Below are 115,343 nucleotides of genomic sequence, written 5' to 3' on the forward strand. Positions count from 1 at the left end.
TGATGACCATGTTTCTTAATCTCACCAAAACACCTGACTACCGAAAGCAATCCATGAAGACCATCCAGGAATCTATGCAGACTCCATTATTCCGGATGGAGGTATTGAATTTACTTAAAAAGGTCGTTCAGGACGAGCTCGAACCGAAGGAACAGAAAAAGGGCGGCGAAAGCGGCGATAAACAGGAAGGCAGCGGCAGCGGTGGTGAAAGTGGCAGCGGTAGCGGCGATGATTCAAGCACATAACAAAAAAGAGGCCTTATCCCACCTAACAAAGTGGGACGGCCTCTTTTTATGCACAATAATTAGTGCTCATATTTCGCAATCAGCTTATCGGCGATATCAGCAAACAACAACGCAGTAGCTGTGTCTTCCTTGTATACGGAAGGTGAGAAATCCGGTTCAGAAATATGGTTGTCCGGTGCGCCCAATGGAACTTGTGCAAGCAGCTCGGTATGGAGTGTCTCCGCAAGCCGAGCGCCTCCGCCTCTGCCAAAAATATAATCTTTTTTACCGCAGTCTTTACACTCATAATAAGCCATGTTCTCAATGACCCCAATAATCTCATGTTCTGTCTGCAGAGCCATAGAGCCCGCTCTAGCCGCCACAAACGCTGCGGTAGCATGAGGGGTAGTAACAATAATCTCTTTGCTGTGAGGGAGCATCTGATGTACGTCAAGCGCCACATCACCTGTACCTGGAGGAAGATCAAGCAGCATATAATCAAGTTCTCCCCAGCCCACATCACCGAAGAATTGGCGCAGCATTTTGCCAAGCATAGGTCCCCGCCAAATTACCGGACTATTCTCACGGATAAAGAAGCCCATAGACATGACCTTCACTCCGAAACGTTCCACAGGAATAATGATTCCCTCTTCTACAACGGGTCCCTCTTCGATTCCCATCATATCAGGGATGCTAAACCCATAAATGTCCGCATCAATCAATCCAACCTTTTTACCTTTTCTAGCCAAAGCTACTGCCAAATTCACAGTAACTGTAGACTTTCCAACACCGCCTTTACCACTGGCAATGGCGATAAAGTTAACACCAGAGTTCTCATTGATTAATTCATGATCGTCAAGGCCAGCTGCATGTCCCTTAAGTTTCCCCGGTTCATCAACCAACGGCTCTTCCCCGGCACTCTCTCCGCGAAGCAGAGCACGTTCATAATCGGTTGCATCACGCAGCCGGATATGCACATTAGTGACTCCACCTGCTTCAAGCAACTCACGAACCCGTTGTTCTAGATCCATGCGACTTTGCTCTTCAGGATCCAGACATACGATTGATAAAGATATACGATCTTCTTTAATCATAATGTCACGGATCAGCTGTAGTTCCACAAGGCTTTTTCCGGTTTCCGGGTCTGTTATTGACTGCAGTATTTCCTGGATATGTTCCCTAGTCAGCATGGAAAGCACCTCTGTTTCCTTTCCGGAGGAGAATTCTTCCGGAGTTTTTGTCTATTATAGCATTACCCATCTCCTGATGAGTAGTCCCGGCTACTCGGAAGCATAACGAAGAATGCCACGATATATGCTAGTCGCTACCTTGCGTTGATAAACATCATCTCCGAGCAGAACTGATTCCTGAGGGTGCGACAAAAAACCGACCTCTACAAGGATCGCAGGTATTTTTAATGCTTTTAGTAGATAAACAGTATTTACAGTCTTAGCTACACGATCAGTATTCTCCAGTGTAGTCTTCAGCTCACTCTGTACAAACTCTGCGATAGCTTTATTATCCTTGTGATTGGGATAGTAAAAGGTCTGCGCCCCGCTCCATCGGTTTGAAGGCACGCTGTTCATGTGAACGCTTATAAAAAGATCTGCGCCCTTCTCTTCAATACTTCTTACTCTTTGCTTAAGATCTTCAGTCTTGCGCTTAGAATAGCCCTTAGTGCCCTCCTGAGCCAAATCATAATCCCCTTCACGGGTCATTACAACAATAGCCCCTGCCTGTTGCAGGTAATCACGTAAATAAAGAGAGACTGCAAGATTAATGTCTTTCTCAATTAACCCTTCCCGGCTAACTGCCCCTCCATCTGCTCCCCCATGTCCAGCGTCGATAGCGATCACTTTACCAGACAAAGGCAGACTCCAATAATTTAACGTTTTGGCAGTAGGCATGTCATACGCTATAATGCCGATCATTATAGCCAGCAGTGTCGCGCCCAGCATACATTTTTTGATACTGCTCCATGAGATCCAGACCGAGACTTTACTGTGTTTTCGGCCAGACATAACAAAGACCCCCTCGTCCCGATAGATAATACTCATCTATATGGGACAAGAAGGCCAAATAGTACTAGCTAACGATGATTAAGCTGTTACTTCTTGAGTCATGCCTTCAATTAGAATCTGCGCAACCTCAGGTCGCGTAAATTCAGGAGGCGGACATTGACCCTCCCGAAGCAAAGCCCGTACCTTTGTACCCGACAAAGTCATATGATCGTCGCCAGGATGTGGGCAGGTTTTACTGGAAGCCATATTTCCGCATTTTTTACAGAAGAAGCTGTGTTCAAAAAATAATGGAGTAATATCAAGTTCCTCAGCGGTGAAATTCGCGAAAATTTCTTGCGCTTCATAAGTTCCGTAGTAATCACCTACGCCCGCATGGTCACGTCCGACAATAAAATGGGTGCAGCCGTAATTTTTGCGAACCATAGCATGAAAAATCGCTTCTCTCGGACCAGCATAACGCATGGCCGCCGGGAAAACACCTAGAAAGGTACGATCCTCAGGATAATAATTCTCCAAAAGCGCCAGGTAGCTCTTCATTCGTACATTTGCCGGTACATCATCAGACTTCGTCTCACCCACTAGCGGGTTTAAGAACAGAGCGTCTACAACCTCCATAGCGCATTTTTGAATATATTCATGTGCTCGATGAACTGGGTTACGCGTCTGGAAGCCTACAACTGTTCTCCAGCCTTTGTCTGCAAATATCTTACGTGTAGCTGAAGGGTCAAAATAAAATTCTCCGAACTTTTCTGGCTGTGGTCTATTCAGCACTGAAATTGGTCCTCCTACATAGATAGCCGGGCGGGCCAACAGCTTACTTACTCCTGGATGTTCAGGGTCTGTTGTTTTGAATACATTTTGCGCTTCAAGGTTTTGATCAACCGTATAAATACTCTCAATATCCAAAAAACCGTAGATCTCGCCATCCTCTTCACCGATTAGAGATACCTTGTCTCCAATAGCTAACCCAGAGGCCACATCCTCTTCTACAGCAAGTGTTATTGGAATGCTCCACACTGTGCCATCTGCTAAACGCATGTTTTTGACTACGGAGTGATAATCTTGTTCATTCAAAAATCCAGTCAGTGGAGAAAATGCACCTACCGCAATTAGATCCAAATCAGATAAAGTCCAGGTGTTCACGGCAATCGCCTTATAATCACGTGCAAGCTGCAGTAATTCTTCTCTTTCTGTACCCTCTACTACACAGTTAACTAATGTTCCGCCATGCGGACGTATTGAAGTCATTATCGTCTCTCCTTCTGTGTTCTCACGGGGATAGGTCCTACTTGTGTAATCCGCACTCAGTCTTCTCTGATCCAGCCCAACGTCCAGCACGCGGATCTTCACCAGGCATAACCTGACGTGTACATTGCTCACAGCCGATACTTGGATAGTTACGGTCATGTAGAGGGTTATAAATTACATCATTTTCACGAATATAGTTCCATACATCTTCGGTTGTCCAATCCGCAATTGGATTAAACTTAACCAAACCAAATTTATAATCATACTCAACCTTTTTGGCATTAGCACGGGTAGGCGCTTGGTCACGACGAATGCCTGTAATCCAAGCTTCATATTGAGATAGGATACGAGTCAGCGGCTCTACTTTACGAATCCCACAGCATTGGTTAGGGTCTACTGTCCATAACGCATCACCGTGTTGAAGTGCTTGCTCCTGCGGAGTGATTTGTGGAGACACTCGTACGAACTCCAGCCCGTATTTATCTGCCATCAAATCTCGGGTCTCATAGGTTTCCTTAAAATGATAATCTGTATCGAGATAAAAGACGTCTGTAGACGGACTAACTTTGTGAAGCATATCAACTAGCACTACATCTTCGGCACCAAAGCTGCAGGCAAAAGTAATGTTAGGAAATGTTTCTACAGCCCAGCGGATAATTTCCTCGGGTGAAGCAGTTTCTAATTCTTCGGCCTTAACTTTGATTAAATCTTCTTTCTCGAGCAGGTTCATTAAGGTATTCCTCCATCCAAAATATTAATCGTATGAATAAATGAGGTAAAAGAAGTAATAAAACCAACTAATTCTATATGAAATAGTATATAACTTTTACTGAGGAAGTCAATGCGTTTCAACCGTTAGAATTAGTAAATAGATGCAAAAAAAGCCCATTTCTTGTGGAAAGGGGCAACAAAAAATAAAACCCTTGGCCATATGGCCAAGGGTTGAATTCTGTAAATATTAACGTTTCGAGAACTGAGGCGCACGACGTGCAGCCTTCAAGCCGTATTTCTTACGTTCCTTCATACGTGGGTCACGAGTCAGGAAGCCGGCTTTCTTCAATGCACCGCGATATTCAGGGTCAACTTTAAGCAATGCACGGGAGATACCGTGACGAATTGCTCCAGCTTGACCGGAAATGCCGCCACCATGTGCAAGAACGATTACATCGTAGTTGCCCAGTGTTTCAGTCAGGTTCAAAGGTTGTTTTACGATCATTTTCAGTGTTTCCACACCGAAATATTCGTCCATCTCACGTTTGTTAATGACAATGCGTCCTTCACCCGGTACAAGGCGAACACGTGCTACCGAATGTTTACGACGACCTGTCCCATAGTATTGTACTTGTGCCATGAAACTGTCCTCCTCTATTCTTATCCGCGAAGTTCGTAAACTTCAGGTTTTTGTGCTGCATGTGGATGCTCGGCGCCTGCATATACTTTCAATCTCAGCTTCATGTGGTCCCCTTGACGAGTCTTAGGAATCATACCATGAACCGCGAATTCAATTACGCGTTCTGGTTTAGTATTCAGCAGAGTTTCAGCATTAGTAACTTTCAAACCACCTGGGTGCATCGAGTGACGGTAGTATTTTTTGTTTTGCAATTTCTTACCGGTCAAGTGAATTTTCTCAGCGTTGATTACGATAACGAAATCTCCTGTATCAACGTGTGGAGTGAATTGCGGTTTGTGTTTGCCACGGATCAAAGCAGCGGCTTCGCTGGCCAAACGACCGAGTGTTTTGCCTTCGGCATCAATAATGTGCCAATTGCGTTCAACTTCGTTCGGCTTCGCCATATAGGTGGTACGCATGAATGTTTCCTCCTTGTTCTCGTACGAAAATCTTCTGTTTCGTATATCTTGTTTCTCATTGAATTACGATTATGTGAGTTAAGCAAAGCATTTTTTTGGCATTTTCTCGATCGGGGCTGTGGGATAGCCATCAAGAAAACACAACTTTTATATTACAGTATAAACATAACAAGTGCAAGTGATTTTTAAACATTTAGCCTATTAATCAGGAAGAAATTTATAGAAAAAACTATTCACTTTCAATCTCGTCATATTCAACACTCCACAAAGCTAACCCCATGGCCACAGCTGTTGGACCAGCATGTGATCGATCACATGCTGCCAATATTTCAGCAACCTTATCAGCAGGTATTTTACCTTCCCCCACATGGATCAAAGTCCCCATAATAATGCGAACCATGTGCTGAAGAAATCCACTACCTGTTATATAAGTATGGATAACTCCTTGATCTGATGAAGAGGGTCGGCACATACTGCGGTCTACTTCCATATGAGCTTCAAAGATCGTTCGTACATGAGAAGTCTTCGTAGACCGTCGTGATGCAAACGAAGTGAAGTCATGTGTCCCTATAATTTGCGTTAAGCCTTGCTGCATCGCAGGAATATCCAACTTCACTGGATGGTGAAGCTGCCAGCGCCGTTGAAACGGATCTGGAAACCTGTTGCCATTAATCGTGTATCGGTAAGTTTTACGCTTAGCCCCTCTACGAGAGTGAAACGTTAGCGGAACTTCCCTAGCCTCTGTAACCACGATGTCTTGTGGCAGCCGGGCATTAAGCGCTAGACACCAACGTTCAGTTGGGATTCGAGAGGAGGTTGTAAAGTTAAAAGGCTGGCCATAGGCATGTACTCCGGCATCTGTGCGGCCTGAAGCAGTAATCTTAAGCTTCTCACCTGTCAGATGGAGTATGGCTTGCTCCAGCCGATCCTGAATCGTATTGCCCTGAGGCTGGGTCTGAAAGCCATCATAATTCGTTCCGTCATAATTGACCTTCATCAATAGATTACGCATTCCGTTCTCCTTTTTAAACCGGTCAGCAGAACGTCGATCGAAGCACTGTCTGATCTTCTATTTGAAGAAATGGCTTCGCCGTCCCTAGTAGGACGGCATCCATTTTTCATATATAGAACTACAAGTCCTATAGGATCCTTAATTTCAAAAAAAAGAGCCCCTGCGGGAGCTCCTTCAATTGAACCAAGGTGATTCCCACGGTTATTAGTACAGCAGAGTCTTGCGCCTCTGCAGCACAATAACGCTGATATTTCCCCCATCTTTACTCCAAAGAGGGCTGGATGAAAGGGAAGCATCGGAAATCAATACTTGTGATACTACGCGCGGTCTACCAATTCAAGATAAACCATAGGCGCAGCGTCGCCACGACGAGGTCCTAGTTTAAGGATACGAGTGTATCCACCTGGACGCTCAGTGTAACGAGGAGCAATGTCAGAGAACAATTTTTGAATTGCATCTTGTTCACCATCAACAGTCTCGCGGCGAACAAATGCAGCTACTTGACGACGAGCATGAAGATCACCTTTTTTAGCTTTAGTGATCAGCTTTTCAGCGATAGAACGAACTTCTTTCGCTTTAGCTTCCGTTGTTTGGATGCGCTCGTATAAAAACAGATCCGTTACCATGTCGCGAAATAACGCTTTACGCGCACTGGAATCACGGCCCAATTTTTGGTATGCCATTGTGTTTTCCCTCCTTTACTAAAGCAATCTGCAGCTATTCTTCTGTGCGGAGACCCAAACCAAGTTCCTCAAGCTTTTCCTGAACTTCTTCCAAAGATTTGCGACCAAGGTTACGCACCTTCATCATATCTTCTTCAGTCTTCGTGGTAAGCTCTTGTACGGTATTAATACCAGCACGTTTGAGGCAGTTGTAGGAACGAACAGAAAGATCAAGCTCTTCGATTGTCATCTCAAGTACTTTTTCTTTTTTGTCTTCTTCTTTTTCAACCATAATTTCGGCGTCTTTCGCTTCGTCCGTAAGACCTACGAACAGAACGAGGTGCTCGTTCAAAATTTTGGCTCCGAGGCTTACAGCCTCTTCCGGTCTGATACTTCCATCCGTCCAAATTTCAAGCGTCAATTTGTCGTAGTTAGTCACTTGACCAACACGTGTATTGTCTATGCCGTAGTTAACGCGTGAAATTGGAGTGTAGATGGAGTCAACTGGAATAACACCAATTGGCTGATCGTCACGTTTGTTCCGGTCCGCTTGGACATAGCCGCGACCACGGCCTGCAAAAATACGCATATGAAGTCTCGCACCAGGTCCCAGCGTTGCAATGTGAAGATCCGGATTGAGGATCTCAACATCGCTGTCCGCACGGATATCACCTGCGGTAACGATGCCTTCCCCTTCAGCATCAATCTCGAACACTTTTTCCTCGTCTGAATGAATCTTCAGAGACAAGGCTTTAAGGTTCAGAATGATTTCCGTCACATCTTCCATTACGCCTGGAACGGTCGAGAACTCATGCAGAACGCCGTCAATTTGGACCGAAGTCACTGCGGCTCCTGGAAGCGAAGAAAGCAATATCCGGCGAAGCGAGTTCCCCAGAGTCGTGCCATACCCACGTTCCAGCGGTTCAACTACGAATTTCCCATAGGTACCTTCATCATTAGCTTCTACGGTCTCAATCTTCGGCTTTTCGATTTCTATCACGAGTTTACCCCTCCTTCAACGTCGCTCCTATATGAAACTGTCACCCCATCAGGTGCATCATGTAGTATGCCTAAACACCTATTATTAGCAGATGCGTCAGAATTATACCACATTCACAATACTGATTTCACTATACGCGACGACGCTTAGGCGGACGGCATCCATTGTGAGGAACCGGAGTTACGTCTTTAATAAGGTTAACTTCAAGCCCTGCAGCTTGAAGGGAACGGATGGCTGCTTCGCGGCCCGCGCCCGGTCCTTTAACCATAACCTCAACCGACTTCATGCCGTGCTCCATAGCTGCTTTAGCTGCTGATTCAGCTGCCATTTGCGCTGCGAATGGAGTGGACTTACGGGAACCTTTAAATCCTTGGCCGCCGGAGCTTGCCCAGGAAATTGCATTTCCGTGAGGATCCGTGATGGTAACGATGGTGTTGTTGAACGTGGAACGAATATGTGCCACGCCGGATTCGATATTTTTACGGTCGCGACGTTTGGTACGTACGACTTTTTTCGGTTTAGCCATTGTCTCTTATCCCCCCTTATTATTTCTTTTTGTTTGCTACCGTACGACGCGGGCCTTTCCGGGTACGGGCATTCGTTTTAGTACGTTGACCGCGAACAGGCAATCCACGACGGTGGCGAACACCGCGGTAACAGCCGATCTCAGTAAGACGTTTAATATTTAAGGAAATTTCACGACGCAGGTCACCTTCAACCTTAACCGTTTTGTCGATCGTTTCACGCAGTTTGCTGACTTCATCTTCCGTCAAATCACGGACACGTGTATTAGCGCTAATGCCTGTTTCATTAAGAATTTTCTGAGAAGTCGTTTTACCGATTCCGAAAATATAAGTCAAGGCGATCTCAACGCGTTTGTCACGTGGCAAATCCACTCCAGCTATACGAGCCATTTTACGCTACACCCCCTTCTTAACCTTGTTTTTGTTTGTGTTTCGGATTTTCGCAAATCACCATAACAGTCCCTTTGCGGCGGATTACTTTACATTTCTCGCAAATGGGCTTTACAGAAGGTCTTACCTTCATGTTAATTACCTCCTCAAAGTTTTGCGAAGCAAAACTTTTTTCGTAGTTCCCATCTATTTACGGTAAGTTATACGACCTTTTGATAAATCATAAGGCGATAACTGCACGACCACTTTGTCTCCGGTCAAAATACGGATAAAGTGCATCCGCAATTTACCGGATACATGGGCAAGTATTTGATGACCGTTCTCAAGCTCAACCTTAAACGTTGCATTTGGCAACGGTTCAAGGACAGTACCTTCTACTTCAATGACATCTTCCTTAGCCACAGTTAGTCTCCTTTCTCATCAGCACTTATTCCGGTGGGTCCAGCATACTTCATGACTGCGAATCGCAGCTTTCCGTTTGTTACCCGCCCAGTTTCCTTCAAACTGTCCACAACCTCACTGCTGATGAAGGGTATGAGCTCAAGATGAAGAATATTCTTCTTCTTTGGCCCATCAAACTTACGTTTGTCTCCATCTGCAATGTATACAAATCTGCTATCAACAACTGCGATAACAACGGCTGCCTCTCCGGCATCTTTGCCTTTGAGAATTCTCACTAATTGACCAACCTGCGGGCTGCTCACAGTATTCAAGTGGAGATCACCTACGCATTCAGTTTTGTGAAAATTTCCATGCCGTCCGGAGTAACTGCTACTGTATGCTCGAAGTGAGCACATAGTGAGCCATCAACCGTAACGACAGTCCAGTTATCTTCCAGTGTTCTGACATGTCTCTTTCCTGCGTTTACCATCGGCTCAATCGCGAGCACCATACCCGGTTTCAGACGTGGTCCGCGGTCCGCTATGCCATAATTCGGAATTTGCGGTTCTTCATGCAGTTTTGCCCCAATACCATGACCAACATACTCACGTACGACTGAGAAACCAGCCTCTTCGATGTATTGCTGAATAGCATGGGAGATTGTAAACAAGCGCACATCCGGCTTAACTAACGCCAGTCCCGCGTACAAGGAGCCTTCCGTAACGTCCAGCAAACGCTGAGCCTCTTCGGAAATGCTGCCCACACCGTAGGTCCAGGCGGAATCACCGTGATAACCGCGGTACTCTGCACCGATATCCAGCGTAACAATATCGCCTTCGATCAGTTTACGTTTACCTGGAAATCCATGCACCAATTGTTCGTTGACTGAAGCGCAAATGCTGGCAGGAAAACCGTTGTAGCCTTTGAAAGACGGCACAGCATCTTGACTGCGAATGTATTGATCGGCGATTCTGTCGAGCTCGCCCGTTGTAATGCCAGGCTCAATGGCCTGAGCAATAAGACGGTGACTCTCGGCAACAATTCGACCAGCTTCCCTCATAAAGGCAAGTTCCTGTTCGGATTTACAAATGATCATTACATTAACCCCGCATTAAAGACACGATTTCAGAAGTAACGACATTAATTTCGTTTTCCCCGTTTACCTGACGCAAAAGACCTTTATTATCATAAAACGCAAGCAGCGGCGCTGTTTTATTATCATACTCATCCAGGCGCTTGCCTACACTTTCTTCGTTGTCATCCGGACGTTGATATAATTCACCGCCATCAATGTCGCAAATGCCATCTTGCTTCGGCGGGTTGAAGATTAAATGGTAGGATGCTCCGCAAACGCTGCAGATACGACGTCCAGTAAGACGCGCCATTAGCAATCCACGGTCAACATTCAAGTTGATGACATGATCCAAAGAAGTGTTCAAACGGCTAAGAATATCATCCAGCGCTTCCGCTTGCGAAAGAGTTCTTGGAAAACCATCCAATAGAAATCCTTTTTCGCAATCGGACTGCTGCAGCCGTTCTTCGACTATCCCAATGGTCACATCATCTGGTACAAGCAAACCTTGATCTATAAATGATTTGGCCTTCAATCCAACCGGAGTTTCCTGTTTGATTGCCAAACGGAAAGCATCTCCTGTCGAAATATGAGGAATACCAAATTCTTTAACGATTTCTGCCGCTTGTGTTCCCTTGCCTGCCCCAGGAGGGCCCATGAATAAAATGTTCACGATTTCTCTCTCCCCCCAAAAGTTCGCCACCAAGCAAGAAACAGCATAATAGGTGCCGGGAAGAATAAAAACTTAAGCTTCACCGGAACCTATCACCTATTTATTGATGAAGCCTTTGTAATGGCGTTTGATCAAATGGCTCTCGATCTGCTTCATAGTATCCAATGCCACGCCGATTACGATAAGGAGCGCAGTACCACCAATTCGAACTTCTTTGGGCAATCCGGATAAAGCACCGAAGAACATCGGTAGTACAGAGATCAAAGCTAGGAACAACGCGCCTGACATAGTCAAACGAGACATTACTCTAGTCAGATATTTCTCTGTAGCTTTACCAGGACGGATACCTGGGATGTAACCACCATTCTTCTTCATGTTATCGGCCATCTGCTGAGGATTCATCTGCACGAACGTATAGAAGAACGTAAACCCGATGATCATCACTACATACAGAAGCATACCAAGCGGAGCATCGGTTGCCAAATATTTGGTAATCCATTGTGCCCAGGCATGTGTTGACCAGAAACTGGAGAGAACAACTGGGAACTGAAGCAATGATACGGCGAAAATTACCGGAATTACACCAGCCGCATTAATTTTCAGCGGAATATGTGTATTCTGTCCACCGTACATTTTGTTGCCAACTACGCGTTTAGCATATTGAACAGGAATCTTCCGAATACCTTGCTGCACGAAGATAACTGCTGTAATAATCGCTACAATCACAATCAGCACAATAACGACTTTAAGAATATTCAGGAACACCTGATCCGGCTGAATAAAACTTGAGTTAGCCGTACTTGTGATATATCCCGGTATGGCGGCGACGATTCCCGCAAAAATCAGGATCGAAATCCCGTTCCCGATTCCCTTTTCGGTAATCTGTTCACCAAGCCACATCAAGAAAGAAGTACCTGCCGTCAAGATAATGGCAACCAGCAAGTAATCAGCAAATGTCGCATTCGGCATCATTTGAGTATTGTATATCCGGTTAAACCCTATCGACGTAGCAAAACCTTGGATCAGGGCTAATATCACTGTACCGTAACGAGTGATTTGCGCCAATTGTTTTTTTCCGTGCTCCCCTTGTTTAGCCCATTCAGCAAACTTGGGAACAACATCCATCGACAGCAATTGCACGATGATGGATGCTGTAATGTACGGATAAATACTGATCGCAAATATCGAGAAGTTTTTGAGCGCTCCGCCCGAGAAGGTGTTCAATAGTCCCATCAAAGCGTCACCGCTCTGATTTGCTGTTGCCAGTACATCTTTGTTTACACCAGGAACCGGAACAAACGAACCGATACGGTAGATAAACAGAATGAACAAGGTAAACAGGATCTTTTTGCGCAAATCTTCAACATGCCAGATATTCTTAAGCGTCTTGAACATTAGATCACCTCGGTTTTACCGCCGGCAGCCTCGATTTTCTCTACCGCAGATTGAGAGAACTTATTTGCTTGTACAGTCAATTTTACGGTCAACTCACCGTTGCCGAGAATCTTGATGCCGCTTTTGGAATTCTTGACAACACCAGTTTCAAGCAACAACTGCGGAGTCACTTCAGTTCCTTCTGCAAAGCTATTCAGATCTTCCAGGTTCACAATCGCATACTCTTTACGGGTAGGATTGACGAAACCACGTTTAGGCAGACGACGATAGAGCGGATTTTGTCCACCCTCGAAGCCCGGACGAACACCACCGCCAGAACGTGAGTTTTGACCTTTGTGACCGCGACCGGAAGTTTTACCATTTCCGCTACTAGGACCACGACCAACGCGATTGCGTTCTTTGCGGGAACCAGGAGCTGGAGCAAGTTCATGTAACTTCATCGTTTGCACCTCCTTATGTTTGTTAATTTATGCGAGGCGTTTAGCCTTCAATTTCAGTTACAGATAGCAAGTGACTCACTTTATTGATCATTCCGCGAATTGCAGGACTGTCATTGTGAACCACTGTCGTGTTGAGTTTACGCAGGCCGAGCGTCTTAACAGTAACACGTTGTGTTTCTGGACGTCCGATTACACTACGTACGAGGGTAATTTGCAATTTTGCCATTGACGTTCCCCTCCTTAACCGCGCAATTCTTCGACAGATTTGCCGCGAAGTTTCGCGACCTCTTCAATGCGTTTCAGACGGGAAAGTCCCTCCAAAGTTGCATTGACCATGTTCATGGAATTCGAAGAACCCAGTGATTTTGTCAAAATGTCGCCAACGCCTGCCAATTCCAATACCGCACGAACTGGACCGCCAGCGATAACGCCAGTACCCTCTGATGCTGGTTTCAGCAACACGCGTCCTGCGCCGAAGTGTCCAGTAACGAGATGGGGAATCGAAGTTCCTACGATTGGGATGTGAATCAGGTTTTTCTTGGCGTCTTCAATGCCTTTACGGATGGCATCCGGAACTTCGCCGGCTTTACCGATACCAGCACCGACGTAGCCGTTGCCGTCGCCCACAACAACAAGTGCACTAAAGCTGAAACGGCGTCCGCCTTTTACAACTTTTGCAACACGGTTAATGTGTACAACTCTTTCTGTCAGTTCTAAACTGTTCGGATCTACACGCAAGTCGTTAACCTCCTTTTAAGAATTATTCTAGAATTCAAGACCAGCTTCACGAGCTGCATCAGCCAATGCTTGAATCCGTCCATGGTACAAGTAACCTCCGCGGTCGAATACGACCACTGCATATCCTTTTTCTTTGGCACGCTCAGCGACCAATTGGCCAACTTTCGCTGCAGCTTCAACGCTACCGCCATTACCGATGTTAGCGCTCAGATCTTTATCAAGTGTAGAAGCGGATACGATAGTAACCCCTTTAACATCATCGATCAGTTGAGCGTAGATGTGTTTCGAAGAACGGAATACGTTCAAACGTGGACGCTCAGTAGTTCCCTGGATCTTCTTACGAACACGCAGGTGTCTTTTGAGACGAGCCTTGTTTTTATCTTCTTTTGTAATCATGACTTCCCTTTCACTCCCTTCAGTTTGCCGTAAACAGCTTCACTTTAAGATGCACGGGGTATCTTACAATTAAGTTTAAACTGGTTATTTCTTCTTACCAGCTTTACCTTCTTTGCGGATGATACGCTCGCCTTCATATTTGATACCTTTACCTTTATACGGTTCTGGTTCACGAACGGAACGGATTTTAGCAGCGTATGCGCCAACGCGTTCTTTATCGATACCTTTAACGATGATCTTCGTGTTCGCAGGAACTTCGAACTCGATACCAGCTTCCGGTGTAATTTCAACCGGGTGGGAATAACCAACGTTCAGAACGATTTTATCTCCGGATTTGCTTGCACGATATCCGACCCCAACCAGTTCCAGAGATTTCGAGAAACCTTCAGTCACACCTGCTACCATGTTGTTGACAACGGAGCGGGTTGTGCCGTGAAGTGAACGATGCAATTTGTTATCCGACGGGCGAACAACGGTAATTTCGTTATTTTCAACTGTAACCTTCATGTCTTTATGAAGCTCACGAGTCAAAGAACCTTTTGGACCTTTTACTGTAATAACGGCGTTGTCCAAAGTGACATCTACACCGCTAGGTACTGCGATTGGTTTGCGACCAATACGAGACATGTGTTGCACCTCCTTATCTTGTGACGTTTATTACCAAATGTAGCAGACAACTTCTCCGCCAGATTTTGATTGACGAGCTTCTTTGTCGGTCATAACTCCCTTAGATGTGGAGATAATCGCGATTCCTAGACCACCGAGTACACGAGGCACTTCATTGCTCTTCGTGTATACGCGAAGGCCTGGTTTACTGATTCTTTTCAAACCAGAAATAACACGCTCTTGGTTAGGGCCGTATTTCAAGAAGATACGGATAATCCCTTGTTTGCTATCTTCAACGAATTCCGCATCGCGGATGAAACCTTCACGCTTCAAAATGTCAGCGATTTGTTTCTTCATAGTAGAAGCAGGCATTTCTACCGTCTCGTGACGCACAATGTTAGCGTTACGAATACGAGTAAGCATATCTGCAATAGGATCAGACATAGTCATGTGTGTAAACCTCCTTCCCGTTTATAAACTTCTTACCAACTTGCTTTTTTCACGCCAGGGATCTGGCCTTTATAAGCTAATTCACGGAAACAAATTCTGCAAATTTTGAACTTTTGCAGTACCGAATGTGGACGACCACAACGTTCGCAACGTGTATATGCACGTACTTTAAACTTAGGCGTACGTTGTTGTTTAACTTTCATCGAAGTTTTTGCCACTTAGCCTGACACCTCCTAAACATTTTCGGAGAAAATGGATTAACCGACTTTATTTTGCGAAAGGCATTCCCAGCTGACCCAGCAGCTCGCGGGATTCCTCGTCCGTCTTAGCAGTCGTTACAATAACGATGTCCATACCGCGGACTTTATCCACTTTGTCATATTCGATCTCGGGGAAGATCAATTGTTCTTTAAGACCAAGTGTGTAGTTACCACGGCCGTCAAAGGCTTTAGTGGAAACACCACGGAAGTCACGTACACGTGGAAGTGTTACGTTGAACAATTTGTCCAAGAAGTAATACATACGCTCTCCGCGCAGTGTTACTTTAACCCCAATCGGCATATTTTCGCGTAGTTTGAAACCAGCGATGGATTTTTTAGCTTTAGTGATTACTGGTTTTTGACCAGCGATCAACTGCATGTCATTAACTGCAGCATCAAGTACTTTGGAGTTTTGAACAGCGTCACCCACACCCATGTTGATGACAACCTTCTCGATCTTAGGCACTTGCATAACAGTTGTATAGTTAAACTTCTGCATCAAAGCAGGTGTAATTTCGTTAAGAAAACGTTCTTTCATTCTTGCTGCCATGAAGATTTAACCTCCTTTCTTAAGGGCTAGATTAGTCGATAATCTCTCCGGATCTTTTAGCAATCCGAACTTTTTTACCATTGTCCAAAACTTTGTAACCGATACGGGTTACTTTGCCGGTCTTCGGATCGATGTGCATTACGTTGGACACATGAATCGAAGCTTCCTGCTCAATAATTCCACCCTGTGGATTCAGCTGGTTCGGCTTTTGGTGTTTTTTCACCATATTGACGCCTTCTACCAGAACGCGGTTTTCACGAGGATAAGCAGCGATGACACGGCCTTTTTTGCCTTTGTCTTTACCACTGATCACAAGCACCACGTCATCTTTCTTCACGTGCAGTTTATTGTTATGGGATTCCAGAACTTTTTTCACTCTAGGCATTTATTACACCTCCTATAACTAACCTTCAACTTATTGGTGCCGTGTTTATTAGATAACTTCCGGTGCCAAGGAAACGATCTTCATGTAGTCTTTATCGCGAAGTTCGCGAGCAACTGGTCCAAAGATACGTGTTCCACGAGGGCTTCTGTCGTCTTTAACAACAACAGCTGCATTTTCGTCGAATGCGATGTAAGATCCATCTTTACGACGAACGGAACGTTTCGTACGAACAACTACCGCTCTAACAACATCACCTTTTTTGACAACGCCGCCTGGTGTTGCTTGTTTAACGGAACAAACGATCAAATCACCGATTGCTGCTGTACGGCGTCCAGTACCACCCAGTACGCGGATACACATCAGTTCCTTCGCACCAGAGTTGTCAGCCACATGCAAACGTGTAAATGGTTGAATCATTATAATTTCCTCCTTCCGGAAAAACTCTCTTGATTATCTTAGATGATAACCGCTGCTTCTACCACTTCAACTAGTCTCCAACGTTTGTCCTTAGACAACGGACGAGTTTCCATGAGTTTTACGGTATCGCCAATCTTTGCAACATTTCCCTCATCATGTGCTTTGAATTTCTTCGTAGACTTGATGCGTTTGTGGTACAAATTGTGTTTCTTATAGGTTTCAACAGCAACTACGATGGTTTTATCCATTTTATCACTGACCACTTTACCGATTAGCACTTTACGTGCATTACGTTCTTCACTCATTAGTTAGCCTCCTTCCTGAATACGGATCTGCGATCCGTCTCACTTAACTAATCCCAAGCACTCTTTGATGGATCACGGTTTTAGCACGAGCTATTTCCTTACGCACGTCACGAATCCGAGTTGGGTTGTCCAATTGGCCAGTTGCCAATTGAAAACGGAGATTAAAAAGTTCCTCTTTGAATCCAGCGATCTTTTGTTCAATCTCAGCAGTGGTTAAGTTGCGAAGTTCATTAGCTTTCATTTGCTTCACCACCCAATTCTTCACGTTTCACAAACTTAGTCTTTACAGGCAGCTTGTGAGCGGCAAGACGCATCGCTTCACGAGCGATTTCTTCCGACACGCCTCCGAGTTCGAACATAATCTTGCCCGGTTTAACTACGGCTACCCATTTCTCAACGTTACCTTTACCACTACCCATACGAACCTCGAGAGGCTTTTGAGTAATAGGTTTATCTGGGAAAATCTTGATCCAAACTTGACCGCCACGTTTGATATAACGTGTCATCGCGATACGAGCAGCTTCGATCTGACGGTTAGTGATCCAAGACGGTTCAAGTGCAACCAGGCCGAATTCGCCGAAGTTCAATTCAGTACCGCCTTTTGCCATACCCTTCATGTGTCCGCGTTGTTGCTTGCGGTGTTTTACGCGTTTTGGTACCAACATGATTAGTTGCCTCCTTCCTGAGCAGCTTGTTTCTTAGCTGGGGGAAGAACTTCTCCACGGTAGATCCATACTTTTACGCCGATAAGACCGTAAGTTGTATGTGCTTCAGCCGTTCCGTAATCGATATCGGCACGAAGCGTATGAAGTGGAACTGTTCCTTCGCTATAACCTTCTGAACGAGCAATCTCAGCTCCGCCAAGACGTCCGCCCACTTGAGTTTTAATCCCTTTTGCGCCAGAACGCATAGTTCTTTGAATCGCTTGTTTGAGGGCACGACGGAACGATACACGACGTTCCAATTGTTGAGCAATGCTCTCAGCTACAAGAATTGCATCCAATTCAGGGTGCTTGATTTCATTGATGTTGATGTGTACTTTTTTGCCACCAGCGATTGCTGTAACTGCACTGCGAAGTACTTCTACTTCTGCTCCGCCTTTACCAATAACCATACCTGGTTTAGCTGTATGAATTGTAACGTTCACGCGGCTAGCCGCTCTTTCGATCTCGATATGGGAAACAGCGGAATCCTTCAATTTGCCTTTAAGGTATTCCCGGATTTTGACGTCTTCCATCAGAAGAGTACCGAAATCTTTTCCTGCATACCATTTAGATTCCCAATCGCGAATAATACCGATTCGGAGTCCGATTGGATTTACCTTTTGACCCACGTGTTATCCCTCCTTATTTCTCAGATACCACCAGTGTAATGTGGCTCGTGCGTTTATTGATCCGACTTGCGCGGCCCATGGCGCGCGGACGGAAACGTTTCATAGTAGGTCCTTGGTTAACGAAAACCTCGCTAACGAACAAACTGTTCACGTCCAAAGAATAGTTATGCTCAGCATTCGCAATTGCCGAATTAAGCAACTTTTCAACGACCGGAGAAGCGGATTTCGGAGTGTGGCGAAGAATAGCAATTGCTTCCCCCACTTGCTTACCGCGAATCAAGTCAACAACCAGTTTCGCTTTACGAGCGGAAATTCGCACCGATCTTGCATGTGCTTTTGCTTCCATTGTTTAACCTCCTTTCAAACAGAGACCTTATTATTATCTTCTTGTTTTCTTATCGTCACCCGCGTGGCCTTTGTAAGTACGTGTTGGCGCGAACTCGCCCAACTTGTGACCTACCATATCTTCTGTTACGTATACAGGCACGTGTTTACGGCCGTCATATACACCAAACGTATGTCCGATAAACTGAGGGAAAATGGTTGAGCGACGGGACCAAGTTTTAACTACAACCTTTTTCTCAGCCTCGTTCAGTTCCTCAACTTTTTTAAGCAGGTAGCCATCGATAAACGGCCCCTTCTTTAAACTGCGACCCATGTGTGAATCCTCCCTTCATCCGGTTCTTCAAACCGCGAATCGACGCTTCGCGCTTTATTAACTTGCCAGAAGCGTCTTATTTAGTGCGGCGGCGAACGATATATTTATCAGATGCCTTGTTTTTCTTACGCGTTTTGTAACCAAGGGTTGGTTTGCCCCATGGAGACATTGGCGATTTACGTCCGATTGGAGCGCGACCTTCACCACCACCGTGTGGGTGATCGTTAGGGTTCATTACTACCCCGCGAACTTCAGGACGACGGCCGAGCCAGCGACTACGTCCAGCTTTACCGATTTTGATCAATTCGTGATCTTCATTACCTACGGAACCGATAGTTGCACGGCATACGCTAAGGATCTTACGAACCTCACCGGATGACAAACGAACGGAACAGTATTTTTCTTCTTTACCAAGCAATTGAGCTTCTGTACCAGCTGCACGAACCAATTGTCCGCCTTTACCTGGTTTCAACTCAATGTTGTGGATAACTGTACCTACTGGAATGTTCTCCAGTGGAAGACTGTTACCAATTTTGATGTCGGCCGCAGGACCGGACTCTACTTTATCCCCAACTCTTAGACCTTTAGGAGCGATGATATAACGTTTCTCTCCATCAGCATAGTGGATCAAAGCAATATTAGATGTGCGGTTCGGGTCATACTCGATTGTAGCAACGCTACCTGGTATGCCGTCTTTAGTCCGCTTGAAGTCGATAATACGGTATTTACGTTTATGTCCGCCGCCATGGTGACGAACCGTAATTTTACCTTGGTTGTTGCGTCCCGCATGTTTGAACAGCGGAGAAAGCAACGATTTCTCTGGCTGGTTTGTTGTAATTTCTTCAAACGTAGACACGGACATAGCGCGTCTTGCCGGAGAGGTCGGTTTGTACTTTTTGATTGGCACTGTAGTTCCCTCCTTACTTCAACAGAGTATTATTCTACCGCTTCAAAAAATTCAAGCGGTTTGCTGTCCGGGCTAAGCTTAACGATGGCTTTTTTCCACTCTGGAGTGTAACCAGAATATTTACCATAACGTTTCAGTTTGCCAGGTACGCGCATTGTGTTCACATTAGTTACTTTTACTTTGAAAATAGCCTCGACAGCTTTTTTGATTTCGGTTTTGTTAGCACGGATATCCACTTCAAAAGCGTATTTCATTTCGCTCATGTAGTCGGAAGTACGTTCCGTAATCACCGGACGTTTGATAATATCACGAGGATCTTTCATTACGCGAACACCTCCTCTACCTTCAGAACTGCTTCTTTAGTGATGATCAGTTTGTCGTACGTCAGTACGTCAAGAACATTAATGCCGTCAGCCGCTACGAATTTCACCCCAGGGATGTTACGAGCGGAAAGTGCTACGTTATCATCATAGCTAGTAGCTACGATCAACGCTTTACGATCTACTTTCAGGTTGTTCAAGATTGCTGCGAATTCTTTCGTCTTCGGAGCATTCATTGTCAAGCTATCCAATACGATAATGTCATTCTCGAGTACTTTCGAGGACAAAGCAGATTTGATCGCCAAACGACGAACCTTCTTAGGCAGTTTCCAGGAATAGCTACGTGGTGTTGGTCCGAAGACAACGCCGCCGCCCTTCCATTGTGGAGAACGAATGGAGCCTTGACGAGCGCGACCTGTACCTTTTTGTTTCCAAGGTTTACGTCCACCGCCACGAACTTCAGAACGTCCTTTTACTTTGTGTGTACCACGACGTAGGGAAGCTCTTTGCATAAGCGCAGCTTCATGTAGAACGTGCTCATTCGGTTCAATACCGAATACTGTATCGCTCAGTTCCACTTCACCAACTTCGTTGCCACTAATATTAAAAAGTGTTACTTTTGGCATTTCATGTTCCTCCTTTCTTCAATAATTATTTCTTAACGGTTTGTTTAACTTTCACGAAGCTGTTTTTAGGACCTGGGATAGCGCCTTTAACCAGCAATACGTTACGTTCAACATCAACCTTGATAATTTCAAGCTTTTGAACCGTAATAGTCGTGTGACCCATATGTCCTGGAAGGCGTTTGCCCTTAGGAACACGGTTAGCTTGGATAGAACCCATGGAACCCGGTCTTCTGTGGTAACGCGATCCGTGTGCCATTGGTCCGCGGCTTTGTCCCCAACGTTTGATGTTACCTTGGAAACCTTTACCTTTAGATGTACCAGTTACGTCAACAAATTCGCCCTCAGCAAAGATATCAGCCTTCAGCTCTTGTCCAACCTCGAGAGACCCGAGATCAACACCGCGAATTTCACGAACGTAGCGCTTAGGTGTTGCATTTGCCTTTTTGGCGTGACCCTGTTCAGGCTTATTGGAGCGTTTTTCTTTTTTATCAGAAAAGCCCAATTGCACTGCTTCATATCCGTCGATATTCAGGTCTTTCTTTTGCAGTACTACACAAGGGCCTGCTTCGATAACAGTAACAGGAATTACGTTACCTTCTGGAGTAAACACTTGAGTCATACCGAGTTTTTTTCCTAAGATACCTTTCAATGTTGACACCTCTTTTCTTTTCCTAAATTACTTAAAATAGAATTACAATTTGATTTCGATATCTACACCGGACGGTAGATCCAAGCGCATCAAGGCATCCACAGTTTGTGGTGTTGGGTTCACAATATCGATCAAACGTTTGTGAGTCCGTTGTTCAAACTGTTCACGGGAATCCTTGTACTTGTGTACCGCACGGAGAATAGTAATGATTTGCTTCTCAGTTGGTAACGGAATCGGCCCGGACACACCTGCACCCGAACGTTTTGCTGTTTCAACAATCTTCTCAGCGGATTGATCAAGAATTCTGTGGTCGTATGCTTTCAAGCGAATACGAATTTTTTGCTTTGCCATTTTAGTCCCTCCTTCTATCGCCCAATTTGGTATCGGACATACTCCGTGAAAATTTTCTGACCTCGTCCCCATGGCAAAGGGGCCGGGTGTGTCAGTAACCTCTCACATCATCGCAACGTCTCAGAACAACATTTATTATTATATATAATAGGCAGCAGTATTGCAAGCGAAAATAGAAAAACAACGCATATTTTTTTCATGCGCTGTTCTTCTACTATATATATGTTAAAGATTCTCTGTGGCAGACTTAAAAAACTCTGCGGAGGAAGCAGTCTGAGCCGTTGCTGTTCCGATCCCCTCAATGGTTTGGATTAAGGTTCTTATTTCTTCTTCCACTATTACAATCTCCTGTGTACTGCTACGCATAGCGTCTACAATATCAGAGAACAAAAGACTAGTCTCGACCGATTGGTGCTTCCCATTCTTAGTTAACTCCTGCACCTTACGAATCTCTTCTACAACCTGCTGAGTGAGTAGACCAGATTTATTTGTTAGCTCTACGATCTGAATTACAGTACTCTTAGTATCCTCTGCAAGCCGGCTAACTTCTTGAGCAACCACACTAAAACCTCTACCATGCTCACCGGCTCTAGCGGCTTCAATCGTTGCATTAAGTGAGAGGATTTTAGTCTGATCGGCAATTTCCCTTACTGAGTTCACAATTTTTTGAATTTGCTTAGAGGAATCGCTTAACTCAATGATCGAGTCTTCCATCTCACTGGTGGTCTGATATATAAGATTAATTTGCTCAGTCAAATCACCCAAGTGTTCATGCCCATCTGTAGCTAATCCCTGTGACTCCAGGGCGGATGCAGCCGTACGTTGGAATGTTCTACTTACTTCATTGCTGCTTGCCACTAGCTGCTTTACAGCAGCATTAGTATCGATGCTATAATCTATCAATTCAACGCTAAACTCTGAAATTTTTTGTTTTAATTCATTTTTCACCAATAGATATTGCTCTTCCTTCTCTTTTATGTTCTCCTTCTCATATTCTTCTAGAACCAGCTGCTGCTCAAGGTTAAGGAGTTTGGTCACGGTCTGAACCACTCGAAGGCGTGTATTATCATCGTTTGTTTCATTATATATAACGCGTATAAATACGTTCTGAAGATTCTGAAAAGCAGATAAGTACCATTTGGGCTCAAGCCCAACTTTTTTATGAATATTAGCGATCATTAGACGCTTTGCTATGTACTCATCATCAACCTTTCCATTAAAAATCTCTAGAATATGCCCACGAAGAGTAGTTTTTAACCTGTCTATACTGCTATGCTCTAAAATAATAGCTTCAAGTTTATTTACGCCTAATACCGAATTGTAAAATTGATCAATGATATAGTCTATATTTTGCTCAACAACAGGTTTCACCCTGCGTAGTAAGTTCAAATCTGCTTCAGTTAGATCAATCATTCTCATCTGCTCGTTAAGCTCACCATGTCCATCCAGCTTATGAAAAGACTCTGCCACAGAATGATTCTGATCCTTGAAGTCTAAGGAATGAGAGGCAGGAGAATCCACATTATTATTACGTGCAGTTAACGCATGCATGAAGGAAAAAGGACATTTCCCCATATTACCACTCTCCCACAATTCCTATTATTTTACATTATTATTCCTCCTTCATTTTACTCTATCATTAGTATAATTGTAAACAATTGATTGTTGTAATTTGACGAATTATGTAGAAAAAGATCATATTGTTATGCTTTATTATCAATTGATGTCGAATAATACATTATTCTCAGAAAAAAAACAAAAAAGCCCCTGATTCTCCGCAAGAAGAATCAGGGGTGTTTGTAATTCGGAATCTACCCGCAGATAGAAGTCGAATTATTATTTTTGGATAGAAGCTACGCTACCAGCACCAACTGTACGGCCACCTTCGCGAATGGAGAATTTAGTACCTTCTTCAATAGCGATTGGGGAGATCAGTTGTACGGTTACGGAGATGTTATCACCAGGCATAACCATTTCAGTACCTTCTGGCAAGTTGATGATACCAGTTACGTCAGTTGTACGGAAGTAGAACTGTGGACGGTATCCAGTGAAGAAAGGCTTGTGACGGCCACCTTCTTCTTTTGTCAGAACGTAAATTTGAGCAGTGAACTCAGTGTGTGGTTTAACGGAGTTCGGCTTAGCCAATACTTGACCACGCTCGATCATGTTACGGTCAACACCACGAAGCAATGCTCCGATGTTGTCCCCAGCTTGAGCGGAATCCAGCAATTTACGGAACATTTCTACGCCCGTAACTACGGATTTCTTAGTATCTTCGTGAATACCAACGATTTCGATTTCTTCTCCGACTTTAACTGTTCCGCGTTCTACGCGACCAGTTGCCACAGTACCGCGGCCAGTGATGGAGAATACGTCTTCGACAGGCATCAAGAAAGGCTTGTCAGTTTGACGCTCAGGAAGTGGAATGTACTCATCGATTGTTTCAAACATTTCGATGATTTTTTTAGCGTAATCGCCATCTGGGTTTTGCAGAGCTTCACGAGCAGAACCACGGATGATTGGAGTATCGTCGCCTGGGAAGTCATACTCGCTAAGCAAGTCGCGAACTTCCATTTCAACCAATTCCAACAACTCTTCGTCTTCAACCATGTCGCATTTGTTCAAGAAGACAACGATGTAAGGAACGCCTACTTGACGGGACAACAGGATGTGCTCGCGAGTTTGTGGCATTGGGCCATCAGCTGCGGATACAACCAGGATAGCTCCGTCCATTTGCGCTGCGCCAGTGATCATGTTTTTAACATAGTCGGCGTGACCAGGGCAGTCTACGTGAGCGTAGTGACGGTTAGGAGTTTCATATTCAACGTGGGAAGTGGAGATTGTGATACCACGTTCGCGCTCTTCAGGAGCTTTGTCGATTTGATCGAATGCGATAGCTGCGCCACCGTAAGTTTTGGACAATACAGTAGTGATTGCAGCAGTCAGAGTCGTTTTACCATGGTCGACGTGACCAATAGTACCGATGTTAACGTGCGGTTTGTTACGTTCAAACTTTGCCTTTGCCATTTGAACAGTTCCTCCTTAATGTGGGGTTCCTTATATTTGAGCCGCCCGCATACCTGTAATCTTAGATGACTGAGTGTTTATACCCGGGACGGCAAGTTAAAACTGGTAATTATTCAGCGCCTTTGTTCTTTGCAGCGATCTCTTCCGCAATGGATTTAGGAACTTCTTCATAGTGAGAAAGCTCCATTGAGAATACGCCACGTCCTTGTGTACCAGAACGAAGTGTTGTAGAGTATCCGAACATTTCGGAAAGAGGCACCTTAGCACGGATAATTTGCGCTCCACCACGGGAATCCATACCTTCGATACGGCCACGGCGGGAGTTCAGCATACCCATTACATCACCCATATATTCCTCAGGAACAGTTACTTCTACTTTCATGATTGGCTCAAGCAGGACAGGCTTACACTTGTCTTTAGCTGCTTTGAGTGCCATCGAACCGGCAATTTTAAATGCCATTTCGTTGGAATCGACATCATGATAAGAACCATCTACGATGGTAGCTTTAACGTCTACTAGCGGGAAGCCAGCAAGTACGCCGTTTTTCATTTGTTCTTCAATACCCGCAAGTGCAGGAGCGATGTACTCTCTAGGAACCGAGCCACCAACAACTTTACTTTCGAATTTGCTACCAGTACCTGGCTCGAGGGGTTCAAACTCAACCCATACGTGACCGTATTGACCACGACCACCAGATTGGCGTACAAATTTACCTTCGACGCGAGCAGGTGCCTTGAACGTTTCGCGGTAAGCAACCTGTGGTTTACCCACATTGGTTTCTACTTTGAACTCACGACGCATACGGTCGATGATGATGTCCAAGTGAAGTTCACCCATACCAGCCAGGATTGTTTGGCCTGTTTCTTCATCAGTGTGAGCACGAAGAGTTGGATCCTCTTCAGTCAACTTTCCGAGAGCAACGCCCATTTTATCTTGGTCAGCTTTAGTTTTTGGTTCAACAGCGATCTCGATAACTGGATCAGGGAAGTTCATTGATTCCAGAATTACTGGATTCTTCTCATCACACAGTGTATCACCTGTACTGGTATCTTTCAAACCAACAGCAGCTGCGATGTCGCCAGAATACACGATGGAAATTTCTTGACGGCTGTTCGCATGCATTTGAAGGATACGACCAATACGTTCACGCTTGTTCTTAGTAGCATTAACTACGTATGATCCGGACTCAAGTACGCCTGAGTAAACACGGAAGAACGTAAGTTTACCAACATAAGGGTCTGTCATGATTTTAAATGCCAAAGCTGCAAACGGCTCTTCATCCGAAGAGTGACGAACAGCTTCTGTACCGTCATCAAGATGTCCAGTAATAGCTGGAACGTCAAGAGGAGATGGCAAGTAATCAACAACAGCATCCAGCATAAGCTGAATCCCTTTGTTTCGGTAGGAAGATCCAGCAATTACAGGGAACAATTTAACTTCAACTACGCCTTTGCGAATTGCAGCTTTAATTTCCGGAATTGTAATTTCTTCGCCTTCCAAATACTTCATAGTCAGATCCTCATCAAGTTCAGCAACTTTCTCGATCAACTCGAGACGCAGCTCCTCAACTTTGGCCAAATATTCTTCCGGAATATCCGTTACTTCGATGTTTTGGCCCAGATCATCTCTGAACATGTGTGCTTTTTGCTCAACTAGGTCGATAATACCAGTGAAATCACTTTCTGCACCAATTGGCAATTGAATAGCAACTGCATTGGCTTGAAGGCGATCACGCATAGTTTCGATTACGTTAAGGAAATCCGCACCGATAATGTCCATTTTGTTTACATATGCAATCCGGGGAACGTTATAACGGTCAGCCTGTCTCCATACGGTTTCAGACTGAGGCTCAACGCCCTCTTTTGCACTAAATACACCAACTGCCCCATCCAATACACGCAGGGAACGTTCAACTTCAACAGTGAAGTCAACGTGTCCTGGGGTATCAATGATATTGATGCGGTGACCTTTCCACGCAGCAGTCGTAGCAGCGGACGTAATCGTGATTCCGCGCTCTTGTTCTTGCTCCATCCAGTCCATTGTAGCAGCACCCTCGTGAACTTCACCGATTTTGTGCGTACGGCCTGTATAGAAAAGAATCCGCTCTGTGGTAGTTGTTTTACCAGCATCAATATGCGCCATGATCCCGATGTTACGTGTATTTTTTAAGGAGAACTCTCTAGCCATGAAATGGATCTCCCTTCAAAATATAAGTTATTTGAATGACCTTTATCCTACCAACGGTAGTGAGCGAACGCTTTGTTTGCTTCAGCCATTTTGTGTGTATCTTCACGTTTCTTAACAGAAGCGCCTGTGTTGTTGGAAGCGTCGATGATCTCAGCCGCCAAACGCTCTTCCATAGTCTTCTCACCGCGGTTGCGAGAGTAGTTTACGAGCCAACGTAATCCCAGAGCAGTACGTCTCTCTGGTTTAACCTCGATAGGTACTTGATAGTTAGCACCACCGACACGACGAGCTTTGACTTCCAAAACCGGCATGATATTCTTGATGGCAGCTTCGAAAACTTCCATCGGATCTTTACCCGTACGTTCTTCAATCAATTTGAATGAATTGTACAGAATGCTTTGAGCGACACCTCTTTTACCACCCAGCATAATGCGGTTAATCAAACGAGTAACCAACTTGCTATTATACAACGGATCTGGCAATACGTCTCTCTTTGTAACTGGACCTTTGCGTGGCATGGATATCCCCCTTTCTTAAATGTTTATTATTCAGATATTGTTATCTTACTTCTTAGCTTTAGGACGTTTTGCACCGTATTTAGAACGAGCTTGCATCCGGTTAGCTACACCTGCTGTATCCAAAGCACCACGAACGATATGGTAACGAACCCCTGCAAGGTCCTTTACTTTACCTCCGCGAAGTAATACAACACTGTGCTCTTGTAAGTTATGTCCGATACCCGGGATATAAGCTGTTACCTCGAGACGGTTCGTCAAACGAACACGGGCATATTTACGAAGCGCTGAGTTTGGTTTACGTGGAGTCATTGTGCCTACACGAGTGCACACACCGCGTTTTTGCGGAGCGCTCAAATTTGTAGCCTCACGCTTGAGGGCGTTATACCCTTTTTGAAGAGCGGGAGATTTAGATTTTTCGATTTTGGCTTGACGGCCTTTACGAACCAATTGGTTAATTGTTGGCATGTTGTTGCCACCCCCTTCCTGAAATGATAGTCGATTTAAGAACTCTAAGCCCACAGACCCAGGCGGTTCATAAAAAGACAAATGAAAAGTTCTTGCCGCTGGTGTTCACCCCAGTACAAAAACATTTCTGTAGCTATTGTTTTAAGACGGCTGCCATCGCAGCGCCAACTTCTATTCCGCAGGCCTTGCCCAAATTCAGCATCGTATCCACATATGTGATCTTAACACCTTGTTTGTTACAAAGCAAAACTATCCTGGAAGTAAGCCTTTGATCTCCGTCCTCTGCCACATAGACTTCTGCGGCTAGGCCCAACTCTACCGCCTTGACGGTTTGTTTGGTACCGATCTTGACCTGAGCATCCTGTAGTCCTCTATCATCAGTCATTCTCTTTACCTCCAATGAACAAGGATAACATGGCTACTCACGCACCTTAGACATTTTAGCATTATCAATAGATGGTGTCAAGAAATTCAGCAACAATTTTTATAGAAATTATACACAGCAGAACACTCATGCCACACCTATGAGTAGGTATGACATGAGCACACTACCATGATTGCTAATTTATTCAGCAGGAACCGTCTCTAAAGATTCAAGTTCGCTTTCTGCATTTGGATCACTTAGCTTAACGTTACGGTAACGGTTCATCCCAGTACCTGCAGGAATCAACTTACCGATAATAACATTTTCTTTAAGTCCAAGCAACTTATCTACTTTACCTTTGATAGCAGCGTCTGTTAGGACACGAGTAGTTTCTTGGAATGATGCAGCTGACAAGAAGGAATCCGTTTCAAGAGACGCCTTGGTAATACCGAGCAAGACTGGTTTAGCAACAGCAGGCTCTTTACCAGACAAGATAGCTTCCTTGTTAGCACCTTCGTACTCATGAATATCCGCAAATGCACCTGGCAACAGACTTGTGTCACCTGCGTCAATGATACGGATCTTCCGAAGCATTTGCTTGATCATAACTTCAATGTGCTTATCATTGATCTCAACGCCTTGGTTACGGTATACACGCTGTACTTCTTGTAGAATGTAGTTTTGTACCCCACGGATCCCTTTGATACGCAGCATTTCTTTAGGGTCAATCGAACCGTCTGTCAGCTCATCGCCGGCTTCGATTTCTTGGCCTTCGCTAACACGTAGACGTGAACCATAAGTAATGGAATAAGTCTTGGATTCTGCTTCACCTTGAACCTCGATTTCGCGACGGTCTTTGGTTTCACGGATTTCCTTGATTACGCCATCGATCTCACTGATTGTAGCTTGACCTTTAGGGTTACGAGCTTCAAACAACTCCTGAATACGCGGCAAACCTTGAGTGATGTCATCACCGGCAACACCGCCGGTATGGAACGTACGCATTGTAAGCTGGGTTCCTGGTTCACCGATAGATTGTGCGGCAATAATACCAACTGCTTCACCAATCTCAACGTGTTTACCAGTTGCCAAGTTACGTCCGTAACATTTCTTACAAACACCATGACGGGCACGGCAGCTCAGTACAGAACGAATTTGCAGCTTAGTTACACCTGCGTTTACAATTGCCTCCGCTTTATCGGAGTCAATCAAATCATTGCGGTGAACAATGATTTCGCCTGTTTCTGGGTGACGAACAGTTTCGAAGCAGTAACGACCTTCAATACGGTCATACAGATCTTCGATAACTTCTTTACCATCCTGAATACGACTAACTGTGAAGCCTTTATCGGTTCCACAATCTTCTTCACGGACAATAACGTCCTGGGCAACGTCAACAAGACGACGAGTCAGATACCCTGAGTCAGCGGTACGAAGTGCGGTATCGGCAAGACCTTTACGCGCTCCGTGAGTGGAGATAAAGTACTCCAAGACGGTAAGACCTTCACGGAAGTTCGCCTTGATTGGCAATTCAAAAATCCGACCTGAAGGTGTTGCCATCAGACCACGCATACCACCCAGCTGAGTGATCTGCGATTTGTTACCACGCGCTTTAGAGTCAACCATGAGCATGATAGAGTTGAAACGGTCCATCGACTTAAGCAGGATGTTCGTAAGATCATCCTTAGTCTTCGACCAGATCTCAATAACACGGTCATACCGTTCGTCATTGGTGATCAAACCACGGCGATATTGGTTAGCAACCACATCAACCTTAGCTTCAGATTCTTTCAGGATGGTTACTTTTTCCTCAGGAACAATAACGTCCGACACGGCAACTGTAACACCAGAACGTGTGGAGTAAGTGAATCCGAGTTGTTTGATTTTATCCAAAATCATAGAAGTTTTGGTTGTGTGATAAGTTTCAAAACAACGAGCAATAATCAGACCCAGATATTCTTTACCTACAGCACTGGCTTCTGGAGCGGATTCAATCAGCTCGCGAATGTTCGCGCCTTTTTCGTAGATAAAGTATTTCTCAGGTGTGCCGTGCAGCAAGTTAGTTTTGGTTGCTTCGTTGATATAAGGGAAACTACTTGGGTAGATTTCATTAAAAATGATCTTACCGACCGTAGTAATCAACATTGCATTTTGTTGTTCTTCCGTAAAGCATGTTTTGCCAAGTGCTTTAGCCGGAATAGCAACACGAGCATGAAGCCCTGCAGTTCCGCGTTGGTAAGCTGATACAGCTTCGTTAACGGTACGCAGAATCATACCACTACCCTTTTCTTCCTTGTTATCCATGGTCAAGTAGAAAGTACCAAGGACCATATCCTGGGAAGGTGTTACAACTGGCTTACCGTCTTTAGGGTTCAAGATATTACCAGATGCAAGCATGAGAATGCGTGCTTCCGCTTGAGCTTCTGCAGACAGAGGAACGTGCACAGCCATTTGGTCACCGTCAAAGTCGGCATTGTACGCCGTACATACGAGTGGGTGAAGACGAATAGCGTGACCTTCCACCAAGATCGGTTCAAATGCTTGAATACCGAGACGGTGAAGTGTTGGTGCGCGGTTTAGAAGTACTGGGTGTTCTCTAATTACTTCTTCGAGTACATCCCAAACTTCAGGACTTACGCGTTCAACTTTACGTTTCGCGCTCTTTATGTTGTGGGCAAGGCCCTTATTAACCAATTCTTTCATAACAAAAGGCTTGAACAATTCTAACGCCATTTTCTTAGGAAGTCCGCACTGATACATCTTGAGGTACGGTCCTACTACGATAACGGAACGTCCAGAGTAGTCAACCCGTTTACCGAGCAAGTTCTGGCGGAAACGTCCTTGTTTACCTTTCAGCATATGGCTGAGCGATTTAAGCGGACGGTTACCAGGACCGGTTACCGGACGTCCCCGACGGCCGTTATCGATGAGAGCATCGACAGCTTCCTGGAGCATCCGTTTTTCGTTCTGCACGATAATGTCAGGAGCACCGAGATCAAGCAGTCTTTTCAGACGGTTGTTCCGGTTAATAACACGGCGATAGAGATCATTCAAATCAGACGTAGCAAAACGGCCACCATCCAACTGAACCATCGGACGAAGCTCCGGAGGAATAACCGGAAGAACATCCATGATCATCCAATCAGGCTTGTTGCCGGAGTTACGGAATGCTTCAATGACTTCCAGACGTTTGATCGCCCGGTTACGGCGTTGGCCTTGGGCCGTACGCAGTTCTTCTTTGAGGAATTCCAGCTCTTTATCAATGTCGATATCTTGAAGAAGCTTTTTAACAGCTTCAGCACCCATGCCGGCTTGGAAACCATAACCGTATTTTTCACGGTAGCTACGATATTCTTTCTCGGACAGAAGTTGTTTCTTTTCCAGTGGAGTTTCACCTGGATCCGTTACAACATAAGATGCGAAATAGATAATTTCTTCAAGTGATCTTGGAGACATATCTAGTGCAAGCCCCATGCGGCTTGGGATACCTTTGAAATACCAGATATGAGATACCGGAGCGGCCAATTCAATGTGACCCATACGTTCACGACGAACTTTAGCACGGGTAACCTCAACACCACAACGGTCGCAGACTACGCCCTTATAACGGACACGTTTGTATTTACCGCAATGACATTCCCAGTCTTTTTGTGGTCCAAAGATACGCTCACAGAAAAGACCCTCTTTTTCCGGTTTCAATGTACGATAGTTAATGGTTTCCGGTTTCTTAACTTCTCCGCGGGACCATGAACGAATCTTCTCCGGAGAAGCGAGTCCGATTTTCATAAATTCAAAATTGTTAACGTCCAACAAGGAGCAACCCTCCTTAACCTAATCCTGATTTAGTACCGCTTTGCCCTCTTCTGACTGTTACATCAAAAGAGGGCGTGCGGTCCTTTATAAAATGGAACTTTTAAGCTCCAGCTTGATTATTCTACTCCGACTTCTGAACCTTCTAAATTGAGGCTTAGTTTGTCGCCTGACGTCTCGTCCTCATCGTCCAATTCTCTCATTTCAATTTCCTGCTCGTCACCGCTAAGAATCTTAACATCCATACCCAGGGACTGCAGTTCTTTGATCAATACCTTGAACGACTCAGGAACACCTGGTTCCGGTACATTTTCACCTTTGACAATGGATTCGTACGTCTTCACGCGACCAACCACGTCATCGGATTTCACGGTCAAAATTTCTTGCAATGTATATGCAGCACCGTAAGCTTCAAGCGCCCACACTTCCATCTCCCCGAAACGCTGTCCACCAAATTGAGCTTTACCACCCAATGGTTGTTGCGTAACTAGCGAGTAAGGTCCTGTTGAACGGGCGTGAATCTTATCATCAACCATGTGCGCCAGTTTGATCATGTGCATGACACCAACAGTAACTTCACGTTCGAAGCGTTCACCTGTACGGCCATCATACAGCACGGTTTTACCATTACGCTGCATACCTGCTTCTTCCATCGTATCAAACACGTCGTACTCACGCGCTCCGTCGAATACCGGCGTTGCAATGTGAATTCCCAGACGCAATGCGGCCATACCAATATGGACCTCAAGCACCTGTCCGATGTTCATACGAGAAGGAACGCCCAGAGGGTTAAGAACAACCTGTACTGGCGTACCGTCCGGAAGGAACGGCATATCTTCTTCTGGCAGGATACGGGCAACGACACCCTTGTTACCGTGACGTCCGGCCATCTTGTCTCCCTCAGAGATCTTACGTTTTTGAGCGATGTAGACACGAACCAATTGATTTACACCAGGAGGCAGCTCATCGCCGTTCTCACGTGTAAAGACTTTAACGTCCACGATAATACCATCACTACCATGAGGAACGCGTAAAGAGGTATCCCGTACTTCACGAGCTTTCTCACCAAAGATAGCGTGCAGGAGACGTTCTTCTGCTGTCAGTTCAGTTACACCCTTAGGAGTAACCTTACCCACCAGAATGTCACCAGCGCTGATTTCCGCACCGATGCGGATGATTCCGCGCTCATCAAGATTGCGCAGAGCTTCTTCGCCGACGTTCGGAATATCGCGCGTAATTTCTTCAGGTCCCAATTTAGTGTCGCGAGCTTCAGATTCGTATTCTTCGATATGAATCGAAGTATATACATCTTCCTTAACCAGCTTTTCACTTAACAGGATCGCATCCTCGTAGTTGTAACCTTCCCAAGTCATGAACGCAACGACTACGTTACGGCCAAGAGCAAGTTCGCCCATTTCTGTGGAAGGACCGTCTGCCAGGATATCACCCTTCTTAACAATGTCCCCTCTTTTAGCTAGAGGACGTTGGTTAATACAGGTACCTTGGTTAGAACGCATAAATTTGTGTAATTTATATTTAACGATATCGCCTTTAACTTCCTTGCCTTCGACAGTCTCAACGCGACGCAGCCAAATTTCATTAGCTGAAGAACGTTCGATAATACCGTCATACTTGGAAACGATACATACGCCAGAATCCTTAGCGGATTTATGTTCCATCCCTGTTCCGACCAGCGGAGCTTTTGGAATTAGAAGCGGAACAGCTTGACGTTGCATGTTAGATCCCATCAGTGCGCGGTTGGAGTCATCGTTCTCAAGGAACGGAATGAGCGCCGTAGCGACAGATACAACCTGTTTAGGCGAAACGTCCATGTAATCGACACGATTACTTGGCATCGTTGTAATGTTGTCTGAGTCTTTGTTGTAACGAACGATTACCATATCTTCTTTAAAGGTGCCATCTTCTTCGATCAACACGTTAGCCTGAGCAACTACATAATTATCTTCCTCATCAGCAGTCAGATAGTCAATTTGCTCAGTCACCTTACCAGTCTTCGGATCCACCCAACGATACGGAGCTTCAATAAAGCCGTATTCATTGATGCGGGCAAAGGTAGACAAGGAGTTGATCAACCCGATGTTTGGACCTTCCGGCGTTTCAATTGGACACATCCGACCGTAGTGACTGTGATGGACGTCACGAACTTCAAAGCCCGCGCGTTCACGTGTCAAACCACCAGGTCCGAGGGCGGACAGACGACGTTTATGCGTAAGTTCCGCAAGCGGGTTCGTCTGATCCATAAATTGAGACAGCTGGGAGCTACCGAAGAACTCTTTAATAGACGCGATGACCGGACGAATATTGATCAGAGCCTGAGGCGTAATCGCATTAGCATCCTGAATCGACATTCTTTCACGTACAACACGTTCCATCCGGGACAAACCGATACGGAACTGATTCTGCAAGAGTTCACCTACAGAACGCAGACGACGGTTACCCAAGTGGTCAATATCATCGGTATTGCCAATTCCGTGAAGCAAATTAATAAAGTAGCTGATTGAGGATATAATATCAGCTTGAGTAATATGCTTAACAGATTTGTCGATATTGCCGTTAGCGATCAGCTTAATAACCCGGCCTTCTTCAATTGGCGAGAATACGTCAATTGTTTGAAGAGGAATATCTTCGCTGTCCATAACTCCACCAGTAACACGGTAGTTTTTAAAGGCAACATTCTTTTCGAAATATGGAATCAATTCATCAAGCAGTCTACGATCGACCATTTGGCCGGATTCTGCCAGGATTTCTCCAGTAGAGTCATCAACCAAAGGCTGAGCAAGACGTTGATTGAAAAGACGGTTCTTAATGTGTAGCTTTTTATTAATTTTGTAACGGCCTACATTAGCTAGGTCGTAGCGTTTTGGATCAAAGAAACGCGCAACCAGCAAACTTTTGGCATTGTCTAGTGTCGGCGGTTCGCCCGGACGCAAACGCTCATAAATTTCAATAAGCGCCTTCTCCGTGGAGTCCGTGTTGTCTTTATCCAGCGTATTGCGAATATATTCATCATTGCCAAGCAATTCCAGAATTTCGGCATCACTACCGAAACCGAGAGCACGCAAAAGTACGGTAACAGGAATTTTACGAGTCCGATCGATACGAACATACATAATGTCCTTAGCATCGGTTTCAAGTTCCAACCAGGCTCCGCGGTTCGGGATTACTGTGGCGGTGTAGGTTTTTTTGCCGTTCTTATCCACTTTTGTGCTGAAATAGACGCTTGGAGAGCGAACCAACTGGCTGACAATAACCCGTTCCGCACCATTAATAATAAAAGTGCCGGTCTCCGTCATCAGCGGGAAATCTCCCATGAACACTTCCTGCTCTTTAACCTCACCGGTCTCTTTATTAATGAGCCGCACCTTTACACGCAGAGGAGCCGCATACGTTACGTCCCGCTCTTTAGCGTCGTCAACCGTATATTTCGGTTCACCCAGGCTGTAATCAATGAACTCTAGTACCAAATTACCTGTGAAATCCTGGATCGGCGAGATGTCCTGAAACATTTCCCGCAATCCTTCCTCCAAAAACCAATCATACGATTTTTGTTGGATCTCGATCAGGTTCGGGACCTCGAGTACCTCGTTAATTCTCGCATAGCTCCGCCGAGTGCGTCGACCATACTGAACAAGATGTCCTGCCAACTTTACTCACCCCTCATGTCTACTCACTTAAAAATTGATTGCGAACCCTTGTTTGGAACCGTATAATGGAACCATGCTACAAGGATTCAGTCATAAATAAAAGAAAAGCCCTTATCGAAATCTTCGAAAAAAGAGCGCATTTATCCATGACCAAAATACTCCTTATCAAGTAGATTTGCCCAAAACGTACATATTATACGTCACCAAGCAATAGTTTATGCGCTATTATCTATTACCACGTAGCATTCGCTGCGTTAGAGCATAGACAACCAACTCGCAAAAACTTGCCGTGCGGCATGCGCTAGCCGGGCGACAATATATTGCTTGACATTTCAGCAAACTAAAGACATGGAGCCTATCTTAATACTGACATTTTATAATAATACCATTATCACTATCACATGTCAATAACCTATTGTATTTTATTTTTGTGCTTTAATAATACGATAGCCTTTGTCTTTCCCCACTTCTTCCACCATTGAGAACAAGCTTTCTAGTTTTGCCACTGCGGATGGAGCGCCCTGCTTCTTCTGAATTACAATCCACAGATAGCCACCCTCATTTAAATGTTCATACGCATCTTCAAAAATCTTATGCACTACAGCTTTTCCTGCACGAATCGGAGGATTAGTTAGAATCACATCGAACTTCTGCTGCTCATTCAATGCGCCGAGCACATCGCTTTCCATTATCGTAACATTCCGGATTCCATTGTGCTGAGCATTCTCACGCGCCAGTTCTACCGCACGACTGTTAATATCAATCATGGTTACATGTCCTTTGGGAGCTAGGTATGCTGCACTTATGCCAATCGGCCCATAACCACAACCTACATCAAGCACCGCTGAACCGTCCGGAATTATCATAGCTTCAATAAGAACTCGGCTACCGTAATCGATGTCTCCTTTAGAGAATACACCGGCATCGCTCGTAAAACGAAAGCTTTTGCCTCTTAGTACGGTATCAATGCTACGTCTGTCATGACGTACTTCCGGCTGCTGCGAATAATAATGTTGCGACATCTCTTTCCTCCCTTTCCTATTATGTTAGCAGTTGGTATATACGCCCTACTAACTCTATTTATAAAACAAACCCCTTGAACAAGTTCAAGGGGTTTTCAGTAATAGAAGGAATTACTTCACTTCTACAGCTGCGCCTGCTTCTTCCAATTTTGCTTTAGTAGCTTCGGCTTCGTCTTTGCTTACTTTTTCTTTGATTGCTTTTGGTGCGTTGTCTACAAGATCTTTAGCTTCTTTCAAGCCAAGACCAGTGATTTCGCGAACGATTTTGATAACGTTGATTTTGGAAGCGCCAGCGCCTGTCAAAATTACGTCAAATTCGGATTGCTCTTCAGCTACTGCTGCTACCGCACCGCCAGCTGCTACTGGAGCTGCTGCAGTTACGCCGAATTCTTCTTCAATTGCTTTAACCAGGTCGTTCAGTTCCAATACGCTCATGCCTTTAATTGCTTCCAAGATTGCTTCTTTACTCATGATTGAACCTCCATTTTATATTTAAATTTATTTGTGGTATTGATTATGCTGCAAGAGTCAAAGGCTTACGCGCTTTGTTCTTCTTTTTCAGCAACAGCTTTAACTGCAAGCGCGAAGTTGCGCATTGGAGCTTGAAGTACGCTAAGCAGCATGGACAGCAAACCATCGCGGGATGGAAGCTCAGCCAGTGCTTTCAGTTGTTCCGCGTCAATGACACGACCTTCAACTACGCCGCCTTTCAATTTCAAAGCGTCGTTTTTCTTGGCGAAATCGTTCAAAATTTTAGCTGGTGCTACTGCATCAGTTGTGCTGAATGCGATAGCTGTTGGACCAGTCAAAACTTCATCCAATTCACTCAACTCAGCCGCAGCAGTTGCGCGACGCAGCAATGTGTTCTTCAGGACTTGAAACTCAACGCCAGCTTCACGAAGTTGCTTACGCAGTTCAGTCACTTGGGAAACGTTCAATCCACGGTAGTCAGCTACAACAGTCGAAAGACTGTTTTGCAGTTTTGCAGTAACGACGTCAACCGCGTCTTGTTTTGCTTGAATTACTTTTGCATTTGCCAATGTATACACCTCCTGAAAATTTATGTGTCGGCGTTCTTTCCAAGGAAAGCTTCACCGCTCCTACGCAGGCAGTAGAAAAGCCTCCGCAGAATCACGAAGGCTTGATAAAACGAAAGTTATACGAGCGAGCTCGTTACTTCTTGTTTCTATCACAACACCTCGGTAGGAAATTAAGCACTAAGGCACCTACTGTCTACGGTAAGCATATTCAAGGTTAAGATTGATACCTTAAGTTTCACAACTGTTATAGATTATCAAAATTGACTCAAAGAGTCAACCCTTAATTATCTGAAGACGGTTGTGTTCACACGAGCGCTAGGTCCCATTGTGGAAGAAATCGAGATGCCTTTAAGGTATACACCTTTAGCAGCAGCTGGTTTCGCACGGTTCAAAGCGTCGATAAGAGCTTTAAGGTTATCGTTCAATTGTGCAGCATCAAAGGACACTTTGCCGATTGGCGCGTGAATTTGACCTGCTTTGTCGAGACGGTATTCGATTTTACCGGCTTTGATTTCTTGCACAGCCTTGGAAACATCGAATGTAACTGTGCCAGCTTTAGGGTTAGGCATAAGACCTTTACCACCAAGCAGACGACCCAGTTTACCGACTTCACTCATCATATCAGGTGTAGCTACGCAGACATCAAATTCAAACCAGCCTTGTTGAATTTTGTTGATCATGTCTTGATCACCAACAAAATCAGCGCCAGCAGCTTCAGCCTCTTTCGCTTTTTCACCTTTTGCAAATACAAGCACGCGTTGTGTTTTACCAGTGCCGTGAGGCAGGACAACAACACCACGAACTGCTTGGTCTTGTTTACGCGGGTCTACACCCAGACGAACTGCTGCTTCAACGGTTTCGTCGAACTTAGCAGTCGCTGCCTTTTTCACAAGCTCTACAGCTTCTGAAGGCTCGTAAGTTGCTTCGCTGTTGATCAGCTTAGCAGCTTCTTGGTATTTCTTACCATGTTTAGCCATGAAAATGTTCCTCCTTTGTGGTGTTAGCGGAAATTCCTCCCACATACTTGCGGGTCACGAATGACCGATTCTTCGAAAACTACTAGTCTTCGATTGTGATACCCATACTGCGGGCAGTACCTTCAACCATACGCATTGCAGCTTCAACAGTTGCAGCGTTAAGGTCAGGCATTTTTGTTTCAGCAATTTCACGTACCGCAGCGCGGCCGATTTTTGCTACTTTTTTCTTGTTTGGTTCGCCGGATCCTTTTTCTACTTTAGCAGCGATGCGAAGCAGAACAGCAGCCGGAGGAGTTTTAGTGATGAAAGTAAAGGAACGGTCTTCAAATACTGTAATTTCAACCGGAATGATCAAGCCAGCCTGGTCGGCAGTACGAGCATTAAATTCCTTACAGAATGCCATGATGTTGACACCTGCTTGACCTAACGCCGGACCTACTGGAGGCGCTGGATTCGCTTTCCCTGCAGGAATCTGCAGTTTCACCATTTTAATAACTTTTTTAGCCATGAGTGACACCTCCTTGCAAAAATAGTGGTCTTCGAACGCCAATAGCGCTCTCCCACAAGAAACCCTAGCTTATGTTATATTTTCTCCACTTGAGTGAAATCCAACTCTAGCGGGGTTTCCCGTCCAAACATGTTAACATGCACTTTGATCTTGCTCTTGTCAGCCAAAATTTCTTCCACGGAGCCCACAAAATTCGCAAACGGACCAACCATAATACGTACGGATTCCTTGATTTCGAAATCAATCTTCGTTTTAGGTTCAACCATGCCCATATGCTTCAGAATTTGTTCTACCTCTTCCGGAAGCAAAGCTGTTGGTTTAGACCCTGAGCCTGTCGAACCAACAAATCCAGTAACGCCCGGAGTATTGCGGACAACATACCAGGAATCATCAGTCTGAACCATTTCCACCAAAACATATCCGGGGTAAACTTTACGCATAACGGTTTTTTTCTTACCGTCTTTGTTTACGATTTCTTCTTCCATAGGAACAAGAACGCGGAATATTTTGTCTTCCATGCCCATGGACTCAACGCGCTTTTCCAAATTGGCTTTGACCTTATTCTCATACCCAGAATAGGTATGAACGACATACCATCTTTTTTCCATATCAAGCCACCTGGGACCTCTCTAAATAATCGCTTCAATCACAGCGGAAATACCGATGTCCAGAACCCAGAAGTAAATAGCGACAACTACAATCGTACCGAGAACGATCAATGTATAGTTGGTCAATTCTTTACGACTTGGCCAGCGAACCTTTTTGAGTTCACTCCAGCTCTCAGTGAAAAAGGAAAACATAGACTTGAAACTACGTTTCATGCCGACTACACCTCCACAGACTATCTGGTTTCGCGATGAGGAGTTTGCGAGTTACAATACTTGCAAAATTTCTTCATCTCCATGCGGTCGGGGTGATTTCGCTTGTTTTTGGTAGTCGCATAGTTTCTTTGTTTGCAACTTGTACAAGCCAAAGTGATAATTACCCGCATGATGTGCACCTCCCGAGACGTCCTTCTAATTCACATTAGAAGACGCAAATATTGATCCTAAAAAAAAGCCGCGAATTTAGGCCTACCTAAAACACTTTAGCATAATGTCAAGGTCTGTGTCAACGAAAGAATTCCGTTCTGCACTGGGTAATTCCGGGTTTAGTAGTCATATGGCCGTACCCTGTCTTTGGGTCTATCTCTTCCTCACACTTCGCTGTCTTCCTTACCATTATGGGGTATTCCGTCTGTGTATAAACCTACCTTCAACGGCAACGACTAAAATCGGCTCAAATAGTAATTTATGGTGCAAGCACCTAATTCTATCCGAGTGATTTCAAAAAGACTAAAAAAAAGAACTCGATGTCCGAGCCCTCTCTTGTTCATTATATCATCAATTGTCACGTACTTCTAGATATCTTTCTAATTTCCTTTTTACTCGTTGTAGAGCGTTATCAATAGACTTTACATGCCGCTTAAGATCTTCAGCAATCTCTTGATAGGATCTTCCGTCTAAATACAACATCAGAACCTTGCGCTCCAAGTCACTTAGAATCTCCGCCATCTTATCTTCAAGACCAATGAATTCTTCTTGATTAATAATTAGCTCTTCTGGATCTAGAACCTGTGTTCCACAAATGACATCCATAAGTGTTCTATCAGAATCTTCGTCATAAATGGGCTTGTCCAAGGAAACATAAGAGTTCAGCGGAATATGTTTCTGACGAGTGGCCGTCTTAATAGCCGTTATAATCTGTCGTGTAATGCAGAGCTCAGCAAAAGCCTTGAATGAAGAGAGCTTGTCACCTTTAAAGTCACGAATAGCCTTGTATAGACCAATCATTCCTTCTTGTACAATATCTTCACGGTCTGCCCCGATCAAGAAATAAGAGCGGGCTTTAGCACGTACAAAGTTACGGTATTTATTAATCAAGTGTTCTAATGCGCCACTGTCGCCACCACGGAAAGCCTCGACAATATCTTCATCACTTATGAAATCATACTCAGACAGCATTATTTCCTTGAGGTCGACACTCACCAAGAATCCCCCCGGCTGCAACGCAAGACACATCGTTACTTCGCGAAATATAGGATCAGTATATATTATGTTACCTTCCACCGTCAACCGGAGTTTGTCCAAAATCAATCTAGAATAGCATAAATTGGAATAAAATATTTCCTGATTCTTCCTCGATCTCACTGTCTGCGCCATTTTTCCAACTTACTGCGCACATCGGGAGGCAGTTTGTCTTCCAAAGAATGACGAGTAGAACTGACACCGCCAGGTTCAATAGCTTTTTTTACTTGTTTCTGATTCTCTTCAATTTCCAGATGCAATTCCCTTGCCGAAATTCGCAATGCACCTTGTGCAAAAATAATATGCTGCTCTATAAAATCACTCGTAGCCACATAGATCTGCCGGCGCCGATTGCTATATTCCCCAACCAGTCGCTCAATGCATTCATCTGCGGTTTCTTTTTCCTTGGTGAAGTACACCTGGACCTTACCCTGGACAAAAGACCTTCCCAACCCCGGAACACGGTATGCATCAAAAACAGCAATAACTCTTCGTCCAGAGAAAGCCTGGTAATCTGCCAGCAAATCCATCAAGCGGTCGCGTGCTTCCTGCATACCAATCTGGGACAGTGCCACAAGTTCCGGCCAGCCACCGATCATGTTATATCCATCCACAAGCAGCACATCGCGCCAGTCGGCCATAGCTATCCCTGCTGTTGCCGGCGGCGTATCACTTCATACATAATGACTCCTGCGGCGACAGAGGCATTTAATGAATTGATCTTTCCGGCCATCGGCAGCTTAAGAAGCACATCACATTTTTCACGAATCAGGCGTCCCATTCCTTTATTCTCATTGCCGATTACAACAGCTACCGGACCCGTGAAAATATCGGATTGGTATAGATTCTGATCGGTATCCACGTCTGTTCCTACTACCCAGACTCCCTGCTCTTTTAGACGGTCAATGGTCTGACCCAGGTTTGTAACCCGGGCAACCGGAACATACTCCACAGCACCCGCGGATGTTTTGGACACGGTCGCAGTAATCTGAGCCGAACGGCGTTTAGGTACGATTACCCCATGTACTCCAGTACAATCTGCCGTCCGCAGAATCGAGCCCAGGTTATGAGGATCTTCAATTTCATCAAGCAAAATAAGGAATGCCGGTTCTCCTTTGGCTTCTGCTATAGCTAACAGATCATCCACTTCAACATAGGCAAATGGTGCTGCTTGTGCAACCACCCCTTGATGCTGCACGCCTGGTGCCAATTGATCCAGCTTACGCTTGTCCACATGCTGAATGACAATTCCCGCTTTCCGGGCTTCGGCAACGATGGGTGCTGTCAGATGCTTCTGGGCTGTCTCTGCAATCCAAATTTTATTTAATGTACGACCAGCACGAAGCGCTTCAAGCACAGAATGCTTCCCTGCCAATATTTCCTCTTCAGTCTTCAATTCTTCTTCCATGTTCACTTCTCCTATTTTCTATTTCACCAAAGCCTATCACGGCTGTTTCAACATAAACTGTATACCCTTGTGCACAATTTCTTCTATTCTCTCCTGTTGTCCTGTGTAGTACAAGTGACCAATCAAGCACTCAAAAGCTGTAGCATGACGGTATTCAAGCACATCCGCATTCTTAGGAACACTTCCCGATTTCGCATTTCTTCCCTGACGGGCGACATCCTTCTCCTCTTCCGTGAGACTAGGCTCCAAAAAGTTCAGAATTGCACACTGTGCTTTAGCGGATACCAGCCCTGTAGCAGAACGATGCAAATGGTTCGGACGCAAATTCGGAAGAGATACTAAATACTGGCGAACAGCCACCTCATAAATAGCATCTCCTACATAAGCTAGAACAATAGGCGAAAGTAGTCGCGCAGGTTTGGAAGGCTCATAAGGAAACCATCCGTTATCAAACTTGCGTTCCTCACTCATTTACGACGCCACCGCATTCCTTGTGGAGTATCCTCAAGCAATATGCCCAAGCGGCCTAATTCATCACGGATCTCGTCAGACCGGCTCCAATTCTTATTCTTACGAGCTTCAACCCGCTCGGCGATCAACCGTTCAACTTCTTCACTTGCAATTTCCTCTTCCAGTTCAGGCGTCAATCGCAGCACAGCATTCATTTCGCCAAAAGCTTGCAGTAATGCAGCAAAATCAGCAGGAGCAGCCTCGTTATTCGCAAGCGTATGGTTTGCCAGGCTCACCCAATCGAACATAGCCGTGATCGCATCAGGCGTATTAAAGTCATCCTGCATTCTAGCATGGAAATTGGCCACTATAGCTGACAGCTTATCATTAATCTCTGAGTTGACCTCACCTTGAGCACCATCAGCAGCGAGTTCAAGCCGATGTTTAACGTTACTCTCTGCAAGCGTGATCCGTTCAACGCTCTTTTCGGCGGAAGTCATAGATTCCTCTGAGAAATTCAGCGGGTTACGGTAATGGGTCGATAGCATGAAATAGCGGATAGCTCCTGCTTTAAAACGCTCACGGATGTCTTTTACAAGCCAGCCATTACCGAGCGATTTCGACATTTTCTCGTCCCCGATGTTGATGAATCCATTATGCATCCAGTAATTAGAGAGTGGTTTACCAGTCAGAGCTTCGGTCTGAGCGCATTCACATTCATGATGCGGGAACTGCAAATCTTGTCCACCACCATGGATATCAATCGTATCTCCCAAGAACTCTCGCGCCATAGCCGAGCATTCAATATGCCAGCCGGGACGTCCGTCTCCCCAAGGGCTACTCCAGTGCACTTCACCAGGTTTGGCTGCTTTCCAAAGCACAAAATCCTCCGGTTTTTCCTTACGTGAGTCCACCTCAACACGGATACCAAACTGCAGCTCATCCAGATTCTGACGAGATAATTTACCGTAGTCTTCAAATTTTGAAGTGCGGTAATATACATCGCCGCCGCTTTCGTATGCGTATCCTTTTTCCTCAAGCTCTTTAATAAATCCAATGATCAGCTCCATGCTTTCCGTTACACGGGGATTCAAGGTTGCCGGTTTAACACCAAGCCCTTCCAGGTCGTCACGGTAAGCAGCAATGAAAGTTTCCGCTACCTCTGCTACAGTAGTGTTCATTTCTTCGGCTTTGCGAATCAGTTTATCATCGACATCCGTGAAATTCGTAACATACCGCACCTCATTACCTAACTGCTCCAAGTAATTCCGGACCATATCAAAAACAATTATAGGTCTAGCATTTCCGATATGCATATATCCATAAACGGTTGGACCACACACATACATCTTAACTTTGCCCGGCTCCTGGGGCACAAACTGCTCCTTGCTGCGTGTCATTGTGTTATATATTTGTAAAGCCATCCTTATTCCAGCCCTTTCTGTTCTTCCGGATTCCTTCATACCGGGATGCTTAAATTTCGTAGTCACCAATATACTGCTGAGCTTCTGCTATCCGCTGTGCGGTTTTTTGTTTATCTTCTGCGCCAAGCTTTTCCCTAATTTCTTCGATTTCTTTCTGCAAAAACCGCAATGAATCGACAAGCGGGTCAGGCATCTTCGTATGATCGAGCCGATCGGATACCCGTTCTCCATTACGTTTTACCACACGACCTGGATTCCCTACTACTGTACTGTTGTTAGGCACTTCACGCAACACAACTGCATTCGAACCTATATTTGAATTGTCACCAATACGAAAAGATCCTAAAACCTTCGCACCGGAACCAATAACTACATTGTTGCCGACCGTGGGATGTCGCTTACCTTTTTCTTTTCCTGTTCCTCCAAGCGTAACCCCTTGATAGATTATAACATCATCACCGATTTCGCAGGTTTCTCCAATAACAATCCCCATACCATGGTCGATAAACAGCCTATTTCCGATGACAGCTCCAGGATGGATCTCAACACCAGTCATAAATCTGCTAAACTGCGAAACCATACGAGCCATTGTATACCAGCGGCGTTTGAAAAAAGAGTGGGCGATCCGGTGACCCCAAATGGCGTGCAAGCCGGCATATGTGAAGACAACCTCGAACCAGCTGCGGGCAGCAGGATCGTTATCAAATACCGCCCGAATGTCCGACTTAATATGCTTAAACATCACGGTTCCTCTCTTCTTAACTTCCTTATCTCCTGTTTACAGGTACACAAGAAAGGTATTGTCTCCAGGCCCATCATCCTTATCATACATATGCGGTGAGTGTTCGCTTGGTTTGTTATCTCTTAGAAATATAAGACAAAGAGTATTGTATGAAAATTATTTTTGCTTATATTTAGACAAAAAACGCCCCTGCAGCATAATGCTGCAGAGACGTTTAACCGCGGTTCCACTCTGCTTGAACGAATCAAATGAGCCGCTATTGTAACAAACGGCAGAATTTCTTCGTTCCACTTGGCATCATTAACGGCGACGTTCCCGGCGCGATCTAATGAGCCTTAAAAAGGTCATTCAACCGTGCAGCTCACAGGCGCATGTTCTGCCCCGGACAAATGAATAACTCCCAGCCCGAAAGGGTGTCCCTTTCTCGGTTATTCTCTCTGGCAATTGTCTTCAATGGACGTACTTTTCCTGATCACAGCTATTATCATATAATTCTATCTTAGCGCAAAAGACAAGATACTGACAAGGGGGTTTAGTCGTATGAAATACGACCTTAAGCGCCCTTAATTTGTGATTTCAAACGTTCGATGACCCGGTTTTTGCCGAGCAAAGCAATGGTTATATTAAGATCACGTCCGTGCGTTTGTCCGGTCAGAGCCACACGAATTGGCATAAAGAGTGCTTTGCCCTTATGACCTGTTTCTTTCTGTACTTCCTTAATCAGAACAGCCATGTTGCTTGCACTGAAATCCTGACAGGCTTCAACCTTAGCCAGAAAAGCAGACAATACCTCAGGAACTTGGCTTTCAGCCAGAACCTGGGCTGCTTCCGTCTCTAACTCTAGGTGACTGCGGAAGAACAGTTCCGATAGCGCCACGATGTCAGAAGCTGCAGTCATCTGCTCTTGATACAACGCGACAAGGCTTTCCGCCCATGCTTGTTGCTCTTCGTTCAGCTCAGCAGGTATTTTACCCGCTTTTTGCAGATGTGGAATAGCTAGCGCAGAGATCCGTTTAGGATCAGCATGCTTAATATAATGATTATTCAGATGCGCCAGCTTGTTTTTATCAAATACAGCCGGGCTTTTGGACAAACGGTCCGCATCAAAAATAGAAATAAGTTCTTCTTTACTGAAGATCTCTTCTTCTCCCTCTGGAGACCAGCCAAGTAGAGAAATGAAGTTAACCAGAGCCTCAGGCAAGTAACCCAATTCATCATATTGCTCGATAAACTGAATAACGGATTCATCCCGTTTGCTGAGCTTCTTGTGGTTGTCGCCAACAATAAGCGTCATGTGACCAAATAAAGGTGGCTCCCAGCCAAGCGCTTCATAGATCATAAGCTGGCGGGGTGTGTTGGAAATATGGTCTTCTCCACGCAATACGTGAGTAATAGCCATCAGATGATCGTCAACAGCTACCGCGAAGTTATAGGTCGGAATTCCGTCCTTCTTCACAATAACAAAGTCACCCATTTCTTTTGTGTCAAAAGAAATACTGCCTTTTACGAGATCATCAAACGCATACGTACGATCTTCTGGCACACGGAAGCGAATGCTAGCCACTCGTCCCTCAGCTTCAAAAGCTAAACGTTGCTCTTCAGTCAGATCACGGTGTTTGCCAGAATAACGAGGCGTTTCTCCGCGGGCAGTCTGTTCTTCACGTTCCGCTTCCAGCTCTTCCTCTGTGCAATAGCAGCGGTAAGCCAAACCTCTGTCCAGCAAATCCTGCCAATGTACACGATATAAGTCAAGACGTTCTGTCTGACGGTAGGGTCCGTACTCTCCGCCAACATCAACGCTCTCATCCCAATCCATACCCAACCATTTCAAATACTTAAGCTGGCTCTCTTCACCACCAGCGACATTGCGCTTTACGTCTGTATCTTCAATTCTGATAATGAATTTACCGCCTTTATTACGGGCGAACAGATAGTTAAACAGCGCCGTTCTGGCGTTACCTATATGTAAATGTCCCGTAGGGCTCGGTGCGTAACGCACCCGGACTTCATCCGTCATTGTATTCCCTCCGCTTCATATGGTTGAACTTAATTTACTACTTAGACCATCTCAAGATGATATCACATCTTGGAGTAGACAGACAATAGATTGTGCGGCAATTCCTTCGCCGCGTCCGGCAAAACCAAGCTGCTCAGTTGTAGTAGCTTTAACATTCACCTTGGACGGGTCAGCATTAAGCGCACGTGCGATAATCTCGGTCATTTGTGGAATGTACGGAGCCATCTTAGGCTTTTGGGCGATAATCGTTGAATCGATATTTCCCAGCTTATATCCTCGCTCACGAGCAAGTACCCATACCTCTTCTAATAACTTCAAGCTATCTGCGTCCTTAAAAGCTGGATCTGTATCCGGAAAATGTCTGCCAATATCACCAAGTCCAAGTGCGCCTAGAATCGCGTCACTAACTGCATGCAGCAGCACATCTGCATCGGAATGCCCAAGCAATCCTTTTTCGTAAGGAATCGTAACTCCCCCAATAATACAAGGCCTGCCCTCTACCAGCTGATGCACATCAAATCCTTGTCCTACAGCGATCATGATTGTCCCTCTCCCCTGTTTCTTTCTGTGAATTCTGCATAATCCAAATCATCAGGTGTCGTAATCTTAATATTTCTGTAGCTTCCCTCTACCACAGAAACCGGAATCCCCGCACGCTCCGCCAAGCTGGAGTCATCGGTGCCCAGAAAGCCATCCCGCTCTGCCGCTGCATAAGCCTCCAGCAAATCAGAAAGACGAAAAGTCTGCGGGGTTTGAATCGCCCACAGACTTCGCCGATCCGGCGTAGACAGTACTTGTCCTTCATTATCCACCTGTTTGATCGTATCCTTGACGGGTACAGCAAGAACCGAAGCACCCATCTGCTTCGCTCGTTCGTAGCAAGCCTCAATTTCATTCGGCTGTACAAACGGACGAACACCATCATGTACCATTACCCACTGTGTCGTAAGTTTCAACAACCCTTTATGTACGGAATGCTGACGCTCAGATCCACCAGTTACTATAGCCTTAACCTTGTCCAGCTTATAGAGCTGTATCCATTCCCGGCAGCGTTCAATATCCTCTTCACCGGTTACGAGCACGATTTCAGAGATCAATTCGTGCTGCTGGAATACCTCCAGCGTATGAACGATAATCGGCTTCCCCTGCAGTAACAAATATTGCTTGCTCTCCGCAGTTCCCATTCGCGTTCCTCTGCCTGCCGCCACAATGACGACGCCCACACTGTTTGACATTAATCTGGCTCCTGTCTTTCACGTATAATCCCATCATAACGTGTTTGGCGGGCATTTCCAACCCATAGGACAGTCCCCATACACTTTATCTTCACTTATTGCGCTTTTTCCAAAAGTTTTGGCTTAGCAAATATCATTCGGCCAGCCGAAGTTTGCAGCACGCTAGTGACCAGAACCTCCATCGTAGTCCCGATATATTCACGTCCGCCTTCTACAACAATCATCGTTCCATCGTCTAAGTAGGCTACCCCTTGCCCATGTTCTTTGCCATCCTTAATGACCTGAACTACGATTTCCTCACCAGGCAGCACTACAGGCTTCACAGCATTCGCCAGATCGTTAATATTCAGAACGGAAACACCCTGCAATTCGCAAACCTTATTTAAGTTGAAATCATTAGTGACTACTTTACCTTGCAGTACCTTCGCCAACTTCACTAACTTGCTGTCAACCTCAGAGATTTCTTCAAAATCTCCCTCATAGATTAATACCTTCACATCAAGCTCTTTTTGAATTTTATTGAGTATATCAAGCCCACGCCGTCCCCGGTTCCGCTTCAACAGATCCGAAGAATCAGCAATATGCTGGAGCTCTTCAAGCACGAATTCAGGTATGACAATGGTTCCCTCAATAAATCCCGTCTTACAAATGTCAGCGATTCTTCCATCGATAATAACACTTGTGTCGAGGATTTTATGTTCCTCAAGCCCGCGGCCTTCCGGCTCAGCCGCTTGGCCCCAGCGTCCAGATGTCCACAGCGCAGCAAGCTCCTCTTTTTTCTCCAAACCGATCCGCAGCCCCAGATATCCAAAAGCTAACGTAGCTGGCACTTGCAGCAGCTGCCCAGCTTTCCCAAGCCAGATCATTGCAGGGTATAACAGGAGAGATAACAGAAGCCCCCCTGTAAGCCCAGCTGCACTTGCAGCTAATTCATTCATTGGAATACGCGAACAGTAGTGAACCGCCTCCCGCAGTTTTGAACCTCCCCATTCCGCGCATAAAGACCCCGCAAACAAAAAAATAATGGCACCCAGCACCGTAAATAAAATGCTTCCTTCTACAGGTAAGCTTTCACCCAGCTTTTCCATCCCCTTGGGGAATCCTCTTTCGAGCGCATGGTATAGCGAAAAACCTGACCAAGCACCACATATTAAGGCAAAAGACAAAATCACTTTTTTCCACATAACCTAACGCACCTCCTTTTTATTCATCCTAAATGGATCTATTCCTCACCAGTATGTTCCAATTTTCAAGACGATAAACTTGGGGTAGCGCTGGAAATGCAAAAAGGCTTTGCCATCCCCTAGGGAAGACAAAACCTTTGGTCATAATTTATTCAGTTACCTTACCTTATGGACCGATTAACCGTTCTTGGAGTGATACACTTTATCCTCTGAACGGCTACGACGACGATGACGGCGTCTGGCTGTCAACCGATCAATATTTTGCTTAAAGCCGTATAATGCATAAATTCCAAGTAAGACAAAGATCAGCTTAGCGATTTGCTCTGGGAACACAACAGCTACAGCCACTGCAACAACAATAACCACTGGCGCTCCAACCACCGCTTTTTTCGGCAATCCAATCTTTTTGAAATTAGGATATTTAACAGTGCTGACCATCAAATAGGATAAGAGCAGTGTAGCAACGATCATAAACGGAGCCGAAACATCTTTATTAAAAAGAGCTAATGTGGCCAGTACACCACCTGCAGCAGGAATTGGCAAACCGATAAAATAACCCGGAACCCCCGGACGAACATTAAAACGGGCTAAGCGCAAAGCACCAAACACCGGAAAAATCGCAGTTACTGTCCAGCCTAATGCAGAGTTTAAATCCTGCAAGCTTGAGACGTACAAAATAACGGCCGGTGCGACTCCGAAAGAAACGACATCAGATAAGGAGTCCAACTCCTTGCCAAATTCGCTTTCGCATTTTAGAGCGCGAGCTACTCGACCATCTAAGCCGTCTAACAGCATAGCAATAATAACCATGATAGCGGCCATGCTAATCTTACCGTCAAACGCCATCATGATACCAAACATTCCGAGCATCAAATTACCTATCGTAAAAAGACTCGGAATTGATTTTTGTATCATTTCTTCACCTCAATTTTCTAACTTTGGCCTTTAACGTCCCCAATATTACGTGATTGTATGTTATTTACATTTGCCTGTCAATAAGAACTTGCTTCTGTAAACGTTTGAGCCCATCCTGAATATTACGGGCCCGCACCTCCCCAATTCCGTCCACTTCATCCAATTCAGCTATGCTTGCGGACATCAAATTAGGCAGCATTTCAAACCGCTCCACCAGATTGTGAATGATCACATTCGGAAGCCGCGGAATTTTGTTAAGCAGGCGATAACCACGTGGAGTCACCACTTCTTCAGAGGTAATTGCCGTAGAAGAATAACCCAGTATACGGGCAATATGGTTGTCATCCATCAGATCATCATCGCTTATCCGTTTGAGACCGGCGATAATTTCACGGATTTTATCTTCCTGCTCTTCCTTAGCATAGTCTCTGTATAGAAGCCATGCTTCTTCCTCTGTATTTCCAACCAGTTCTTCCATCTGCATGCTGATCAGGCGTCCTTCGTTGCCCAATTCGTTGATATAGCGTTTGATCTCCATTTTTATGCGCAAAACCATCTCTACACGCTGGATAACACCCACTACTTCAGCAACGGTAACAATGCCCTCATATTCTGAAGCTGACAAATTCGTCAGTCCTTGCGTGAGCACTGCTTTATACTTCTCGAGTGTCTGAATCGCTTGGTTAGCCTTTGCCAAAATAGCCCCGATCTCTTTGAGTGCATAACGTATCGAGCCTTGATAAAGCGTGATGATATTGCGGCGTTGTGAAATGGAAACCACCAGCTTACCCGTTTGCTTCGCTACCCGCTCCGCGGTCCGGTGACGGATCCCCGTCTCGATGGATGAGATAGAGGAATCCGGTATAAGTTGTGTATTAGCATACAATATACGCTTTAAATCCTCACTTAGAATAATAGCTCCGTCCATTTTAGCTAGCTCATATAAATAATTGGGCGAAAAATCGCAGTTAATGGAGAATCCGCCATCCACTACGTCCATCACCTCAGGACTGTACCCTACGACAATAAGTGCCCCTGTCTTAGCGCGCAGCACATTCTCCAAACCTTCCCGAAAAGGTGTACCCGGTGCCGCCAGTCTGAGCAGATCATTCATATTCTCTAATTGGTTATATTCTTTCATATCCCTGTGCCCCCTAATCTAACGCGACCGATAGTGCATCTGCTACGGTACTGACGCCAATAATCTGGATATCTTGCGGGTGCTTCCATCCCTTCATGCTCTTTTCAGGCATAATCACCCGCCGGAAGCCAAGTTTTGCGGCCTCCTTAACGCGCATTTCCGCGCGCGAAACGCCTCTTACCTCACCGGTAAGTCCTACTTCTCCGAAGAAAACGTCGTAAGGTTTTGTTGAAATATCACGAAAACTGGAGGCGATACTAATAGCTACAGCTAGATCAATCGCCGGTTCATCCAGCTTTACTCCCCCGGCAACATTCAGGTATGCATCCTGATTCTGCAGGAACATGCCCATCCGTTTCTCGAGTACAGCGATAATAAGTGCCATCCGCTGGTGATCCATGCCTGTGCACATTCGCCGTGGGGAAGGGAAGTGGGTGGCAGCAACAAGTGCCTGAAGTTCTACAAGCACAGGTCTAGTTCCCTCCATACTGGCCACCACAGTAGAACCAGCCACGCCAAGCGGACGTTCCGATAAAAAGAGCTCCGATGGATTCTCTACTTCGGTAAGCCCCGCTTCACCCATTTCGAAAATGCCGATTTCATTCGTAGAGCCAAAGCGGTTTTTTACAGCCCGCAAAAGTCTATACGTATGATGCCGCTCACCCTCAAAATACAGCACGCAGTCCACCATATGTTCAAGCATCCGTGGTCCAGCAATAGCCCCTTCCTTGGTAACATGACCAACGAGAACTGTTGCAATTCCACGAATCTTAGCGATACGCATAAATCTTGTCGTACACTCCCGAACCTGGGTCACGCTGCCTGGCGCACTCGTTACTTCTGGCATAAATACGGTCTGAATAGAATCGATGACAAGAAATTGTGGCTGGATTTGTTCGATCGCTTCTTCTATGCTTTCCATATTTGTCTCACATAGTACATAAAGCTCCGTTGACAACGCATCGAGGCGATCCGCGCGCAGCTTAGTTTGCCTTACCGATTCTTCGCCCGAGATATACAGTACTCGCAATCCCTGTGTTGTAAGGGCGTGCGAGGTCTGTAATAAGAGCGTAGATTTACCGATTCCTGGGTCTCCCCCTACTAGTACCAGCGATCCTGGTACGATCCCCCCACCGAGAACACGGTTAAGCTCACCTATACCTGTCAGTATGCGCGGTTCCTTGTCACTTTCTATACTTATGATCGACTGTGCCTTTTCTTTACTATGAAAAATAGGGGCATTCATTCCCTGTGTTTTGACTACGCTTTCCGTTTCCTCCACCATGGAGTTCCAAGCCTGGCACCCTGGGCATTTCCCGAACCATTTTGGCGATTCATATCCACAGTCGGTGCAAAAAAATTTTGTTTTTGCTTTAGCCATTTGTTCTCCTTACGGTCCGAACTGTTTACAATTCGGATCATTTTCTTCTAATGAAAGTTTACCATTTCTACCCCTTTAACGAAAGGTCATTCGGTATTTGCATTAAATGTATATTTTAAATTGATCTATTTCCAATAAAAAAAGCTTCCGCTCCTCTATAAATAAGGAGCGAAAGCCTTGTTTATTTTATTCGGATTCTACTTCTTTTTCAAGCGCTGGCGCTACTGGAGCGTCCACTTTAGTCACCACAAGTTCTCCCCCCACCTCATCAATATTGAGGGAATCACCCTTTTGGATATTTCCTCTCAACAATTCCTCAGAAAGACGGTCTTCAATATGCTTCTGAATTGCCCGGCGCAATGGACGTGCACCGAAGGCTGGGTCATAACCTTCTTTAGCCAAGAAGGCCTTCGCTGCATCCGTGAGTACGAAATCAACATCATATTCACGCAGGCGCTTGCGCAGCTCATCAGACATCAACGTAACGATCTCAGCGATATGTTTCTCATCGAGTGAGTGGAAGACGATGATTTCGTCGATCCGGTTCAAGAACTCTGGACGGAAGCTCTTCTTGAGCTCTTCCATAACCTTGCCCTTCATATTGCCGTATTCTGCTCCTGCATCTTGCACAGCCGTGAATCCAAGCGTTGAATTCTTCTTGATTGCCTGTGCGCCTACGTTAGAGGTCAGAATGATAAGTGTATTGCGGAAGTCAACTACCCGGCCTTTGGAGTCGGTAAGGCGACCATCTTCAAGCACTTGCAGCAAAATGTTGAATACTTCCGGATGTGCTTTTTCAATTTCATCAAGCAGTACTACAGAGTATGGTTTACGACGTACCTTCTCTGTTAATTGGCCGCCTTCTTCATAGCCGACATATCCAGGAGGAGCACCAACTAAACGGGACGTGGAGTGCTTCTCCATGTATTCCGACATATCAATACGGATGACCGCATTTTCATCGCCGAACATAGCTTCAGCAAGCGCACGTGCCAACTCAGTTTTACCTACACCCGTAGGACCGAGGAAGATAAAGGAGCCCATTGGACGTTTCGGATCTTTAAGACCCGCACGCGCCCGGCGCAATGCCCGGCTGACAGCCTTAACAGCTTCGTCCTGACCAATCACTCGTTCATGCAGCAGAGCTTCCATGTTAAGCAGACGGTCGGTCTCTTCTTCCTTCAGCTTGCTTACAGGGATTCCCGTCCAGCTTGCAACAACCTGTGCGATATCTTCAGGTGTAACTTCAGAATCGGTACGTCCTTGTTTTTCTTTCCACTGGTTCTTAGTCGTATCAAGCTCTTCACGGATTTTTTGCTCCGTATCACGCAGGGCAGCCGCTTTCTCAAACTCTTGGCTCTGAACAGCAGAATCCTTCTCCTTGCGGATATCATCCAAGCGCATTTCTAGTTCCTTCAGATTTGGCGGGATAGTGTAAGAGTGAAGCCTTACTTTAGACCCTGCTTCATCGATAAGGTCAATGGCTTTATCCGGCAGGAAACGATCCGGAATGTAACGATCAGACAGCTTTACAGCTTCCACGATAGCTTCATCCGTAATTTTCACACGGTGATGTGCTTCATAACGATCGCGAAGTCCAAATAGAATTTGTACCGCTTCTTCTGGAGATGGCTGATCCACCGTAATCGGTTGGAAACGACGCTCCAAAGCTGCATCTTTTTCAATATATTTACGATATTCATCCAGCGTAGTCGCACCGATGCACTGAAGTTCTCCGCGGGCTAAAGCCGGCTTAAGAATGTTGGAAGCATCAATAGCACCTTCTGCGCCACCAGCACCGATCAGCGTATGAAGCTCATCGATAAAGAGTACGATATTCCCCGCTTGGCGAATCTCATCCATGATTTTCTTGAGGCGGTCTTCAAACTCACCGCGATATTTAGTACCAGCCACTACAGAGCCCATATCGAGCGTCATTACGCGTTTGTCGCGCAGTGTTTCTGGAATTTCATTATTAATGATCTTTTGGGCCAAGCCTTCAGCAATAGCTGTTTTACCAACCCCAGGTTCACCTATCAACACCGGGTTGTTCTTCGTCCGGCGGCTCAGTACCTGAATAACACGTTCAATTTCCTTGCTGCGACCGATAACTGGATCCAGGTTGCCATCCTTGGCATAAGCCGTCAAATCGCGTGCTAGGCCGTCTAGAGTAGGTGTGCTGACATTAGCAGGTGTTCCGCTATGACTGGATGCAGCCTCGCTGCTTCCCAGAAGCTGAAGCACTTGCTGACGAGCTTTGTTCAAGCTGATGCCTAGGTTATTAAGCACACGAGCCGCGACACCTTCTCCTTCACGAATAAGTCCTAGCAGAATATGCTCAGTGCCGACATACGTATGTCCCAGCTTGCGGGCTTCGTCCATCGACAACTCGATTACTTTTTTGGCGCGAGGAGTATAAGCAATGTTCGTAGGTTGTTCTTGGCCTCTGCCAATCAGTGTCTCCACTTCGTCCTGGATTTTCTCAAGACCCAGACCCAAAGCGATTAATGCTTTAGCAGCAATGCCGTCTCCTTCACGAATAAGTCCTAGCAAAATATGTTCTGTGCCAATATTGTTGTGTCCTAAACGAACAGCTTCTTCCTGCGCTAGCGCTAGCACTTTTTGCGCGCGTTCCGTAAATCTTCCAAACATCATATCTCCTGCACCTCCATGAATAATAAATATCTATATTAATGTTGTGTTCCCAGTGTTTCTCGGAGCAGTTTCGCCCGATACATATCCCGTTCAGTGGCGTTCATCTCGTCACCGAACATTTTTTGCAGAAATCCTGGCTGTGTCTTAACGTTAAGCTCATTAAGCACGGAAATCGAAGGGCCTTCCAGTATGCCAAGGTCAACCCCAAGTCTCACATCAGACAGCCGTTGTGCGGATTCTTTAAGCTCCATTAGAGCTGCATAACACAAAATCCCATAAGATCTTTTCACTCGGTCTGTAATTCTTAAAGCGGAATCTACAAGCAGCCTTTCACGGGCATTTCGTTCATGCTCTATAATCTGGGTGACTACACTGTGAAGGTTCTCGATGATTTCACTTTCTGTTTGACCGAGAGTAATCTGATTGGAAATTTGAAAGATGTTCCCTACTGCTTCGCTGCCCTCACCATAAATTCCTCTTACAGTCAATCCCACTTGGTTCACTGCTGACAATATGCGATTGATCTGTTGGGTCATTACTAGTGCTGGCAAATGCAGCATTACTGAGGCACGCAGCCCTGTACCCACATTGGTGGGACAACTGGTCAAGTATCCTCTTTTATCATCAAAAGCGTAATTCACAGCCGATTCGAAGATATCATCGATGGCTGTCGCACGTTCCCATGCTTCTCTTACCTGAAGACCCGGGAACAGACATTGGATCCGCAGATGGTCCTCTTCGTTAATCATGATGCTGACCGACTCATCTTCATTTAATATCACAGCTGCGCCACGTGAATCATTAGCCAGATTAGGACTGATAAGATGTTTCTCGACCAATACCTTTTTATCCAGTTCATTCACTTCAGCAAGCTTTATCAGTTGAAAAGATCCGAATACGGCAGCAGTTTCCCCATGAAACACAGGGGCCAGCAGCTCTAATACTTCTTCCGATTGCTCTAAGGAAGCAAGCATAGGGAATGGAAGATGCTCTAAATTACGTGCAATACGCATACGGCTGCTAATTACAATCTCGGAGTGACTGCCTCCCGAGCGCATCCAATCACTAAGCGCTTGTTCAGTAAATCGGAGACTTGACATGTCATATCCCCCCTATATATCAAAGACTTTACTCTTGTGCCATTTCTTTTTCAAGTTGGCGAATTTGATCCCGCAGCTCTGCCGCAGTTTCGAATTCCTCCTGTGCGATACTTTGCTGTAATTCCAGCTTCAATTCATCAATTTGCCGTTTGAACACAATCTGTGCTCCAGCACGTTTGGGAATCTTGCCTACATGCGAAGTGCTGCCATGCACCCGTTTAAAGAGCGGGTCCAGTGCACTGTTAAAATATTTATAACAGGAGCTGCAGCCAAAACGACCCAATTTGCTAAACTGCGAGTACGTCATTCCACAATTCTCACATTGCAGACTCTGCGTAGTCTTCGTAGCAGCCGTCTTTTCCTTACCGGCCCCTTCAAGATCAAGCAGACCGGACAGCAAGCTGTGAATGGAGAATCCTCCAGCAGTTCCCGGGATCAGTTCACCCTTCTCCCGCGCACAGCTCTCGCAGATATGAAATTCTGTCTTCTCTCCATTCACGATCTTGGTGAAATGGAGTGTTGCTGGCTTGACGCCACATTCCTGACATTGCATAAGCGAAAGCCCCTCCCTTATGATTGACAATTATTTGCCTAACAAAGAGATTAACATCGCCTTCATAATCTTGGCCCGAATCTCATCCCGATATGGAATCTTAACCGTTAGGCAATCCCGAGAAACAGCAGCGCGCATAAGACACGCCTCACGCTTGCTTAGAAAACCAGCTTCCTCCAGTTGATAAATCAACCCTTCGGCAGCGTTCTGATCTATCCCGCCACCTATAGTATGGTTTAAATGGGCATGCAGTGCCACGTTGGGCGGCAATTCAAAACGTTGAATACGAATATATCCCCCGCCACCACGCTTACTTTCCACCACATAGCCTTTTTCCAGTGTAAAGCGTGTACTAATAACATAATTGATCTGTGACGGTACGCATGAGAACTGGTCCGCCAGGTCATTTCGCTGGATTTCCACCGTACCTTCGGGACTTTCATGCAAAATATTCTTCAGATATTGTTCAATAATATCAGAGATATTGCGCATCACTCATCCTCCAGTGCTCTTTAAAGCTTCATAATATCGCTTACGGCCCGCATCCTTAATGACATTTATTAGTGAACTTCATTCATATAAGTCTGAAGAAAACTTCACAAATTCAGAGGATCGCACTGTATGTCATCAGGTGCGTTGACTTTGACTTTCTTTGACTTTTTAATATTATAACATATTCTGTGCTAATTCCAAGAGGATTCTCTTATTTTTCACTTTTTTCAGCGAATGTATTCGGAAATAAAGAACTCTCCCAGCATCTTTCGAAGGGGAGAGCCTAATTATTTTCTAAAAATGATCAAAAAGTGCAGTTTCAGCTTGCGGTATGATTTCTTCGAGCCATTCCAGAGCCCTCGGATTACCAGTCATACGTCCATAACGAGCCAGCTCTGCCGGGCGTTTATATCCAAACATTAGAATCGTCAGCGTACCAATATCACAGCTTAAGTCAGCTGCATCCCGTTCACCCTCTATACGCAAGAAAGCTGCTGCTCCCTTTTCGGAGACAGTCCATTCCCACAACCCGTCATTCCATGGGGCATATTTATCTTCAATATAGATAACCTGTTTCTTCTGACTGTTGTGACGCTTAAAAGAATAACTCTCCACGAATGCTTTAGCATTAACAATACGCGCCATAAAATAAGGATAATTCTCCTGCTCTATACGCGGATCAGGCAGCAAAAAGGGTAACATATCATCGGATGGCACCAGTTTTAGCGATGCACCGGTCACCATCGAATCGTGATTTGCAAGAAATGTCCACAGCCCCTGCCGGGCCTGTTCGTTCAAAAACACAAATTCATCAATGACCAGCTCTCTATTTTCTATCTTATATAGTACGTATCCTTCAGGTTCCCCAAGCTGTGAATAAAATACCGCAGTCTGACCTTCATCATCCAGAACAGAGTTTTCCCACCAGTCCAAATCACGCTTAAGTGTTCCGTTATATCTAACTGCAAAACGATTGTATAAGTTGTCCAATACTTCGATATCGTTAACACCACGTCTTACCTTGCCCTCAACTTCAACCTTCTTGGGAAACTTGGCAACAGGAATGGAGTATTTCTTATATTCACAATAAACTTCCCAACCAAATTTGCGATAAAAGGGGATCAAGAACGGATGCAGAAAAGATAATGTCTGCCCCGCCTCATTCATCGTTTGCAGCGTATGCGCCAGGAGCTTTGCCACATGCCCCTGTCTGCGATTCTCTGGCCATGTCGCTACCCCTGCGAGCCCTCCCATAGGTACTAATCTACCTTGTATGTACACTTCGAACGGAAGAAGAGTAAGTTTAGCTTCCAAAGTCCCTTCTTCAAAAGCACCCCATACGCGTTCTGCTTTAAATCTTTCCTTAGCATTCGCCCTTTTCTCACTGGGCAGCTTGTATTGAAAAGCATATTCAGATAAATCCATGCTTAGATCAAACTCTTCTGAGTGCAACTGTCTGATATCCACAAAACTCACCTCATCATTTATGAATTTACTTTTATGGTTAGTATAACAAGAGAGCGTATTGTGTGCGAATTATAAGGATATTTTTTGAACTTTTTTTAGTTATCCACAGCCTTAGGCAGTTTTAAAAATAGTCTTGTAATCTTGTCCTATTCAAGTTAAAATAATTATCCACTTATCAATCCCTCTATCCACATAAATATGACTATATCCACAGCAACCCGTGTATTACTTAGGTTTTCTGTTGACAGATCTACATAAATATGTACTTAATCCACACCATCCGGTGATTTTTTGCCTTTTAATCATCTATCCACATGTGCGTAAGTTTTCTGCAAATTCCAATGAATTATCCACAAGTTTTCCACAATCTATAATAGACGCAAAAAAGCCACTGTCGAGTTATCAACAGTGGTCTATTTGTGCTTGGCAACGTCCTACTCTCCCAGGACCCTTCGGTCCAAGTACCATCGGCGCTGGAGGGCTTAACGGTCGTGTTCGGGATGGGTACGCGTGGAACCCCTCCGCTATCGCCACCAAACATGCGTCTGTGAAACAGACGCTGCCGCGTGAAATTCAGTTCATCACCAGAAGTGACAATGAATTTCTAAGCGTGTTACAGGCTTGATGCCTGAAAACTGAATCCGAAACGAATCTGCATTCTACGTATAGGATAAGCCCTCGACCGATTAGTATTGGTCAGCTCCATGCATTGCTGCACTTCCACCTCCAACCTATCTACCTCGTCGTCTTCAAGGGGTCTTACTAATTGGGAAATCTCATCTTGAGGGGGGCTTCACGCTTAGATGCTTTCAGCGCTTATCCCGTCCGTACGTAGCTACCCAGCCATGCTCCTGGCGGAACAACTGGTGCACCAGCGGTACGTCCATCCCGGTCCTCTCGTACTAAGGACAGCTCCTCTCAAATTTCCTGCGCCCACGACAGATAGGGACCGAACTGTCTCACGACGTTCTGAACCCAGCTCGCGTACCGCTTTAATGGGCGAACAGCCCAACCCTTGGGACCTACTTCAGCCCCAGGATGCGATGAGCCGACATCGAGGTGCCAAACCTCCCCGTCGATGTGGACTCTTGGGGGAGATAAGCCTGTTATCCCCAGGGTAGCTTTTATCCGTTGAGCGATGGCCCTTCCATGCGGTACCACCGGATCACTAAGTCCGACTTTCGTCCCTGCTCGACTTGTAGGTCTCGCAGTCAAGCTCCCTTATGCCTTTGCACTCTGCGAATGATTTCCAACCATTCTGAGGGAACCTTGGAACGCCTCCGTTACTCTTTAGGAGGCGACCGCCCCAGTCAAACTGCCCGCCTGACACGGTCCCCGTACCCGGTAAGGGTACTAGGTTAGAACCTAGATACGATCAGGGTGGTATCCCAACGGCGCCTCCACCGAAGCTTGCGCTCCGATTTCTACGGCTCCCACCTATCCTGTACAGATCGTACCCAAATTCAATATCAAGCTGCAGTAAAGCTCCATGGGGTCTTTCCGTCTTGTCGCGGGTAACCTGCATCTTCACAGGTATTAAAATTTCACCGGATCTCTCGTTGAGACAGCGCCCAAGTCGTTACGCCATTCGTGCGGGTCAGAATTTACCTGACAAGGAATTTCGCTACCTTAGGACCGTTATAGTTACGGCCGCCGTTTACTGGGGCTTCGGTTCATAGCTTCGGGTTACCCCTAACCACTCCCCTTAACCTTCCAGCACCGGGCAGGCGTCAGCCCGTATACTTCGCCTTGCGGCTTCGCACAGACCTGTGTTTTTGCTAAACAGTCGCTTGGGCCTTTTCACTGCGGCCCCCTCGTGCTATTCACACTACCGGGGCACCCCTTCTCCCGAAGTTACGGGGTCATTTTGCCGAGTTCCTTAACGAGAGTTCTTCCGCGCGCCTTAGAATTCTCTTCTCGCCTACCTGTGTCGGTTTGCGGTACGGGCACCTTCTCCTGGCTAGAGGCTTTTCTTGGCAGTGTGAGATCATGACCTTCGCTACTACAATTTTCGCTCCCCATCACAGCCCAGCCTTAATGATGTGCGGATTTGCCTACACATCAGCCTCACTGCTTAGACGGACATCCATCAGTCCGCGTCACTACCCTCCTGCGTCACCCCATCGCTCATAGCGGATTACGGTGGTACAGTAATTTCAAACTGTTGTCCTTCGACTACGCCTTTCGGCCTCGCCTTAGGTCCCGACTTACCCTGAGCGGACGAGCCTTCCTCAGGAAACCTTGGGCTTTCGGCGGATCAGATTCTCACTGATCTTTTCGTTACTCATACCGGCATTCTCACTTGTGTAGTGTCCAGCGCTCTTTTCAGTACACCTTCAACCCCTACACAACGCTCCCCTACCCCAGATACATACGTATCTAGCCATAGCTTCGGTGGTGTGTTTAGCCCCGTTACATTTTCGGCGCAGAGTCACTCGACCAGTGAGCTATTACGCACTCTTTCAATGGTGGCTGCTTCTAAGCCAACATCCTGGTTGTCTGTGCAACTCCACATCCTTTCCCACTTAACACACACTTGGGGACCTTAGCTGATGGTCTGGGCTGTTTCCCTTTTGACAATGGATCTTAGCACTCACTGTCTGACTCCCGGCAATAAGTATATGGCATTCGGAGTTTGACTGAGCTTGGTAATCCTTGCGGACCCCGCACCCAATCAGTGCTCTACCTCCACTACTCTTATACCGAGGCTAGCCCTAAAGCTATTTCGGGGAGAACCAGCTATCTCCGAGTTCGATTGGAATTTCTCCGCTACCCCCACCTCATCCCCGCACTTTTCAACGTACGTGGGTTCGGGCCTCCAGTGCGTGTTACCGCACCTTCACCCTGGACAGGGGTAGATCACACGGTTTCGGGTCTACGTCCACATACTAATTCGCCCTATTCAGACTCGCTTTCGCTGCGGCTCCACCTTCTCGGCTTAACCTTGCATGTTAAACGTAACTCGCCGGTTCATTCTACAAAAGGCACGCCATCACCCATTAATAGGGCTCTGACTTTTTGTAAGCACACGGTTTCAGGTTCTATTTCACTCCCCTTCCGGGGTGCTTTTCACCTTTCCCTCACGGTACTGTTTCACTATCGGTCGCCAGGTAGTATTTAGCCTTAGCAGATGGTCCTGCTGGATTCATACGGGGTTTCACGTGCCCCGCACTACTCGGGATCCGTCTCGGAGAGAACACAGTTTAGGTTACAGGGCTTTTACCTCTATCGCGGGCCTTTCCAGACCTCTTCACCTACCATATTCCTTTGTAACTCCATGTGAGACGTCCCACAACCCCTAAGAGCAAGCTCTTAGGTTTAGGCTGTTCCGCGTTCGCTCGCCGCTACTGACGGAATCACTATTGTTTTCTCTTCCTCAGGGTACTTAGATGTTTCAGTTCCCCTGGTCTGCCTCTACATTTCCTATGTATTCAGAAATGAGTAACTGCGAATTACCACAGCTGGGTTTCCCCATTCGGACACCCCCGGATCAAAGCTTGCTTACAGCTCCCCGAGGCAGTTTCGTTGTTCGCCACGTCCTTCGTCGGCTCCTGGCGCCTAGGCATCCTCCGTGTGCTCTTATTAGCTTAACCTTGATTTTTCCGCAGGAAAATATCATACGATGACATTCTCTTTGGAATCATCTCACTAATAACATTTACTTGTTTACACAAGTTGCTAAAAGATGTTCTAAAACGCAAATTCGTTTCGGTATCCAGTTTTCAAGGATCAAGTGTATAGACATAACAAATAGATGAAGTTTGTTGGTGGAGCCAAGCGGGATCGAACCGCTGACCTCCTGCTTGCAAGGCAGGCGCTCTCCCAGCTGAGCTATGGCCCCGCAAATTCCATCAAAACCGAACAAATGGATACACGTTAATTGGTTGTGGAAGTTAAACTTCCGATTTGAATGTTCTCATTGCAGAGAACGATTCTCCATAGAAAGGAGGTGATCCAGCCGCACCTTCCGATACGGCTACCTTGTTACGACTTCACCCCAATCATCTACCCCACCTTCGGCGGCTGGCTCCCTTGCGGGTTACCCCACCGACTTCGGGTGTTGTAAACTCTCGTGGTGTGACGGGCGGTGTGTACAAGACCCGGGAACGTATTCACCGCGGCATGCTGATCCGCGATTACTAGCAATTCCGACTTCATGCAGGCGAGTTGCAGCCTGCAATCCGAACTGAGACCGGCTTTGATGGGATTGGCTCCACCTCGCGGCTTCGCTTCCCGTTGTACCGGCCATTGTAGTACGTGTGTAGCCCAGGTCATAAGGGGCATGATGATTTGACGTCATCCCCACCTTCCTCCGGTTTGTCACCGGCAGTCACTCTAGAGTGCCCAGCATTACCTGCTGGCAACTAAAGTTAAGGGTTGCGCTCGTTGCGGGACTTAACCCAACATCTCACGACACGAGCTGACGACAACCATGCACCACCTGTCTCCTCTGTCCCGAAGGCCGCTGCTATCTCTAGCAGATTCAGAGGGATGTCAAGACCTGGTAAGGTTCTTCGCGTTGCTTCGAATTAAACCACATACTCCACTGCTTGTGCGGGTCCCCGTCAATTCCTTTGAGTTTCAGTCTTGCGACCGTACTCCCCAGGCGGAGTGCTTACTGTGTTAACTTCGGCACCAAGGGTATCGAAACCCCTAACACCTAGCACTCATCGTTTACGGCGTGGACTACCAGGGTATCTAATCCTGTTTGCTCCCCACGCTTTCGCGCCTCAGCGTCAGTTACAGCCCAGAAAGTCGCCTTCGCCACTGGTGTTCCTCCACATATCTACGCATTTCACCGCTACACGTGGAATTCCACTTTCCTCTTCTGTACTCAAGCCACCCAGTTTCCAGTGCGACCTCAGGTTGAGCCCAAGGTTTAAACACCAGACTTAAATAGCCGCCTGCGCGCGCTTTACGCCCAATAATTCCGGACAACGCTTGCCCCCTACGTATTACCGCGGCTGCTGGCACGTAGTTAGCCGGGGCTTTCTTCTCAGGTACCGTCACTCCGGTAGCAGTTACTCTACCGGACGTTCTTCCCTGGCAACAGAGCTTTACGATCCGAAAACCTTCATCACTCACGCGGCGTTGCTCCGTCAGGCTTTCGCCCATTGCGGAAGATTCCCTACTGCTGCCTCCCGTAGGAGTCTGGGCCGTGTCTCAGTCCCAGTGTGGCCGTTCACCCTCTCAGGTCGGCTACGCATCGTCGCCTTGGTGGGCCGTTACCCCACCAACTAGCTAATGCGCCGCAGGCCCATCCCTCAGTGACAGATTGCTCCGTCTTTCATTCTTCTCTCAGGAGAAAAAAGAAATTATCCGGTATTAGCTACCGTTTCCGGTAGTTATCCCAGTCTGAAGGGCAGGTTGCCTACGTGTTACTCACCCGTCCGCCGCTAAGTTATTTTGAAAGCAAGCTTTCAAAATAACTCCGCTCGACTTGCATGTATTAGGCACGCCGCCAGCGTTCGTCCTGAGCCAGGATCAAACTCTCCAATTAGTATTGAAAAGAGCGATATGCTCATTTTGAAACTGACGATTCATTAATTGAATCTTTTTAAAAATTAACGTGTTCCATTTGTTCAGTTTTCAAAGAACTTGCTCCTAGCATTTGGACATTCAATGTCTCTTGCACAGGAATTAGATTATATCATGTTTGTTTCTATCTTGTCAACTTATTTCTTCATCGCTTGTGTTTCGTATGTGCGATGCGTCGTAAGCACAAGAGATAATATACCATGCTGTCATTGAGTTTGCAAGCTTTTTTTGAAATAAAAAAATCATTCGTATAAATAACTTCGATACAACACAAATTGATACCATTCATCCATTATTTGTGGCTAAATAGAATTTATCGTATTCGCCAATCTTACCTTTTAACTATCAGTACAGAGAGGAGTCAAAATGAAGACCAAACCTACAGACGCTGCATCCACGGTAGACAGCAAGAACAAGGAGCAGCGTAATCTGCAGCAGGCAACGATTTATAAAATTTTGTTAGCTGTCAGTTTTGTTCATTTATTTAATGATTCTATACAGGCAGTCATTCCAGCAATCTTCCCTATTCTCAAAGATAATCTACTGCTCTCTTTCGCCCAGATTGGATGGATCTCATTCGCTTTAAATATGACGTCATCAGTAATCCAACCCGTCATTGGATATGCTGCAGACCGTAAACCCCGTCCTATATTATTACCACTGGGTATGTGCAGCACATTTTTAGGTGTACTTCTATTGGCTTATGCCAATAGCTATTTTCTGGTCTTATTCTCGGTTATCCTGATCGGATTCGGTTCAGCCACCTTCCACCCAGAGGGTATGCGTGTTGCTCATATGGCCGCAGGTCAGCGAAAGGGATTGTCGCAATCTATTTTTCAAGTGGGCGGCAATGCTGGACAGTCCCTGGGTCCAATGCTTACGAAATGGGTGTTCATCCCCTTTGGCCAGATTGGTGCCCTAGGCTTCACGATCGTCGCGGCTGCCGGAATCGCTGTTCAGACCTATGTAGCTCGCTGGTATAGAGAAATGCTAGATGCCGGTTATACCTTTCATAAAAAATCAACAGCACGGGCAATCGACCCCGCCCGCCGAAAAAGCATACGAACAGCAACGATTATTCTTGTATTCCTAGTCTTTGTTAGGTCTTGGTATGGCGCTTCTATCGGCAGTTACTACGCCTTCTATCTAATGGACAAATATCAAATGACGCTGGATAAAGCCCAAATCTATATTTTTATGTATTTGGCTGCTGGTGCAGTGGGCACATTTTTTGGAGGTCCGCTGGCTGACCGTTTTGGACGGCGTAATCTCATCTTACTATCAATGGTAGGAACCGTTCCCTTTGCACTTGCTCTACCCTTTGTAGGTCCATTATGGGCGGCTGTATTGCTGCTGATTGGCGGTTTCATCCTTCTGTCCAGCTTCTCTGTTACCGTCATTTATGCTCAAATGCTATATCCGGGCAACATTGGCACAGTTTCAGGTCTGATCACGGGACTTGCTTTTGGACTCGGCGGGATCGGCTCATTAGTCCTCGGCAACCTCATTGATAGTATCGGGATTGCTAAAGTGTTCATCGCTTGCGGCTTCCTCCCGCTGCTTGGGTTTCTTGCCTTGCTGCTTCCTAGAGATGAGAAATTAGAAGAATGGGCGGCGCAATAACTTCTCAATGATCACTTAAGGCTTTACTCATTACTGTAGAAAATAGAGCGGCAGCCTTCCCGCTGCCTTCAGTCATGTAATTATCCTGATTCGTACGATCAAAACCCATCCATACCGCAGCTGTCCACTCCGAAGTATAGCCTACAAACCAAAGATCCCGATTAGCTTTCTTGCTCACGCCAGCCAAGTCCAATTGGGTCGTACCGGTCTTTCCCGCTACTGGTCTGTTCATCTGCGCTTTTTTCCCTGTTCCTTCATTAACAACATTGCGTAACATAGCCGTCATCGCTTCTGCGGTACGCGGCGAGATTACCTGACGTGATTCAGAGGGATGAGTATACAAGACCTTCCCTTTTGAATCCGTTATGGAGCGCACCATATGAGCCGCATTAAATTTCCCTCCACTAGCAAAGACACTGTAGGCCTGGGCCATTTTTAGTGGAGAAACCCCATTATGAAGCCCCCCCAAAGCTATTGATAAATGATTGTCCTCCTCCGTCAGTACAATTCCTAATTTGGCGGCAAATTGCCGCGCAGAAGAGATTCCAACCTGCTTCAATACCCATACGGCTGGTGCATTGATGGATTTTTGCAAAGCTGTGTTCATTGTGACCTGACCTTGGTATATACCGTTCAAGTTCTCAGGCTTGTAGCTGCCATAAGCAACTTTACGGTCGGACAGCATACTATTCGGGTTGAATTTCCCGCTCTCCAGTGCAGGTCCATAATCAATGATCGGCTTAAAGCTGGAACCCGGCTGACGTGCATCAATAATAGCTCTGTTCAAATTGCCCTCGTTTTGATCTCGCCCACCAATCAATGCCACTACTTCTCCTGTACGATGATCCATTATGGTCATAGCTGCTTCTACCTGCTGATCTTTTCCGTCAGGTGGAAATGAAGCCTCTTTGAGAACGGCCTGCTCAAGTGCCTGCTGTGCTTTGATGTTCAAACCTGTAACTATAGTGTAGCCGCCTGTACGAAGCTCCTCTACGGATTTCCCTGTGATCTGAGCCGCTTCCTTAAGGGCGGCATCCACATAATACACTCCGGCAACCCCATTTTCGACCGCAGCTGGAGGCTGATATTGTTTATTCATAGCTTCCTGCATTTGCTCATACGTGATTAGTCGCTGATTGAACATCATCTTTAGCACTAGATTTCTTCTCGTTTTGGATAATGCACTATTGTCTACTGGGTTATAAATAGAGGGGCCTTTAGGGATTCCCACCAGAGTGGCTATTTGCCAGATCTCCAATTTTTTCAGATCAGACACGCCGAAGTAACGCTTCGCTGCTGCTTTTACTCCATATTGTCCCCGCCCCATATAAATCTGATTGAGGTACAGCTGCAAAATCTCACGTTTCGTCAGTCGCTGCTCCAAGGCAAAAGCAATAGAGGTTTCATTTAACTTACGCAGCATATTCTTATCTCTGTTCAAATAAAGATTGCGAGCAAGCTGTTGAGTAATACTACTGCCACCTTCTGATAAACTCATGTCCAAGATATTTTTTAAGAACGCGCGTGATATCCCTTTATAATCGACCCCTTGATGGCTATAAAAACGGCGGTCTTCTACTATTAAAAAGGTCTCTATTAATAAAGCCGGCATCTCCTCAAGCTCTGCTGTAAGCCTATAACCCGAGCTCGGTAGCGGAGTCATTCGTATAACTGTTCCATCTGAAGCTGTGATGAGGCTTGATTCTGGCAATTGCAGCCTATCCTCATGCCGGTTAAGTACAATCCCCCCATACTGGTATACATAGAACAAAATCAAAAGCACCAATACCGTACTAATAACACTCACATCAAATAATAGGTACCCTACTCGCAATATCCGGGTGCGTGCATTCCATCTGCTCATGATTCGATAATCAGGTTCTCCAGGAACCGCTCCATACTGCGCACTTCATCATTCGCTGCTGCAAGAAGTGTATGTACTTCCGCCCCATCCTCTTCAACCTCACGGAGAGTGCGAAGTATCGCCCTAGTTCTTATTAATAAAGCTACTGCTGGTGTGTCTTCTATCCGCTTTGAGCTTGCACCTCTATCTGGAACTTCTATTCTTTGCATTCGATTGAGGTTAGCAGCAATTTCACCTATTTCTCCTCCAGAGAGAACCTTGATGTTCTGGGCGACTCCTTTATCTGCCAGCTCCGTGGTTCCCACCACTAGCGAGCGCAAATCATCAGCCATTTTCTGTGAACGAAGAACATACAGCCCACCGAAGACTAGAATAAATAGAAGGATGGCACTAGGGGTTTGACCCATATGATTAATAACCCAATGAATAAGCCGGACAAAAAAGGCTCCTGGTTGACCCGAATAATGAGAATACAGCAAAGCGACAGCCCGCTGGACAACAAAAAGAAAGGCAGCACTCAAAAGAGCACAACCCATAAAAATATATAAATAGCTGATACGAACCGTCCGAAGTTTTGGCATGGTAGTTCCCTCCTTGTGCCACAAGGATAACTTCCAAATCTTAAGAACCCGCCAGAGTTTTCTTAAGATTCTATGAAGAATGGGAAACGGGTAATAAAATCCGTGCGAAGAGATGTACTTTCTACATAAATAACGCCATTGTGGCGTTCGATGATACTTTTGGCAATCGCAAGTCCAAGCCCTGAGCCGCCTGTATGCTGTGAACGCGACTTTTCTGCCCGATAGAATCGTTCAAAAATAAAAGGGATATCACTTTCCGCAATCCTCTCTCCGAAGTTGCTAATACGGACCACAGCATCATTTTCCTTTTTACTGAAACCTATCTCCAATTTCCCGCCGCTTCTGCCGTAACGGATCGCGTTAGTAATCAAATTTTCATAAGCACGTACTAATTCTTTAGGCGAAGCCTCTATCCATAACTCATCAGCAACGTCCTCGATTTCATAGATCATATCCGCCTTTGTTAGTTCAGGAACTGACTCCTCCGCCAGCTGCCGTATGAAGGCCTTCAAATCCAATCTCTGCATAACCAAAGGGTACTCTCCACTATTTACACGTGTGTATTCAAAAAGATCATCGATCAGTTTACGCAGCACCAGGGATTTGTTGTAGGCTATATCCACGTAATACCGGATTTCCGCTTCTTCCTGACATCGATCTTGTTCGATGTATTCCAGAAAGCCCAAGACAGAGGTAAGCGGGGTGCGTAAATCATGGGAAACACCTGTGATCAAGTCATTTTTCGCATTTACAGCTTTACGTTCCTCCTCTATGGAGTGCTGCAAACGCTCAGCCATTTCATTAATATTCTCAGCCAGCACGCCCAGCTCATCCGTGGTTCTGACTTCAATTCTATGGGACATCCCGGAGCTTGTAATTTCTCGAATCCCTTTTGTGATCTCTTCCAGATACAGCACAACTTTACGAGTGTAGATAAAAAAGAATAATAAAAAGCTGATAATACCCGCTGCTGTCATTAGTGGCATAGAGCCAATATGATTAATAATCCAGCGCAGTATGCGTGAATAGGGAGCCGACTCTGAAGCCGGATTTAGATAGATCATAAAGTTGACGAGTTGGTACCCTGCCATGAGCAGCAAAGCGCCCGAAAGCACACTCAGCAAAAAAGCAAACATAAACTTCCAGCGAATCGTCGTTATATATTTAGAATTCAAGAAGCCTCACCTAATCCTTTCAGGAAGGTCCGTCCAATTTATAGCCAACTCCCCAGACGGTTTGTATGTAACGTGGGCGTTTCGAATCGATTTCGATTTTGTCTCGGAGATTACGAATATGTACCATCACTGTGTTACCGCCATCTAGAAAAGGTTCATTCCATACCTTATTGTAAATTTGCTGCAAGCTAAGCACTTGACCTTGGTGTCTCGCCAAAAGCTCTAGAATAGAGAATTCCCGCGGAGTCAGTTTAATCTTCTGCTGGTCTACATACACCTCATGCTTAGACGTATCTATAGTCAGATCCTCAAAGCTTAGTTTGCTGTCGTTTCCCAAGGTATTACTATCCTTATTGAATCCGTGATAACGGCGCAACTGTGATTTTACTCGTGCCACAATCTCCAAAGGATTAAACGGCTTGCCCACGTAGTCATCTGCCCCGAGGCTCAGGCCGGAGATCTTGTCCATATCTGTATTTTTGGCTGATAGTATGATAATTGGCATTTTCCGCTCTTCACGGATCTTCATACATGCAGCTAGCCCGTCCATTTTAGGCATCATGACATCAAGAATAATTAGATCAACTTCCTCTTTCTGCAGACATTCCAGCGCTTCCATTCCATCATAAGCCTTTAGCAGTCTATAGCCTTCATTACAGAGATAAATCGTTAACAGTTCTACAATTTCCTTCTCATCGTCTACTAACAATATCGTTTCTCTCTTCACAGGAAGGGTTTCCTTTCAAATATAGTAATAAATATCTATAGCTATATATTAGCAGATCATCCGAATTTTTTTCTAAAAATGAAACGTTTAGTTGTAATCCACGCAAAAAAAGGCCCCTGTTCCTCTCGTACTTAAACGAAATGGAACCGGGAACCTTTTGGAATCGAATATAGTTTGTTACTTACATATCCAACAAGCGAATTAGCTCATCTTCATCCTCAATGACCTGAATGCCTAACTGCTGCGCTTTAGCCAGCTTACTGCCAGCTTTTTCACCAGCAATAACTAAATCCGTCTTCTTCGACACACTTCCCGACACCTTTGCTCCGAGTGCTTCCAGACGTTCAGCTGCTTCATCTCGGGTAAGCTTTTGCAAGGAACCGGTCAATACGACCGTTTTGCCACTAAAGAAGGAATCGGTACTAACAGGACGTGGCGCCTCAGGAGCCTTTGCTTCCACACCCAACGTCCGCAAGCGGGAAACATTAGCTACTACAACTGGGTCTGCGAAGAAGCTGACAATGCTCTCGGCGACAATCCCACCAATGTCTGGTAACTCAGCGAGCTCCTCGGCTTTGGCCTGCATCACAGCATCCAGATCGCGGAAATGATCAGCCAACATCTTCGTCGTTGCTTTACCTGTGTTAGGGATCCCTAACGCAAAGAGAAATGAAGCAAGATCTCTACCTTTGCTATCTTCTAAAGCTTGCAGCAAATTCTGTGCTTTTTTCTCACCAAAACGGTTCAGCTGTACAAGCTGCTCAAAGTTCAGTTCATACAGATCCGCAGAGTCATGTACATTAAGCTCATCATAGAGCTGACCCGCCGTCTTCTCACTGAACGTCTCGATATCCATCGCATCACGCGAAGCAAAGTGGGTGATCCGACTGATAATCTGCGGCCTACAATTCAGTTTATTGTTACAGAAAAGATGTGCTCCGCGCATTTCTAACGGATATCCACAAGCTGGACAATCCTCAGGGAAAATAATCTCTCCACCGTCATTCTCCTCTGTTACCTTGCCGAGAATTTCTGGGATAACATCATTGGAACGGCGAATAAAGACCCGCGAACCTAAGGCAAATTTCAAGTTTTTGCGCTCAATATCACCCACATTATTCAGGGTGCAGTTCTGAACGGTAACTCCGGCAAGCTCTACAGCCTCAACCCGAGCCAGCGGAGTCACTTTACCTGTACGACCTACATTCCAGCTAACAGACTCCAGCACGGTCGTCGTTTCTTCGGCTTCAAATTTATAAGCTACTGCCCAACGCGGGAACTTGTCAGTGTAGCCAAGCACCTCACGGATCCGGAAATCCGTGACCTTAATTACAGCCCCATCAATGAGGTAATCAAGACTCGAACGACTCTCCTCGATTCCAGCGAGCTGCTCAGTTACATCATCAAAATCATTGCAGTAGGTCAGGTATGGGTTCACTTTAAATTTGTTATTCCGCAGAAAATCCATCATTTCCTGATGGTCAGCGAACTCCGCGCCTTCTGCAAAGCCTACATTATAGAAAAAAGCGTTCAAACGGCGGTCCGCAGTAGTCTTCGGATTAAGATTACGCAGTGCACCTGCTGCTGCATTACGCGCATTCTTCAGCGGCTCTGCAGCCCTTGTATTATAATCAGCCAGCACAGACAGATTCATAATCCCTTCACCCTGAACCTCAATGACCCCATCCTTGAAGGGAATCGTCAATGGAACGGATTTGATGGTCTTCACCTGTGCAAGTATTCCTTCGCCAACTACACCATTGCCACGCGTTGATGCCTGTTCGAGAACACCATTACGATAGGTTAAATTCAGCGTCAAGCCATCGAACTTCAGTTCTACTGCATAACAAGGATCAGGAAGAGGGGTATCTGGATTCTTAAGATTGTATTCATTCACTAACCGGAGCACCCGGGTATTCCAGCTGCGCAGCTGTTCAATATTCTGTGCTTTATCCAGACTCCAAAGCGGTGCCAGATGCCGATGCGGCGTGAAGCCCTTAAGCAGCTCTCCACCTACACGTTGTGTAGGCGAATCCGGTAGTACGAAGCCACTCTCAGCCTCCAGTGCTACAAGCTTGTCGTATAAAACATCGTATTCCTTATCGCTGACTAGCGGTGCATCCAGCGTGTAGTAGTGGTAATTATAGTTATTTAATTCCGCAACAAGCTCTTCCATCACATGCATAGCATCCATGCAGGTACATCCCTCCGTCAATAAGTTTCCTAAAGTTAGCGTGGTCTAAATATCCGTTCGTTAATCGTTGTCTGCTATTATTCCACTTTGGTAATCGGCGCAAACCCCGCAAGCAGGCGTTTCACACCCACGGGAGCCGGAAAAGCAATCTGTAGCTCCGTGTCATTCCCACTGCCTTTAACAGATACAACGGTGCCCGTGCCCCATTTGCCGTGGGAGACCTTGTCACCCGCTTTGTAATCGCCAGCTGCTGCAGCCCCTGCTCCGGTAGCACGCTGTGCGCCTCCGGAGGTCACGGTCACGCTGCTCTTGCTTGCCGCCGCTGACGCCGTGCTTCCGCCGCCTGCCGGCGTAGCTCCGACGGCTCCGCCTCGGCCGCCAAAGTTCCCACGGCCACCGCTGCCGAAACCGCGTCCGCTGTAAGCACCGCCTGCCTCCGCGCCTCCGCGCTGGAAGCGGTCTTGAGTCTTAACGGTATCTTCCTTCAGTTCCTCCGGAATCTCCTCTAAGAAGCGGGACGGTTGGTTCGCCGTCGTCCGGCCAAAGAGCGTACGCATCCGCGCACAAGAGAGAAACAGTTGTTTCTCCGCGCGGGTGATCCCCACATACGCAAGCCGGCGTTCCTCTTCCAGCTCGTCGTTGTCCTGGAAGGCACGGCTGTGTGGGAACACGCCTTCTTCCATTCCGACGATAAATACCGTCGGGAACTCCAGACCTTTGGCGCTGTGCATCGTCATTAACACAACCGCATCACTACGATCCTCTTCATCATCGTTCACACTATCGATATCTGCGATAAGTGCAAGATCCGTGAGGAAGGAGACCAGCGACTTGTCTTCGTTGTTCTTTTCAAACTCCATCGTCACCGATAAGAACTCATCGATATTCTCTAGCCGCGAGCGTGATTCGAGTGTGTTTTCATTTTGCAGCTCCAAACGGTACTGGGACATCTCCAGTATTTTTTCCGTCAATTCGGTTACAGACAAGAACTCCACCATACGGTGTAGAGCTTCAATCATATCGTAGAACTCTACTAGCATATTCCGCGTCCGTCCAGCAAAGCCCAAATCATCGACCGTTTGCAGTACTCGGAAAATAGAAACACCACGTTCACCAGCAGCAGCTGCCAGCTTGCCAACCGTGGTATCCCCTAATCCACGCTTAGGAACATTAATAATACGCGTCAGGCTGATATCATCATCAGGGTTAGACAGTAAACGTAGATACGCCAACAGATCCTTGATTTCTTTACGATCATAGAACTTGATCCCGCCAACGATTTGATATGGAATATCTGATTTGATCAAAATTTCCTCTATTACCCGTGACTGAGCATTCGTCCGATATAGAATCGCGTGATTCTGGTAAGCTTGACCTTGCTTCACATTTTTGCTGATTTCTCCGGTTACAAAATACCCTTCGTCATGCTCGGAATCCGCCCGGTACACCTTAATCTTGGCGCCTTCCTCGGAATCGGTCCACAGCTTTTTCGGTTTACGGCCACTATTAAGCGCGATTACCCCATTGGCTGCATTCAGGATATTAGCGGTTGAACGGTAATTCTGTTCTAGCAGAATCGTCTTCGCTTCCGGATAATCCTCTTCAAAATTAAGAATATTTGTAATATCCGCACCACGCCAGCGATAGATCGACTGGTCACTATCCCCTACCACGCAAATGCGGTGGTGGCTGTCTGCCAGCATGCGGCACAACATGTATTGTGCTCTGTTCGTATCCTGATACTCATCCACATGGATGTATTTGAACTTCTTTTGGTAAAAATCCAGAACCTCGGGAACTTCCTTAAATAATTCGATAGTCTTCATAATCAAATCATCAAAATCAAGCGAGTTATTGCTTCTCAAACGCCGTTGGTACATTTTATAAACCTTGGCAACTAAACCTTCGAAATAATCACCGACTTTTTGCTCATACTGCGCCGGAGTAATCAGTTCATTCTTAGATGCGCTAATTATGGCCTGTACAGCTTTCGGTTCGAATTTTTTCGTATCAATATTCAGTTCCTTCATGCAATTACGAATTACTGATAACTGGTCTGTAGAGTCCAGAATCGAGAAGTTGGAAGTAAATCCAATGCGCTCAATATCCTTCCGCAAGATCCGAACACACATGGAGTGAAAGGTGGATACCCAAATATCTCTTCCCTCAGGTCCAACGAGCTTAGATACACGTTCCTGCATTTCCCTCGCAGCTTTATTCGTAAATGTAATCGCCAAAATCGCCCAAGGCGGCGCCTTTCGATTAGCAATCAGCCAGGCAATTCTGTGAGTCAGCACTCTCGTCTTCCCACTGCCCGCACCAGCCATAATCAAAAGGGGTCCTTCAGTAGTTTCGACAGCCTGCCTTTGTGGAGGATTCAATCGGCTGACCGCGTCTTGTATGTTAATAAGTTGCATGTGTAACATGCTCCTTTCTAAAAATGAAATTACAAATCATAAGTAGTCCATAAGCTAACCGCTAGTCGAACTGCTCTTGCACCGTCTTTTTAACAGCAAATACCGTACGAATTGCCTGCTCTACATCCCGATAAATAATATTGCCGACAACTACTGTATCACATAGAGCTGCTGCCTGCTCGGCCTCTGCCTCACAAGTAATGCCGCCTCCATAAAATAGTTGGGCTTGCTCCACCATCTCACGCACTATACGTACTGTCTCCATATCCCCAAATCTACCGCTATATTCAAGATAGACTATTGGCAGGGACATCAGTTTGTCCGCAACCTGGGCATACGCAGCCGCCTCTTCAGCATTAATGGTTGTCTCGGCCCCTGTAATCCGCGCAACTGAAGAATCACTGTTCAAAACGACGTAACCTTCCGTTAGCAGCTGATCCCATGGGATCATAAATCCATAACGCTCTATAGCTCGACGATGATGGCCTACAATCCAAGCTGGATCAGGTGTATTTAGCACCATAGGAATCATATAAAGATCAAATCCGGGTACAGCAGCTTCAAGTTCGGATACCTCGAGTGCACAGGGCAGCTCAAAACGTCTTACTCTTGATAAGAGATCTACTGTATTCTCATAAGTAACTCCTGTAGAGCCTCCTATCAATATGGCATCCGTGCCGGACAAGCAAACGGCCTCCAAATCCTCATCTGAAATCATACGATCTGGGTCCAACTTAAACACATGCCGCCAAGGTTTGATCATTTGCTGTACTGATTTCATGGGAATCATCCTTAATTGTCATTTGGGCAAGACAAAACACTCCTGCCGCCGCAAAAGATATAGATCTAGTCTATGCCAGCACAGGAGGTGTGTCAATTTAAAGCGAACAAAAATACGAACATTTTTTCGTATGTAAATTTGAGGTCCCCGCAAAGTACCTGAATACGCATCTGAGGAAAGCAGCACTTTGCAGGGATATATTAGTTGTAATGAGTGGAGATAAATTTCAGCGTATACCTCTGAGGTTATTAAAATCATTTTCAGGCACAAAATCACTATAAAATCCGTCTACACCCATACGAGATAACGCTCTAATCTCATCCTCTTCATCCACTGTATGAACGTATACACGAGCTCCGATATTTTTTAACTGTTTGACAAAACTCTTGGTGGCCCGGCTAACTGGCATCGTAATATCCACACCTGTTTTTTTAACAAACTCAATAACTTGTTCATCCGTATCCTTAGATTGGTACAGGGTGTAAAGCACTTCTGGAAAAGAATACACCTTATTGATCTCATCAAGCATCGGCTGATTGTAGATCTGTGGAACTATCCGCTCCAACAACGCTGGATCCCGACGCTGCGCCGCTTCGGTCAGCAATGTAAATTGCTTCTCTATAAGTTCCGGTTGGATTTCTTTGGTATCCGTAACGATATAAGCATCTGGATAATTCTGCATTAGATCAAGCACCTTCTCAATATCAAGCGGAGAGTATATATTCAGGATGGGGCTGTCCATAAATTCCTCGTAATCTAGTGCCACACCCTGTTTATTAGCAGGGAGAACCTCCAACTGACCTAAAAGCTTGCTCATATTGCCTGTCCATTCATGCCGAGCAACCAACTGATCATCCTTCGATAACAAAAAATCAACTTCAAATACGCGAGTTCCCCGTTCATAGTTAGCGACAAAGGCCTCCCAAGCATTGGTATACGTATATCCGTTAATTCCCCCCATGGCATGTGCAACGATTCTGTGCGCTTCAAACCCGCTCGCGGGTTGCTCTTCCTCTTTGTTCAACGTTATTACAAGAATCATTATTAGTGCGACAATCATTACTACGGTTGCAATAATCTTTTTCTTATTCATAGTTGTGAGTTTCCTTTGCAAAGTTTAGATTAGAAAATTAATACCCCGCTCTGCCAGTGGCAAAACGGGGTATTATTAAAATTTCACAAATCTAAATAAGTGCAGGTCTCAATATGCGTTTTTGTTAACGAAGCCGTTGCGAATCGTTTTGAAAATAATTCGAATATCGAACAGTAAGGACCAGTTCTCGATATAGAAAATATCGTGCTTAATCCGTTCCTCAATTGAAGTGTCCCCGCGCAGCCCATTGCTCTGTGCCCAGCCCGTAATTCCTGGACGCACATGGTGCTTCACCATATACTTCGGAATTTCATCACGGAATTGTTCTACATAAAATGGTCGTTCTGGCCGTGGGCCAACTACACTCATATGACCGAGTAATACATTAAAAAATTGCGGAAGCTCATCCAGACTTGTCTTACGGATAAAGGTTCCAAATCGAGTTCTACGAGGATCTTCCCGCGTACTCCAACCTGTATCCTCTTCCCCGTCCTGCTGCAGCTTCATTGAACGAAACTTATACATCATAAAATTACGCCGATTAAGTCCCACCCGTTCCTGCCGGAATATGATCGGTCCCGGTGAGGTAAGACGTACGCCGAGAGCTACGATCAGCATCACGGGAGATATCATAATAATAGCGAATAGAGAGAACACGATATCAAACAAACGTTTTGCCATCTTATTCCCCGTCATATCCAGTGGAATATCACGAACATTAATCATTGGCATACCTGCAAAGTTATCAAAGTAAGGACGCGCCGGTAAATAATCAAAGAAATCCGGAATAATCAATGTGCGTACCCCTGCTTTTTCACAGGCCGCAATAATCGAAGGATATTTAGAATGCGCATCGAGCGGCAAAGCAAGAATAACCTCGTCCACAGGCAGCATCTCCAGCATTCCGGATAACTGATCAACCGTACCTAGAATCGGTTTATAGCGCTGTTCTTCAATTCCATCCCAAGTATGATAGTCGTCTAAGAAACCAATAGCTTCATATCCGAGCTCTGGATATTGCTCCAAATTGTTGTAGAATCTTTTGCCGAGTGTACCAGCGCCGATGATAAGTACGAACTGGCGGTTCAATCCTTTTTCGCGCAAAGATTTAAGCATCTTCTTCAACACATAACGGTAAAGCATAATGGAAAGAACGTTAAATCCCATATAAATAGCCAGATATGTACGGGAGATATCAATTTCTTTCACGAAAAACATTAGACCGAGCAGGATGAAGATGCTCATGATATGCACTTGGAAAATCTTAATAAATTCATCGACAAAACGTTTCTTACGCTTAGGCAAATAAAGCGATAAAAGGATACCGATTAAGACAGCTACTCCGCCATAGATCATACTCCAATAAGCGTACGACTCTACGGGTAGAGGATTGTAAAATTCCATCCATCCACTCTTAAACTTAAGCCACCAAGCCGCCAAAAAAGACAGCTGAATGACAATGAAATCAGCAACCATATAGAGCTGTGTCAAAAATTTCTGATTCCGCCGAATCATAATCTCACCTCAGTATTCTTATCGTTACGAGTGCCTGTTTCAGGGGCAGAGCTAAGACTCTGTGCAGGTGATGGAACTGCTTTAGGAAAGATTAGGGCATTCCGCAAAAGGGACAGAGCAAACTTCATACCAACACCAGCATATACTGTTCCATTTATAATACTGTTGTACTTCCTACTATAATGCTTACGATGAAATAAAATCATTGCCCTGTGAAATTCATAGACGATCTTGAACGGTCTACGTCTGGCACTGCCGCCTTTGAGATGTACGATGGAGGTCTTCGGATAATAATAAATCTCCCAACCAGCCTCTTTAATACGATAGCACCAGTCTAAATCCTCACCGTACATAAAAAACTCTTCATCTAATCCGCCGACCTGATCAATCGTCTCCCGCCGCAGCAGCATAAACGCACCCACCAGACAATCTATCGGGTAATCAAGATCAGGGTCCAGATAACCTAACTGATAACCGTTAAACTTCGGTCGATCCGGAAACAACTTACTGAAACCAAAAGCATAATAGAAGGAAGCTGAAGGTGTAGGAAATCCTCGCTTACACGCTTTATCCAGCGACCCATCTGGCAAAATAATCTTACACCCTGACGCCCCAACATCGGGCCGACCATCCATAAAGGAGATCATCGTCTCCAGCGTATCCCTGCGTACCACCGTATCTGAATTGAGCAATAGTACATACCGTCCGGATGAAGCTTCCATCCCCTGATTATTTGCACGGGCAAAACCGACATTGTCGTTATTTGCGATCAACATGACACTTGGAAACTCTCTACCAATCATCTCTACTGAATCATCATGGGAATTGTTGTCTATCAAAATAATCTCATAGGAATAGTTCGTTTCTGAGTCATATACCGACCTGATACAGTCCATCGTCAGGCGACACGTGTTGTAATTGACAATAAGTATGCTTACATCTACATTCACTGCGTAACGCTCCTGACAAATATAGTAATCTACCGACAATTATTATAACATAAAACCTCCCTGAGAGGAGGTGACCTTTCAGGGAGGTTTTTCCAGATACTGTTTGATTTACGTGTTCTTTCGCTCTTTTACGATGGTCTGTATATATTTTCGTTTCTTTTTTAATGCTGGGAGCTGAGTGAAAAAGGATTTCCACGCTACGATTAACTTTGGCTCTCTCAGAAGCATATAACCATGCGCGGCAATTTCATAGGGAAGAGAAACCAAGATTGTCTTTAGCATAGTTCGAGCCGCTTCATTCTTGTAGATCATTTTGTAGCGATTAATGTAAGATATTCGCCGGATGAACATTGGTTTGGTACTACGGCCAGACGTTTTCCACCCACGTTCATGATACCCAATTGCCTCAGCATCATAATACCCCTGCCAGCCAAATAGCTGTGCTCTCCAAGCCACATCCACATCTTCCTTATATGCAAAAAAATCTGCATCAAAAAACTCCCCATCAACACTAACGTCTTCAATCATCCGCCGAGAATACATCGCCGCTGCCCCAGATACACCAAATACTGTCCCCGACTGTGTCCATTGTTCTGCTGACTCACCCGCACCACGGTCAAACGCACGACGTGCTTTGTTCATCCGAAGACCAGTGCTATCCACTAATCCGTGATCAGCCCTTAGCAAAAGCTTACCTGTGGCGCTGCCAATTAAAGGATTTTCCTCCAGCCGTGTAACTAATCTAGATACGTAATCCTTCGCTAGTATCAGATCTGGATTTAGGACAAGTACGTAGTCAGTATCTGTGACACCGATAGCTTTATTATGAGCATGCGCGAAACCAGTGTTACATAAGTTCTGATATACAAACAATTGTAGGTCAGTGATTTCAGATGATTTTTTATCAATATTTAAAATTTTCTCATCCGGGAAGATAGCCATAAGGGGTTTACCCATAGGATCGAAAAAGCTTGATGCTTCTCTTAATTTCTCTATAGTATCATCTTCAGAGTCATTATCCACAATCACAATACTTTTTAGTGGATAATCCTGTGCAAGGACTGCCTTTAAACAACCTACAATATCATCAGTACTATTATATGTAACTAGTTGTACACTAACGGTTTTGGTAAGCATGATAATCCTCAGATCCTTATGATGTTGACATTATTCAAGAATTTTTTTCGATTTTGTTCTTATCAATAAAGAATGATATAAAAGGTGAGATGCCTCAGTGCCAGAAAAACTAAAATAGCTTCATAATAAATCCAAATTCTAAATAGAGCTTTTGACTCTGTTATAGTATTTAATAAAACAGAAAGTAAAGTCGCTAGTAGTATTAATAAGAGAATGTCAGTCGCATAAAAAACTCTATGCCCTGAGGCATATATAGTTGGTGAAAAACTAATAACAATACTTGAGGCTAAAGCAGCCATATAAAAGAGAACACTCACAATTGTTATCCTAGAATTTCCAAATAACTTCACAATAGACAAGGCAATACAAAGAAAAACTAGTAAGCCCAATAATATCGAAACATTCATACTTACTGATTTTGAATTATAATCACTGAATATTTTGGGGAGATCATATAAATTATCAAACATAGAAATTTTATTGCTTTTAATGAACATTTCAAGAGTTTGATCAAATGCCGTAGTAACATTCCCTGGTCTGCTTTTTGCAGAAATCATGCGTATACCGAAATATGCCACCGGTACTAAGGACATTATTCTATACATTATTCTTTTATTTTTTGTGAACATCAATATTGTAATGAGTAATGAGATTATAAACATTATAGAACTAGCCTCATTAACAAGATGCCAAAGACTATAAAACAACCCATAAAATAATTTCTTAAACAAGGAAAACGTTTCATATTCCGGGAATAATGAAGCTTCCGAGGCAAATCTTTTGACATTCCCAGGTGCTGTATAACCTATAATAGCATTAATTATGACAACTGCTAAAACAAGCATAGAAGGTATATGTATTTTCTTTTTCTTAAGAGCAGAAAGTAAAATTAGAATTGTGCTAAAAGTAATCACAATCGCAGCTATTTGCTCTGAGTATGCAGCATATATCCCAGCCAATAAATTAAAAATTATTAACTTATTATTATACTCCTTCTCGAAATAATTATAAATTATAGGAATTAAACTAAATAAACCAAGAGCAGTAGGCCAAAGATAATTAAAAGATCCAGTAACCCAAATGCTACCACTCCAAAAAACTGCATCAGGTAATAAAAAAATGGACAGGCAAATAGATATTATCAAGTATGTCTTTTTTTCTCTTCTATCTCCAGTTATGGCTAATACAATCTTATACATAGTTAAAAATAGCAAGATAAAAATCATGGTATTTAGTATTTTCCAAACAATTGGATCTAGAACTATTATACTTGTAAGGAAATAATTAATCATAATTCTGCCATTCCAATTTAAATAGTAATTTTTGACAAATTCAAAAGAACTCACATCAGTTAGAGCCTTTTTAAATTCAATATCATCTGAAATATTACTATCCACATGTAGATTCACTATAAACATAATAATTGAAAAAAATATAAACAGTAATGTAACATTATATTTATTGGAAAACTTTTTTATATGATCTATCATATGTCAAATCCTTTACGATTATTTTCTAAATACTAATAAACGCTGTCCTAAATAGTTCAAAATTGTATATAACCCCATACCGAATAACATTGCTAGTTGTTCATTAGTTTCTATTGAAAACTTTAAAGAAAGTAAATTTATAATTTCTAGTATAAGGCGCTTAGATATAAGAAAACCAACTAAATAAGATACTGAGCTTACTAAAAAGAATTGAAAAAATGATTTGTAGTCGAAGTTACCATATTTAAAAGTAAAGGTCTTGTTTAAGAAATAACTAATAACCCCACCAAATAAATAGCTCAATGCACTTGAACTCCAGTATCCAAATCCAAAGTAATTATACAACAGGAACATAGTGATTGCGCCCAAAATTGTATTAAATACACCAACGAGTAGGAACCTTATGAGCTTATTGTTAGTTAGTTTCATACATACCTCTTGTGTCTTTTCCACAACTATATTTTTCATGCTATCCTTCTTGTTTTACTATATATATTGGACGCCCTTTTGTTTCCAGATAAATATTCGCCAAATAATTCCCTATAATTCCAGTGCAAAAAAGTTGAATCCCTCCAACAAAAAAAACTATAGATGCTAGTGAAGGCCAGCCAGTTACAGGATCCCCCCACAATAAAGTTTTAGAGATAATAACCAAAATAAGAACAAAAGAAGCAAAACAAAAAAACAAGCCTATTAATGAAGAAAGAGCAAGCGGAACAGTAGAAAATGCGACAATTCCTTCAATCGAGTAAATAAAGAGCTTCCAGAAAGACCACTTAGTCTCACCAGCTACCCTTTCAATATTTTCGAATTCAAACCATTTGGTTTTAAAACCTACCCAACCAAAAATACCTTTTGAAAAGCGATTGTATTCTCCCATTGATAATACTGCATTAACCATTTGACGAGTCATTAGTCGGAAATCGCGCGCTCCATCAATAATTTCAGCCTTTGATATTTTTTTTACGATTCTATAAAACATTCTTGCGAAGAAAGAACGTATTACGGGTTCGCCATTTCTTGAATTTCTTCTTGTAGCAGCACAATCATATCCTTCCTCTTTAATAGACTTAAGCATGTTAGGAAGGAGTGCTGGTGGATCCTGCATATCCGCATCCATTACTGCAACATAATCGCCTTTTGAATATTTAATACCTGCATATAAAGCTGCTTCTTTTCCAAAATTCCGTGAGAAAGATATAAATCTAACGCGATTATCTGAATTAGCAAGATCTTTAATAATATCTAAAGTGTTATCAGATGACCCATCATCCACAAAAACAAATTCAAATTCAACCTCGTTCATTAATTTAGCAATCCGTATTATTTCATTATAAAAAATAGGAAGACTTTTCTCTTCATTATAACAAGGGATACAAATGCTTATAATCTCCATAATTCATAGCTCATCCTTTATATTTAATACTAATATGGCAGTTAACATTAATTAATTAACCCTTATTTAGTACCTAATACTAAATAAGGGCTATTCATAGACCTAGTTCTCTTCCCGTTACGGGGATAATGCTACCACTATTAATTTTTAAGTTCTAGCAGAAAGCTTCTCAAACCTTCACGCCAGTGACGTATATCCTGAAAACCGTTTGTACGTATTGACAAATGCTCCATCACAGAATTACGAGGGCGTGGTGCAGGACGTATAAATTGTTCCGTAGAACACGGGTTAAGTTTGGCCGTAAAACTCAAACCCAAAATAGCCTCAGCCTCTACAAAAATCGCTTGTGTAAATTCAAACCAAGTACAAGAATCACTATTTGACGCATGGTATACACCATACTTCTCAGTTTGGATAAGCTCAACCAAGAATTGAGCTAAATCGACTGTATATGTTGGCGAACCTTTTTGGTCATCGACAACTTGAAGCATTGGCTTTTCTTGACCAAGCTTTAGCATTGTTTTGACAAAGTTATTTCCGTATTTGCCGTACACCCATGACGTTCGTACGATGAAATACTTAGAGGAGAGGGATTGAACGAGTACCTCACCCGCACGTTTCGATTTGCCGTATATACTCTTAGGGTCTGTATTATCATATTCATGGTAAGGCTGTGCACCCATACCATCAAATACATAATCCGTGCTAATATACACCAGCTTGGCTCCAGCTTTTTCAGAAGCAAGCGCTACATTTCGGCTGCCAGTAGCATTAATTAAATAAGCTGCATCAATATCACTTTCTGCCGCATCTACTGCCGTATGAGCAGCACAATGAATAACCGCATCCGGTCCAAACCCGCCAATAACTTGGATACACTGATCCAGATCAGTAATATCCATCTCCTGACGATCGCAAGCCAACACTTCGTGACCTTGATGCTGGAGCAGTAAAACTACGTCCTGACCTAGTTGTCCGGCCGCACCTGTAACAAGTACCTTCATAGCTATTTTACCCCCGTATCAAAATTACAATGAGTCACCTAAACGATCACCATATTGCTGTTCAGCATATTTTTGGTATTCCCCAGATTGAATACGGGTCCACCACTCGCGGTTATTGAGATACCATTGGATAGTTTCTTTAATACCTGTTTCAAACGTATGTTTCGGCTTCCATCCCAGTTCATTCATAATCTTAGTTGGATCAATCCCATAACGGCGATCATGACCAGGACGGTCTTGAACATAAGTAATCAAAGAATCAGGCTTGCCTAGTTCCTGCAATACCGTGTTTACAATATGCACATTCGTACGTTCATTATTGCCACCAATGTTGTAGACTTCGCCGTTCACACCCTCATGAATAACCAAATCAATCGCGCTGCAATGATCCTCAACATACAACCAATCGCGGATATTCATTCCATCGCCATAAACAGGCAACGCTTGATCAGCAAGTGCACGGGAAATCATCAGCGGAATAAGCTTTTCCGGGAATTGGTACGGGCCATAATTGTTTGAGCAGCGGGTAATATTCACTGGCAGTCCAAACGTTTCGTGATATGCACGTACTAGCAAGTCTCCGCCTGCTTTGCTTGCTGAATATGGACTGTTAGGAGCCAAAGGAGTTTCTTCGGTGAATAATCCAGTTGCACCCAGTGATCCATATACCTCATCCGTAGATACTTGAACAAACTTAGTGATACTGTATTTTTTCGCCGCGTCCAAAAGCACTTGTGTTCCAAGTACATTCGTCTTCACAAACACTTCCGGCTCTAAAATACTCCGATCCACATGCGACTCCGCCGCGAAATTGACAACGACATCCACACCCTGGCTAATCAGTTCATCCATCGCAGTAACATCTGTAATGTCGGCCTTCACAAACGTATAGTTCGGATGATTCTCGATCGATTTTAGGTTCTCCAGATTACCTGCGTAAGTCAATGCATCCACGTTGACGATCTGGTAATCAGGATGTTGTTGCAGCATGTATAATACAAAGTTGCTGCCGATAAATCCGGCTCCGCCGGTAACTAGCAGTTTCATTTATAGCCCACCTTTTGTTCAATGAGATGTTTACATTTCGAAGTTTAACTCCGCATCCTTCAGTAAAGGATGACGTTGATCTTTATCCGATAATATCGCACTAGAAGTTGGCCAACCAATACCCAGCGCTGGATCATTCCATAATATGCCACGATCATTCTCAGGGGAATAATATTCGTCCACCTTATATAACACTTGGGTATTAGGTACTAATGTACAGAAGCCATGAGCGAATCCTTTCGGAACAAGCAACTGTCGCTTATTATATTCGCTAAGTATTACACCTACCCATTGCCCAAAGGTAGGCGAATTAAGACGAATATCAACAATCACATCGTAAATAGCACCCGATAAGACACGAATTAACTTAGTCTGAGATTTGGGATTAAGTTGGTAATGGAGACCACGCAAAACACCCACCTCAGCAGATAGGGAGTGGTTGTCTTGAATAAAATTATGAGTTATACCTAACTTGTTCATTATTTCTTCATTATAACTTTCCATAAAAAAACCACGATTATCACCATGAACCACAGGCTCTATTAAATTTGCACCAAACAGTTGAAGAGGAATTACCTTCATAGCCTCTCCTCCTTCACCATTATAATTTCAGCTTACCGAGCTCATTTCCAAACACAACAGATTGTGCTAGTTCATTCGCCTTAGCTAAGGATACATGCGTACCAACATCTGTCCACCAACCTTGCAGAATATCATAGGTTAACTCATCTCTTACAATATATGCATTATTTAAATCTGTGATCTCTAATTCACTACGTGCGGATGGCTTTAAGCTTTTAACTATTTCAAACACATGACTATCAAACATATAGATACCGGTTACTGCGTAATTCTATTTTGGTTCAGCCGGTTTCTCTTCTATTGAAAGAATTCGCCCATTGCGAAGTTCGGGAACACCAAATCTTTTGGGTTCAGATACTTCTTGAATCAATATTTTGGCCCCTTGTTTTTGATCAACAAAGTTCTGTACATATTGCGTAATATCATCTTCAAAGAAGTTATCTCCAAGTATTACAACCATTTGATCATTACCAACAAATTGCTCAGCTAAATCTAAAGCTTGTGCAATCCCACCTGCTTCATCTTGTACTTTATATGTAAAGCACACGTCCATTTCACGACCACTACCTAATAGGTTAACCACATCACCCATATGCTCTTTACCAGTAACAATTAGGATATCATTTATTCCAGCTTTTTATAACTTATATACGGAATGAAATATCATAGGATATTTACTACAGGTAGCAAGTGTTTATTAGTAACTTAGTCAAAGGAAATAGACGAGAACCAGTACCTCCAGCAAGAATTATGCCTTTCATAATGACCTTCTATGGATTATATCTATATTTTTACATATTAAATCAACTATGTCATAACTTAAATCAGGATATATAGGGAGAGTTAGGATGTTATCACTTATTTTCTTAGCATTAGGCAATTCAATATTTGAATACTCCTCTTTAAAACAACTATAATCAGTTGCCAATGGATAAAAGTATTTTCTAGTGAAAATATTATTGTCCCGAAGGATTTCATATAGAGTATTTCTGGATACTCCGTACTTTTCTTTATCAATTACAATAGGAAAGTAAGAGTAGTTATAAACTATATTTGACTTTTTGTAATCCAGAAGACTTATTCCTGGAATCTCCCCAAGTAAGTCTACATATCTTTCTGTTACCAATTTTCTTTTTTCAATATTTTCCTGAACATGATTTAAGTTCACGAGTCCCATTGCTGCTTGGAACTCATTCATTTTTGCATTATAACCAACAATTTCAACAGTTTCAGGACCGCTAATACCAAAGTTTTTATAAAGATCAATTATTCTTTTATATTCGTCATTTTTATAAACTAATACTCCACCTTCAATTGAATGAAAGAGTTTCGTAGCATGAAGACTAAACATCGAAATATCTCCGAACTGACTTATAGGTTTACCATTAATCTCAACCCCAAATGCATGTGCAGCATCATATAATACTTTTAAATTGTATTTCTGAGCAATCCTCTCAATAGCGTCTACATTACATGGAGTTCCAAATACATGTACGGGCATTATGGCACTCGTATTTTCATTAATAAGTGCTTCTATTTTGGTACAATCAATATTATAGTCACTTAAATCAATATCACAGAAAACTGGTTTTAAATTATTATTGACAATAGCATGAGTAGTTGAAGCAAATGTAAACGGAGTAGTTATAACCTCACCAGTGATCCCTAAAGTCTTAATGGCTGTTTCTAAAGCCAAGTGTCCATTTACGAGAAGACTAACATTATTAATGGATAAAAAATCAATTAGCTTTTTCTCGAATTCTTGGTGTAACTCTCCATTATTCGTAATCCAAGAATTATTCCAGAGACGTTCAATTTCTGCAGTAAACTCCGAAAAAGGAGGCATATAAGTCTTTGTTACATTGACAGGTGTTTCTAATTTAATTAATTCATTCATTATGAGTTGCCCTCCACTTATAAATCATGTAGACATTTTTGTTGCAGCCTTAGAAATAACTATTGTAGAATCCTCAACATTCTTAATTATTATTGCCCCTAACCCAACAATACTTTTAACACCTATATTAGTTTTTTCTCTAACACAAGCTCCTGCACCAATTAATGTTAACTCACCAATAGACACATTCCCTGAGATGACTGCTGCAGGATTAATAGTGCAGAAATCACCAACCGTAGAATCGTGACCAATATTACAGGATCGATTTAATAATATAAAATTCCCTAGTTTCACATTAACAGTAAGATTTACTCCTGAACAGATTACATTTCCATACCCCATATTATTATTAGAACTTTTAGACAATTTAGAGAGAGGGTGTATTAAATTAGGAAAAACAATATTCGATTTATTTAAATCCATAATTTCTTGATATATCTTTTCTTTAATCTTTGGATCCGCTAAACCAATTATCACACCGATCACCGAGAATTTGTCGCTATACCCGGAAAATTCCATATTAGAAGTAATAATCTCTACATCTTCAATAGATTTACCAATTTCATTTGGATCATTAGTCACAAAACCAACCAAATGATATATATTAGTATACGAATAATCATTTATTTCATCTATTAAAGCTTTGATTTCTTTAGCACACCCTCCAGTACCATAAATAACAATCGGTAATCCATTCCACTCATTTGACATGCTTACCGACTCCTATTTTTTAAAAAATTTCCTGATCGTTGAATATAGGTTTGTATCTTTTTGAATTTTCCGTTTAGCACTTTCCACTACTACCTGATGAAATGACGTTTCAAACACATCAATAATATCAAGTTTACCAGTATATGCGAAGAAATCATTGGCACTAAAATTATACTTTTCTTTTAAAACTCTTCTTGTGTTTTCATTTTTCAAAAGAATGCTAAGTTTTCGTAAACCAATAAGAACGTAAATAGGTTTGATATCAGGAGATATTTCTTTTAAATAAGCGAATGCTTTTTCACATTCAATTTCTTCTTTCGTATATAAGGCGTTCGATTCATCTAGAAAACCTTCAACAAAATCTTCGTCTTTTATTTCATCAAAAAAGTTACTCATAATAATAAAAAGCTCATTTTTATTCCTAATTCTATTTTCATAAGTAACAGAACTAGTATTCATTTCATTAGATAATATTCTAAAGTTAACTAATTTTTCTTCCATTACATGAATATTGAATTTTTTAATAACATTTATCCACATTGAAAAATCCGGTAATTGTCTCAAACTCGGATCATACAATCCAACTTCGTTATAGACTTCCTTTTTAATTAGCATCGATGGATGACAAAAGCAATTTAATTTATAAAATAATTGTTTTAACCATTGCCCCGAAGACTTATTATTTTGAGTGAATGCATCTGCCCAAAAATAATCTGTTTTTGATAATACTTTTCCTGCTTCATCAATAAAATTGGCGTCTGAGAAAACACAATCCACACTATCACTTTCTTCTAGAAAGTGTACTTGTTTCTCTAATTTATCTATTTCCCAATAATCATCTGAGTTTAACAAAGCAATATACTCTGATGATGAGTTTATTATTCCATGATTAAGTGTATCAACTGCTCCCTGATTTGTTTCAAATCCATAAAATTTAATCCTGGAATCTTCATATTTCTTTATCACATCTACAGAGTTGTCAGGTGATGCATCATCAATAATTAGTAATTCAAAATTTTCATACGTTTGGTTTAAAACACTCTCTATAGCTTTTCCAATGAATTTTGAATGGTTATAGGATGGAATAATTATAGAAACTTTCGGATTAGTACTTTTCAATTTCTGCACCTGCTCTATTTATAAAATTTTGGGGGTATTATACCTTTTAAGAGTGATGTTGCAAATGGAGGAAGGTATTTCTTTACTTTTTGTTTAATACTCTCTTTACTAGTAATAATCAAAGGACCATCTATATTATCTATTCTATCCTGAAGTCTTCTTTTATGAGCATTGAACTCTTCATGATACAGACCATCTAGAAATTTATCATACTGCTCTATTAAGGAAATAGTATCTTTCAACTTTTCCAATTCCTTCTTTTGACTCCAAGTTCCGTTCGGATGCAAGCGATACACAGACATCACTTCTGGGAGATAGGCAATCAGTCCATTCTGGGCTACCATTATATTCGTCATCCAGTCATAAACTGTCAACTCATATAAAGAGCTATCTAATTGCTTCAAATACTTAGCCTTATATACGCAAGTAGAGAAATTACCTATAAAATTGTCCAGTACAAGTTCAGAGACTGTGATCAACTGGAAACTACGATCCCAATTCCAAGGTTGAACATTATATCTCTTTTTCTTCATGTCATGTACCACAAATTGATTAAAGGTCATAACACAAGCCTTATTAGACTCTAGAAAATCCACATGTTTTTGGATTTTCAAAGGATCAGTCCAAAAATCATCACCTTCTAGAATAGCTATGTATTCTCCCTTACATGCAGCAAATCCTCTCTTATAGTTTAGCGTTATCCCCAAATTACTCTCATTAGCTAAAATTCTAAATTTCCCAGGATGATTCTCAGCATATTGCTGAATTATACTCATAGTACTATCTTTTGAGCAGTCATCTGCTACTACAATTTCATAATCAAACGTCGTTTTTTGTTCTAGAATACTGTCTATTGCTTGATTGATATAACTCTCGTGATTATATGTCACCAATAGAATACTACATTTTGTAATTGAATCAGTCATTTTTTGTTCTCCTTAATTTATCAATGATTGGTTCTAATCTTGTTATTAACTTATAGGCCTTTCTATTCTTAATAGCTTCGATTTCTTTTTCTAATTCACTTTTCTCTTTTGAAATCCCCAAATTATTCAACTCAATCATTTTAAGTACTTCATCTTTCTTCTTAAACTCATCATCAAACCAATTTTCTCGTGACTCATTCATTTCTTGCATTTCTTGATTTCTCTGTATCAGATCTTCATTTGTTAACTTTAAAGTCTTAATCCTTCTTTTGAGAGTTTGATTCTTCACCCGTAATTTATTCACAAAATTCATATATTTATATTTAGTATGTTCCCAATCACTATTCGCTTGTAATTTTGAAATTAAATCCTCTGATATATCTAGTACAGGAGTACTATATTTAAGCAGACACGAAACTGATCTAATATAAGTGCCTTGCATAACCTCAATAACAATTTGAGGGTCATTATTAAGAAACATATATTGGTTATTTTCTGTAGAGAAAGCATTTGAACTCAGTGTATATTCTTTGTTTTTTAAATTATCTTGATTTGTTAATTCTAAATCTAAAATTTCAATAATGCACTTAGTAGCAGAAGGATCTATTCTAATCTTATTGGCTAAAGCAGGAAGATCGAAATTAACTTGAAATATTTTTTGGGATTTTTCTACTTTAAAAGATTCACTTTTTGATTCACTGTACCCCTGACCATCATCCCAGTATATTTGAAGGTATAAATTATCTTTATCAAGATCACCTCCGTTTTTTTTGTTGTTATCTGCATTCATTTTATGAGTTGACATAAAGTCAATCATATTTTCATGATGCGATATCATTGCATAATCTTCCGAGGTCATTTCTGCACTTATTTTTTTGAAAAGCGAAGGCAAGTTATCAATTCTTTTTTCGAATCCATTTTTGCCATATATAATAAACGTACGTACTGATTCTTCATTATTAAAATCTTTATAAAATAATTTTTCATTGTAAAAACTATTTACCGTATTCCAGTACTCATATATATCAGGATGTAATCCTGTCTTAAACTCCATTTGCATAAATTTCTCGAACAGAAAAATTGAAGCATGGTTAAATTGATTCCACTCTCCATTAAATTGATCCATCTTATCTTTAATTAATTGAAGATCAGGCAAACCATTTTCCTGATGTTCTTTACTCCATAGTATTTCACCGTTATATAAATAATGAAAAAAAGCACCTAATCTCTCTTCCACTTCCTCTATCCCGTTATTTGAAAACGGCGCTGAAATTATAAATCCATATTTAGATACTCTTTCAATTTCAGATAGAAAATCATTTCTCTTATTCAGAGGAATATGTTCAAGGACATCCAGCCCAATAACAAAATCAAAGTAATTATTATCAAAGCTAAGGTTAGTAGCATCACCCTGTATGAATGATGGATCATTTAATAACTCTTCAGGAAGGAGTAAATCCAAATATTTTATATTCTTATTTTCAACAAAGTTCTCTAAATTTTTATGTTCATTCGCCCCTACTTCCAGAATAGAAAGTTCAAGTTCTTTAATCCCCAATAATTCAAAAATAATCTCTACCATCTTATAACGTTGAAATTGATGAAATGGAATCACAACTCAAAATTCACCTCCTAATTAACTCTACTTATCTGTATTTCATTTGGAATGTATAACTTGTTCCAGATCTTATAAGGATCCCTTTCGCGCATTTCAAATATATATGAGTTCTCTGTATAGTCTACGAATAACGATGTTCTATTTTTTATAGTTGAGGTAGAAAGAACAGTAGAAAAATTATACATTCCTTCTACTAAGGGTAAGCGCGTTTTGAATTCAACAATTATCTTCTGACCTGCTTCGCCAGATATTTCGCCGATTTCCTCAATCAAAGTATTACTGCCTAAATATTCGATGTTTTGTTTATCTCTAATATGATACCCAACAGAAATTTGACATTTTTTATCAAATTTTATATGCATTCTAATTTTAATTTTGTCATTAAAATCAGCTGTTATAACTGGATTATTGTTGCTATCTAACACTTCTAGCTCTGTTAAAATCGCATCACGGGTCCCCTGCCTGAAATATTCCACTTTCTCCATAAACTCAGAATTCTCTTTGAAAACAAGATTGTCATCCAGGGAAACCTCATCGAGATGGTACAGTTTATCTTCCGAGTTCACTCTCCCCTTAGTATTATTGTTCATTTGATCTCTAACATATTTAGCATACATATCTACTACCTTTTCAGCATCTCCGTAAGCTTCAAGATTTCCGTTTTTCAAATATATAGCCTTTTTGCACAAGGACTTAACAGAATTCAAATCGTGACTTACATATAAAACTGTAACTCCCTGTAGAAATAATTCTTTCATTTTCGTTATACATTTCGCTTGGAAATACATATCTCCAACACTCAGAGCCTCATCAACTATTAAAATATCAGGTTGTACATTGATAGCAACAGAAAAGGCTAACCTTGCAAACATACCACTACTATATGTTTTAACTGGTTGATAAATATACTCCCCTAGTTCTGCGAACGAGAGGATTTGCTCAAGTCTTTCTTTTATTTCTTCTCTTTTAAAACCCATCATCAAACCATTTAAATAGATATTTTCAATACCTGTATACTCAAAATTAAATCCGGCACCAAGCTCCAAAAGTGCAGCTACTTTTCCATTCACTTCTGAGATACCACTTGATGGCGTTAATACTCCGGTTATAATTTTTAACAAAGTTGATTTACCAGATCCATTCTCTCCAATAATACCTACAATATCTCCCTTATCTATAGTGAAATTGAGATTCTGAAGAGCATGGTGCTCAGAATACAATGTCTTCTTGCGATAAAATAAAGACTCCTTGAGCCTATCCATAGGAGTTTTATATAGTTTATAAGTTTTGCTGACATTTTGAGCGCTGATCGCTATAGTTTCCATTTCCAAACCACCTTATCAAAGCACATCAGAAAGATGTGGTTTAAGTTTTCTAAATACTTTTATTGATATAGCAAAATTAACTATCACTACTAATGCAAAGTAAAGTGTCAATTTGTATTTCTCATAAAACCAAATTTTATTAATCATAGAATCTCGAAAACCTTCTACGATATAATAGAATGGATTTAATTTAAACAAAAAAATCATATGCGGAGACAAAACATCTACAGACCAAAGAATTGGCGTTAACCACATACCAAACTGCAAAATAATAGACAATACGTACGAGAAGTCTTTAAAAAATGGAGTAATTGCTGCAGTTAACCAAGATATACTAGAAATAAGAATTATATTACATAGGGTATAATATATAATTTGAACTGCAAAAAAACTGATAGGATAACCATAACTAATAAAAAAGGAGAATAAGATTATAATGAAAAACAGATGCACTAAGAATGCCGAGAATATCTTTACTAATGGTAATAATTCAATTCTAAAAACAACCTTCTTAACTAAATAATTATACTCTAAGAAACTATGTGTCGCTGTTGTTAATGCTTCAGAAAAATAGAACCAAGGTATAATCCCAGATACAAACCATAAAACGAAAGGTGCGTTTAAATCAGCCGGGGCGCTGACTTTCAAACCTTTTTCAAAAACAAACCAATAAACCAGTATAGTAACTAATGGCATTAGTAACGCCCATAACAATCCAAAATATGAACCTGCATATTTTGATTTGAAATCATTAATAGCTAAACTTTTAGTTAAGGAACATATATTTTTGATCCTCTTCATGTACGGTTCTTTCCTCATTTGTGCGTCTCCTTAGTAAAATCATATATATATTATTATTGCATTTATTACCTATACGTTTATTATTAATGTATTTATTATTAATGATAAAAAGTAGTTAGGTCGCCTTACATATGTTAAAATATCCACGTACCTACAGGAAAAGGAGATTATAACGTGTCGAAACCAGTATACGGTAAAAACGCCGCTCAGTCGAGAAATGTTGAAAAGATAGCAAGTCCGATATGGGCATTAGTTGTTGGTTTTATTCTATTTTTGTGTTGGACCCCATTTCAAGTGGGATTGTTTAATGGATCGCTAGTAGATTACGAGAAGCCAATATATGTATCCGCACTATTAAGCGCACTGATGCTGCTGGTCTGTGTTGGCTTGAACTACAAACAATTCAAGCTTGAAGAGCAGAGTGATTTAGTAGCTTGGGCAGCATTATTGCTCCCTGTGACCTATGCTCTGTCACTGTTTGTCGCAGTTTCGCATTATACGGCGATGAATATGCTGTTCATTCAGTGTACATATGCCGCAGTTTTCATTATAGCCTTTTATCTCATGAAGCAAAAGCAAGTAAATGTTGTCATTCAAAATGCTATATTAGCGATTGCCTATTTTATAGTGGGTTTTGGACTTTTAAATTGGCTAGGCAGTAGTAAGTTAGCAGGAAATCTTATAGGTTGGTTCTCAAACACCGTCCGAAATGATGTCTATTTAGATGCTGTTATGACTGACTCTAACGGACTTCGTCTGACTTCGATCTTTCAGTACGCAAACACGTACGCTGCCTTCTTGATGGCCTTTCTATTTGTAGCAATATTCGCGCTTATTCGCTCTAAAAATTGGTATGGATCGTTAACTCATGGCTTTATGTTAGTTCCCATTATTGTGTCGATCTTGTTAACCTTATCTCGTGGCGGCTTAGTCCTGCTACCTGTAGTATTCATACTCCTACTTTTATTCCTAAAACCTGCACAGCAAATCCTTTGGATTCTGCATCTAGGAGTTGCTGGTATTGTAGCTTTGCTCATTACGACACCCGTTACTAACCTAGGAATAGAGTTAAATGCTAATTTCACTTCTTCTTCAGCTTTAAAAGGTTGGACGTATCTATTAGGAGCCTCAATAGTTGTGGCTGGCCTTTCTTGGGTCATTCAGCGTTTTGTCGCTCCATGGTTGTATGCAAAACTAGAGAATTGGTCGTCACGTAAACGGACAGGTCTTTGGATTCCGCTCGGATCTGTCGCTCTAGTTGCTATTGTAGCTTTCTTGCTTATCGGTACGAGTGCAAAAAGCATCTTACCCGACAATATGGAGACTCGCCTAGAGAACATCAACTTCCAACAACATAGCGTACTCGAGCGGATTACTTTTTATAAGGATGCCTTGAAGGTGGTTAAGGATTATCCGATCCTCGGTGCTGGTGGAGGAGGCTGGGCATCACTCTATGAGCATTATCAGAATAATCCTTATACAAGCCGGCAGGTGCATAACTTCTTCTTACAATTTCTCATTGAAGTAGGTATTGTTGGATTTCTCATATTTATGAGCTTCATTCTGTATATCTTCTATAAATATATTCGTGGATATGTAAAACGGGATAAAAACGAATTTGAGAATGGTTTCTTCTATCTAATTATTGCTCTATCTATTCTTGTGCACAGTCTACTTGATTTCAACATGAGTTATGCCTTTATGGGCATACTAGTTTTTATTGGTCTTGCTGGAATGGCAGCTGTTATGGATAGCAAGCCACTACGGAAAAATTGGAATAAAGCGGGCATCCGTTTTGGATACCTCGCTGTGTTTTCTTTAGGAACCTTGTTCCTAGTGTTCTTATCAATTAGCTATATTGGCTCCAGTAACTCCGCTTTGAAAGCTAAACAATTGAGGAGTTATAGCAATTCTTACGAAGAGCTTAGAGCTCCCTTGATAGAGACTTTGAACAAACGTCCAAGCCATCCAGAATCGACAATTTATCTTTCAGCCTTAGATCAGCAGGTATTTAGCCAGACCCAAGAGGAACAGTTCCTTGACGAATCTTACAATGTTTTAACTCGTGCACTCAAAGATGAGCCATACAACAAAAATCTTCTGCTCCAATTAGTGAGCTACTACGATCTGAAAGGTCAAAGCGACATCGCCTTGGGTATTTACCGTGACAACGCAGATAAGTTCAACTGGGATATCGATTGGTATGATGCAATAATCAGCCGTTCATTTGCCTTAGGTCAGCAAGCACTTAATCAAAAGGATGAGACAAAGAAACAAGAGTATTTCAATGAAGCGCAAGAAGCATATAATCACGTTCTTGCTGGAATAGATCATCTGAAGACTCTTCCACCAGAACAACTGCAAGGGCGTCCTTTCTCAGTAACGCCAACTATCGCTTTGAACGTTGGCAAAATGCAGCTTTTATCCGGACAAGAGGATGCAGCGAAGACCACCCTCAAGCTTAATTCAGATGCTAATTACACGGATATCATGAACAGTGAAACTCCATGGGATATAAATTGGTACAGTTCACTCATCAGCCGTTCATTTGATTTGGGGCAGACAGCTTATGCACAACAAGATAATCCAGATAGAATAGACAATATGAAAGCTGGTTTTGTCATTGGGCTTTTGGCCTACGATCATGTACTTGCGGATAATGATCCTTCGAAGACATTTAATCCGGATGTAACACTGAAGGTAGGAAAGATGCAGTATATGTCTGGAAAGATACAAATTGCCTCCTCCATCTTAAAAACAGCTTTAAGCCAAGATTTCGCAGATGCAACTAATCGAGAGATTGCTCGTTGGTACCTAGCTGCACTGGCGAAAACTGGTGGCGAGGATCAGGCACTATACGGTTCGCTGATTGCAGCTGACCCTGCGGAAGCAGCACAAGTTGAGGCCATTACAAATTCACAATTTTAAAAAAGAAAGAAACCATAAAAGCGCGCCACTGTTAATAACCGTGGCGCGCTTTTTTTTCGATTATACGAGATTTAATTATAGCCCGGTCTTAGCCGCTTCACTCTCAACAAGCTCTTTCATATAACGAAGCAAGTCATCTTTAAGCTCCTTGTGTTGAAGTGCATAATGAATGGTGGTCTGGATAAAGCCCATTTTCTCACCCACATCATGACGTTTACCTTCAAAGTCATAGGCAATAATTCGTTCAACCTCGCTTAGACGTGCTATCGCATCAGTAAGTTGGATCTCTCCACCTACACCTACCTGCTGCTCACCTAGCATATCAAAGATACGTGGGGTTAAGATGTATCGTCCTAAAATTGCTAGATTAGAAGGAGCCTCTTCTCTCTTTGGCTTTTCTACTAGACGATTAGCTTTATATACCCGTTCTGCCAAAGGCGAAGCATCTACAACACCATACCGTGATACTTCTTCCCATGGAACAGGCTGAACACCCACGATAGAAGATTTATACTCGTCATAAACATCTATCATCTGTTTGAGACAAGGTTTATTCGCTTCAACAATATCATCGCCTAGCAGGACAGCAAACGGTTCGTTTCCTATGAATTTACGTGCACACCAAATTGCATGTCCGAGACCTCTTGGTTCTTTTTGACGAATGTAGTGGATATCTGCCATTTCGGAAGATTTACGAACGGATTCAAGCAGCTCCCACTTCTGCTTCTCTGCTAAGTTAAATTCCAGTTCAAAAGAGTTATCAAAGTGATCTTCAATCGCACGTTTACCTTTCCCTGTTACAATAATAATATCCTCGATCCCAGAAGCAACAGCCTCTTCAACAATATATTGGATCGTCGGTTTATCTACAATCGGGAGCATTTCTTTAGGCATTGCTTTGGTCGCAGGCAAAAAACGGGTACCAAGACCTGCGGCGGGTATAATGGCTTTACGGATCTTCATCACATTAACTCCTTCTGTCAGATACTCTTCCATTCTAAATACTCAGTATGTAAAATGGCATATTTCCTTCAATTATAGCAATTATAGCAGATTTATGTCAGAGTGTTTGTTATATTTGTATATCTATTCCATCTAAATAAGAGAGAAGGAATTATAAAATCATTTACTGCTAGAATAAACACTTTGCTGACCCTCATGATATATTATTTAGTATATGCAAATTAGGATGAGGACGAGATCAATTTTAAAAAAAGGGCTAAGCAATACCAGCATCTACCTGGTAGTTACTTAGCCCTTTTTCTTCAACTCTTAACTCTTATTACTTCGCGTTCACCAATTGCCCACGCGTTACACCAAGTTGGTTAGTAGCCTTTAAGCTCTTCCATACCTGTGTACCAGAGATTTCACCACGCAGAGCGCGGCTGTAGAGGCTAATTACCTCAGCCACTTGCTCTGGTGTCTCTTCCAAGAACTCCACACGGTATGAAGATACTCCTAGGTCACGGAAATTATTCAGATACTCCGCACCAGACTGCTCAACAGCGTTATAGACGGTATTACGGCAGCCTTCATCCACACGAACTGGATGTGACATTCCAATACGGTCTTGCAAAGAAGCACGGTGCTCTTCACAAGGACGACCACAGTTCGTATAGTCTGTGCCTTCACTCATAAAGGTACAGTACACGCAGTGTTCAGTATGGAACATCGGCAAATGCTGATGAATAACAACCTCCATCCGGGACGTATCACTGTGTTCAAGCAGATCAACCATCTGTTGAATGTTCAAGTCATAGGATGGCGTTACTATGTCACAGCCAGCCTCAAGGAACAAATCCACTGCTTTATGATTGGCGATATTCAGTGAGAAATCACCGATCAGGCGTGGATGCACAGCATCCGGCTGCTCCTGGCGGCGGCGCAGATAATAATATAACGCGCCTGTATTACGCACGAGCACAGCATCCGGCTGCAAGCGAAGAATATTCGCGTGGTAGCCGTTCTCGCCCGGCATATGAATGCGCGGCGTGGCCAGCGCTATGCTGGCTCCTGCAGCCCGTACCGCATCTACTGCTGCCGGGAACTGCTTGATAAACTCGAAGTCGGCGTAGATGTTTCTCACGCCGGCCTCGAGCGCAGCCTGTACCTGCGGCAGGCTGCGGCACAGCGCGGTGAGCTCCGCTTCACCAACGCGCTGCGGAGCGACGCCCTTGTGGGTGGCGTCGCCGTAAACCTCGATCGCCCGTTTCACGTAGACGGGCGGTTTCGGGCGCTCGCCCGCAAGCAGCTCCACCGCTTGGCGGCGGATGCTGTTCAGCTCGCGCATAGGGACGATGACGTCGCCTTGCAGATGCGACTCCAACGCGTCAAGCTGGAACACGGTCCCGCCCAGGCGGCCGAATTGTTCTTCCAGCAGCGCGGTATCCATCGGACGCTTTTGCGCGGCTTCCAGCGCGAGCTCCGAATCCACACGGACGGTAACGTTCTTCTGAACGTCCGTCCACCAAGTCGTCAGCTTCTCGCCGACGCAGCCTTGCACTCTAACATGTACCGGAAATACCCGGTACGGTTTTTCAGTTTCATAAGTCTGGCGCAGCGCCTTATCTAACGCAGGGTCATTTGTCTTCCAAATGCGGTCACCGACATTTAGACGACGAAGATCCACATCATTACGACCGGCTACGATGTCGATGATCCAGCCTTCTCCGGCTTCGCCTTCCAGCTTCACACCTTTACGACGAAGGTCGTAGACACGACCGCCTTCTTCTTTTTTCGTTGGATCCCCAGCGTCAAAAACAATTCCGTCCCCACGCTTAAGCGGTGCATGAATACGGCAGACCACTCCGTCACGCAGAATTTGCTCAACCGTCCCCAAATATACACCACGGCTTTTTGGGAAAGTCCCGTCTACCAGTTTCTTATTGTTCGTTCCATCCAGGAAACCATGTGTAAATCCGCGGGAGAAGCTTTGTTGCAGCTCGCGCACCTCCTCCTTCGAAGGTTTGGACAGATCGCCTTCAAAATACCGATCAATCGCTTTACGATACTTACTAACTACATTCGCTACATATTCCGGGCTTTTGAGGCGGCCTTCGATTTTAAAAGAAGTCACACCCGCCTCGATCAGCTCAGGCATTAGATCAATTGCTGCCAGGTCCTTAGGAGAAAGCAAATAAGTTACGTCTCCCATAGGTTTTACCTCACCATCCACCATCAGATCATAAGGCAGGCGGCAAGCCTGCGCACATTCACCGCGGTTGGCGGAACGTCCGCCCCACATTTCAGAGGTCAGACATTGACCTGAGTAGGAAACACACAAAGCACCGTGTACGAATACTTCCATCGGTAAGCGGGCTTGCTCTCCGATCGTACGAATTTGTTTCAAATTGTTCTCACGACCTAATACCACACGTTCCAAACTGAAAGGTTTAGTAAACTCGACCGCTTCCGGCGAAGTAATGGTCATCTGTGTCGATCCGTGAATCGGGAAATCCGGTGAGATTTCGCGGATCATTTTGACCAAACCTAAATCTTGTACAATTACTGCGTCTACACCAGCATCCACGCATGCATCAATCAGTTCTTTTGCATCAGACAATTCATTTTCAAAAACCAGTATATTAAAGGTCAAAAATCCCTTCACACCATAGCTATGCAAAAACGCCATAATTTCCGACAGCTCGTCCATGCGAAAGTTGTTCGCTCTGGCCCGTGCATTAAACTTCTCTACGCCAAAAAAGATAGCATCCGCTCCGTTTGCTACCGCTGCACGCATGCAGTCCCAATCACCTGCCGGTGCCAATAGCTCCACGTCTTCTCTGCGTATTTGTTGCTCTTTCATTTATATCCTCCCAAACCGCCATTTGACGGGTCATTTCTAGTTGATTAACTTGATAATTGTATCAAATATCACACTTGAGCGCTATGCGTTTACCAACATTTATATAGAATAAAAGTCATAATGCTGTCAGGAAGCTGACTTCTTGCTTATTGCTCTTTACTCCATGAATGTTGTAGAACATGCAACTTTATTGCCTAATCCAGCGCTTCGACAACTAAATGTTGTACATAAAGCATCATTTTAGCTATTCACATTATGCCCAACTTGGATAACATTGGCTCCGAACCTCTAAAACAACCCTTCCGACAACCCTTCTATCGCTTTATAGTAACAAATATATGTATTTTTAATAATAGGCCGCAGCTAACCCTTATCCACTAAACTCTGCAACCATTTACGAGCAAAACGAAAGTTAACGCCATAATCGTTCATAACATCCTTAGGTCGAATCCCTTTTCCCCCTTTATACAAAAAAAGAACGCCCCAAGCCAAATCGGCAACTGGGACGTTCTTCGTCTGATTGAATTACACGCTTCTATTCGTGTGTCAACTACGACATTGGTACTCTTTTAACTACTTGCTGCCTGTAAACCGAAACGATTGTAGTGTCTTGTCTAACAGAGCCTGCTGTTCTGCAGTGGCATTGGCATCATTCAGCGTAACGGTAATCGTGTAGACCACATCATTTTTACCAAACACAACCTGCTTACTGCGAAGAGGGATACCATTTTTGATTTGATGTGCAGTTATGATCGTAGCAGGGACATCTGCAATGGTAGACTCCACTACACTTTCTATACGAGGGCCTTTGGGATCATTATTTTTATTTTGATAAGCATCTTTGAGCACATTAACTGTATAATCCACTGAACCCTCGGGTTTTGAGTTGATCTGTAGACGTCCTCCGCTGAACCGATATTCAATCGACTGCGTCTCAAAAATATCCTGATAAGGTGTCCATAAACTTGGAATATCGATGGCATAGCCGTAGGTTTTGGATACTTTGGTTAATGTCTTATTTTTGAGCGTCTTATAATCATCACTAGCGAGCCGCCCGAAGTTCTCCTTCAGCAGAGCAAAATCAATATCAATAGAGGATATGATGGCTTTGAATTTTGCCTTATCGTCATCTTGCCCAGCTGCTGTTACATATTCAAAATAATAACGATACCCATTTTTGAGTATGAGAGCTTGATATTCTGTAGTAACACCGTTGCCGTAATTTAGCTGTAGCTCATTAATTTGTGCGGATACGCCCGAGATCTCCGACTTGTTGCTGTCTTTCAGAATATAAGCATCCGCTACAAAGTTTTCTTTAGTTTTCATTTTCAGATCTTCAGCCCAGCTCTCTAGTGTAGAACCAGCAGGTGCCGAGGTAACTGCCACACTCAGATGACTTCCCTGCTTACTCTCGTAATAGAGATGCTGGTCGTCCTTACTCCAATCTGCGGGAACCTGTAGTGAAATCCCATAGTCCTCATTGTACGCGTCACGCAATCCACTTTTCACCGTAGAAAGATCACGGATTTTTTTGCTTTTAGTATCAAAAGAAGGCTGGAAAGAGTTAAGTAATCCTGTATATTTAGCAAAATCCTTATAATTAACTGCTTTGTTATCCGTCAAATAAATCTCGTATAGTCGACCTTCAGCATATAACAGTCTGCTCTCCCAGAGCGCTCCACTGGAATCTTTACTGATCAATCTAGCATAAGGTACCGCGGCCTTGGGGAACGACTCCCGATCCAATATCAACTCCCCACCTGCCTCGACCTCCCGAACCAGCTGTTCCAGCAACCCATCCGCATCCACCGCAACCGCCTGGTCACTTACATGAATCTCCACATAATATAGATTGTCCGCACTTGAAAAGGTAGCCACACTTTCATCTCCACCGCTATTTCCAGCAATCAGCCCAGAGGGATAATTCAGTGTCCATTGAAAATAGCTGTTCCCAATTTGAGTCTTACCAACATCGCTGTCAATCCCAGTCTCCTCTGGCGTATCTTCTTCGTTGTCTATAGGAACTAGGGTAACCATTAGCTCACCCCCACTCCCTTGAGAGAGAGTCGCACCTAACACATCAGCTACAAAACGTAGCGGTACCATCAGCACGTCTGAAACCATCCGGGGCGCTGAGCCCAGTTTAACTTTGATCCCATCCTTCCAAGCGATATCACTCCCAATCGTCATCACCCCTGAATGAGCACCATAGGTTACTTTTACAACATTGTTCTGCTCTAAGGAAACAGTGCTGCCAAACGTCTTTTTAAAAACCCCAAGCGGGACCATAACCGTTCCATTCTCCGTATAAGGCCGCTCGATAGCCACCTTCTTACCATTCACCGTAGCTGAAGTACTGCCAACTTTTAGACTCAGCTGTAGCTTATCTCCTTGTGAAGCTAATACTGTTTGTATGGGTAATATAGAAAATAGCAGTAATAAGGCCAGCATCGCACAAAATCCTTGTTTTAAAATTTTAAAGCCCATTTACCGTCCCCCTCTCCAGTTTGCTAATCACTCTTCCGCGTGCTCGTCCCCATCCGTTTCATAATCATCTCCGCTTAACAATGGATCACCTTGAGTGAGCACGAGTTTACGGACGACGATATCCCCATCGCTTTGCATAACCAGCCGCACAGTTGCTCCCGGCAGGTAGCTTTTGAACAATTCATTAATATCAACTAGTGAGACCACACGATGCCCGTCGATGCTATACAAGACGTCCCCTTCAGCAACCCCTGACTTGAGCGCTTCTGAAGATACCACCTTAGTGACGGACAAAGGGTCCAGCGTTGGCAATCCCACAATCGTAGACCAGCTTGCCTCCAGTTCTAGCCCCAGACTCGGATGCTTTACCTCACCATATTTTAAAAGTTGGTTCATAATATACTGCACAGTATTCGCTGGAATCGAAAACCCCATATTTTCCACACCCACCGCTGAGTATTTCAGGCTGTTGATTCCCAGCACCTCACCTTTCATATTTACAAGCGGCCCTCCGCTGTTTCCGGGATTAATCGCAGTGTCACTCTGGATAAGACGATAAGCCGCATCTACCTCACGGTTAAGACCACTTATAACGCCTACAGTCGCTGAGTTTCGTAGAGAAAAGCTAATCGGTGTTCCGATAGCAATAACCTTCTCCCCAACCACTGTTTTGCTATTCGCTGGAATAAACTTGGCGGGCTTTAAATGGGTGGCATTAATTTTGATCAGCGCCAGATCACTAACTTCATCCAGATAGGTTTCTTTAACGCTGTAGGTTTTGGAGTCCGAAGTGACCACTATGGCATTTTGCAGATCCTTGATTACATGAGCATTGGTTACAATCCATCCGTTCGATTTCACAATGATGCCGGAGCCATGCGTCAGATTGTACCGATCATCCGGGCCACTATTCCCGCCACTCTCGTCTTTGCCGATAATGCCCACAACAGAAGGAGTGATACTTTTAATAATTCCAGGTATCGGATCTTCTGCCGCTGCTTTACTAACCACCTTACTAGTACTATCAAAAGCAAACACCGACTGACTCCATACTCCCGACAGCACTACGCCGCACAGTAATAGACCTAATCCTTTCTTCACCAGCTTCTCCCCAACACTCCTCATTCCTCACCAGACCCTCTCTTTACTCATGGATAAATTTTACATTATATTATTTGAAAAAAGACGCCTTCAATGCGCCCATGGCGTTAAAGGAGTCTTTTGGTGCAAAGCTGTTCAATTTAGTTCTTTCATTAACTTAACCAATGCATCACCATGGCATAGTCAGAGATCACAAAAACCAGCAAACTAACGGCTCCAAAACCAATGGCAAATTTGTTCTTCTGGGGAGCTTTCAATAGTCGAACAACCCCGACCAAAATCAAGATGGTAAATAAAATCATAAACACATCAAAGGTATGAAATTTAGACGGTCCTTGCGCGGCAACTTCTGCAAGCAGCATAACCTTACCTCCTCAAAAATGTTGTCAAGCAAGATCCAGTAATCCCCATATCACCTTCTATGTTATCGCTACCATTTGGGCGATGCAATAGGTTTTGTAGAAAAATTATGTATTTGTCGTAAAAAATATATTTTATCCCTGCAAAATCCGTAATAACGATGAGATTGATCACTGACAATTGGGTGTGCTTAGGGAAACGTTGTGAGCCCAATCAACTCTTTCGTCGTGAACGTTTACAATAGAAAGTCCGTTAACTGCTTTAGAGATGAGATAAATTGAGCAGTGAATTGGAATTGGAATTCAGAACTTAGAACTTAGAACTTAGAACTTAGAACTTAGAACTTAGAACTTAGAACTTAACATTCTAGGCTCGAAAGTTAGGGTTTTAATGAATTAGGGAAATATTCCCTAAAATTGATCGATTATCAGGGAATTCCTCCCTAAAAATCATTAGAAAACCGGCTATATGAGTAAATTCACCCGATAATTAGGGAGGTTTTCCCGGATTTCACCTTTTATAATCTAAAAACTCAGGTTTTCAGGGAGGTTTTCCCTAATCTAATAAACAGTTATTTGATAGAGTGATATGAAGGATTAATTATTCGGTTTTCAAGGAACTTTTGACCCTAATGTTAATCACTTACCCGTTAACCCTATCAACAGAATACTCCTCATTGAATCTTACTACGAACATGTCCTACATATGCCTATCTTGCCTATTATTAAATCCATTTTTTCTATAGAATTCGTATAACTTTTGCTAGAAATATCACATCATATATCTATGAGCCGTCTTTCGTATAATTACCGGATAATCCTACCACGCCTTAAATGGCCTTGACTCCATTCTAGAGGACGAGATTAGCTGTTCGTTGTTATTTGTTAGATATTTTCCCTGTGAAAATTATTGCTTACAACCTACAATAAAAGCCCCGGCAAGATACCGAGGCCTTATTATACATAGGTTATATTACTTACCGTTTATTTAGAGGGTTTCCGCCGTCTCAAGCATAAGCGCTTCGGTCCGCTCTGTATCACGAATCAGAACCGGCTTCAGATACTTACCTGTGTAAGACTCTGTGACTGTAATGATCTTCTCCGGTGTCCCTGTTGCCAGGACGGTACCCCCGCCGCTACCACCTTCCGGTCCCATATCGATGATATAATCCGCTGTCTTGATTACATCCAGATTATGTTCAATAACAAGAACCGATTCTCCGGAATCCACCAAACGATGCAATACCTCAAGCAGACGACCAATGTCATCTACATGCAGGCCTGTTGTAGGCTCATCCAAAATATAAAGTGTTTTACCCGTGCTGCGACGGTAGAGCTCAGAAGCCAATTTTACCCGCTGTGCTTCACCACCGGATAAAGTGGTTCCCGGTTGACCAATCTTAATATACCCAAGTCCTACATCCATCAATGTTTGCATTTTACGATGGATACGCGGGATATTTACAAAAAACTCTGTTGCGTCCTCTACCGTCATCTCTAACACATCTGAAATGTTTTTGCCTTTATATTTCACTTCTAGTGTTTCCCGGTTATACCGTTTGCCCTTACATACTTCGCAAGGGACATACACATCCGGCAAGAAGTGCATCTCAATCTTAATGATCCCGTCTCCACGGCAAGCTTCACAACGTCCGCCTTTTACGTTAAAGCTGAAGCGTCCCTTTTGGAAACCACGTACCTTAGCCTCATTTGTCTTGGAGAACAGGTCACGGATGTCATCAAATACACCTGTATAGGTTGCTGGGTTGGAACGCGGTGTCCGCCCGATTGGCGACTGATCGATTTCAATAACTTTATCGAGATTTTCTAGTCCACGAATTTCTTTATGCTGACCAGGACGCACCTTCACAGCCTTATTCAACTGCCGTGCCAGACTCTTGTAAAGAATCTCGTTGATAAGCGAGGATTTACCAGAACCCGATACACCTGTCACCGCTGTAAATACACCTAATGGAATCTTCACATTCACATTTTTCAGGTTATTCTCTTTAGCACCACGTATTTCCACCCAGCGATCATCGGTAGGACGGCGTTTAGCGGTAACCGGAATAAATTTACGTCCGCTTAAATATTCACCCGTTAATGAATTCGGATCTTTCATAATCTCTTCTGGCGTCCCTTGAGCCATAACTTGTCCACCATGAATACCTGCGCCCGGACCAATATCAATAATGTAATCCGCTGCCATCATTGTGTCTTCGTCATGCTCTACAACAATCAGCGTATTGCCTAAATCACGCATATGCGCAAGCGTAGAGATCAGGCGATCATTATCTCGTTGATGCAAACCAATACTTGGCTCATCCAGAATGTACAATACACCCATGAGACTTGAACCGATCTGAGTAGCCAACCGAATACGCTGCGCCTCACCACCGGAAAGCGAACCCGCTGCACGGCTAAGCGTCAAATAATCCAAGCCTACATTCACAAGGAATCCAAGCCGATTGCAGATCTCTTTTAAAATGAGATTGGCGATGGCTGTTTCTTTTTCGCTCAATTTTATCTCTTCAAACCAATGCTGACAGTCTCCTATTGAAAGGTCCGTAACATCAGAAATATTATGATCATTGATAGTCACAGCTAATATTTCTTTTTTCAGACGTTTACCTTTACATACATGACATGGCTTAGCACTCATAAATCCTTCGATAAATTCACGAATACCATCCGAAGCAGTTTCACGGTAACGCCGCTCGAGGTTAGGTATAATCCCTTCAAAAGCAACCATCGCATCTTTCTTTTGACCGAAATCATTTTCATAACGGAAGCGGACCTTCTCACTGCCTGTACCGTTCAGTAATTTATTCATATGATCAGGTGTCAGACTGCTTACCGGAACGTTCTGAGGGATTTTAAAGTGTTCACAAACCGACTTCAGAAATTGCGGATAGTAATTAGAAGTACTTCCAGTCCAAGCTAAAAAAGCACCTTCTTCAATGGATTTCTCAGCATCAGGAATAAGCAGGTCTGGATCGACCACCATCTTCATGCCAAGTCCATCGCACTCTGTACAAGCTCCAAACGGACTGTTGAAAGAGAACATCCGTGGTGCCAACTCTTCAATACTAAAACCACAAATTGGACAAGCAAAGTTAGAGCTGAAAAGCAGCTCTTCCTGGCCGATGATATCAACAAGGATTTTACCGCCCGAAAGCTTAAGCGCCGTCTCCAGTGAATCCGTCAGCCGGGTCTCCACATCGTCTTTAACAACGATCCGGTCTACCACAACTTCTATTGTATGTTTTTTATTCTTTTCTAGTTCAATATCCTCTGACAGATCTCTTAGCTCCCCGTCCACACGCACACGTACGAAGCCTTGCTTAGAGATATCTGTGAAAAGTCCTTTATGCTCACCTTTACGTCCTGAAATGATTGGCGCCAGGATCTGTAACCGAGTTTTCTCTGGATACTGCATAATCCGGTCTACCATCTGTTCAACGGTCTGGGAGGTAATCTCAATGCCATGCTCTGGGCAATGGGGATGACCAATACGTGCAAAGAGCAGCCGCAAATAGTCATAAATCTCCGTAACTGTACCTACCGTGGAGCGTGGGTTCCGGCTTGTTGTCTTCTGATCTATAGATATCGCCGGGGACAAACCATCAATCGAATCCACATCTGGTTTCTCCATTTGTCCCAAAAACTGACGTGCATAAGCCGACAAAGATTCAACATAACGCCGTTGTCCTTCAGCATAAATCGTATCAAATGCAAGCGATGATTTACCTGAGCCGCTAAGTCCCGTCAGCACGACGAAACGGTCACGTGGAATCGTCACATCGATGTTTTTGAGATTGTGCGCCCTCGCGCCTTTAATTACAATATTTTCGTTCGCCAACGGAACCTCTCCTTTTAAAAAAACTATTTCAACTTTATTTCAAAATATTCTCAAAGCCTTTTCAAAGCCTTTCGATCCCTCCCAAACCCTCCCTTCCAAGGGAGGGCCCCAAGGGTTGCACCCTCTGGACACCCGCATTTTCTGGAGAAGGAGTATGGTGGGACGTAACTTAGTGACTACAATGCTCAGAGCGCTTATCCCTACGGGACCGCTTGGACGTTAGCGCACTAACTAAAGACAGGTACATGCAACTGTCATAAACGTTGCATGGTGCTGTCCCTGCGGGATACGCATAAGTGCCAAGTTCATTGCATGGTGCTGTCCCTGCGAATACGCATAAGTGCCAAGTTCATTGCATGGTGCTGTCCCTGCGAATACGCATAAGTGTCATAAACATCGCGGGATACGCGACCCTCTATTGATTCAAAAAGAACGGTCTAGGACAGCACCGTTCAATACCTATTTTAAATATCGGTGATACATTAATAGTTTATTACTCAGCCCGAAGCTCCAGCAATGCGTCGCGTAGCTCTGCCGCGCGTTCGAATTGCAGGTTCTTGGCAGCGTCCTTCATTTCAGCTTCCAGACGCTGGATCAGACTTTGTTTTTCTTTCTTATTCATCTTGCCACCAACACCTGTGAGATAATCAGCTTTAGACTCAGCAACCTTCGTTGCCTCGATGATGTCACGCACTTTTTTATTAATAGTGGTTGGGGTGATGCCATGTTTCTCATTATGGGCAATCTGAATGGCGCGACGGCGCGATGTTTCGCTCATCGCCTTCTCCATCGAATCAGTGATCCGATCACCATACATGATTACACGACCCTCAGAGTTACGAGCCGCACGGCCAATCGTCTGAATTAGTGAACGTTCGGAACGAAGGAACCCTTCTTTATCGGCATCGAGAATTGCAACTAAAGATACCTCCGGTAAGTCGAGACCTTCTCTCAGGAGGTTAATCCCTACCAGTACATGGAACGTACCGAGACGAAGATCCCGCAAGATCGCCATCCGTTCCAGCGTCTTGATGTCAGAGTGCATATAACGAACCTTAATCCCGATTTCCTTAAAGTAGTCTGTCAGATCCTCCGACATCTTCTTCGTCAAAGTGGTAACGAGTACACGTTCATCTCGTTCAACCCGGTCACGGATTTCGCTAATCAGATCATCAATCTGACCTTCTGTAGGACGGACCTCGATGATTGGATCCAATAGACCAGTCGGACGGATAATCTGCTGCACCATAGTTTCGCAGTGTTCCATTTCATAAGGTCCAGGTGTCGCGGAAACGTAAATGATCTGGTTTACTTTATCTTCGAACTCTTCGAACTGAAGCGGACGGTTATCCAGTGCAGAAGGCAGACGGAAACCATGCTCTACCAACACTGTTTTACGCGCCCGGTCACCGTTATACATCGCCCGAATTTGCGGAAGGGTAACATGGGATTCATCTACGACGATTAACATATCATCAGGAAAATAATCCATTAACGTATATGGAGTTGCTCCCGGTTCCCTGAAGGTTAGTGGCCCGGAATAGTTCTCGATCCCGGAACAGAAACCCACTTCCTTCATCATTTCAATGTCGTAACGTGTCCGTTGTTCCAAACGTTGCGCTTCCAGAAGCTTGCCTGCGTCACGAAGCACGGTCAGCCGCTCTTCCAGCTCCCGTTCAATATTGACTATTGCTACACGCATCGTTTCTTCCTTGGTAACAAAGTGAGAAGCCGGAAAAATGGCGACATGATCGCGTTCACCGATCAATTCGCCCGTTAAAACATCTATTTCAGTGATCCGCTCAATCTCATCCCCAAACAATTCAACACGAATCGCATGTTCACCCTGAGAGGCCGGGAAGATCTCAACCACATCACCACGTACACGGAATGTTCCGCGTACAAAATTGATGTCATTGCGCTGGTATTGAATATCCACCAGTCTGCTCAGAATCTCATTGCGCGGTTTCTCCATCCCAACCCGCAAGGACAACAGCAAGCTTCCGTATTCCATTGGTGAACCGAGACCGTAAATACAAGACACACTCGCTACAATAATAACGTCACGCCGTTCGAACAAGGAGCTTGTCGCGGAGTGGCGAAGTTTATCAATCTCTTCGTTAATACTGGAATCTTTCTCAATATAAGTATCGGAGGAGGGAATATACGCCTCTGGTTGGTAATAGTCGTAGTAGCTGACGAAATAGTCTACCGAATTATTCGGGAAAAACTCCTTAAACTCACTTGCCAGCTGGGCAGCCAGTGTCTTGTTATGCGCAATAACCAGCGTGGGGCGATTTAATTTGGAAATAACTTGCGCGACAGTAAAGGTCTTCCCTGTACCTGTCGCTCCCAGCAGCGTCTGGTGCTTCTTACCCTGCCGGATGCCTTGTAGTAATTCATCTATGGCATGAGGCTGATCGCCCTGGGGTGTATACTCGGACTCCAATTCAAAAGTCTTCGTACTGACGACAATATCACTCATTTGCCCGTCTCCCCTCTATCGTCTAAACTAGATTAATATATTATAATTGTTGTCTGAATCTTCTCTCTCCATACGACAGTAAAAAATATGGAAGATAAGAATATGTGTTCCCGTTCATTATACAGTGTTGCTTAGATCGATGCAAACCATAATACACAGAAATGTTAGGAGCTTGAAGCATGGATATTACCGCAATAATCGGCCTAGTGGCCGGACTGGCTGCGCTAATCGGCGGCTACCTCTGGGAAGGCGGAAGCCTTTCCGGACTGCTGCAGCTTAATGCAGCTTTGATTGTATTTGGAGGTACGATTGCTGCCGTAATGATCAGCTTCCCGGCAGCTAAGCTACGCTCCATTCCCGCCGCTCTGCGCATGGCTTTTGGCCGCAATCCTGAACGTGATGAAGAGAAAGCAGAAGAGCTTATCGCAATGGCCACAGTGGCCCGCCGCGGCGGCGTTTTAATGCTCGAAAAACAAGCGGAACTGCATCCTGATCCTTTTACACGCGAAGGACTGTTGCTTATCGTCGATGGCACTGACCCTGAGCAGGTAAGACAGATTTTGGAATTGGAAATGGATGCGAAAGAATTGAAGCATGAAAGCTACGCCAAGATTTTTGAAGCCGCTGGCGGATATGCTCCAACGATGGGGATCATCGGTACAGTTATGGGACTCATTAGGGTACTGGGCAACCTTACGGACCCATCAAATCTAGGTACCTCTATCGCAGTAGCGTTCACTGCAACACTGTACGGAGTAGCCATCGCTAATCTAATATTTTTACCCATTGCTTCCAAAATCAAATCCCGCAGCCAAAGTGAGCTGCATAGCATGGAGATGCTGCTAGTAGGCATTCTTTCTCTACAGAACGGGGATCATCCGCTGCTGGTGCGTAAAAAACTGAACTCCTTCATTTCAGACACCACCACAGATGACCGTGCAGAAGCAAGAGGTTTTATATGAGACAAAGAGACCGGCGCAAACGGCGGGTAGAGAATCGAGAAAGCCGTGATCGTTGGATGATTACTTACGCTGATCTAATTACACTTTTACTTATATTTTTCGTTATATTGTATGCGATGAGCAGCCTGGACACTGACAAATATAATATCGTGACCGGCTCTTTATCCCAGACTTTCAAGTCGAGCAGCACTGTTCTTGAAGGCGGGGATGGTATTTTAGATGCTGGAAAGACCCCTGACAACAAACCAGAGAGTACAGATGGGAATGCGAACGCAACTGCAAAACCAAATGACGGTTCTGATGAACAAACGGAGAATGAAACACCTTCAGCACGGGAGTTGGCTTTTCGAGAACAAGAGGCGAAGCTTGCTGAGTTAATGGGTGTGATCACCCACTATGTGGAGGAGAATAATCTCGGTGAACAAATATTTGTAGCCGACAAACCGCAGGGCATAGAAATCACGCTCAGCGACCGTTTTCTTTTTGATGTGGGTAAAGCAGATGTGAAGTCACCAGCCCTTCCTGCTCTTCAGCAGTTGTCTGGCTTATTCAAAGATATCGGAGCAACGATCAGCATTGAAGGACATACGGATAATACACCAGTGTCATCAGCTTCACGTTATAACGACAATTGGGAGCTATCGGGTGCTCGTGCGCTTTCTGTGCTGCGCTTTTTCTTAGATAATGAAGGACTGAACCCGGACACTTTTCAATATGCAGGTTATGCCGATACCCGACCAACAGCAGATAATACTACGGTAGCAGGCAAACAGAAAAATCGACGCGTAGAGATCATTGTACTTCGACAGCTTCAAGAGGTGGAATAAAATATAGTTGCTTGCGCTCAGAGCTAAGTTCGGCGGCAGGGGCCTTTGCAATTACCACATTGAGCTTACAAGGGGCTTCATCCAATTTAATTAGGGAAAACCTCCCTGATTATTCACCTATTATCGTATCCAATCGCGGAATGAGGGAATTTCCCCCTGATTATTACTCTTTTTAGTCTGAAATAGTGGTTTTACCGAGATGATTAGGGAGGAATTTCCTAAAACCCTAACTCTCACGCTATAATCGTCTAAAATGAGGGAGGTTTTCCCTAATTCCATACTCCACTAGACCCTCAAACCACTCGATTGGGTTTACGAATACTCGCACAATCCACATAAGAAACACAAACAGAAAGTCCCCGAATCACAGAAACTTGCTGCTAAAAATATCACACTTGATCAGACTATTTTCCGTCCCCGATTTCCAATTATTCAGCAACTAACGCGCTATAACCAGCTGCATCTAACAGACCTTTTACAGCATCAGCATACTCTCCATCAACTTCAATCTCAAAAATCCAACCCCCGCCATACGGCTGATCATTGATAAGCTCCGGACTAGCTTCTAATCCATCATTCACCTTGGTAACCGTCCCAGAGACGGGCGAATACAACTCCGATACCGTCTTAACGGATTCGATACTGCCTACGCTGTCACCGGCCGAAATGGTCGATCCTACCTCAGGAAACTCAACAAATACGATGTCGCCTAATAAATGCTGAGCATGGTCCGTAATCCCAACACGTACTACTCGCCCTTCTACTTGCTGTGCCCATTCATGCTCTTCGCTGTAAAGAAGGTTGTCTAATACTTCACTCATTTCAAGCCGCCTCATTTCCAATTTGGAGTTCTAAATTTAGTTATAGCCTAAGTTATCCCGGCTCACAATGTCAATATTACTAACAGGAAATTTAAATTTGTCATTTTTTCGACGTTTTCTTGTTGACAGCGCCCGACTATACCCGTTTAATGGAGACATACAAGAAGAAATGACGTTGTCGTCTTTTTATAGACAATAACCGTTTCTCGAAGAAATATAATTGCGGATGATGGCATAGGGAGAGACTGTCTCACTTGAAGACGGCGCCGAAGGAGTAAGCCCTAACAGGGGTGAATCTCTCAGGCAAAAGGACCTTTGTCGGACGTATCTCTGGAGAGCATCAGACGCAAGGCTAGATGCGTCAGATCACCAACGGGGAAACCTGCAAGCTAGTTACGGCAGGGTAACTCTCAGGTACAAAGGACAGAGCAGAAAGCGATTTGTGCATTTATGCATGATTGCTTCTGCCTGTCCTTTTTTCGTTTGTAATCAGATCAAGGGGAGTGACTACATGGATGCTTTGAGAAGAACACCTTTTTATGATCTCTATTCCGCTTTTGCGGAGTCCAGGTGCATTGA

At 43.9% G+C, this 115,343-nt stretch carries 110 protein-coding genes, 1 tRNA gene, 3 rRNA genes, 1 pseudogene, 1 riboswitch and 1 other annotated feature (2 of these 117 running past the window's edge); of the genes and pseudogenes, 6 read left to right on the forward strand and 109 right to left on the reverse strand.

The window, feature by feature from the left end; genetic code table 11:
- A protein-coding gene (gene gerD / locus MHI15_RS10960) for a spore germination lipoprotein GerD (RefSeq protein WP_036680627.1) crosses the window boundary here: on the forward strand, nt 1-245 show its 3' end. Its footprint begins 442 nt before the window's first position; only the last 245 of its 687 coding nucleotides appear in the window; its start codon lies beyond the left edge, outside the window; it ends in the stop codon at nt 243-245.
- A gap of 59 nt (nt 246-304) precedes the next feature.
- Here the strand turns inward: gerD and MHI15_RS10965 are convergent, their stop codons facing one another.
- The 76 genes from MHI15_RS10965 to MHI15_RS11340 all read right to left on the reverse strand — a co-directional run bounded on the left by MHI15_RS10965 (nt 305) and on the right by MHI15_RS11340 (nt 65,116).
- Entirely contained in the window at nt 305-1,414 is a 1,110-nt protein-coding gene (locus tag MHI15_RS10965) for an Mrp/NBP35 family ATP-binding protein (RefSeq protein WP_076130012.1), read from the reverse strand.
- 90 nt (nt 1,415-1,504) lie between these two features.
- Nucleotides 1,505-2,245, reverse strand: coding sequence for an N-acetylmuramoyl-L-alanine amidase CwlD (gene cwlD / locus MHI15_RS10970; RefSeq protein ID WP_038573445.1), 741 nt, complete (start codon nt 2,243-2,245; stop codon nt 1,505-1,507).
- 78 nt (nt 2,246-2,323) lie between these two features.
- The gene (gene sat / locus MHI15_RS10975; RefSeq protein ID WP_341164415.1) at nt 2,324-3,493 is read right to left on the reverse strand and encodes a sulfate adenylyltransferase; all 1,170 of its coding nucleotides are present in this window, start codon (nt 3,491-3,493) and stop codon (nt 2,324-2,326) included.
- Nucleotides 3,494-3,530: 37 nt separating this feature from the next.
- Entirely contained in the window at nt 3,531-4,223 is a 693-nt protein-coding gene (locus tag MHI15_RS10980) for a phosphoadenylyl-sulfate reductase (protein ID WP_036680616.1), read from the reverse strand.
- A gap of 228 nt (nt 4,224-4,451) precedes the next feature.
- Complete coding sequence (rpsI, locus tag MHI15_RS10985; RefSeq protein WP_025706574.1) at nt 4,452-4,844, reverse strand: 30S ribosomal protein S9; 393 nt, start codon at nt 4,842-4,844, stop codon at nt 4,452-4,454.
- 20 nt (nt 4,845-4,864) lie between these two features.
- The gene (rplM, locus tag MHI15_RS10990; RefSeq protein WP_036680589.1) at nt 4,865-5,302 is read right to left on the reverse strand and encodes a 50S ribosomal protein L13; all 438 of its coding nucleotides are present in this window, start codon (nt 5,300-5,302) and stop codon (nt 4,865-4,867) included.
- Between the two features lie 229 nt (nt 5,303-5,531).
- On the reverse strand, nt 5,532-6,314 hold the full coding sequence (truA, locus tag MHI15_RS10995) for a tRNA pseudouridine(38-40) synthase TruA (RefSeq protein ID WP_036680587.1): 783 nt from the start codon (nt 6,312-6,314) through the stop codon (nt 5,532-5,534).
- A gap of 317 nt (nt 6,315-6,631) precedes the next feature.
- Nucleotides 6,632-6,997 carry a 50S ribosomal protein L17 gene (rplQ, locus tag MHI15_RS11000; RefSeq protein ID WP_019908254.1) on the reverse strand — a complete coding sequence of 122 codons (366 nt, stop codon included), beginning with the start codon at nt 6,995-6,997 and terminating at the stop codon, nt 6,632-6,634.
- A gap of 34 nt (nt 6,998-7,031) precedes the next feature.
- Nucleotides 7,032-7,976, reverse strand: a complete 945-nt coding sequence (locus tag MHI15_RS11005) for a DNA-directed RNA polymerase subunit alpha (protein WP_036680585.1) — start codon at nt 7,974-7,976, stop codon at nt 7,032-7,034.
- Nucleotides 7,977-8,106: 130 nt separating this feature from the next.
- Nucleotides 8,107-8,502 carry a 30S ribosomal protein S11 gene (rpsK, locus tag MHI15_RS11010; RefSeq protein ID WP_019908251.1) on the reverse strand — a complete coding sequence of 132 codons (396 nt, stop codon included), beginning with the start codon at nt 8,500-8,502 and terminating at the stop codon, nt 8,107-8,109.
- A gap of 19 nt (nt 8,503-8,521) precedes the next feature.
- Nucleotides 8,522-8,890 (reverse strand): 30S ribosomal protein S13, encoded by a 369-nt coding sequence (gene rpsM / locus MHI15_RS11015; RefSeq protein WP_036680583.1) that lies wholly within the window; start codon nt 8,888-8,890, stop codon nt 8,522-8,524.
- A gap of 19 nt (nt 8,891-8,909) precedes the next feature.
- Nucleotides 8,910-9,023 carry a 50S ribosomal protein L36 gene (gene rpmJ / locus MHI15_RS11020; protein WP_003322638.1) on the reverse strand — a complete coding sequence of 38 codons (114 nt, stop codon included), beginning with the start codon at nt 9,021-9,023 and terminating at the stop codon, nt 8,910-8,912.
- A gap of 53 nt (nt 9,024-9,076) precedes the next feature.
- Nucleotides 9,077-9,292 (reverse strand): translation initiation factor IF-1, encoded by a 216-nt coding sequence (gene infA / locus MHI15_RS11025; RefSeq protein ID WP_036652996.1) that lies wholly within the window; start codon nt 9,290-9,292, stop codon nt 9,077-9,079.
- Nucleotides 9,293-9,294: 2 nt separating this feature from the next.
- Nucleotides 9,295-9,603 (reverse strand): KOW domain-containing RNA-binding protein, encoded by a 309-nt coding sequence (locus MHI15_RS11030; protein ID WP_036680581.1) that lies wholly within the window; start codon nt 9,601-9,603, stop codon nt 9,295-9,297.
- Nucleotides 9,604-9,614: 11 nt separating this feature from the next.
- Nucleotides 9,615-10,367 (reverse strand): type I methionyl aminopeptidase, encoded by a 753-nt coding sequence (map, locus tag MHI15_RS11035; RefSeq protein ID WP_038573450.1) that lies wholly within the window; start codon nt 10,365-10,367, stop codon nt 9,615-9,617.
- 4 nt (nt 10,368-10,371) lie between these two features.
- Complete coding sequence (locus MHI15_RS11040; RefSeq protein ID WP_038573451.1) at nt 10,372-11,016, reverse strand: adenylate kinase; 645 nt, start codon at nt 11,014-11,016, stop codon at nt 10,372-10,374.
- Nucleotides 11,017-11,112: 96 nt separating this feature from the next.
- On the reverse strand, nt 11,113-12,411 hold the full coding sequence (gene secY, locus MHI15_RS11045; protein WP_076194816.1) for a preprotein translocase subunit SecY: 1,299 nt from the start codon (nt 12,409-12,411) through the stop codon (nt 11,113-11,115).
- Nucleotides 12,411-12,851 (reverse strand): 50S ribosomal protein L15, encoded by a 441-nt coding sequence (gene rplO / locus MHI15_RS11050; protein ID WP_036680569.1) that lies wholly within the window; start codon nt 12,849-12,851, stop codon nt 12,411-12,413. Before rplO ends, secY begins: the two co-directional genes overlap by 1 nt.
- A 40-nt stretch (nt 12,852-12,891) precedes the next feature.
- On the reverse strand, nt 12,892-13,077 hold the full coding sequence (gene rpmD, locus MHI15_RS11055; RefSeq protein ID WP_036680567.1) for a 50S ribosomal protein L30: 186 nt from the start codon (nt 13,075-13,077) through the stop codon (nt 12,892-12,894).
- 14 nt (nt 13,078-13,091) lie between these two features.
- On the reverse strand, nt 13,092-13,589 hold the full coding sequence (gene rpsE / locus MHI15_RS11060) for a 30S ribosomal protein S5 (RefSeq protein WP_036652980.1): 498 nt from the start codon (nt 13,587-13,589) through the stop codon (nt 13,092-13,094).
- A gap of 27 nt (nt 13,590-13,616) precedes the next feature.
- Complete coding sequence (gene rplR, locus MHI15_RS11065; protein WP_036680564.1) at nt 13,617-13,985, reverse strand: 50S ribosomal protein L18; 369 nt, start codon at nt 13,983-13,985, stop codon at nt 13,617-13,619.
- 84 nt (nt 13,986-14,069) lie between these two features.
- Complete coding sequence (gene rplF, locus MHI15_RS11070) at nt 14,070-14,612, reverse strand: 50S ribosomal protein L6 (protein ID WP_036680562.1); 543 nt, start codon at nt 14,610-14,612, stop codon at nt 14,070-14,072.
- A gap of 30 nt (nt 14,613-14,642) precedes the next feature.
- Nucleotides 14,643-15,041: a 30S ribosomal protein S8 gene (gene rpsH, locus MHI15_RS11075; RefSeq protein WP_036680560.1), complete on the reverse strand. Its 399-nt coding sequence runs from the start codon at nt 15,039-15,041 to the stop codon at nt 14,643-14,645.
- 32 nt (nt 15,042-15,073) lie between these two features.
- Complete coding sequence (locus MHI15_RS11080) at nt 15,074-15,259, reverse strand: type Z 30S ribosomal protein S14 (RefSeq protein ID WP_013312154.1); 186 nt, start codon at nt 15,257-15,259, stop codon at nt 15,074-15,076.
- A gap of 49 nt (nt 15,260-15,308) precedes the next feature.
- The gene (gene rplE, locus MHI15_RS11085; protein ID WP_036680558.1) at nt 15,309-15,851 is read right to left on the reverse strand and encodes a 50S ribosomal protein L5; all 543 of its coding nucleotides are present in this window, start codon (nt 15,849-15,851) and stop codon (nt 15,309-15,311) included.
- Between the two features lie 31 nt (nt 15,852-15,882).
- Nucleotides 15,883-16,236 (reverse strand): 50S ribosomal protein L24, encoded by a 354-nt coding sequence (rplX, locus tag MHI15_RS11090; RefSeq protein WP_076099615.1) that lies wholly within the window; start codon nt 16,234-16,236, stop codon nt 15,883-15,885.
- A 48-nt stretch (nt 16,237-16,284) separates the two neighbouring features.
- Nucleotides 16,285-16,653 (reverse strand): 50S ribosomal protein L14, encoded by a 369-nt coding sequence (gene rplN / locus MHI15_RS11095; protein ID WP_036680556.1) that lies wholly within the window; start codon nt 16,651-16,653, stop codon nt 16,285-16,287.
- 38 nt (nt 16,654-16,691) lie between these two features.
- Nucleotides 16,692-16,958, reverse strand: coding sequence for a 30S ribosomal protein S17 (gene rpsQ, locus MHI15_RS11100; RefSeq protein WP_036680554.1), 267 nt, complete (start codon nt 16,956-16,958; stop codon nt 16,692-16,694).
- A 43-nt stretch (nt 16,959-17,001) separates the two neighbouring features.
- The gene (gene rpmC, locus MHI15_RS11105) at nt 17,002-17,199 is read right to left on the reverse strand and encodes a 50S ribosomal protein L29 (RefSeq protein ID WP_019908232.1); all 198 of its coding nucleotides are present in this window, start codon (nt 17,197-17,199) and stop codon (nt 17,002-17,004) included.
- Nucleotides 17,189-17,623 (reverse strand): 50S ribosomal protein L16, encoded by a 435-nt coding sequence (gene rplP, locus MHI15_RS11110; protein WP_036680552.1) that lies wholly within the window; start codon nt 17,621-17,623, stop codon nt 17,189-17,191. The genes rpmC and rplP overlap by 11 nt, the downstream gene beginning before the upstream one ends.
- A gap of 2 nt (nt 17,624-17,625) precedes the next feature.
- Nucleotides 17,626-18,291: a 30S ribosomal protein S3 gene (gene rpsC, locus MHI15_RS11115; RefSeq protein WP_038573452.1), complete on the reverse strand. Its 666-nt coding sequence runs from the start codon at nt 18,289-18,291 to the stop codon at nt 17,626-17,628.
- Nucleotides 18,292-18,304: 13 nt separating this feature from the next.
- Nucleotides 18,305-18,637: a 50S ribosomal protein L22 gene (gene rplV / locus MHI15_RS11120; RefSeq protein ID WP_036680546.1), complete on the reverse strand. Its 333-nt coding sequence runs from the start codon at nt 18,635-18,637 to the stop codon at nt 18,305-18,307.
- A gap of 33 nt (nt 18,638-18,670) precedes the next feature.
- Nucleotides 18,671-18,949, reverse strand: a complete 279-nt coding sequence (gene rpsS / locus MHI15_RS11125; protein ID WP_036652940.1) for a 30S ribosomal protein S19 — start codon at nt 18,947-18,949, stop codon at nt 18,671-18,673.
- 76 nt (nt 18,950-19,025) lie between these two features.
- The gene (rplB, locus tag MHI15_RS11130) at nt 19,026-19,856 is read right to left on the reverse strand and encodes a 50S ribosomal protein L2 (protein WP_036680541.1); all 831 of its coding nucleotides are present in this window, start codon (nt 19,854-19,856) and stop codon (nt 19,026-19,028) included.
- A gap of 29 nt (nt 19,857-19,885) precedes the next feature.
- Nucleotides 19,886-20,179 carry a 50S ribosomal protein L23 gene (rplW, locus tag MHI15_RS11135; RefSeq protein WP_036680537.1) on the reverse strand — a complete coding sequence of 98 codons (294 nt, stop codon included), beginning with the start codon at nt 20,177-20,179 and terminating at the stop codon, nt 19,886-19,888.
- The gene (rplD, locus tag MHI15_RS11140; protein WP_036680536.1) at nt 20,179-20,802 is read right to left on the reverse strand and encodes a 50S ribosomal protein L4; all 624 of its coding nucleotides are present in this window, start codon (nt 20,800-20,802) and stop codon (nt 20,179-20,181) included. Before rplD ends, rplW begins: the two co-directional genes overlap by 1 nt.
- Before the next feature lie 25 nt (nt 20,803-20,827).
- Nucleotides 20,828-21,451: a 50S ribosomal protein L3 gene (gene rplC / locus MHI15_RS11145; protein WP_036680532.1), complete on the reverse strand. Its 624-nt coding sequence runs from the start codon at nt 21,449-21,451 to the stop codon at nt 20,828-20,830.
- 42 nt (nt 21,452-21,493) lie between these two features.
- Nucleotides 21,494-21,802, reverse strand: coding sequence for a 30S ribosomal protein S10 (rpsJ, locus tag MHI15_RS11150; protein WP_017692074.1), 309 nt, complete (start codon nt 21,800-21,802; stop codon nt 21,494-21,496).
- A gap of 225 nt (nt 21,803-22,027) precedes the next feature.
- Complete coding sequence (locus MHI15_RS11155; RefSeq protein ID WP_076130018.1) at nt 22,028-23,377, reverse strand: globin-coupled sensor protein; 1,350 nt, start codon at nt 23,375-23,377, stop codon at nt 22,028-22,030.
- Nucleotides 23,378-23,638: 261 nt separating this feature from the next.
- On the reverse strand, nt 23,639-24,829 hold the full coding sequence (gene tuf, locus MHI15_RS11160; RefSeq protein ID WP_036680523.1) for an elongation factor Tu: 1,191 nt from the start codon (nt 24,827-24,829) through the stop codon (nt 23,639-23,641).
- Nucleotides 24,830-24,938: 109 nt separating this feature from the next.
- Nucleotides 24,939-27,017 (reverse strand): elongation factor G, encoded by a 2,079-nt coding sequence (fusA, locus tag MHI15_RS11165; RefSeq protein ID WP_036680521.1) that lies wholly within the window; start codon nt 27,015-27,017, stop codon nt 24,939-24,941.
- Between the two features lie 47 nt (nt 27,018-27,064).
- Complete coding sequence (gene rpsG, locus MHI15_RS11170; protein WP_036680520.1) at nt 27,065-27,535, reverse strand: 30S ribosomal protein S7; 471 nt, start codon at nt 27,533-27,535, stop codon at nt 27,065-27,067.
- 45 nt (nt 27,536-27,580) lie between these two features.
- Nucleotides 27,581-28,000, reverse strand: a complete 420-nt coding sequence (gene rpsL / locus MHI15_RS11175) for a 30S ribosomal protein S12 (protein WP_036680518.1) — start codon at nt 27,998-28,000, stop codon at nt 27,581-27,583.
- Nucleotides 28,001-28,133: 133 nt separating this feature from the next.
- The gene (locus MHI15_RS11180) at nt 28,134-28,385 is read right to left on the reverse strand and encodes a ribosomal L7Ae/L30e/S12e/Gadd45 family protein (RefSeq protein WP_038573459.1); all 252 of its coding nucleotides are present in this window, start codon (nt 28,383-28,385) and stop codon (nt 28,134-28,136) included.
- A 180-nt stretch (nt 28,386-28,565) separates the two neighbouring features.
- Nucleotides 28,566-32,177 (reverse strand): DNA-directed RNA polymerase subunit beta', encoded by a 3,612-nt coding sequence (rpoC, locus tag MHI15_RS11185; protein WP_076130019.1) that lies wholly within the window; start codon nt 32,175-32,177, stop codon nt 28,566-28,568.
- Nucleotides 32,178-32,293: 116 nt separating this feature from the next.
- Nucleotides 32,294-35,839, reverse strand: coding sequence for a DNA-directed RNA polymerase subunit beta (rpoB, locus tag MHI15_RS11190; protein ID WP_038573461.1), 3,546 nt, complete (start codon nt 35,837-35,839; stop codon nt 32,294-32,296).
- Nucleotides 35,840-36,261: 422 nt separating this feature from the next.
- Complete coding sequence (locus MHI15_RS11195) at nt 36,262-36,861, reverse strand: class I SAM-dependent methyltransferase (RefSeq protein ID WP_038573463.1); 600 nt, start codon at nt 36,859-36,861, stop codon at nt 36,262-36,264.
- A gap of 111 nt (nt 36,862-36,972) precedes the next feature.
- Nucleotides 36,973-37,332 (reverse strand): 50S ribosomal protein L7/L12, encoded by a 360-nt coding sequence (gene rplL / locus MHI15_RS11200; RefSeq protein ID WP_036680508.1) that lies wholly within the window; start codon nt 37,330-37,332, stop codon nt 36,973-36,975.
- A 65-nt stretch (nt 37,333-37,397) separates the two neighbouring features.
- Nucleotides 37,398-37,901, reverse strand: coding sequence for a 50S ribosomal protein L10 (gene rplJ, locus MHI15_RS11205; RefSeq protein ID WP_076099619.1), 504 nt, complete (start codon nt 37,899-37,901; stop codon nt 37,398-37,400).
- Nucleotides 37,902-37,965: 64 nt separating this feature from the next.
- Nucleotides 37,966-38,118, reverse strand: a sequence feature (ribosomal protein L10 leader region).
- A gap of 67 nt (nt 38,119-38,185) precedes the next feature.
- A complete protein-coding gene (gene rplA, locus MHI15_RS11210) occupies nt 38,186-38,878 on the reverse strand; it encodes a 50S ribosomal protein L1 (RefSeq protein ID WP_036680504.1) in 693 nt (230 codons plus the stop codon).
- An 82-nt stretch (nt 38,879-38,960) separates the two neighbouring features.
- A complete protein-coding gene (rplK, locus tag MHI15_RS11215) occupies nt 38,961-39,386 on the reverse strand; it encodes a 50S ribosomal protein L11 (RefSeq protein WP_036680502.1) in 426 nt (141 codons plus the stop codon).
- Between the two features lie 74 nt (nt 39,387-39,460).
- Complete coding sequence (nusG, locus tag MHI15_RS11220; protein WP_341164416.1) at nt 39,461-39,994, reverse strand: transcription termination/antitermination protein NusG; 534 nt, start codon at nt 39,992-39,994, stop codon at nt 39,461-39,463.
- Between the two features lie 21 nt (nt 39,995-40,015).
- Nucleotides 40,016-40,207 (reverse strand): preprotein translocase subunit SecE, encoded by a 192-nt coding sequence (gene secE, locus MHI15_RS11225; protein ID WP_036680497.1) that lies wholly within the window; start codon nt 40,205-40,207, stop codon nt 40,016-40,018.
- A 20-nt stretch (nt 40,208-40,227) separates the two neighbouring features.
- Nucleotides 40,228-40,377, reverse strand: coding sequence for a 50S ribosomal protein L33 (rpmG, locus tag MHI15_RS11230; protein ID WP_076099620.1), 150 nt, complete (start codon nt 40,375-40,377; stop codon nt 40,228-40,230).
- Between the two features lie 391 nt (nt 40,378-40,768).
- Nucleotides 40,769-41,413, reverse strand: coding sequence for an RNA polymerase sporulation sigma factor SigH (sigH, locus tag MHI15_RS11235; protein ID WP_036680496.1), 645 nt, complete (start codon nt 41,411-41,413; stop codon nt 40,769-40,771).
- Nucleotides 41,414-41,571: 158 nt separating this feature from the next.
- Nucleotides 41,572-42,093 (reverse strand): NYN domain-containing protein, encoded by a 522-nt coding sequence (locus tag MHI15_RS11240; RefSeq protein WP_036680494.1) that lies wholly within the window; start codon nt 42,091-42,093, stop codon nt 41,572-41,574.
- A gap of 2 nt (nt 42,094-42,095) precedes the next feature.
- Nucleotides 42,096-42,860 (reverse strand): 23S rRNA (guanosine(2251)-2'-O)-methyltransferase RlmB, encoded by a 765-nt coding sequence (rlmB, locus tag MHI15_RS11245; protein WP_076105935.1) that lies wholly within the window; start codon nt 42,858-42,860, stop codon nt 42,096-42,098.
- A gap of 36 nt (nt 42,861-42,896) precedes the next feature.
- Nucleotides 42,897-43,331, reverse strand: coding sequence for a Mini-ribonuclease 3 (locus MHI15_RS11250; protein ID WP_076099622.1), 435 nt, complete (start codon nt 43,329-43,331; stop codon nt 42,897-42,899).
- Complete coding sequence (gene cysS / locus MHI15_RS11255; RefSeq protein WP_076130023.1) at nt 43,328-44,734, reverse strand: cysteine--tRNA ligase; 1,407 nt, start codon at nt 44,732-44,734, stop codon at nt 43,328-43,330. Before cysS ends, MHI15_RS11250 begins: the two co-directional genes overlap by 4 nt.
- A gap of 49 nt (nt 44,735-44,783) precedes the next feature.
- Nucleotides 44,784-45,476, reverse strand: coding sequence for a serine O-acetyltransferase (gene cysE, locus MHI15_RS11260; RefSeq protein WP_036680489.1), 693 nt, complete (start codon nt 45,474-45,476; stop codon nt 44,784-44,786).
- A 553-nt stretch (nt 45,477-46,029) separates the two neighbouring features.
- Nucleotides 46,030-47,493: a glutamate--tRNA ligase gene (gltX, locus tag MHI15_RS11265; RefSeq protein ID WP_036680487.1), complete on the reverse strand. Its 1,464-nt coding sequence runs from the start codon at nt 47,491-47,493 to the stop codon at nt 46,030-46,032.
- Nucleotides 47,494-47,544: 51 nt separating this feature from the next.
- Nucleotides 47,545-48,033: a 2-C-methyl-D-erythritol 2,4-cyclodiphosphate synthase gene (gene ispF, locus MHI15_RS11270; RefSeq protein WP_076277842.1), complete on the reverse strand. Its 489-nt coding sequence runs from the start codon at nt 48,031-48,033 to the stop codon at nt 47,545-47,547.
- Nucleotides 48,030-48,728 (reverse strand): 2-C-methyl-D-erythritol 4-phosphate cytidylyltransferase, encoded by a 699-nt coding sequence (gene ispD / locus MHI15_RS11275; RefSeq protein ID WP_076130021.1) that lies wholly within the window; start codon nt 48,726-48,728, stop codon nt 48,030-48,032. Before ispD ends, ispF begins: the two co-directional genes overlap by 4 nt.
- 95 nt (nt 48,729-48,823) lie before the next feature.
- Nucleotides 48,824-49,912, reverse strand: a complete 1,089-nt coding sequence (locus MHI15_RS11280; RefSeq protein WP_036680481.1) for a PIN/TRAM domain-containing protein — start codon at nt 49,910-49,912, stop codon at nt 48,824-48,826.
- Between the two features lie 177 nt (nt 49,913-50,089).
- Nucleotides 50,090-50,827 (reverse strand): CDP-diacylglycerol--serine O-phosphatidyltransferase, encoded by a 738-nt coding sequence (gene pssA / locus MHI15_RS11285; RefSeq protein WP_036680477.1) that lies wholly within the window; start codon nt 50,825-50,827, stop codon nt 50,090-50,092.
- Between the two features lie 64 nt (nt 50,828-50,891).
- Nucleotides 50,892-51,968 (reverse strand): DNA integrity scanning diadenylate cyclase DisA, encoded by a 1,077-nt coding sequence (gene disA / locus MHI15_RS11290; RefSeq protein WP_036680475.1) that lies wholly within the window; start codon nt 51,966-51,968, stop codon nt 50,892-50,894.
- Nucleotides 51,969-51,981: 13 nt separating this feature from the next.
- The gene (radA, locus tag MHI15_RS11295) at nt 51,982-53,349 is read right to left on the reverse strand and encodes a DNA repair protein RadA (RefSeq protein WP_036680472.1); all 1,368 of its coding nucleotides are present in this window, start codon (nt 53,347-53,349) and stop codon (nt 51,982-51,984) included.
- Between the two features lie 186 nt (nt 53,350-53,535).
- A complete protein-coding gene (gene clpC, locus MHI15_RS11300; RefSeq protein ID WP_036680471.1) occupies nt 53,536-56,004 on the reverse strand; it encodes an ATP-dependent protease ATP-binding subunit ClpC in 2,469 nt (822 codons plus the stop codon).
- A 35-nt stretch (nt 56,005-56,039) separates the two neighbouring features.
- Nucleotides 56,040-57,104 (reverse strand): protein arginine kinase, encoded by a 1,065-nt coding sequence (locus MHI15_RS11305; RefSeq protein WP_076218760.1) that lies wholly within the window; start codon nt 57,102-57,104, stop codon nt 56,040-56,042.
- Nucleotides 57,105-57,132: 28 nt separating this feature from the next.
- Nucleotides 57,133-57,657: a UvrB/UvrC motif-containing protein gene (locus MHI15_RS11310; protein WP_036680467.1), complete on the reverse strand. Its 525-nt coding sequence runs from the start codon at nt 57,655-57,657 to the stop codon at nt 57,133-57,135.
- A 30-nt stretch (nt 57,658-57,687) separates the two neighbouring features.
- Nucleotides 57,688-58,149 (reverse strand): CtsR family transcriptional regulator, encoded by a 462-nt coding sequence (locus MHI15_RS11315; RefSeq protein WP_036680465.1) that lies wholly within the window; start codon nt 58,147-58,149, stop codon nt 57,688-57,690.
- A 294-nt stretch (nt 58,150-58,443) separates the two neighbouring features.
- A complete protein-coding gene (locus MHI15_RS11320; protein ID WP_341164417.1) occupies nt 58,444-59,616 on the reverse strand; it encodes a GNAT family N-acetyltransferase in 1,173 nt (390 codons plus the stop codon).
- 421 nt (nt 59,617-60,037) lie between these two features.
- A 5S ribosomal RNA gene (gene rrf, locus MHI15_RS11325) occupies nt 60,038-60,154 on the reverse strand.
- A gap of 128 nt (nt 60,155-60,282) precedes the next feature.
- Nucleotides 60,283-63,209: ribosomal RNA gene (locus MHI15_RS11330) — 23S ribosomal RNA — on the reverse strand.
- 172 nt (nt 63,210-63,381) lie between these two features.
- Nucleotides 63,382-63,457: transfer RNA gene (locus tag MHI15_RS11335), tRNA-Ala, on the reverse strand.
- Nucleotides 63,458-63,558: 101 nt separating this feature from the next.
- Nucleotides 63,559-65,116, reverse strand: a 16S ribosomal RNA gene (locus MHI15_RS11340).
- The 16S, 23S and 5S rRNA genes sit together here with 1 tRNA gene alongside, the layout of an rRNA operon.
- 404 nt (nt 65,117-65,520) lie before the next feature.
- On the opposite strand from MHI15_RS11340, the gene MHI15_RS11345 reads away from it, so the two are divergent.
- Complete coding sequence (locus tag MHI15_RS11345; RefSeq protein WP_076123743.1) at nt 65,521-66,777, forward strand: MFS transporter; 1,257 nt, start codon at nt 65,521-65,523, stop codon at nt 66,775-66,777.
- A gap of 4 nt (nt 66,778-66,781) precedes the next feature.
- Here the strand turns inward: MHI15_RS11345 and MHI15_RS11350 are convergent, their stop codons facing one another.
- From MHI15_RS11350 to MHI15_RS11470, 25 genes and pseudogenes are all read right to left on the reverse strand, one after another.
- Nucleotides 66,782-68,641 (reverse strand): transglycosylase domain-containing protein, encoded by a 1,860-nt coding sequence (locus tag MHI15_RS11350; RefSeq protein WP_341164418.1) that lies wholly within the window; start codon nt 68,639-68,641, stop codon nt 66,782-66,784.
- The gene (locus MHI15_RS11355) at nt 68,638-69,222 is read right to left on the reverse strand and encodes a HAMP domain-containing protein (protein WP_076220674.1); all 585 of its coding nucleotides are present in this window, start codon (nt 69,220-69,222) and stop codon (nt 68,638-68,640) included. Before MHI15_RS11355 ends, MHI15_RS11350 begins: the two co-directional genes overlap by 4 nt.
- Nucleotides 69,223-69,284: 62 nt before the next feature.
- Nucleotides 69,285-70,397, reverse strand: coding sequence for a sensor histidine kinase (locus MHI15_RS11360; RefSeq protein ID WP_076099628.1), 1,113 nt, complete (start codon nt 70,395-70,397; stop codon nt 69,285-69,287).
- 19 nt (nt 70,398-70,416) lie between these two features.
- Nucleotides 70,417-71,124, reverse strand: a complete 708-nt coding sequence (locus tag MHI15_RS11365) for a response regulator transcription factor (protein WP_312151807.1) — start codon at nt 71,122-71,124, stop codon at nt 70,417-70,419.
- 181 nt (nt 71,125-71,305) lie between these two features.
- Complete coding sequence (ligA, locus tag MHI15_RS11370) at nt 71,306-73,318, reverse strand: NAD-dependent DNA ligase LigA (RefSeq protein WP_076099629.1); 2,013 nt, start codon at nt 73,316-73,318, stop codon at nt 71,306-71,308.
- 77 nt (nt 73,319-73,395) lie between these two features.
- Complete coding sequence (pcrA, locus tag MHI15_RS11375) at nt 73,396-75,735, reverse strand: DNA helicase PcrA (protein ID WP_340033736.1); 2,340 nt, start codon at nt 75,733-75,735, stop codon at nt 73,396-73,398.
- Nucleotides 75,736-75,796: 61 nt separating this feature from the next.
- Nucleotides 75,797-76,516, reverse strand: coding sequence for a heptaprenylglyceryl phosphate synthase (locus tag MHI15_RS11380; protein WP_139330100.1), 720 nt, complete (start codon nt 76,514-76,516; stop codon nt 75,797-75,799).
- 226 nt (nt 76,517-76,742) lie between these two features.
- A complete protein-coding gene (locus MHI15_RS11385; protein WP_076307488.1) occupies nt 76,743-77,609 on the reverse strand; it encodes a phosphatidylinositol-specific phospholipase C/glycerophosphodiester phosphodiesterase family protein in 867 nt (288 codons plus the stop codon).
- Between the two features lie 108 nt (nt 77,610-77,717).
- Nucleotides 77,718-79,124, reverse strand: coding sequence for an undecaprenyl-phosphate glucose phosphotransferase (locus tag MHI15_RS11390; protein WP_076179706.1), 1,407 nt, complete (start codon nt 79,122-79,124; stop codon nt 77,718-77,720).
- A complete protein-coding gene (locus MHI15_RS11395; protein ID WP_249267659.1) occupies nt 79,121-80,020 on the reverse strand; it encodes a glycosyltransferase family 2 protein in 900 nt (299 codons plus the stop codon). The genes MHI15_RS11390 and MHI15_RS11395 overlap by 4 nt, the downstream gene beginning before the upstream one ends.
- A gap of 162 nt (nt 80,021-80,182) precedes the next feature.
- Nucleotides 80,183-81,211 (reverse strand): glycosyltransferase family 2 protein, encoded by a 1,029-nt coding sequence (locus MHI15_RS11400; RefSeq protein ID WP_341164419.1) that lies wholly within the window; start codon nt 81,209-81,211, stop codon nt 80,183-80,185.
- Nucleotides 81,212-81,273: 62 nt separating this feature from the next.
- The gene (locus MHI15_RS11405; RefSeq protein ID WP_076179704.1) at nt 81,274-82,701 is read right to left on the reverse strand and encodes a DUF6056 family protein; all 1,428 of its coding nucleotides are present in this window, start codon (nt 82,699-82,701) and stop codon (nt 81,274-81,276) included.
- Nucleotides 82,702-82,719: 18 nt separating this feature from the next.
- Complete coding sequence (locus MHI15_RS11410; RefSeq protein WP_081383742.1) at nt 82,720-83,169, reverse strand: GtrA family protein; 450 nt, start codon at nt 83,167-83,169, stop codon at nt 82,720-82,722.
- Nucleotide 83,170: 1 nt separating this feature from the next.
- Complete coding sequence (locus MHI15_RS11415; protein ID WP_036678648.1) at nt 83,171-84,097, reverse strand: glycosyltransferase family 2 protein; 927 nt, start codon at nt 84,095-84,097, stop codon at nt 83,171-83,173.
- A 140-nt stretch (nt 84,098-84,237) separates the two neighbouring features.
- The gene (gene rfbD / locus MHI15_RS11420) at nt 84,238-85,101 is read right to left on the reverse strand and encodes a dTDP-4-dehydrorhamnose reductase (protein WP_076179703.1); all 864 of its coding nucleotides are present in this window, start codon (nt 85,099-85,101) and stop codon (nt 84,238-84,240) included.
- Between the two features lie 24 nt (nt 85,102-85,125).
- The gene (gene rfbB / locus MHI15_RS11425; protein WP_076310680.1) at nt 85,126-86,148 is read right to left on the reverse strand and encodes a dTDP-glucose 4,6-dehydratase; all 1,023 of its coding nucleotides are present in this window, start codon (nt 86,146-86,148) and stop codon (nt 85,126-85,128) included.
- 30 nt (nt 86,149-86,178) lie between these two features.
- On the reverse strand, nt 86,179-86,730 hold the full coding sequence (gene rfbC, locus MHI15_RS11430) for a dTDP-4-dehydrorhamnose 3,5-epimerase (RefSeq protein ID WP_036678644.1): 552 nt from the start codon (nt 86,728-86,730) through the stop codon (nt 86,179-86,181).
- A 19-nt stretch (nt 86,731-86,749) separates the two neighbouring features.
- A pseudogene (locus tag MHI15_RS11435) lies at nt 86,750-87,491 on the reverse strand (sugar phosphate nucleotidyltransferase).
- On the reverse strand, nt 87,488-88,627 hold the full coding sequence (locus MHI15_RS11440; RefSeq protein WP_076179701.1) for a DegT/DnrJ/EryC1/StrS family aminotransferase: 1,140 nt from the start codon (nt 88,625-88,627) through the stop codon (nt 87,488-87,490). The pseudogene MHI15_RS11435 and the gene MHI15_RS11440 overlap by 4 nt, the downstream one beginning before the upstream one ends.
- Before the next feature lie 24 nt (nt 88,628-88,651).
- A complete protein-coding gene (locus MHI15_RS11445) occupies nt 88,652-89,338 on the reverse strand; it encodes a PglD-related sugar-binding protein (RefSeq protein WP_076179700.1) in 687 nt (228 codons plus the stop codon).
- 12 nt (nt 89,339-89,350) lie between these two features.
- Nucleotides 89,351-90,457, reverse strand: coding sequence for a glycosyltransferase (locus tag MHI15_RS11450; protein WP_076179699.1), 1,107 nt, complete (start codon nt 90,455-90,457; stop codon nt 89,351-89,353).
- Between the two features lie 14 nt (nt 90,458-90,471).
- A complete protein-coding gene (locus tag MHI15_RS11455; protein ID WP_076179698.1) occupies nt 90,472-91,383 on the reverse strand; it encodes a glycosyltransferase family 2 protein in 912 nt (303 codons plus the stop codon).
- Nucleotides 91,376-92,998 (reverse strand): class I SAM-dependent methyltransferase, encoded by a 1,623-nt coding sequence (locus tag MHI15_RS11460; protein ID WP_076179697.1) that lies wholly within the window; start codon nt 92,996-92,998, stop codon nt 91,376-91,378. Before MHI15_RS11460 ends, MHI15_RS11455 begins: the two co-directional genes overlap by 8 nt.
- Before the next feature lie 17 nt (nt 92,999-93,015).
- Nucleotides 93,016-94,326, reverse strand: a complete 1,311-nt coding sequence (locus MHI15_RS11465) for an ABC transporter ATP-binding protein (protein WP_036678636.1) — start codon at nt 94,324-94,326, stop codon at nt 93,016-93,018.
- Nucleotides 94,327-94,341: 15 nt separating this feature from the next.
- Entirely contained in the window at nt 94,342-95,145 is an 804-nt protein-coding gene (locus MHI15_RS11470; RefSeq protein ID WP_076179696.1) for an ABC transporter permease, read from the reverse strand.
- Between the two features lie 156 nt (nt 95,146-95,301).
- Here MHI15_RS11470 and MHI15_RS11475 point away from each other — a divergent pair, with 156 nt between their 5' ends.
- Entirely contained in the window at nt 95,302-98,055 is a 2,754-nt protein-coding gene (locus MHI15_RS11475; protein WP_076179695.1) for an O-antigen ligase family protein, read from the forward strand.
- 75 nt (nt 98,056-98,130) lie between these two features.
- Here the strand turns inward: MHI15_RS11475 and galU are convergent, their stop codons facing one another.
- The 7 genes from galU to uvrB all read right to left on the reverse strand — a co-directional run bounded on the left by galU (nt 98,131) and on the right by uvrB (nt 112,154).
- The gene (galU, locus tag MHI15_RS11480) at nt 98,131-99,018 is read right to left on the reverse strand and encodes a UTP--glucose-1-phosphate uridylyltransferase GalU (protein ID WP_076179694.1); all 888 of its coding nucleotides are present in this window, start codon (nt 99,016-99,018) and stop codon (nt 98,131-98,133) included.
- 319 nt (nt 99,019-99,337) lie between these two features.
- On the reverse strand, nt 99,338-101,860 hold the full coding sequence (locus MHI15_RS11485) for a U32 family peptidase (protein ID WP_076140779.1): 2,523 nt from the start codon (nt 101,858-101,860) through the stop codon (nt 99,338-99,340).
- 573 nt (nt 101,861-102,433) lie between these two features.
- Nucleotides 102,434-104,347: a stalk domain-containing protein gene (locus tag MHI15_RS11490; protein WP_076179693.1), complete on the reverse strand. Its 1,914-nt coding sequence runs from the start codon at nt 104,345-104,347 to the stop codon at nt 102,434-102,436.
- Nucleotides 104,348-104,374: 27 nt separating this feature from the next.
- Nucleotides 104,375-105,472: a S1C family serine protease gene (locus tag MHI15_RS11495; RefSeq protein WP_076179692.1), complete on the reverse strand. Its 1,098-nt coding sequence runs from the start codon at nt 105,470-105,472 to the stop codon at nt 104,375-104,377.
- Nucleotides 105,473-105,600: 128 nt separating this feature from the next.
- Nucleotides 105,601-105,810, reverse strand: coding sequence for a DUF2759 family protein (locus MHI15_RS11500; protein ID WP_036678627.1), 210 nt, complete (start codon nt 105,808-105,810; stop codon nt 105,601-105,603).
- Nucleotides 105,811-106,795: 985 nt separating this feature from the next.
- On the reverse strand, nt 106,796-109,669 hold the full coding sequence (gene uvrA / locus MHI15_RS11505) for an excinuclease ABC subunit UvrA (RefSeq protein ID WP_076137311.1): 2,874 nt from the start codon (nt 109,667-109,669) through the stop codon (nt 106,796-106,798).
- Nucleotides 109,670-110,162: 493 nt separating this feature from the next.
- A complete protein-coding gene (uvrB, locus tag MHI15_RS11510) occupies nt 110,163-112,154 on the reverse strand; it encodes an excinuclease ABC subunit UvrB (RefSeq protein ID WP_036678623.1) in 1,992 nt (663 codons plus the stop codon).
- A 179-nt stretch (nt 112,155-112,333) separates the two neighbouring features.
- Here uvrB and MHI15_RS11515 point away from each other — a divergent pair, with 179 nt between their 5' ends.
- Both MHI15_RS11515 and MHI15_RS11520 read left to right on the forward strand, forming a co-directional pair.
- Complete coding sequence (locus MHI15_RS11515) at nt 112,334-113,116, forward strand: flagellar motor protein (protein ID WP_076123782.1); 783 nt, start codon at nt 112,334-112,336, stop codon at nt 113,114-113,116.
- The gene (locus tag MHI15_RS11520; RefSeq protein ID WP_038573513.1) at nt 113,113-113,943 is read left to right on the forward strand and encodes a flagellar motor protein MotB; all 831 of its coding nucleotides are present in this window, start codon (nt 113,113-113,115) and stop codon (nt 113,941-113,943) included. Before MHI15_RS11515 ends, MHI15_RS11520 begins: the two co-directional genes overlap by 4 nt.
- A 428-nt stretch (nt 113,944-114,371) precedes the next feature.
- Here the strand turns inward: MHI15_RS11520 and gcvH are convergent, their stop codons facing one another.
- The gene (gcvH, locus tag MHI15_RS11525; RefSeq protein ID WP_036678614.1) at nt 114,372-114,764 is read right to left on the reverse strand and encodes a glycine cleavage system protein GcvH; all 393 of its coding nucleotides are present in this window, start codon (nt 114,762-114,764) and stop codon (nt 114,372-114,374) included.
- Between the two features lie 226 nt (nt 114,765-114,990).
- A riboswitch (glycine riboswitch) is annotated at nt 114,991-115,089 on the forward strand.
- 186 nt (nt 115,090-115,275) lie between these two features.
- On the opposite strand from gcvH, the gene gcvT reads away from it, so the two are divergent.
- On the forward strand, nt 115,276-115,343 hold the 5' portion of the coding sequence (gcvT, locus tag MHI15_RS11530) for a glycine cleavage system aminomethyltransferase GcvT (protein ID WP_340392962.1). The gene runs 1,045 nt beyond the window's last position; the window shows 68 of its 1,113 coding nt (coding positions 1-68); the start codon lies at nt 115,276-115,278; its stop codon lies off the right edge, out of view.

It is taken from the genome of Paenibacillus sp. FSL H7-0918 (assembly GCF_038007025.1).
GTDB lineage: Bacteria > Bacillota > Bacilli > Paenibacillales > Paenibacillaceae > Paenibacillus_AQ > Paenibacillus_AQ odorifer.

Bases quoted from the DNA above. Each gene is read 5' to 3' on its own strand.
- MHI15_RS11445 (WP_076179700.1), bottom strand. From the start codon at position 89,338: ATGTCAAATGAGTGGAATGGATTACCGATTGTTATTTATGGTACTGGA.
- MHI15_RS11395 (WP_249267659.1), bottom strand. From the start codon at position 80,020: ATGGACTGTATCAGGTCGGTATATGACTCAGAAACGAACTATTCCTAT.
- clpC (WP_036680471.1), bottom strand. From the start codon at position 56,004: ATGATGTTTGGAAGATTTACGGAACGCGCGCAAAAAGTGCTAGCGCTA.
- cysS (WP_076130023.1), bottom strand. From the start codon at position 44,734: ATGGCTTTACAAATATATAACACAATGACACGCAGCAAGGAGCAGTTT.
- MHI15_RS11470 (WP_076179696.1), bottom strand. From the start codon at position 95,145: ATGAGGAAAGAACCGTACATGAAGAGGATCAAAAATATATGTTCCTTA.
- MHI15_RS11495 (WP_076179692.1), bottom strand. From the start codon at position 105,472: ATGAGGAGTGTTGGGGAGAAGCTGGTGAAGAAAGGATTAGGTCTATTA.
- MHI15_RS11485 (WP_076140779.1), bottom strand. From the start codon at position 101,860: ATGAAAGAGCAACAAATACGCAGAGAAGACGTGGAGCTATTGGCACCG.
- ispD (WP_076130021.1), bottom strand. From the start codon at position 48,728: ATGTCAAACAGTGTGGGCGTCGTCATTGTGGCGGCAGGCAGAGGAACG.
- MHI15_RS11355 (WP_076220674.1), bottom strand. From the start codon at position 69,222: ATGCCAAAACTTCGGACGGTTCGTATCAGCTATTTATATATTTTTATG.
- MHI15_RS11440 (WP_076179701.1), bottom strand. From the start codon at position 88,627: ATGAATGAATTAATTAAATTAGAAACACCTGTCAATGTAACAAAGACT.
- rplE (WP_036680558.1), bottom strand. From the start codon at position 15,851: ATGGCAGCAAGAATGAAAGAACGTTTTCTTAACGAAATTACACCTGCT.
- rpsI (WP_025706574.1), bottom strand. From the start codon at position 4,844: ATGGCACAAGTACAATACTATGGGACAGGTCGTCGTAAACATTCGGTA.
- rplW (WP_036680537.1), bottom strand. From the start codon at position 20,179: ATGAAAGATCCTCGTGATATTATCAAACGTCCGGTGATTACGGAACGT.
- rplP (WP_036680552.1), bottom strand. From the start codon at position 17,623: ATGTTGGTACCAAAACGCGTAAAACACCGCAAGCAACAACGCGGACAC.
- radA (WP_036680472.1), bottom strand. From the start codon at position 53,349: ATGGCTAAAGCAAAAACAAAATTTTTTTGCACCGACTGTGGATATGAA.
- rplL (WP_036680508.1), bottom strand. From the start codon at position 37,332: ATGAGTAAAGAAGCAATCTTGGAAGCAATTAAAGGCATGAGCGTATTG.
- rplA (WP_036680504.1), bottom strand. From the start codon at position 38,878: ATGGCTAAACATGGTAAGAAATACCAAGAAGCTGCTAAGCTGATCAAC.
- MHI15_RS11400 (WP_341164419.1), bottom strand. From the start codon at position 81,211: ATGCTTACCAAAACCGTTAGTGTACAACTAGTTACATATAATAGTACT.
- rpsK (WP_019908251.1), bottom strand. From the start codon at position 8,502: ATGGCTAAACCGAAAAAAGTCGTACGTACCAAACGTCGCGACCGTAAA.
- secE (WP_036680497.1), bottom strand. From the start codon at position 40,207: ATGAAACGTAGTTTCAAGTCTATGTTTTCCTTTTTCACTGAGAGCTGG.
- rplR (WP_036680564.1), bottom strand. From the start codon at position 13,985: ATGATTACAAAAGAAGATAAAAACAAGGCTCGTCTCAAAAGACACCTG.
- rpmJ (WP_003322638.1), bottom strand. From the start codon at position 9,023: ATGAAGGTAAGACCTTCTGTAAAGCCCATTTGCGAGAAATGTAAAGTA.
- rlmB (WP_076105935.1), bottom strand. From the start codon at position 42,860: ATGGAAGAAGAATTGAAGACTGAAGAGGAAATATTGGCAGGGAAGCAT.
- MHI15_RS11455 (WP_076179698.1), bottom strand. From the start codon at position 91,383: ATGACTGATTCAATTACAAAATGTAGTATTCTATTGGTGACATATAAT.
- MHI15_RS11350 (WP_341164418.1), bottom strand. From the start codon at position 68,641: ATGAGCAGATGGAATGCACGCACCCGGATATTGCGAGTAGGGTACCTA.
- pcrA (WP_340033736.1), bottom strand. From the start codon at position 75,735: ATGCAACTTATTAACATACAAGACGCGGTCAGCCGATTGAATCCTCCA.
- sat (WP_341164415.1), bottom strand. From the start codon at position 3,493: ATGACTTCAATACGTCCGCATGGCGGAACATTAGTTAACTGTGTAGTA.
- MHI15_RS11410 (WP_081383742.1), bottom strand. From the start codon at position 83,169: ATGAAAAATATAGTTGTGGAAAAGACACAAGAGGTATGTATGAAACTA.
- MHI15_RS11385 (WP_076307488.1), bottom strand. From the start codon at position 77,609: ATGAATAAGAAAAAGATTATTGCAACCGTAGTAATGATTGTCGCACTA.
- MHI15_RS11415 (WP_036678648.1), bottom strand. From the start codon at position 84,097: ATGGAGATTATAAGCATTTGTATCCCTTGTTATAATGAAGAGAAAAGT.
- nusG (WP_341164416.1), bottom strand. From the start codon at position 39,994: ATGGAAAAAAGATGGTATGTCGTTCATACCTATTCTGGGTATGAGAAT.
- rpsJ (WP_017692074.1), bottom strand. From the start codon at position 21,802: ATGGCAAAGCAAAAAATTCGTATTCGCTTGAAAGCATACGACCACAGA.
- MHI15_RS11240 (WP_036680494.1), bottom strand. From the start codon at position 42,093: ATGGCCGACTGGCGCGATGTGCTGCTTGTGGATGGATATAACATGATC.
- rplD (WP_036680536.1), bottom strand. From the start codon at position 20,802: ATGCCAAAAGTAACACTTTTTAATATTAGTGGCAACGAAGTTGGTGAA.
- MHI15_RS11195 (WP_038573463.1), bottom strand. From the start codon at position 36,861: ATGTCGCAACATTATTATTCGCAGCAGCCGGAAGTACGTCATGACAGA.
- ligA (WP_076099629.1), bottom strand. From the start codon at position 73,318: ATGGATGCTATGCATGTGATGGAAGAGCTTGTTGCGGAATTAAATAAC.
- MHI15_RS11305 (WP_076218760.1), bottom strand. From the start codon at position 57,104: ATGTCAAGTCTCCGATTTACTGAACAAGCGCTTAGTGATTGGATGCGC.
- secY (WP_076194816.1), bottom strand. From the start codon at position 12,411: ATGTTCAAGACGCTTAAGAATATCTGGCATGTTGAAGATTTGCGCAAA.
- MHI15_RS11280 (WP_036680481.1), bottom strand. From the start codon at position 49,912: ATGTGGAAAAAAGTGATTTTGTCTTTTGCCTTAATATGTGGTGCTTGG.
- MHI15_RS10980 (WP_036680616.1), bottom strand. From the start codon at position 4,223: ATGAACCTGCTCGAGAAAGAAGATTTAATCAAAGTTAAGGCCGAAGAA.
- MHI15_RS11380 (WP_139330100.1), bottom strand. From the start codon at position 76,516: ATGAAATCAGTACAGCAAATGATCAAACCTTGGCGGCATGTGTTTAAG.
- MHI15_RS11180 (WP_038573459.1), bottom strand. From the start codon at position 28,385: ATGACTGATGATAGAGGACTACAGGATGCTCAGGTCAAGATCGGTACC.
- rpsH (WP_036680560.1), bottom strand. From the start codon at position 15,041: ATGACTATGTCTGATCCTATTGCAGATATGCTTACTCGTATTCGTAAC.
- rpsM (WP_036680583.1), bottom strand. From the start codon at position 8,890: ATGGCTCGTATAGCTGGAGTGGATTTGCCACGTGACAAACGCGTTGAG.
- MHI15_RS11390 (WP_076179706.1), bottom strand. From the start codon at position 79,124: ATGATTCGGCGGAATCAGAAATTTTTGACACAGCTCTATATGGTTGCT.
- map (WP_038573450.1), bottom strand. From the start codon at position 10,367: ATGATCATTTGTAAATCCGAACAGGAACTTGCCTTTATGAGGGAAGCT.
- rpmD (WP_036680567.1), bottom strand. From the start codon at position 13,077: ATGGCAAAATTGCAAATTACCCTCGTACGTAGTGTAATCGGACGTCCA.
- rplV (WP_036680546.1), bottom strand. From the start codon at position 18,637: ATGGAAGCAAAAGCACATGCAAGATCGGTGCGAATTTCCGCTCGTAAA.
- MHI15_RS11520 (WP_038573513.1), top strand. From the start codon at position 113,113: ATGAGACAAAGAGACCGGCGCAAACGGCGGGTAGAGAATCGAGAAAGC.
- rplN (WP_036680556.1), bottom strand. From the start codon at position 16,653: ATGATTCAACCATTTACACGTTTGCATGTGGCTGACAACTCTGGTGCG.
- truA (WP_036680587.1), bottom strand. From the start codon at position 6,314: ATGCGTAATCTATTGATGAAGGTCAATTATGACGGAACGAATTATGAT.
- rfbC (WP_036678644.1), bottom strand. From the start codon at position 86,730: ATGAAGGTAATTCCTCTTCAACTGTTTGGTGCAAATTTAATAGAGCCT.
- rplQ (WP_019908254.1), bottom strand. From the start codon at position 6,997: ATGGCATACCAAAAATTGGGCCGTGATTCCAGTGCGCGTAAAGCGTTA.
- rpsQ (WP_036680554.1), bottom strand. From the start codon at position 16,958: ATGAGTGAAGAACGTAATGCACGTAAAGTGCTAATCGGTAAAGTGGTC.
- pssA (WP_036680477.1), bottom strand. From the start codon at position 50,827: ATGATACAAAAATCAATTCCGAGTCTTTTTACGATAGGTAATTTGATG.
- rpmG (WP_076099620.1), bottom strand. From the start codon at position 40,377: ATGCGGGTAATTATCACTTTGGCTTGTACAAGTTGCAAACAAAGAAAC.
- cysE (WP_036680489.1), bottom strand. From the start codon at position 45,476: ATGTTTAAGCATATTAAGTCGGACATTCGGGCGGTATTTGATAACGAT.
- cwlD (WP_038573445.1), bottom strand. From the start codon at position 2,245: ATGTCTGGCCGAAAACACAGTAAAGTCTCGGTCTGGATCTCATGGAGC.
- rplX (WP_076099615.1), bottom strand. From the start codon at position 16,236: ATGCCTAGAGTGAAAAAAGTTCTGGAATCCCATAACAATAAACTGCAC.
- rpsG (WP_036680520.1), bottom strand. From the start codon at position 27,535: ATGCCACGCAAAGGTCCAGTTACAAAGAGAGACGTATTGCCAGATCCG.
- MHI15_RS11250 (WP_076099622.1), bottom strand. From the start codon at position 43,331: ATGAGTGAGGAACGCAAGTTTGATAACGGATGGTTTCCTTATGAGCCT.
- rfbD (WP_076179703.1), bottom strand. From the start codon at position 85,101: ATGAAGGTACTTGTTACAGGTGCGGCCGGACAACTAGGTCAGGACGTA.
- MHI15_RS11465 (WP_036678636.1), bottom strand. From the start codon at position 94,326: ATGGAAACTATAGCGATCAGCGCTCAAAATGTCAGCAAAACTTATAAA.
- rplF (WP_036680562.1), bottom strand. From the start codon at position 14,612: ATGTCTCGTATTGGTCGCAAACCAATCGCAGTACCTAGCGGTGTAGAT.
- rpsS (WP_036652940.1), bottom strand. From the start codon at position 18,949: ATGGGTCGCAGTTTAAAGAAGGGGCCGTTTATCGATGGCTACCTGCTT.
- rfbB (WP_076310680.1), bottom strand. From the start codon at position 86,148: ATGAAACTGCTAGTTACCGGCGGAGCCGGATTTATCGGCAGCAACTTT.
- ispF (WP_076277842.1), bottom strand. From the start codon at position 48,033: ATGATCGCTGTAGGACAAGGATTTGATGTGCATCAGCTGGTAGAGGGC.
- MHI15_RS11490 (WP_076179693.1), bottom strand. From the start codon at position 104,347: ATGGGCTTTAAAATTTTAAAACAAGGATTTTGTGCGATGCTGGCCTTA.
- galU (WP_076179694.1), bottom strand. From the start codon at position 99,018: ATGAAGATCCGTAAAGCCATTATACCCGCCGCAGGTCTTGGTACCCGT.
- gltX (WP_036680487.1), bottom strand. From the start codon at position 47,493: ATGACGGATGAAGTCCGGGTGCGTTACGCACCGAGCCCTACGGGACAT.
- rplM (WP_036680589.1), bottom strand. From the start codon at position 5,302: ATGCGTACCACCTATATGGCGAAGCCGAACGAAGTTGAACGCAATTGG.
- disA (WP_036680475.1), bottom strand. From the start codon at position 51,968: ATGAAAGAATATAACCAATTAGAGAATATGAATGATCTGCTCAGACTG.
- gcvH (WP_036678614.1), bottom strand. From the start codon at position 114,764: ATGAGTGAAGTATTAGACAACCTTCTTTACAGCGAAGAGCATGAATGG.
- MHI15_RS11405 (WP_076179704.1), bottom strand. From the start codon at position 82,701: ATGATAGATCATATAAAAAAGTTTTCCAATAAATATAATGTTACATTA.
- rpsL (WP_036680518.1), bottom strand. From the start codon at position 28,000: ATGCCAACAATTAACCAATTGGTTCGTAAAGGCCGTCAAGCCAAAATC.
- MHI15_RS10965 (WP_076130012.1), bottom strand. From the start codon at position 1,414: ATGCTGACTAGGGAACATATCCAGGAAATACTGCAGTCAATAACAGAC.
- fusA (WP_036680521.1), bottom strand. From the start codon at position 27,017: ATGGCTAGAGAGTTCTCCTTAAAAAATACACGTAACATCGGGATCATG.
- rplK (WP_036680502.1), bottom strand. From the start codon at position 39,386: ATGGCTAAAAAAGTTATTAAAATGGTGAAACTGCAGATTCCTGCAGGG.
- MHI15_RS11515 (WP_076123782.1), top strand. From the start codon at position 112,334: ATGGATATTACCGCAATAATCGGCCTAGTGGCCGGACTGGCTGCGCTA.
- MHI15_RS11315 (WP_036680465.1), bottom strand. From the start codon at position 58,149: ATGCGCAATATCTCTGATATTATTGAACAATATCTGAAGAATATTTTG.
- MHI15_RS11310 (WP_036680467.1), bottom strand. From the start codon at position 57,657: ATGCAATGTCAGGAATGTGGCGTCAAGCCAGCAACACTCCATTTCACC.
- tuf (WP_036680523.1), bottom strand. From the start codon at position 24,829: ATGGCAAAGGCAAAGTTTGAACGTAACAAACCGCACGTTAACATCGGT.
- MHI15_RS11155 (WP_076130018.1), bottom strand. From the start codon at position 23,377: ATGGGGAAATGTCCTTTTTCCTTCATGCATGCGTTAACTGCACGTAAT.
- uvrB (WP_036678623.1), bottom strand. From the start codon at position 112,154: ATGAGTGATATTGTCGTCAGTACGAAGACTTTTGAATTGGAGTCCGAG.
- MHI15_RS11345 (WP_076123743.1), top strand. From the start codon at position 65,521: ATGAAGACCAAACCTACAGACGCTGCATCCACGGTAGACAGCAAGAAC.
- MHI15_RS11500 (WP_036678627.1), bottom strand. From the start codon at position 105,810: ATGCTGCTTGCAGAAGTTGCCGCGCAAGGACCGTCTAAATTTCATACC.
- rpmC (WP_019908232.1), bottom strand. From the start codon at position 17,199: ATGAAAGCTAATGAACTTCGCAACTTAACCACTGCTGAGATTGAACAA.
- rplO (WP_036680569.1), bottom strand. From the start codon at position 12,851: ATGAAGTTACATGAACTTGCTCCAGCTCCTGGTTCCCGCAAAGAACGC.